This is a genomic window from Myxococcus sp. CA056 (genome assembly GCF_013336715.1).
Taxonomy (GTDB): domain Bacteria; phylum Myxococcota; class Myxococcia; order Myxococcales; family Myxococcaceae; genus Myxococcus; species Myxococcus llanfairpwllgwyngyllgogerychwyrndrobwllllantysiliogogogochensis.
In genome coordinates this window covers 171,530-286,872 of the sequence record NZ_JABUMT010000011.1, presented here as the reverse complement: position 1 = coordinate 286,872, position 115,343 = coordinate 171,530, and the positions used below count along the sequence as shown (strand labels likewise).

General features: G+C 68.7%; 93 protein-coding genes and 2 tRNA genes (2 of these 95 running past the window's edge). 59 read left to right on the top strand and 36 right to left on the bottom strand.

What is annotated here, in order from left to right:
• On the bottom strand, positions 1-239 hold the beginning of the coding sequence (locus tag HUA76_RS33415; RefSeq protein ID WP_174453537.1) for a BamA/TamA family outer membrane protein. It extends 934 nt beyond the left edge of the window; 239 of the gene's 1,173 nt are visible here — the first part of the coding sequence; its start codon is at positions 237-239; its stop codon lies off the left edge, out of view.
• A 182-nt stretch (positions 240-421) separates the two neighbouring features.
• On the opposite strand from HUA76_RS33415, the gene HUA76_RS33410 reads away from it, so the two are divergent.
• Entirely contained in the window at positions 422-1,975 is a 1,554-nt protein-coding gene (locus tag HUA76_RS33410) for an alkaline phosphatase family protein (RefSeq protein WP_174463117.1), read from the top strand.
• Positions 1,976-2,046: 71 nt separating this feature from the next.
• On the top strand, positions 2,047-3,090 hold the full coding sequence (locus HUA76_RS33405; RefSeq protein ID WP_174463137.1) for a lysylphosphatidylglycerol synthase transmembrane domain-containing protein: 1,044 nt from the start codon (positions 2,047-2,049) through the stop codon (positions 3,088-3,090).
• A 75-nt stretch (positions 3,091-3,165) separates the two neighbouring features.
• Here HUA76_RS33405 and HUA76_RS33400 read toward each other — a convergent pair.
• The 7 genes from HUA76_RS33400 to HUA76_RS33370 form a co-directional block, all read right to left on the bottom strand.
• A tRNA-Leu gene (locus tag HUA76_RS33400) sits at positions 3,166-3,249 on the bottom strand.
• 89 nt (positions 3,250-3,338) lie between these two features.
• A complete protein-coding gene (locus tag HUA76_RS33395) occupies positions 3,339-3,716 on the bottom strand; it encodes a 2Fe-2S iron-sulfur cluster-binding protein (RefSeq protein ID WP_174453538.1) in 378 nt (125 codons plus the stop codon).
• A 1-nt stretch (position 3,717) separates the two neighbouring features.
• Positions 3,718-5,562 carry a Fe-S protein assembly chaperone HscA gene (gene hscA, locus HUA76_RS33390; protein WP_141644224.1) on the bottom strand — a complete coding sequence of 615 codons (1,845 nt, stop codon included), beginning with the start codon at positions 5,560-5,562 and terminating at the stop codon, positions 3,718-3,720.
• Entirely contained in the window at positions 5,559-6,116 is a 558-nt protein-coding gene (hscB, locus tag HUA76_RS33385; protein ID WP_174463116.1) for a Fe-S protein assembly co-chaperone HscB, read from the bottom strand. Before hscB ends, hscA begins: the two co-directional genes overlap by 4 nt.
• A gap of 112 nt (positions 6,117-6,228) precedes the next feature.
• Entirely contained in the window at positions 6,229-6,630 is a 402-nt protein-coding gene (locus HUA76_RS33380; RefSeq protein ID WP_141644222.1) for an iron-sulfur cluster assembly accessory protein, read from the bottom strand.
• Positions 6,631-6,674: 44 nt separating this feature from the next.
• On the bottom strand, positions 6,675-7,076 hold the full coding sequence (gene iscU, locus HUA76_RS33375) for a Fe-S cluster assembly scaffold IscU (RefSeq protein ID WP_141644221.1): 402 nt from the start codon (positions 7,074-7,076) through the stop codon (positions 6,675-6,677).
• 98 nt (positions 7,077-7,174) lie between these two features.
• Positions 7,175-8,536, bottom strand: a complete 1,362-nt coding sequence (locus HUA76_RS33370; RefSeq protein WP_254614657.1) for an IscS subfamily cysteine desulfurase — start codon at positions 8,534-8,536, stop codon at positions 7,175-7,177.
• A gap of 372 nt (positions 8,537-8,908) precedes the next feature.
• Between HUA76_RS33370 and HUA76_RS33365 the strand changes: the two genes are divergently transcribed.
• A complete protein-coding gene (locus HUA76_RS33365; RefSeq protein ID WP_174463115.1) occupies positions 8,909-10,690 on the top strand; it encodes an SPFH domain-containing protein in 1,782 nt (593 codons plus the stop codon).
• A 62-nt stretch (positions 10,691-10,752) separates the two neighbouring features.
• Positions 10,753-12,195 carry a protein-disulfide reductase DsbD gene (locus HUA76_RS33360; protein ID WP_141644218.1) on the top strand — a complete coding sequence of 481 codons (1,443 nt, stop codon included), beginning with the start codon at positions 10,753-10,755 and terminating at the stop codon, positions 12,193-12,195.
• 7 nt (positions 12,196-12,202) lie between these two features.
• On the opposite strand, the gene HUA76_RS33355 is transcribed toward HUA76_RS33360, so the two are convergent.
• The 3 genes from HUA76_RS33355 to HUA76_RS33345 all read right to left on the bottom strand — a co-directional run bounded on the left by HUA76_RS33355 (position 12,203) and on the right by HUA76_RS33345 (position 14,339).
• Positions 12,203-12,820 carry a tRNA-uridine aminocarboxypropyltransferase gene (locus HUA76_RS33355; RefSeq protein WP_174453541.1) on the bottom strand — a complete coding sequence of 206 codons (618 nt, stop codon included), beginning with the start codon at positions 12,818-12,820 and terminating at the stop codon, positions 12,203-12,205.
• The gene (locus HUA76_RS33350; RefSeq protein WP_141644216.1) at positions 12,817-13,365 is read right to left on the bottom strand and encodes a hypothetical protein; all 549 of its coding nucleotides are present in this window, start codon (positions 13,363-13,365) and stop codon (positions 12,817-12,819) included. The genes HUA76_RS33355 and HUA76_RS33350 overlap by 4 nt, the downstream gene beginning before the upstream one ends.
• A 104-nt stretch (positions 13,366-13,469) precedes the next feature.
• On the bottom strand, positions 13,470-14,339 hold the full coding sequence (locus HUA76_RS33345) for a DMT family transporter (RefSeq protein WP_174453542.1): 870 nt from the start codon (positions 14,337-14,339) through the stop codon (positions 13,470-13,472).
• Between the two features lie 82 nt (positions 14,340-14,421).
• On the opposite strand from HUA76_RS33345, the gene HUA76_RS33340 reads away from it, so the two are divergent.
• From HUA76_RS33340 to HUA76_RS33305, 8 genes are all read left to right on the top strand, one after another.
• Positions 14,422-16,029: a sensor histidine kinase gene (locus HUA76_RS33340; RefSeq protein ID WP_174463114.1), complete on the top strand. Its 1,608-nt coding sequence runs from the start codon at positions 14,422-14,424 to the stop codon at positions 16,027-16,029.
• Positions 16,030-16,166: 137 nt separating this feature from the next.
• Positions 16,167-16,754, top strand: a complete 588-nt coding sequence (locus HUA76_RS33335) for an RNA polymerase sigma factor (protein ID WP_141644213.1) — start codon at positions 16,167-16,169, stop codon at positions 16,752-16,754.
• The gene (locus HUA76_RS33330) at positions 16,751-19,726 is read left to right on the top strand and encodes a CHAT domain-containing protein (protein WP_174463113.1); all 2,976 of its coding nucleotides are present in this window, start codon (positions 16,751-16,753) and stop codon (positions 19,724-19,726) included. The genes HUA76_RS33335 and HUA76_RS33330 overlap by 4 nt, the downstream gene beginning before the upstream one ends.
• Before the next feature lie 147 nt (positions 19,727-19,873).
• The gene (locus tag HUA76_RS33325) at positions 19,874-20,065 is read left to right on the top strand and encodes a hypothetical protein (RefSeq protein WP_174453545.1); all 192 of its coding nucleotides are present in this window, start codon (positions 19,874-19,876) and stop codon (positions 20,063-20,065) included.
• Positions 20,066-20,306: 241 nt separating this feature from the next.
• Positions 20,307-20,903 (top strand): RNA polymerase sigma factor, encoded by a 597-nt coding sequence (locus HUA76_RS33320; RefSeq protein ID WP_174453546.1) that lies wholly within the window; start codon positions 20,307-20,309, stop codon positions 20,901-20,903.
• A complete protein-coding gene (locus HUA76_RS33315; protein ID WP_174463112.1) occupies positions 20,900-23,914 on the top strand; it encodes a CHAT domain-containing protein in 3,015 nt (1,004 codons plus the stop codon). Before HUA76_RS33320 ends, HUA76_RS33315 begins: the two co-directional genes overlap by 4 nt.
• Positions 23,915-24,023: 109 nt before the next feature.
• Positions 24,024-24,212: a hypothetical protein gene (locus tag HUA76_RS33310; protein WP_174453548.1), complete on the top strand. Its 189-nt coding sequence runs from the start codon at positions 24,024-24,026 to the stop codon at positions 24,210-24,212.
• Between the two features lie 717 nt (positions 24,213-24,929).
• Entirely contained in the window at positions 24,930-26,267 is a 1,338-nt protein-coding gene (locus HUA76_RS33305) for a M24 family metallopeptidase (RefSeq protein ID WP_174463111.1), read from the top strand.
• Positions 26,268-26,274: 7 nt separating this feature from the next.
• Here HUA76_RS33305 and HUA76_RS33300 read toward each other — a convergent pair whose 3' ends face one another.
• Both HUA76_RS33300 and rtcR read right to left on the bottom strand, forming a co-directional pair.
• Positions 26,275-27,177, bottom strand: a complete 903-nt coding sequence (locus tag HUA76_RS33300; RefSeq protein ID WP_141643492.1) for a hypothetical protein — start codon at positions 27,175-27,177, stop codon at positions 26,275-26,277.
• Positions 27,178-27,304: 127 nt separating this feature from the next.
• On the bottom strand, positions 27,305-28,951 hold the full coding sequence (gene rtcR / locus HUA76_RS33295) for an RNA repair transcriptional activator RtcR (protein WP_141643493.1): 1,647 nt from the start codon (positions 28,949-28,951) through the stop codon (positions 27,305-27,307).
• Between the two features lie 144 nt (positions 28,952-29,095).
• On the opposite strand from rtcR, the gene HUA76_RS33290 reads away from it, so the two are divergent.
• The gene (locus HUA76_RS33290) at positions 29,096-30,331 is read left to right on the top strand and encodes an RtcB family protein (RefSeq protein WP_174463110.1); all 1,236 of its coding nucleotides are present in this window, start codon (positions 29,096-29,098) and stop codon (positions 30,329-30,331) included.
• A gap of 186 nt (positions 30,332-30,517) precedes the next feature.
• Positions 30,518-31,534 carry an RNA 3'-terminal phosphate cyclase gene (gene rtcA / locus HUA76_RS33285; protein ID WP_174463109.1) on the top strand — a complete coding sequence of 339 codons (1,017 nt, stop codon included), beginning with the start codon at positions 30,518-30,520 and terminating at the stop codon, positions 31,532-31,534.
• Positions 31,535-31,724: 190 nt separating this feature from the next.
• Here rtcA and HUA76_RS33280 read toward each other — a convergent pair whose 3' ends face one another.
• A complete protein-coding gene (locus HUA76_RS33280; protein WP_254614643.1) occupies positions 31,725-33,593 on the bottom strand; it encodes a S8 family serine peptidase in 1,869 nt (622 codons plus the stop codon).
• A gap of 327 nt (positions 33,594-33,920) precedes the next feature.
• On the opposite strand from HUA76_RS33280, the gene mutM reads away from it, so the two are divergent.
• The 3 genes from mutM to HUA76_RS33265 all read left to right on the top strand — a co-directional run bounded on the left by mutM (position 33,921) and on the right by HUA76_RS33265 (position 36,580).
• The gene (mutM, locus tag HUA76_RS33275) at positions 33,921-34,844 is read left to right on the top strand and encodes a bifunctional DNA-formamidopyrimidine glycosylase/DNA-(apurinic or apyrimidinic site) lyase (protein ID WP_254614642.1); all 924 of its coding nucleotides are present in this window, start codon (positions 33,921-33,923) and stop codon (positions 34,842-34,844) included.
• 111 nt (positions 34,845-34,955) lie between these two features.
• Positions 34,956-35,198, top strand: coding sequence for a hypothetical protein (locus HUA76_RS33270; protein WP_141643496.1), 243 nt, complete (start codon positions 34,956-34,958; stop codon positions 35,196-35,198).
• 8 nt (positions 35,199-35,206) lie between these two features.
• Positions 35,207-36,580, top strand: coding sequence for a sigma-54 dependent transcriptional regulator (locus HUA76_RS33265; protein WP_174463108.1), 1,374 nt, complete (start codon positions 35,207-35,209; stop codon positions 36,578-36,580).
• A 1-nt stretch (position 36,581) separates the two neighbouring features.
• On the opposite strand, the gene HUA76_RS33260 is transcribed toward HUA76_RS33265, so the two are convergent.
• Positions 36,582-37,295, bottom strand: coding sequence for a hypothetical protein (locus tag HUA76_RS33260; RefSeq protein WP_174463107.1), 714 nt, complete (start codon positions 37,293-37,295; stop codon positions 36,582-36,584).
• A 105-nt stretch (positions 37,296-37,400) separates the two neighbouring features.
• Here HUA76_RS33260 and HUA76_RS33255 point away from each other — a divergent pair, with 105 nt between their 5' ends.
• The 5 genes from HUA76_RS33255 to HUA76_RS33235 all read left to right on the top strand — a co-directional run bounded on the left by HUA76_RS33255 (position 37,401) and on the right by HUA76_RS33235 (position 42,310).
• The gene (locus HUA76_RS33255; protein WP_217440536.1) at positions 37,401-38,513 is read left to right on the top strand and encodes a PleD family two-component system response regulator; all 1,113 of its coding nucleotides are present in this window, start codon (positions 37,401-37,403) and stop codon (positions 38,511-38,513) included.
• A 57-nt stretch (positions 38,514-38,570) separates the two neighbouring features.
• Positions 38,571-39,320, top strand: coding sequence for a YebC/PmpR family DNA-binding transcriptional regulator (locus HUA76_RS33250; RefSeq protein ID WP_141643500.1), 750 nt, complete (start codon positions 38,571-38,573; stop codon positions 39,318-39,320).
• 23 nt (positions 39,321-39,343) lie between these two features.
• Positions 39,344-39,919, top strand: a complete 576-nt coding sequence (ruvC, locus tag HUA76_RS33245) for a crossover junction endodeoxyribonuclease RuvC (RefSeq protein ID WP_174453554.1) — start codon at positions 39,344-39,346, stop codon at positions 39,917-39,919.
• Complete coding sequence (gene ruvA / locus HUA76_RS33240; RefSeq protein WP_141643502.1) at positions 39,916-40,524, top strand: Holliday junction branch migration protein RuvA; 609 nt, start codon at positions 39,916-39,918, stop codon at positions 40,522-40,524. Before ruvC ends, ruvA begins: the two co-directional genes overlap by 4 nt.
• 277 nt (positions 40,525-40,801) lie before the next feature.
• Complete coding sequence (locus HUA76_RS33235; protein WP_174453555.1) at positions 40,802-42,310, top strand: ELWxxDGT repeat protein; 1,509 nt, start codon at positions 40,802-40,804, stop codon at positions 42,308-42,310.
• 2 nt (positions 42,311-42,312) lie between these two features.
• Here the strand turns inward: HUA76_RS33235 and HUA76_RS33230 are convergent, their stop codons facing one another.
• Entirely contained in the window at positions 42,313-43,392 is a 1,080-nt protein-coding gene (locus HUA76_RS33230; protein WP_141643504.1) for a hypothetical protein, read from the bottom strand.
• A gap of 261 nt (positions 43,393-43,653) precedes the next feature.
• Between HUA76_RS33230 and ruvB the strand changes: the two genes are divergently transcribed.
• From ruvB to HUA76_RS33200, 6 genes are all read left to right on the top strand, one after another.
• Entirely contained in the window at positions 43,654-44,685 is a 1,032-nt protein-coding gene (gene ruvB, locus HUA76_RS33225; protein ID WP_174463106.1) for a Holliday junction branch migration DNA helicase RuvB, read from the top strand.
• 12 nt (positions 44,686-44,697) lie between these two features.
• Positions 44,698-46,194: a hypothetical protein gene (locus tag HUA76_RS33220; protein ID WP_141643506.1), complete on the top strand. Its 1,497-nt coding sequence runs from the start codon at positions 44,698-44,700 to the stop codon at positions 46,192-46,194.
• Positions 46,195-46,678: 484 nt separating this feature from the next.
• The gene (lpxC, locus tag HUA76_RS33215; RefSeq protein WP_141643507.1) at positions 46,679-47,623 is read left to right on the top strand and encodes a UDP-3-O-acyl-N-acetylglucosamine deacetylase; all 945 of its coding nucleotides are present in this window, start codon (positions 46,679-46,681) and stop codon (positions 47,621-47,623) included.
• A gap of 61 nt (positions 47,624-47,684) precedes the next feature.
• Positions 47,685-48,773, top strand: coding sequence for a thioredoxin domain-containing protein (locus tag HUA76_RS33210; RefSeq protein WP_371745506.1), 1,089 nt, complete (start codon positions 47,685-47,687; stop codon positions 48,771-48,773).
• A 25-nt stretch (positions 48,774-48,798) separates the two neighbouring features.
• Positions 48,799-50,034 carry a DUF4388 domain-containing protein gene (locus tag HUA76_RS33205; RefSeq protein WP_174453556.1) on the top strand — a complete coding sequence of 412 codons (1,236 nt, stop codon included), beginning with the start codon at positions 48,799-48,801 and terminating at the stop codon, positions 50,032-50,034.
• A 57-nt stretch (positions 50,035-50,091) separates the two neighbouring features.
• Positions 50,092-50,721: a hypothetical protein gene (locus HUA76_RS33200; protein ID WP_141643510.1), complete on the top strand. Its 630-nt coding sequence runs from the start codon at positions 50,092-50,094 to the stop codon at positions 50,719-50,721.
• A 205-nt stretch (positions 50,722-50,926) separates the two neighbouring features.
• Here HUA76_RS33200 and HUA76_RS33195 read toward each other — a convergent pair whose 3' ends face one another.
• Positions 50,927-52,519, bottom strand: coding sequence for a leucyl aminopeptidase (locus HUA76_RS33195; protein WP_174463105.1), 1,593 nt, complete (start codon positions 52,517-52,519; stop codon positions 50,927-50,929).
• Between the two features lie 134 nt (positions 52,520-52,653).
• On the opposite strand from HUA76_RS33195, the gene HUA76_RS33190 reads away from it, so the two are divergent.
• From HUA76_RS33190 to HUA76_RS33180, 3 genes are all read left to right on the top strand, one after another.
• Complete coding sequence (locus HUA76_RS33190) at positions 52,654-53,547, top strand: hypothetical protein (RefSeq protein WP_141643512.1); 894 nt, start codon at positions 52,654-52,656, stop codon at positions 53,545-53,547.
• 125 nt (positions 53,548-53,672) lie between these two features.
• Complete coding sequence (locus HUA76_RS33185; protein WP_174453558.1) at positions 53,673-54,455, top strand: sulfite exporter TauE/SafE family protein; 783 nt, start codon at positions 53,673-53,675, stop codon at positions 54,453-54,455.
• Positions 54,434-54,943 carry a hypothetical protein gene (locus HUA76_RS33180; protein ID WP_306440885.1) on the top strand — a complete coding sequence of 170 codons (510 nt, stop codon included), beginning with the start codon at positions 54,434-54,436 and terminating at the stop codon, positions 54,941-54,943. The genes HUA76_RS33185 and HUA76_RS33180 overlap by 22 nt, the downstream gene beginning before the upstream one ends.
• A gap of 34 nt (positions 54,944-54,977) precedes the next feature.
• Here the strand turns inward: HUA76_RS33180 and HUA76_RS33175 are convergent, their stop codons facing one another.
• From HUA76_RS33175 to fabF, 3 genes are all read right to left on the bottom strand, one after another.
• Entirely contained in the window at positions 54,978-55,850 is an 873-nt protein-coding gene (locus HUA76_RS33175; protein WP_141643533.1) for a tetratricopeptide repeat protein, read from the bottom strand.
• A 2-nt stretch (positions 55,851-55,852) separates the two neighbouring features.
• A complete protein-coding gene (locus HUA76_RS33170) occupies positions 55,853-57,484 on the bottom strand; it encodes a short-chain fatty acyl-CoA regulator family protein (protein WP_141643514.1) in 1,632 nt (543 codons plus the stop codon).
• Between the two features lie 330 nt (positions 57,485-57,814).
• Positions 57,815-59,059 carry a beta-ketoacyl-ACP synthase II gene (gene fabF, locus HUA76_RS33165; RefSeq protein ID WP_141643515.1) on the bottom strand — a complete coding sequence of 415 codons (1,245 nt, stop codon included), beginning with the start codon at positions 59,057-59,059 and terminating at the stop codon, positions 57,815-57,817.
• Positions 59,060-59,254: 195 nt separating this feature from the next.
• Between fabF and HUA76_RS33160 the strand changes: the two genes are divergently transcribed.
• The 6 genes from HUA76_RS33160 (at position 59,255) to HUA76_RS33135 (ending at position 64,027) form a co-directional block, all read left to right on the top strand.
• Entirely contained in the window at positions 59,255-59,779 is a 525-nt protein-coding gene (locus tag HUA76_RS33160; protein ID WP_174453560.1) for a PaaI family thioesterase, read from the top strand.
• 11 nt (positions 59,780-59,790) lie between these two features.
• On the top strand, positions 59,791-60,390 hold the full coding sequence (locus HUA76_RS33155; RefSeq protein WP_174463104.1) for a TetR/AcrR family transcriptional regulator: 600 nt from the start codon (positions 59,791-59,793) through the stop codon (positions 60,388-60,390).
• A 66-nt stretch (positions 60,391-60,456) separates the two neighbouring features.
• Positions 60,457-61,878 (top strand): hypothetical protein, encoded by a 1,422-nt coding sequence (locus HUA76_RS33150; RefSeq protein ID WP_174463103.1) that lies wholly within the window; start codon positions 60,457-60,459, stop codon positions 61,876-61,878.
• A 194-nt stretch (positions 61,879-62,072) separates the two neighbouring features.
• Positions 62,073-62,342: a hypothetical protein gene (locus HUA76_RS33145; protein ID WP_141643519.1), complete on the top strand. Its 270-nt coding sequence runs from the start codon at positions 62,073-62,075 to the stop codon at positions 62,340-62,342.
• Positions 62,343-62,459: 117 nt separating this feature from the next.
• Positions 62,460-63,305, top strand: coding sequence for a DUF692 domain-containing protein (locus HUA76_RS33140; protein WP_371823550.1), 846 nt, complete (start codon positions 62,460-62,462; stop codon positions 63,303-63,305).
• Positions 63,302-64,027 (top strand): DUF2063 domain-containing protein, encoded by a 726-nt coding sequence (locus HUA76_RS33135; protein WP_174463101.1) that lies wholly within the window; start codon positions 63,302-63,304, stop codon positions 64,025-64,027. Before HUA76_RS33140 ends, HUA76_RS33135 begins: the two co-directional genes overlap by 4 nt.
• A gap of 25 nt (positions 64,028-64,052) precedes the next feature.
• Here the strand turns inward: HUA76_RS33135 and HUA76_RS33130 are convergent, their stop codons facing one another.
• From HUA76_RS33130 to HUA76_RS33115, 4 genes are read right to left on the bottom strand one after another with little or no spacing between them, the layout of a single operon-like run.
• Positions 64,053-65,150, bottom strand: a complete 1,098-nt coding sequence (locus HUA76_RS33130; RefSeq protein ID WP_174463100.1) for a carboxypeptidase-like regulatory domain-containing protein — start codon at positions 65,148-65,150, stop codon at positions 64,053-64,055.
• Positions 65,150-66,796, bottom strand: coding sequence for a caspase family protein (locus HUA76_RS33125; protein WP_141643523.1), 1,647 nt, complete (start codon positions 66,794-66,796; stop codon positions 65,150-65,152). The genes HUA76_RS33130 and HUA76_RS33125 overlap by 1 nt, the downstream gene beginning before the upstream one ends.
• 10 nt (positions 66,797-66,806) lie before the next feature.
• Positions 66,807-67,619 (bottom strand): hypothetical protein, encoded by an 813-nt coding sequence (locus HUA76_RS33120; protein WP_174463099.1) that lies wholly within the window; start codon positions 67,617-67,619, stop codon positions 66,807-66,809.
• 6 nt (positions 67,620-67,625) lie between these two features.
• The gene (locus tag HUA76_RS33115; RefSeq protein WP_174453567.1) at positions 67,626-68,201 is read right to left on the bottom strand and encodes a sigma-70 family RNA polymerase sigma factor; all 576 of its coding nucleotides are present in this window, start codon (positions 68,199-68,201) and stop codon (positions 67,626-67,628) included.
• A 165-nt stretch (positions 68,202-68,366) separates the two neighbouring features.
• Here HUA76_RS33115 and serC point away from each other — a divergent pair, with 165 nt between their 5' ends.
• The 3 genes from serC to HUA76_RS33100 all read left to right on the top strand — a co-directional run bounded on the left by serC (position 68,367) and on the right by HUA76_RS33100 (position 70,493).
• The gene (gene serC / locus HUA76_RS33110) at positions 68,367-69,455 is read left to right on the top strand and encodes a 3-phosphoserine/phosphohydroxythreonine transaminase (RefSeq protein ID WP_174453568.1); all 1,089 of its coding nucleotides are present in this window, start codon (positions 68,367-68,369) and stop codon (positions 69,453-69,455) included.
• A 40-nt stretch (positions 69,456-69,495) separates the two neighbouring features.
• Positions 69,496-70,056: a chalcone isomerase family protein gene (locus HUA76_RS33105; RefSeq protein WP_141643527.1), complete on the top strand. Its 561-nt coding sequence runs from the start codon at positions 69,496-69,498 to the stop codon at positions 70,054-70,056.
• Between the two features lie 185 nt (positions 70,057-70,241).
• Complete coding sequence (locus tag HUA76_RS33100; RefSeq protein WP_141643528.1) at positions 70,242-70,493, top strand: GlsB/YeaQ/YmgE family stress response membrane protein; 252 nt, start codon at positions 70,242-70,244, stop codon at positions 70,491-70,493.
• 21 nt (positions 70,494-70,514) lie between these two features.
• On the opposite strand, the gene HUA76_RS33095 is transcribed toward HUA76_RS33100, so the two are convergent.
• Positions 70,515-71,552 (bottom strand): PA0069 family radical SAM protein, encoded by a 1,038-nt coding sequence (locus HUA76_RS33095; RefSeq protein WP_141643529.1) that lies wholly within the window; start codon positions 71,550-71,552, stop codon positions 70,515-70,517.
• 138 nt (positions 71,553-71,690) lie between these two features.
• On the opposite strand from HUA76_RS33095, the gene HUA76_RS33090 reads away from it, so the two are divergent.
• The gene (locus tag HUA76_RS33090; RefSeq protein WP_254614641.1) at positions 71,691-73,715 is read left to right on the top strand and encodes a serine hydrolase; all 2,025 of its coding nucleotides are present in this window, start codon (positions 71,691-71,693) and stop codon (positions 73,713-73,715) included.
• A 145-nt stretch (positions 73,716-73,860) separates the two neighbouring features.
• On the opposite strand, the gene HUA76_RS33085 is transcribed toward HUA76_RS33090, so the two are convergent.
• On the bottom strand, positions 73,861-76,140 hold the full coding sequence (locus HUA76_RS33085; RefSeq protein WP_174463098.1) for a M4 family metallopeptidase: 2,280 nt from the start codon (positions 76,138-76,140) through the stop codon (positions 73,861-73,863).
• A gap of 359 nt (positions 76,141-76,499) precedes the next feature.
• On the opposite strand from HUA76_RS33085, the gene HUA76_RS33080 reads away from it, so the two are divergent.
• The 5 genes from HUA76_RS33080 to HUA76_RS33060 all read left to right on the top strand — a co-directional run bounded on the left by HUA76_RS33080 (position 76,500) and on the right by HUA76_RS33060 (position 82,526).
• Complete coding sequence (locus HUA76_RS33080) at positions 76,500-78,416, top strand: M4 family metallopeptidase (protein ID WP_254614640.1); 1,917 nt, start codon at positions 76,500-76,502, stop codon at positions 78,414-78,416.
• A gap of 377 nt (positions 78,417-78,793) precedes the next feature.
• Entirely contained in the window at positions 78,794-80,041 is a 1,248-nt protein-coding gene (locus HUA76_RS33075) for an erythromycin esterase family protein (protein WP_174463097.1), read from the top strand.
• 172 nt (positions 80,042-80,213) lie between these two features.
• Positions 80,214-81,230 carry a neprosin family prolyl endopeptidase gene (locus HUA76_RS33070; protein ID WP_174463096.1) on the top strand — a complete coding sequence of 339 codons (1,017 nt, stop codon included), beginning with the start codon at positions 80,214-80,216 and terminating at the stop codon, positions 81,228-81,230.
• 205 nt (positions 81,231-81,435) lie between these two features.
• A complete protein-coding gene (locus tag HUA76_RS33065; RefSeq protein ID WP_217440534.1) occupies positions 81,436-81,966 on the top strand; it encodes an RNA polymerase sigma factor in 531 nt (176 codons plus the stop codon).
• A gap of 44 nt (positions 81,967-82,010) precedes the next feature.
• Positions 82,011-82,526, top strand: a complete 516-nt coding sequence (locus HUA76_RS33060; protein ID WP_174463095.1) for a hypothetical protein — start codon at positions 82,011-82,013, stop codon at positions 82,524-82,526.
• A gap of 57 nt (positions 82,527-82,583) precedes the next feature.
• Here the strand turns inward: HUA76_RS33060 and HUA76_RS33055 are convergent, their stop codons facing one another.
• Both HUA76_RS33055 and HUA76_RS33050 read right to left on the bottom strand, forming a co-directional pair.
• Positions 82,584-83,276, bottom strand: a complete 693-nt coding sequence (locus HUA76_RS33055; protein WP_141645347.1) for a LytTR family DNA-binding domain-containing protein — start codon at positions 83,274-83,276, stop codon at positions 82,584-82,586.
• Positions 83,273-84,967 carry a histidine kinase gene (locus HUA76_RS33050; RefSeq protein ID WP_141645348.1) on the bottom strand — a complete coding sequence of 565 codons (1,695 nt, stop codon included), beginning with the start codon at positions 84,965-84,967 and terminating at the stop codon, positions 83,273-83,275. The genes HUA76_RS33055 and HUA76_RS33050 overlap by 4 nt, the downstream gene beginning before the upstream one ends.
• Positions 84,968-85,101: 134 nt before the next feature.
• Here HUA76_RS33050 and HUA76_RS33045 point away from each other — a divergent pair, with 134 nt between their 5' ends.
• A complete protein-coding gene (locus HUA76_RS33045) occupies positions 85,102-86,508 on the top strand; it encodes an alpha/beta fold hydrolase (protein WP_174463094.1) in 1,407 nt (468 codons plus the stop codon).
• Between the two features lie 157 nt (positions 86,509-86,665).
• Complete coding sequence (locus HUA76_RS33040; protein WP_174463093.1) at positions 86,666-87,649, top strand: aldo/keto reductase; 984 nt, start codon at positions 86,666-86,668, stop codon at positions 87,647-87,649.
• A gap of 135 nt (positions 87,650-87,784) precedes the next feature.
• Here HUA76_RS33040 and HUA76_RS46335 read toward each other — a convergent pair whose 3' ends face one another.
• Both HUA76_RS46335 and HUA76_RS33030 read right to left on the bottom strand, forming a co-directional pair.
• Complete coding sequence (locus HUA76_RS46335; protein WP_174463092.1) at positions 87,785-90,271, bottom strand: hypothetical protein; 2,487 nt, start codon at positions 90,269-90,271, stop codon at positions 87,785-87,787.
• A 217-nt stretch (positions 90,272-90,488) separates the two neighbouring features.
• Positions 90,489-91,388: a LysR family transcriptional regulator gene (locus tag HUA76_RS33030; RefSeq protein ID WP_174463091.1), complete on the bottom strand. Its 900-nt coding sequence runs from the start codon at positions 91,386-91,388 to the stop codon at positions 90,489-90,491.
• Positions 91,389-91,486: 98 nt separating this feature from the next.
• On the opposite strand from HUA76_RS33030, the gene HUA76_RS33025 reads away from it, so the two are divergent.
• From HUA76_RS33025 to HUA76_RS33015, 3 genes are all read left to right on the top strand, one after another.
• Positions 91,487-92,350 (top strand): MBL fold metallo-hydrolase, encoded by an 864-nt coding sequence (locus HUA76_RS33025; protein WP_174463090.1) that lies wholly within the window; start codon positions 91,487-91,489, stop codon positions 92,348-92,350.
• A 9-nt stretch (positions 92,351-92,359) separates the two neighbouring features.
• Complete coding sequence (locus tag HUA76_RS33020) at positions 92,360-93,109, top strand: RNA methyltransferase (protein WP_174453577.1); 750 nt, start codon at positions 92,360-92,362, stop codon at positions 93,107-93,109.
• A gap of 111 nt (positions 93,110-93,220) precedes the next feature.
• Positions 93,221-94,033 (top strand): S1 family peptidase, encoded by an 813-nt coding sequence (locus HUA76_RS33015; protein WP_217440532.1) that lies wholly within the window; start codon positions 93,221-93,223, stop codon positions 94,031-94,033.
• Between the two features lie 33 nt (positions 94,034-94,066).
• On the opposite strand, the gene HUA76_RS33010 is transcribed toward HUA76_RS33015, so the two are convergent.
• On the bottom strand, positions 94,067-94,531 hold the full coding sequence (locus tag HUA76_RS33010; protein ID WP_174463089.1) for a hypothetical protein: 465 nt from the start codon (positions 94,529-94,531) through the stop codon (positions 94,067-94,069).
• 136 nt (positions 94,532-94,667) lie between these two features.
• Between HUA76_RS33010 and HUA76_RS33005 the strand changes: the two genes are divergently transcribed.
• Positions 94,668-95,192, top strand: coding sequence for a hypothetical protein (locus HUA76_RS33005; protein ID WP_174463088.1), 525 nt, complete (start codon positions 94,668-94,670; stop codon positions 95,190-95,192).
• A 225-nt stretch (positions 95,193-95,417) separates the two neighbouring features.
• Here the strand turns inward: HUA76_RS33005 and HUA76_RS33000 are convergent, their stop codons facing one another.
• Entirely contained in the window at positions 95,418-96,104 is a 687-nt protein-coding gene (locus HUA76_RS33000) for an SDR family oxidoreductase (protein ID WP_174463087.1), read from the bottom strand.
• A gap of 255 nt (positions 96,105-96,359) precedes the next feature.
• On the opposite strand from HUA76_RS33000, the gene HUA76_RS32995 reads away from it, so the two are divergent.
• Both HUA76_RS32995 and HUA76_RS32990 read left to right on the top strand, forming a co-directional pair.
• On the top strand, positions 96,360-97,829 hold the full coding sequence (locus tag HUA76_RS32995) for a hypothetical protein (protein WP_371823548.1): 1,470 nt from the start codon (positions 96,360-96,362) through the stop codon (positions 97,827-97,829).
• Between the two features lie 149 nt (positions 97,830-97,978).
• The gene (locus HUA76_RS32990; RefSeq protein WP_174463085.1) at positions 97,979-101,566 is read left to right on the top strand and encodes a chitobiase/beta-hexosaminidase C-terminal domain-containing protein; all 3,588 of its coding nucleotides are present in this window, start codon (positions 97,979-97,981) and stop codon (positions 101,564-101,566) included.
• 101 nt (positions 101,567-101,667) lie between these two features.
• Here the strand turns inward: HUA76_RS32990 and HUA76_RS32985 are convergent, their stop codons facing one another.
• Positions 101,668-103,131 (bottom strand): cytochrome-c peroxidase, encoded by a 1,464-nt coding sequence (locus HUA76_RS32985; RefSeq protein ID WP_174463084.1) that lies wholly within the window; start codon positions 103,129-103,131, stop codon positions 101,668-101,670.
• 152 nt (positions 103,132-103,283) lie between these two features.
• Positions 103,284-105,365, bottom strand: a complete 2,082-nt coding sequence (locus tag HUA76_RS32980) for a M36 family metallopeptidase (protein WP_174463083.1) — start codon at positions 105,363-105,365, stop codon at positions 103,284-103,286.
• A 732-nt stretch (positions 105,366-106,097) separates the two neighbouring features.
• Here HUA76_RS32980 and HUA76_RS32975 point away from each other — a divergent pair.
• From HUA76_RS32975 to HUA76_RS32955, 5 genes are all read left to right on the top strand, one after another.
• Positions 106,098-106,170 (top strand) — tRNA-Gly (locus HUA76_RS32975).
• Positions 106,171-106,456: 286 nt separating this feature from the next.
• Positions 106,457-108,577 (top strand): P-loop NTPase fold protein, encoded by a 2,121-nt coding sequence (locus tag HUA76_RS32970; protein ID WP_174463082.1) that lies wholly within the window; start codon positions 106,457-106,459, stop codon positions 108,575-108,577.
• Between the two features lie 153 nt (positions 108,578-108,730).
• Positions 108,731-109,573, top strand: coding sequence for a hypothetical protein (locus tag HUA76_RS32965; protein WP_174463081.1), 843 nt, complete (start codon positions 108,731-108,733; stop codon positions 109,571-109,573).
• Between the two features lie 179 nt (positions 109,574-109,752).
• Positions 109,753-110,619 (top strand): DUF6345 domain-containing protein, encoded by an 867-nt coding sequence (locus tag HUA76_RS32960; protein ID WP_141646551.1) that lies wholly within the window; start codon positions 109,753-109,755, stop codon positions 110,617-110,619.
• 40 nt (positions 110,620-110,659) lie between these two features.
• A complete protein-coding gene (locus HUA76_RS32955) occupies positions 110,660-111,562 on the top strand; it encodes a hypothetical protein (protein WP_174463080.1) in 903 nt (300 codons plus the stop codon).
• A gap of 113 nt (positions 111,563-111,675) precedes the next feature.
• Here the strand turns inward: HUA76_RS32955 and HUA76_RS32950 are convergent, their stop codons facing one another.
• Both HUA76_RS32950 and HUA76_RS32945 read right to left on the bottom strand, forming a co-directional pair.
• Positions 111,676-112,563: an HNH endonuclease gene (locus HUA76_RS32950; RefSeq protein ID WP_174463079.1), complete on the bottom strand. Its 888-nt coding sequence runs from the start codon at positions 112,561-112,563 to the stop codon at positions 111,676-111,678.
• 432 nt (positions 112,564-112,995) lie between these two features.
• A protein-coding gene (locus HUA76_RS32945) for an ELWxxDGT repeat protein (RefSeq protein ID WP_174463078.1) crosses the window boundary here: on the bottom strand, positions 112,996-115,343 show its 3' portion. It continues 898 nt past the right edge of the window; only the last 2,348 of its 3,246 coding nucleotides appear in the window; its start codon lies beyond the right edge, outside the window; it ends in the stop codon at positions 112,996-112,998.

Below are 115,343 nucleotides of genomic sequence, written 5' to 3'. Positions count from 1 at the left end.
CTGAAGAGCACCTGCGCGCCGATGCCGTGCGCGTACGGCGTCTTGCCGGGGCCGTACAGGTAGATGCCGCCCACCGCGCCGTAGCTGATGCCGTGGTCCGAACTGAACGTCATCATCGGCAGCGCGATGATGTCCGAGCCGGAGTCCGTCTTCGCGGGAGCCAGCCCAGGCGCCGGCCGGGCAGGCGGCGTCACCGGAGCGGCACTCAGGAGGGCGAGGAGGACAGCGGGAATGATCATGGGGACCGTGGTGACGCCTCTCTGAGTCGGATCCATCCCGACTGAAGGACGGCGCTACCTGCCCGCCTGCTTTCCAGGAGGGCTGCCTTCGACTGAAGGCGGCCGTCCCCCCAAGTGCTCATTTTGCCTGCCGAAGGAGGGGAGGCGTCAACGTGAGTGGAGTCATTACCCCAGCTTCATGGATGTGGGCCCACGGACTTGCGCGGAGGGTGCGCTCGAAAGTTCCGCCCGCAGCGGCGCATCGGCGCCGGAACCTCTTGATTGTCCATTTAGACGGGGTGCCTAAGGCCCTGCTGGATGAGGCGATTGTCGCCGGGAAGATGCCGTTCTTCTCACGACTCATCCGCTCGGGGGCGTTTCATCTGGAGGACGCCTTCTGGGGCGCGCCCACCTCCACGCCCTACTTCCAGGCGGGCTTGCTGTACGGCATGCGCGAGTCGAACCTGCCTGCCTACTCCTGGTACGACCGGGAGCTGGGTCGCAAGGTGCAGATGAACGTGCCCTCGGACGCGCTGGAAATCGATCAACGGTTGCGAGGCGCGGGGCGCGACAGCCTGCTGGATGGCGGTGGCCACGGGTACTTCTCGCTGTTTCGCGCGGGCGCGGACAACGCGCTGAGCATGAGCACGCTGGGCAGCTTCAAGCTGATGTCGCGCTCGCTCTCCTACGAGCTGATGGGTTTGTCGGCCGGTCGCACGCGGGGCGCGTGGGACTTCCTGCGCTCGTTCGGAATGGACACGTGGCAGTCGGCGCGCGAGGTGGTCCGCTGGTCTCGCGCCCTCCACGACTGGCGCCACGAGCAGTCCTTCCTGCTCAGTCGCGTGCTCTTCCAGCGCCTGGGCTGGAGCTTCGCGCACACCAAGGCCCTGGTGGACATGGTGCGCGGCGTGCCCGCCATCTACCTCGTCTTCGGCAACTACGACGAGGTGGCCCACCGCCGAGGGCCGCGCTCGGAGATCGCGCTGGCGGAGCTGCACCGGGTGGATGCGTACCTCTCGGAGCTCTACGCCATGGCGCGCTCGGTGGAGCGTCCCTACGACGTCGTCATCCTCTCGGACCACGGACACGTGGACAGCCTGCCGCTGGAGCAGCGCCAGGGCGTGCGACTGGAGTCCATGTTGTTCGAGGGCGCTCACGTCCCCCTGTCCGACGACGTGGCGCGGGGCCTGTGTGAGGGACGTTCTCTGCCCGAGCCGGACACCGTCGCGCGCGCGCCTTTCAAGCCCGTCGTCGTCGAGTGCGGCAACTTCGCCCATGTCTATCTCTCCGGCGAGAGCGAGCCGCTGGAGGCGAGGACGCTGCTGGCGCGGCATCCGGAGGTGCTGGCGCGCGCCACGCGGAGCCCGGACATCGGCATCGTCGCGATGCGCCGGGGGAACTCCGCGGTGGCCGTGGTGCGCGGTGGCGTCTACGGCCCGGATGAAATGGAGCGCGCGCCCCTGGCACCCGAGTACAGCCGCCGCGCGGTGGCGGACTTCCTCAGGGGCCTGCCGGCGATGAAGACGGCGGGAGACCTGGTCCTCTTCGGTGAGGCGGTGCGGCGCGGAGGCACCGTGGGCTTCGCGTGGGAGTTCGGCTCGCACGGTGGGCTGACGCGCACGGAGGCCAACAGCCTGGTGTGCTGGCCCGCGAACGCGCCCGTGGACCTGTCCGGCCTGGGCCACTGCGCGGACCTGCACGAGCGGCTCGCGGAAGCCTACCTGGAGCCCGCGCTCCGACTGCGGTGGGTCCAGTGAAGCGGAAACCCTTTCGGTCCACGACAGGCAGGTGGCCCAGTCCCTCGGCTCGCGGCGTCAGCGCGCCCAAGGTGCTGCTCGCCGTGCTGGGGCTGGCGCTGTCCGTCGTCCTGCTCTCGACGGCGTTCTTCCGGTGGCACCTTCAAGGCCCGGGGCCCCTGCTCGAGCCGCGCTTCCCCCTGGACGAGTTCCTGAGGGACCTGCCCGGCCACCTCGTGTGGCTGTTGCCCTTCGTGCTGCTCCAGGCCTCCATCATCCCGCTGCGCGCGGTGCAATGGCAGAGCACCTTGCGCAAGCGAGTGCCCTTCCGCGAGCGCTACCACCTGGTCGCCATTGGCGCCTTCGTCCACAACGCGCTGCCGGGGAAGCTGGGCGACATCCTCCGCTCGTTCCTCCTGTCGCGCACCGAGCGCATTCCCTTCCTGCGCTGCCTGGGCACCGTCGGCGTCTGCAAGCTGATGGAGTTCGCCGCGTTGATGTTGCTGGTGACGCTCTCCCTCTTGGGGCCCTTCGGCGCCACGCTCTCCCGCTTCCAGGGGCAGCTCAAGGTGGCGGTGTCCCTGTGCGTGGGATTGGTCGCCCTCGTCGTGCTGCTGGCCCACTGGTCCGCTCCGCTGGCGAACTCGCTGCACCGCCGTCACCGCTTCCCGCGCCTGGAGGGCTTCCTCCACCACGTCAGCGATGGCCTGGGCTCGGCGCGCTCCTTCCGGGGCATGGGCAAGGTGCTCTTCTTCTCGGTGGGCCCGGTGATGGCGTCCGCGCTGGCCTACGGACTGGCGTTGCACGGCATTGGAATCCAGGGGGGCCTCTTCGCGGGGGCGGTGATGCTGGGGGCCATCTCCCTGGGACAGGCGCTCCCGGGTGTCCCGGCCGGCATGGGCATCTACTACTTCGTGACGAGCTGGGCGGCCCGCAGCCTGGGGGCCTCGCCGGAGGATGCGGCGGCCTTCGCCACGCTCACCCACCTGGGGACGGTGCTCAGTCAGGCCGGAGTGGGGGCCATCTCCGTCTACGTCCGGAAGATTCGAATCAGGGACTTGCGCAAGGGCGGCAGCCTGGCGCGCGAGGCGGCGCACCACGTGGCCCACGAGTCCGTCGAGCCGGCGCCACCGTGAGCGCGCGGGGGCAATCCGAGCCCTGAAAAGCGAAAAGGGGCCCTGGTTTGAAACCAGGACCCCTTCTCAACTTTGTGCCCAGGAGAGGACTCGAACCTCCATGCCCTTGCAGGCGCTAGACCCTGAATCTAGTGTGTCTACCAATTCCACCACCTGGGCAGGTGGTTCCTCGCGGCGCTGCGGCGTTGCTGCGATGGGGCGGACATATAGAAGTCCTGCCCCGCGCCGTCAAGAACTACGTAACAACCTCACTTCTTCAGCGGCCATTTCCCCTCGGCTTCGAGGGCGCGGCGGATGACGGGGTTCTCATCCATGAACGCGGTGAGGGACTCCTCGGTGATCTCCACCGTGACGTCCTCCTGGCTGACCTCCGTCTGGCAGCTCAACCGCGAGTACGGGCGCACGTCGAACCCCATGTCCAGCCGGTCCGCCTCCGCGTCCGATTGCTCGCTCAGCGAGTCGAGGCCCTTGCGCACCCAGATGTGACAGGTGGAGCAGCCGCAGACACCGCCACAGCTATGGCCCACCTGGGCACCGCCCTGCTCGGCCGCGTCCAGGAGGATGGTCCCCGGGGGCACGTCCACGCTGACCTCGGCCAGGGGGCTCTTGAAAGTCACCTTGGGCACGTCAGTAGTCCTCCACCGACTGGCCGGCCACCACCTGGGTGATGGCCTGGTTCATCACCCGCTCGATGAAGGGGCGGCACGTCTCGTCCAGCGCGTGCACGGCCTCCTTCAGCTTCAGGTAGTCGTTGCCCTGGGCCGTCTCGCGCACCTTCGCGAGGGCCGCGTCGATGGCGGCCCGCTCGTCGCCCTGGACCAGCGCGCCGTGCTCGCGCAGCTGCCGGTCCGCTTCGGCCAGAACGCGCTCGGCGTCCACGCGCTGTTCGCGCAGCTGCCGGGCCTGGATGTCGTCCTCGGCGTACTCGATGGAGTCGAGCAGCATCCGCTCGATTTCATCCTCCGTGAGGCCGTGGCTCGGCGTGACGGTGATGGACTGCGCGGCACCGGTGCTCTGCTCCTTCGCGGAGACGGAGAGGATGCCATCGGCGTCCACCTGGAAGCGCACTTCCACGCGCGCCATGCCCGCCGCCAGCGGAGGGATGCCGGAAAGGGTGAAGCGCGCGAGGCTGCGGTTGTCCTCCACCAGCTCGCGCTCGCCCTGCACCACGTGCACGTCCAGGCCGGTCTGCCCGTCCTTGAACGTGGTGAACACCTGCGCCGCCGCCGTGGGGATGGTGGAGTTGCGCTGAATCAACTTCTCGGTGATGCCGCCCATCGTCTCCAACCCGAGCGACAGAGGAATCACGTCCAGCAGCAGCACCTCGTCCTGACGGTCCTCGTTGGTGAGCAGGTCCGCCTGCACCGCCGCGCCCAGCGCCACCACCTGGTCCGGGTCGATGTCGCCCAGGGGCTCGCGGCCGAACATCTCCGCCACGAAGCGCCGCACCGCGGGCACGCGCGTGGAGCCGCCGACGAGGATGACGCCGTCCAGCTCCCCGGCCACCACGCCCGCGTCCTTCAGCGCCCGACGGCACACGAGCCCCGTCTTGTTCACCAGCGGCTGAATCCACGCGTCGAAGTCCGCGCGCTTCACCGTGTGCGACTGGCCACCCACGGTGACGGTCGCCTCGGGCGCGTCGGTGAGGGCCTCCTTCGCCTTGCGCGAGGCCGCCAGCGTCTGGGCCACGAGGGAAGGGGAGGGCTCGGTGATGCCGAGCGCCTGGAAGACTTGTGACGCAATGGCCCGGTCGAAGTCGTCGCCACCCAGCGCGGAGTCGCCACCGGTGGACTTCACCTCGAACACACCGTCCACCAGCTTGAGGATGGAGATGTCGAAGGTGCCGCCGCCCAAATCGTAGACGGCGAAGGTGCCCTGGCTGCCCTTGTCGAGTCCGTACGCCAGCGCCGCCGCCGTCGGCTCATTGAGGAGCCGCAGCACCTCCAGCCCGGCGAGCCGGCCCGCGTCCTTGGTGGCCTGGCGCTGGGCGTCGTCGAAGTACGCCGGCACGGTGATGACGGCCTGCTCCACCTTCATGGAGAAGTGGGCCTCCGCGCGGCGCTTCAGCGCGCGCAGGATTTCGCCCGAGACTTCAATGGGCGTCACCGGGTTGCCGCCGGCCACGTCGAAGCGCACGACGTTGGCGCCGGGCGCGAACTTGTAGTGCCCCAGCTTGCGCGTCTCCGCGTCGTCGGGGCCGCGCCCCATGAAGCGCTTCACGGAGGAGATGGTGTCGGTGGGGTGCTCGCCAGCCAGGGCGCGCGCGCGCGCGCCGGTGACCACACCGCCGTCCTTGCCGTAGTGCACGACGGAGGGCAGCAGCAGCGAGTCGCCCTCGTCCACCGGGACGCAGCGGGGCTTGCCCTGCGCCACCGCGGCGACGAGTGAGTGCGTGGTGCCCAGGTCGATGCCCACGGCCTGGCCCTTGGGCTTCAGCGGGTCGTGGATCTGCAGGTAGCCGTTCTTGCTCACGACAGACTTTCCTCCTCGAACGCGTCCACCTGCTCGAGGAAGCGCGTGAAGTAGCGCACCCGCCCCAGCGCGTGCGATGCCTTTCTCACCTGGGCCGGCGCTTCCTCCGCTGGCCCCCCACCTTCCAGGGCCCTGAGGACACCGGCCGCCTCGTCGAGCGCCGCCTTGCTCCGGCCCTGCACCTGGCTGCCCATGGCCTGCACGCGGGCCAGGTCCTTCTTCTCCATGGCCCCGTCGAGCGCCTCGCGCAGCTCCATGACCTCCTCGAGGAACTCCAGGGGCATGTCCTTCTGCGCGCCCGCGTCCTCGCGGTCCAGGTCCACCCCGTGCAACTTCAGGAGGTAGAAGGCGCGGCGCACCGGGTCCTTCAGCGTCTTGAAGGCCTCGTTGAGGGCAGTCGTCCCCTCCAGGGCCTTGAGGCGCTCGCGCGCGTCGGCCTGGGCCACGCGGTCCGGGTGCAGCTGGAGCGAAAGCTCGCGGTACTGCTTCTCCAGCGCGGGCACGTCCACGTCATAGGCGCGCGGCAGCCCGAAGACGTCGAAGTGGGTCCTCACTCGGTGTGCTCCATGGGGGTGTGGGCCAGACAAACGAAAGGGGCCCGGCGGCTGGCCGGACCCCGCGTGACGGTGTCCCTTCCGGAAGGGAAGGGACGGGGACTGTCCCCACTCAGACGGAGAAGCTCTCTCCGCAGCCGCAAGCGGCCTTGATGTTGGGGTTGTTCAGCTTGAAGCCGGAGGCCATGAGCGTCTGCTCGAACACCAGCTCCGTGCCAATGAGGTACAGGTAGCTCTTCGGGTCCACGAAGACGCGCACGCCGTCCCGCTCGAAAATCTTGTCGCGCTCGCGGGACTTCTCGGACCACTCCATGGAGTACTGGAGGCCCGAGCACCCGCCGCCCTTCACGGCCAACCGCAGGCCCGCCTCGGGCGTCTGCCGCTGCTCCAGCAGCTCCTTCAGCCGGGCCACGGCGCTGTCCGCCACGACGATGCCCTTGGGAGCGGGCTTGGCCACGGGCGCGGGGCCAGGCACCGGGCTCTGCGTCGTCTGCTGGGTCGCCTGTTCGCTCATGGTTTCGCCTCCTGGAGTCGTGAAGTTCGCCGTACCAACGGCCCTTAGGATGCCTGGGCCTTGCGCGCGGCGCGCTTCTTCTTGAAGTCCTCGATGGCCGCCTTGATGGCGTCCTCGGCGAGGACCGAGCAGTGGATCTTCACCGGCGGCAGCGACAGCTCCCGGGCCACGTCCTTGTTGGAGATGGTCATCGCCTGGTCCACCGTCTTGCCCTTCACCCACTCGGTGACGAGCGACGAGGAGGCGATGGCGGACCCGCAGCCGAACGTCTTGAAGCGCGCGTCCTCGATGAGCCCGTCGTCGGAAATCTTCAGCTGCAGGCGCATCACATCGCCGCACGCCGGAGCCCCCACGAGGCCCGTGCCCACGTTCGGGTCTTCCTTGTCCATCGTCCCGACGTTGCGGGGGTTCTCGTAGTGGTCGATGACCTTGTCGCTGTAAGCCATGCCAACTCCTTCAACGGATGCTTCTCACCAAAGGTTCCGGGGAGCAATGCCCACCGGTCGAGGGGCCATGCGCCCCGCTGATTGCCTGGAAAGACGCGCTAATGCGCCGTCCACTCGATGCTCTTGAGGTCGATGCCTTCCTTGGCCATCTCGTAGAGGGGGCTCATGTCGCGCAGCTTGCGGACCTTGTCCACGACCAGGTTGACGACGAAGTCGACCTCCTCCTCGGTGGTGAAGCGGCCCAGGCCGAAGCGGATGGAGCTGTGCGCCAGCTCCTCGTCCACGCCCAGCGCGCGCAGCACGTAGGAGGGCTCCAGCGAGGCGGACGTGCACGCGGAGCCTGACGACACCGCGACGTCCTTGATGCCCATCATCAGGGACTCGCCCTCGGCGTGGGCGAAGGAGATGTTGAGGTTGCCCGGCAGCCGGTGCTCCAGCGAGCCGTTGAGCACCGTCATGTCCAGCGCGTCGGTGAGCCCCTTCCGGAGCTTCTCGCGCAGGCGGAGGATGCGGGCGGCCTCGTCGGCCAGCTCCTCGCGGGCAAGCTGCGCCGCGTGGCCGAAGCCGACGATGGCCGCGACGTTCAGCGTGCCGGAGCGCATGCCGCGCTCATGGCCGCCACCGTCGATGAGGGGGGCGATGCGCACGCGCGGCTTGCGGCGCACGTACAGCGCGCCAATGCCCTTGGGGCCGTACATCTTGTGCGAGGTGATGGAGGCCAGGTCGACCTTCATCGACTCCACGTCGAAGGGCACCTTGCCGATGCCCTGCACCGCGTCGCAGTGGAAGAGGATGCCCTTCTTGCGGCACAGCGCGCCAATCTCCGCGACGGGCTGCACCACGCCAATCTCGTTGTTGGCGAACATGATGGAGACGAGCACCGTCTTCGGCGTCATCGCCTCCTCGAGCTTCTCCATGCTCACCCGGCCGTCCTGCTCCACGTCCAGGTACGTCACGCGCGCGCCACCGGTGGGCATCTCCGCCCACTTCTTGTAGGTCGCGTCGTTCTCCAGGTCGTGCTTCGCGGCCAGCTCCGCCACGTCCTCGGGCGACACGTCGCGCTCGGCCAGCTGCCCCAGGCGCAGGAGCTTCAGCTCGTCCAGCCGCTCCTGGCGCACGCGCTCCAGGCGCTTGCAGGTGTCCAGGATGGCCTTGTGCTCGGTCTTCAGGGTGATGATGTGGTCACCCTTCGACTTGTAGTACTCGATGACGCCCTTGATCGCGAGGTTGTCGGACTCGGTGGCGCCAGAGGTGAAGACAATCTCCTGGTCCGTCGCGCCGATGAGCTCGGCCACCTGCTGGCGGGCCTTCTTCACGGCGGCTTCGGCCTTCCAGCCGAACACGTGGTTGCGGCTGGACGCGTTGCCGAAGTCCTCGCGCAGGTACGGGAGCATCACTTCCAACACACGCGGGTCCAGCGGCGTGGTGGCGTGGTTGTCCATGTAGATCGGCAGCTTCAGCATCGCTTCCCACACCTTCCTGAAGGGGCTTACGACTGCCCCCGCACCCCGGCGCCACCCAAGGGGCGCGCTGCGGCGGGCATACACCGTCACACATGAATGTGGACCGGACTGGTCAATTATAAAATCGGGTGCCCTCGGGTCAAGCGAACATAAGGCGGACGAGAGACCTGCCGGGACTGGCCGGATGGAGGGGATGTCGGCGGTGGAACGGCTGGGCCAGGGTGGATCAGTCCCAGGTGCGCCGTCCTGGAGCGGGGTGCTCCGAAATGGCGCGGTACCCTGGCTACTGTCGCCTGTAAGCGTCTGATTTCCCGTGGGGTCCGCGCTGGCTGGGGGGCTGCAACCTGGGGGGTCCATCAGGAGGCAGGCATGAGCGCGAACGCGAAGCAGACGGCCCGGTCGAGGGAGCAGGCGGAGTCCACGGAAGCCGGTCGGACGCAGCTGGTCCGGGTGGAGGGAGGCTCCGGGGGGATGGAGCGCAACCGGTACTCGGACGGCTGGCGCGCGGGGAAGCCGGCGGAGGACCCGGAGAAGGTGAAGCGCTGGGGCCTCATCACCGCGCGGCCCAGCGAGTTCCTCGTCCACATGCGTCGAGGCCGCGTGCGCGACGTCAGCGGTCAGGGGGCGAGCTGCTTCAAGCTGCCGGGTGACTCGGTGGCGATTGTCCCCACCAGCATCCAGCGGCTCCAGTTCACCGCGGACCAGGTGACGAGCGAGAAGGTGGGCGTGCAGGTGACGGGCCTCGCGGTGTACCGAATCGCCGACCCGCTGGTGGCCTTCCGCATGCTCAACTTCTCCTTTCCGGAGCGGGCGCAGGAGAAGCTGGCGGAGCTCTTGCGGGAGATGTTCGTCGGCGCGGCGCGGCGCCTCGTCGCCAACCTCTCCATCGAGGAGTGCCTGTCGCGGCGCAAGGAGGGCATCGCCGCGGAGCTGATGCGCGAAATCGGGCCCGTGCTCGCGGGCCGGGGTCGGCTGGAAGACTCGGTGGACGCGGGCTGGGGCGTGCTGCTGGACACGATTGAAATCCAGGACGTGCGCGTCCTGTCGTCCACCGTCTTCGAGAACATGCAGGCGCGCTTCCGTCGCGAGCAGGAGCGGCAGGCGCGCGAAGCGGAGCTGGCCAAGGAGCGCTTCGTCCACCGCGAGGAGACGGAGGCCGAGCGGCAATTGAACCTCCAGCGACTGGAGGCCGAGGACGAGGTCCGCCAGCGCAAGCAGACGGCGGACGAACAATCCCAGTTGGAGACGCTGTCGGTGGCCGCGCGCGTGGCCGAGGCGAAGCTGGCCCAGGAGCGCACGCTGAAGCAGGAGCAGGTCACCGTGGAGCGCGAGGTGGCGCTCACCAAGCTGGCCGCCGAGCAGGAGGTCCGTCAGAAGAAGCAGGTCTCCGACGAGCAGGCCAAACTGGAGACGCTCAACGCCGAGGCGCGACTGGCGGAGGCGAAGATTGTCTCCGAGCGGGCGCTCGCGACGAGCCGCGCGCAGGTGGACATGGAGAAGCTGGCGCGCGAGCAGGAAACCGAGGTGGCGCGCGCGCGCATCGCCCTGGAAACGCTCAAGCGCGAGCAGGACGCGGACGTGGGCCGCGCGAAGCTGGAGCTGGAGAAGCAGAAGCTGGCGCAGGAGGCCGAGGCCGCGCAGGCGAAGTTCGAGCTGGTGCGCCTGCAGCGGGAGCAGGAAGCGGAGAACGCCCGCGCGCAGATGGAGCTGGAGCGGCTGCGCCGCGAACAGGAGCAGACGGCGGCGAGTCACGAGGGACAGCTGGCCGAGCAACTCCAGGAAGTGGAGAAGCTCAAGGCCCAGCTCCAGGTGGTGCAGTCCCGGCGCTCCATCGCCGAGGCGGAGGTCGCCATCGCCGAACTGGAGGTGCGACGGGAGAACGCGCGCCAGGGGCTGGAGCTGTCGCGAGCCCGCGCGCTGCGCGACATCGAGAACACCATCAGTCCGGAGGTCATCCAGATGACGCTCGCGCAGCAGCTCCCGCTGGTGGCGGCGGCCTTCCAGCAGAAAATGGGCGAGGTTCACGTCACGGCGGTGGATGGAGCGAATCCCTTTGGTTACATCGCCGCCGCGGTGGAGGGCGTCATGGGGCTGGCGCGCTCCGCGGGCTTGAAGGTGCCCGCTTCCTCGCTTGCCCCCACGGCGCAGTAGCCCGCTGACCGGGGCCTGCGTATACAAGGCAGGCCCTTTCGGGAAGACGGAGTGAAGCGCGCATGAATGCCAAGAAGCTGGGATTGATGGCCGTGCTGGCCGGCGTGGCGGTGGCCGTGGTGCCGTGGCTGCTGCCCACCGGGCCGAGCACGGAGCTCGACGCGGCGCGTTTCCTCGAATCCGGCAGCCTCTTCGTGGGCGCGGCCGTCGTCTTCGGCGGCGGTCTGCTCACCGCGCTGACGCCCTGCGTCTACCCGCTCATCCCGATTACGGTGTCCGTCTTCGGCGCCCGCAAGGCGGACAGCCGGGGCAAGGCGCTGCTGCTCACCACGTCCTACATCGTCGGCATGGGGGTGGTGTTCAGCGCGCTGGGCATCCTCGCGGCGAAGACGGGGCAGGCGTTCGGTTCGATGCTGGGGCACCCGGCGGTGGTGACGGGGCTGGCGGTGTTCCTGCTGCTGCTCGCCTCGTCCATGTTCGGCGCGTTCGAGCTGGCGCTGCCGTCGAGCCTCCAGACGCGGCTGAACTCGGTGGGCGGCGCGGGCGTGGCGGGCGCATTCCTGATGGGCAGCGTGTCCGGGTTCCTGGCGGCGCCGTGCACGGGTCCGGTGCTGACGGGCCTGTTGGCCTTCGTGGCGAAGACGGCGAACACGACGCTGGGCGCTTCGTTGCTGTTCATCTACGCGCTGGGCATCGGCGTGCCGTTCTTCGTCCTCGGCGTGTCCACGGTGCGGCTGCCCAAGAGCGGCGTGTGGATGGAGTGGGTGAAGAGCGTGCTGGGCATCGTCCTCGTCGCGCTGGCCTTCAGCTACCTGAAGGACGCGTCGCCCTGGGCGCGCGGCGTGGTGAAGATGCTGGGCGCGGAGCTGGGCCGGGTGCCGGGCGCGGCCGTGGCGGCCGGGCTGGCGGTGGTGGGCGTGCTGGTGGGCGCGGTGCACCGCTCCTTCAAGGAGGGCGCGCGGGAGTTCTCGTTCAAGGCGTTCGGCGTGGCGCTGGTGGTGGTGGCGCTGGTGATTCGCGGTGGCGCGCTGGATGCGGGCCCGGTGGGCGAGCTGTGGGTGCGCCTGGGTGTGGCCGAGCCGCCGCGCGCGCCGTCCTGGCAGTGGCACCACGTGATGCCCGCCAAGCACGCGACGTTCTCCGCGGATGCGTTCGAGAAGGTGCTGGCCCAGGCGAAGACGGACGGGCGCCCGGTGCTCATCGACTTCTTCGCGGACTGGTGCGCGGCCTGCAAGGAACTGGACCGCGAGACGTACCCGGCGGCCGAGGTCATCTCGCAGTCGTCCGAGGGGCAGTTCCTCACCATCAAGATTGACGCGACGAACAGCGAGGACGCGCTCGACGCGTTGATGGAGCGCTTCGGGGTGGAGGGTCTGCCGACGGTGGCCTTCGTGGCCCAGGACGGCAAGGTGCTTACGCGTCCGCGCATCACCGGCTTCCTGGAGCCCACGCCCTTCGCCGCGGAGATGCGCAAGGCGCGCTGCACCGACGGCGCGTCCTGCTGAGCCGCGTTCAGTCCCCGTCGTCCTCGTCACACGAGGCGCCGGGCCTGCGTCCCCGGCTCGCGAGCACGCGGTCGATCATCAGCTCATGCAGCGCGTAGAGGGGCCTCGCCACGTCCTCGCCTTCCAGGTACGCGAAGGCACCGGCGATGGCCTCCAGCGTGGACATGCCATCCGGATGGGGCGGTCTGCGCAGCCTGCGTGAGTCGGGTGGCGGCGGAGGCAGCATCAGGCTCGGCAGCCGGCGCAGCTCGGGCACCCGCTGCACCATGCGCTTCGCCTGACCCCAGCTCCCATCCAGGACGATGAGTCGCTTCGGAAGCGCGGCATCCGGCGCGGGCGCCTGCTGCGTCGTGGGGAACAAGAGCCACGTGGCGCCGTCGTCCTCGAGCGTCGACACATCGAAGCGCTCGCTCGGCGAGCCATACGAGACGATGCGACAGCGAGGCATCGCGAGCGCGGCCATGCGGGCCGTGTTCGTCGACTTCAGCGTCTCCTTGTGGTGACGGATGATGAGCAGCTCGGTGCGCGTGGAGATGACGGGCAGCTCGGCGCACAGGCACAACACGGTGGGCAGAAAACAGCGCGGACAGCGACCCGCGAGGTCCTCCGGAGTTCGAGACCTCATTTCCCCTGACGGTATCGCTCCATCAGCACGCGCGCCTCACGAAGCTTCTCCTCGACGTAGCGGTCATCCGCGTCCGGCTCGTAGTCGGCGTCCGGCACGTCGAGCTGGAAGATGGCGGACAGGAGGATGGGCGCCACCTCCAGCCACTCGGCCGTGCGGTTGAGCGCCGCCTGCCTCCGGCCCGCGAAGGTCTCCGGCCCGTCCTCCGGCCCGCAGCGGCAGATTCGCGCCGAGTCACCGGATACGTCCACGTAGAGCCCCAGCACCTCCGCGTCGACCTCGGCGGCGAGCGCGCACGTCGCCTCGCTCACGTACGCGGCCATGGCCTGGGCCGCGGAGCGCTCGGTGAGGGAGCGCACCAGGTACACCTGCCAACCGGCCTCGGAGAGCGCGCCCGACTCCTGGATGGGCGTCAGCTCCGCGGGGGGCGCCTGGATGCGTGACAGCAATCGCCGCACGGGTGCCTCCAGCCGCTCCAGTCGCGCGTTGGACGCGGGACAGAAGAAGAGGACGCGATACTCACGGCTGTCTGCTGCGGTTTCCATGGGCATACGGCGTCGCCAGGCGCTGCACTGCAAGCAAGAGCTTCGTTCACCCAAGAGGACCAAAGGATTCCCCGACCTTGCAAGTGGGGAGTTCGGCGGAGGGTTCAAGGCGCGGCGGACGGGAGGGGCACGCCTGACGCGGCGCCCCTTCGCTCGGAGGCGACCCAGACCCCCGCCGCCAACACCAGCAGTCCGCCCGCCACCCCCACCGGGCTGAGGGCCTCCGCGAAGACGGCCCAGCCCACCAGGGAGGCCGTGAGCGGCTCCAGATAGGTCAGGGCCCCGGCCGCCGCCGTGGGCACATGGCGCAGCCCGGCATTGAAGAGGCAGGTCCCCAGCAGGCCACACACCGCGCCCCCGGCGAGCACCTGGAGCGTGGCCCCATCCAGCGCCGGGGGCAAGGCGTCCGCCCCGGCGATGAGCAACAACACCCCCGCGGACACCGGCGCATGGAGTGACGCGACCGCCACGGGAGAATATGCCCGTGTCGCCGCTTTCGTCCCCAGGACGATGGCCGCGTAGAACAGGGCGCTCCCGGCGCCCAGCGCCGCCGTCATGCCCGCGCCGCCCGTCCCATCCGGCCGGCCGATGAGCAGCACCAGCCCCAGCAACGTCACGGGCGCGGCGACCAGGGCCCGGAAGGAGCGCCGCTCGCCCAGCACCCAGGGGGCCGCGAGCGCCAGCAGCAGGGGGGCCAGATAGTGCGTGAGCACGGCCACCGAGACGGGGCCACGCTTCATGGCGGCGAAGAAGAGGCTGATGTTGGCCGCGTCCGCCAGGCCGACGACGAGCAGGGCCGCGGTGGCTCGCTTGTCGCGCCAGGGGGCGCCGCCCAGCAGGAAGGGCACCGGCAGCGACATGGCGATGAGGGCCAAAAGCGCGTTCTGGGCCCAGGACAGGCCCGCGGGCCGGAGGAAGAGGGACCAACACCCCCAGAGGGTGGCCCCGGCCGCGACCATGGCGAAGTGCCGCACTGCTCATGACTCCTGGTGACGCCGAATCGCCCGGAGGCGCCGACGGGGCGCGCAGCCTAGGAACATCTGCCACACTCCGTCCATGGGGCCCTTGTTCGCCTACAGCCTCGTGCCCGTCCTGTCGGTGTCGCTCCTCTTGTGTTTCACCGCCGCGCTGCGCGGACGTGACGCCCGGGGCTTGACGCTGTACTGCCTGGCCACGGCCTTCTGGAGCGGCTCGTTGCTCTTGATGTGCGTGCCCCAGGGTGCGTGGCTGGGGTCGCGCTTCGCCGCCAGCGGTGCCTTCACCGCCGCCGCGTACCTCCACGTCGCGTACGACGTCACCCGGCAGCGCTCCTACCGGCAGGTGGTGCTGGCCTACTTCGTGGCGGCGGTCGTCACCATCGTGGGCGCGCTCTTTCCGGATGCGCTGTACGGGCCGCTCGCGATGAAGCGGGGGCCGTTGTTCTGGCCCGTCATCGGGCTGTCGGTTTCCGCGGCCGTGGTGCCGCTGCTGCATCTGGCCCGCTCGTATCCGCGCGAGACGCCGGAGCGACGGCCGCTGTTGCGCAGCCTCGGCATCGTCGGCGCGCTGGCGTACTCGGGCGGGCTGGGCACGGCGCTGCTCCTGTCGGGTGGCTACGCGCTGCCCTTCGGGCTGTACGGGGTGCTGGCCTCGCTGCTGGTGCTGGTGCACGTGGTCAACGCGCATCAGCCTCCCGGGGAGCGAAGGCTCCTGGAGCGCAGCCTCGTCTACTCGGCGATGGCGGCGGTGCTGTCGGCGGGCTTCCTCTTCGGCGTGTTGACGCTGATGGCGGGCAGCGGGCAACCCTTCCTGCGCGAGTACCGGGTGGGCGCCTTCTTCCTGCTGGCGCTGGCGGCGCTCGCCTTCGAGCCCCTGCGGCAGGGGCTCCAGGAATGGCTGGGGCGCCGGTTCCTGAAGGGTCGGGCCACCGGCACCGAGCTGGTGGCGGCCCTGGCCGAGCAGGAGACCCGCGCGGACCAGGCGGCGCGACTGGCGGAGCTGGGCCAGTTCACCTCCGCCGTGGCCCACGAGGTGCGAAACCCGCTGGGCGTGCTCGCCGCGCACCTGAAGCTCCTGGAGCGCCAGGGCGTGGATGCGGACTCGGTCGCCGCCATGCGTGAGCAGATCTCCCGCGCCGGGCACTTCGTGGACGAGCTGCTGCGATATGGCCGGCCCCGGCCGCTGGAGCTGCGCCGGGTGGACATCCAGGCCACCGTGGAGCTGGCGTATTCCACCGCGCGACAGGGATTGGGAACGCTGGCGCCGGACGTGGCCTTCGAACTCGCGGACAGCGGACCCCTGGCGCTGGAAGCCGACCAATCCCAGCTCTCGCAAGTGTTTGTGATTGTCCTGGAGAATGCCTTGCTCGCGCTGCACGAGACTCCCGCGCCACGCCTTCGCGTGCGCTGCGAGCGTTCCGAGGCGACCCTCCAGGTCATCGTCGAGGACAGTGGCCAAGGCATCCCTCCGGAGCTGCTCCCCCGGCTGTTCCAACCCTTCGTCACGGGACGTCGCCGTGAGGGACCTCGCCCGGGGACGGGCCTGGGGCTGGCCATCGCGCGGGGAATCCTGGAGCGTCACGGAGGCGCGGTGCGGGCTGGACGCTCCGAGTCCCTGGGTGGCGCGAGCTTCGTCGTGACGCTCCCTTTGACGCAGCCCGTGCCCCTGGCCGCTGCCGCCTCCTGAAGTCATACTGTCTTCACGTAGACACTTTCTCCACAGGGCTTTCGGATGTCGCTCGAATGCCGTGTCTGTGAGGAAAAGAGCGTGTCGGCAATAAAGCAGACCTGACGCGTTCTCTGTTGAAAGGGAAGGAGGGGGCCATGAGAGCACGGCCGAGATTGAGGGTGGTGGAGCCTCCGTCTGGAGAACCCAGGGCGGACTTCGAGGTCTTCGCTCGCCAATTCCAACCCGCGCTGTTTGCCATTCTTAGAAAGTATTGCGTGGGCATCGAACACGAGGTCGAAGACCTGGTGCACGATGTGTTGTTGCGTGCGCTGCTCCAGTGGGAACACCTACAGCATTGGGAGTCGTACAAGCAGCGCTTCTGGCTGGGGCGGGTGGCGGAGAACTGCTTCCTGGACCGGTGTCGGCGCCGCAAGAGCGAGGCGGACCGGCTGCGCAACCTGCTCGAACTCCATGAGGAAGCGGAGCACATCGACGAGGCCGCGCAGGACGAACTGTGGTGTCACGTCGGTGAAGAGGACGTGAAGTGGGCGCTGACCTTCCTCAGCCCCAAGCTGCGATTGACCTTCGAGCAGTACCTCCAAGGGATGTCCTATGCGCGCATCGCTCGAGAGACAGGCGTACCGCAGGGGACGGTGGGCGCGCGCCTGCATCACGCTCGACTGGAGCTTCGAGAACTGCTGCGTGAGACGGCCGAGCGTCGACGCCGGGAGCGGGGACGATGACGGTCGACTGCAAGGACCTGCCTCGGTTCCTCGACGGCCAGATGAACGCGGCGGAGCAGGGCGGGTTTCGTCAGCACCTGGGCATGTGCTCGCTTTGCGAGGCTCGCTTCCGGGAGAGCCTGCAACTGGAGTTGCTGGCGCATCGGGCCTTTCCCTCGCATGCGCCTTCATCCGCGAAGCGGCCTCCTTCCACCGGGCGTTGGTTCGGCGAGAGCGGGTCTGGCTTCAAGGCCCTCGTCGCGTGTCTCGCGGTGTTGTTGTTCTTCCCGAGCGCCGGCCACTGGGGCGGCGAAGACCTGTCCTGGCTCGTCAAGGACGGCCCGCGCACGCTGGAGGCGCGGGTGACGTATCGCGCGGTGGATGCGCGCTACCAGCCCTATGTCCCGGACCGGAGCGGGGCCTGGTCACGTCCCGCCGTGCCCTCGCTGCCGCTGCAGGAGCTGTCGAGGATGGAGGCGCGGGGAGACCTGCACGGCATCGCCACCGCGTACCTGCTTCACGGTGCGCCCCGACAGGCCCTGGCCTTCCTGAAGCGGCTGCCTCCCTCGGTGGACAGGGACTGTGACCTGGCGCTCCTGGCGCTGGAGCAGGCGCGACAGGGCGGGCCGCTCGACACGCGCCACGCGCATCTGGAAGAGGCGCTGGAGCTGCTGGCGGGCGTGCTGCGCGTCTCACCGAGACATCCCCAGGCCCTGTGGAACAGGGCGCTGACGCTGGCGGAGCTGGGGCTGACGCTCCAGGCGGCGGACTCATTCGGAGAGGTCGCGAAGCTGGGAGAGGTGGGCTGGAGCGAGGAGGCCTCGGCCCGCGAACGGGCCCTGCGCGAGTCCACGCTCTGGCGCGGTCGAGCCTGGAAGGACGCCTTCGCCGCGACGCGGGACTTGCTGACGGATGCGTCCGCGCCGCTGCCCCTGGTGGCGGTGAGGGACCATCCGGGCATCCTCCGACTGGCCTTCTACGACGCGGTGCGAGCGGCACCCCGGCGACAGGATGTGCTGCGGTTGCTTCCACTGGCCCGGGCACTGGACGAGCGCTATGGCGGAGCCGTCCTCCAGACGTGGCTGTCTCGCGTGGCGGAGCGGGACTTCACACGAAGGGGGCCTCTGGCGCGGAGGTACGCCCAACTCGTGCTGGGCGCGCTGTCGCCTTCCGGGGCGGTGATGGAGGAGCTGCGCCGCTCGGGAGAGGATGACCTCTATCTGGGCGCGCTCGTGCTCGCGGGCTCGGCGCGACAGCCGGTGGACTCGGAAGCGCTGGTGCGACTGGCGCAGGCGTCCGAGGACCCGTGGATGCGGGTGCTCGGCGAACTGGAGCTGGCTCGCGCGGACCAGCGGGACGGTCGCTGGTGGAACGCCGAGCAACGGCTGCTGGAGGCGCTGGACACCTGCCAGAAGCAGGGCCTGGTGTATCGCTGCCTGGGTCTGGAGCATGCGCTCACGGAGCTGTACCTGGACCTGCACCGCCCCGCGGACGCCTTCCAGCATGCGTGGAACGGCTGGGGCCGCGCCCAGGAGTCTCGCGAGTGGAGGTACGAGCAGTTGTTCCTCCAGGAGCTGGCGGACGTGGCGCGCTATCAACATTCCTTCACCAGCGCCCGCGCCTATCTGGAGGAGTCGCTGGTCCGCATGCCGGAGGACTGCGCCCAGCGCACGCACGTGCACAGCAACGTGGCCCTGCTGGAGTGGCAGCGCTTCCGCCCGGACGCGGCGCGCGAGTCGCTGGAGCGGGCGCTGGAATGTGAGCGACCGCTGGGGATGACAGGCGCGCGGGTGTTGTCGGAGATGGCCCGCTCCAATCCCAGGCCCCATGACGAACATTGGTTGCGCCGGGCCCTGGCGGACCTGCGGCGGGAGGGAGGCTCGCCCGGGCGCGAGGCGTTGCTGCTCGTCTTCGAGGGTCAGTTCGCGCTGGAGCAGTCGCGAGACGCGGGCCAGGCGTTGCTCTGGAGGGGCGTGTCGATGGCGGAGCACACGCCGGACAGCGTCGATGCGCGCAAGGCGCTCGCCTTCGGCTACTCGGCCCTTCTCTCCGAGGCGGGGCGCGCCGGTGCCTGGAGTGAGGCCCTCGCGTTGATGGGCCGCGAGCTGCGCGTCGAGTCCGTCCCCGCGAGCTGCCTGCTGGTGGTGTCGCTTCAGCACGAGCGCACCCTGGTCCTCGCGCGCGGGCCTCAGGGCGAGCTGAAGGGCGCGTATTCCTCCGACCGTCGGGAGCCGCTGCGCGACGATGCCTCCGGACTGGTTCCCGCCGGGCTCGTGAAGGAGCTGACGGGCTGCGAGCACGTGGAGGTGCTCACCCGGCCGCCCGTGCACGGTCTCACCGGCCTGTTGCCGGACTCGCTGGCGTGGAGCTATCGCGTGGGGCGAGGCGCGCGAAGCCTGCCCGCGCAAGGAGGACAGTCCAGTCACCTGGTCGTCACCGAGGTGGCGAGCCCGCCCGCCCTGCGTCTGCCGAAGTTGGGGGCGCTGACGCCGCCGCGCGTACCGGACCCGTGGCGCGTGGAGCTTCGAGGCGCGGAAGCCACGCCGTCACGGGTGCTGCGGGAGATGGAGGACGCGTCCGAGGTCGAAATCCACACCCATGGGCTGTTCAGCGCCTCCCTGTCCGACGCGTCGATGGTGGTGCTCGCGCCGGACCCGGATGGACGCTACGCGCTGACCGCCGACAAGGTCCGTCAGACAAAGCTGAAGCATGCTCCGCTGGTGCTGCTGGCCACGTGTGGCGCGGCGAAGACGGCGCCGTTTCCGCATGAGTCCTTCAGCCTGCCCGTGGCCTTCATCTCGGCGGGAGCGAGCGCCGTGCTGGCGGCCTCCGTGGAGATTCCGGACACCGCGGGCGGCTTCTTCGAGAAGGTGCGCGAGCGCATCCGCGCGGGGGCTCGTCCGTCCGTGGCGCTGCGGGACTTGCGCGCGCTGTGGTTGCGCGAACACCCCGATGACGCGCGGTGGCTGTCCCATGTCCTCCTCTTCGAGTGAGCGCTTCGCGAGAGCGCTCCTGGTCGAGGGATGTGACGTGAGGGGTTTCCGGCAACAAGCAGGACGTCGTGCGTTCTATGGCTTGAGGGCCGCCAGCGCCCCGCATCCAGCGGGGGAGCGGAAGGCGGACCCCAGGAGCCGTGCGACATGACGAACTGCTTGAGCGACGCGAAGCCGACGGAGGAAGCGCCCGCGCTGCAAGGGCCCGCGGTGAGCGGGACCGCTCCGGAGCAGGAGCCGAAGGTGGAGGGGGATGTCCACGGAGACGAGTCCGACACTCCTCCGGCGGCCGCCCGTCCCGACGTGAGGGACCCTCCTCCCACCGGTCCTCCGGGCTGAGCGGGACGAGCGCGGCGGCCAGAACGCTTCGCGGATGTCTCCCGTTCGTGGGGCGTCCAAGCAAGTGGTGGAGCGGAGCAGACGCGGTGTCCTTCCGGTGGCGGGTCGACTCCGCCCTGGGGGCTGCACTGGTGTCCGGGAGCTGGCGGAAACCGGCGTGGTTGCGTCGGTTTCCAGACGGCGACCCAAGGATTCGGGGTGGCTGCGTTTCGAGTGGGCGTGGAAGGAGGGCGAGGGGTCGATGAAGGACCATCGCAATGCCTCGGTGAAGCGATTCACCGTGGCCTACAGTGCCGCCGTGGCACACGAAGGTTTCGAGGAGTTCGCTCAGCGCGTCAGGCCCATGCTCGTGGCCCTGGCGAGGCGTCTGTGCGGCCAGGGTGGCATCGACCCGGAGGATCTGGCGCAGGAAGCGCTTGTCCGGGCGCTTGTCCACCATGCCACCTTGTCCTCACAGCCAGAGCCCGTGTACCGGGCGTGGCTGTGCAGGGCGCTCACCAATCACTTCCTGGACCAGTGCCGCAGGAGGCGGACGGAGCTGCTGGAGCAGGAGCGCCGGGATATCCGTCTGGTGCGGGAGGACGTGGAGTCTCCCGACGCGAGAACGGGCGAGATGTGGGAGCGCATCACCGACGCGGACCTGGTCCAGGCCATTTCCCGGCTGCCCAATCCGCGCGTGCGTGAGGCGTTCGAGCTGCACGCCACGGGACTGCGCTACCGCGCCATCGCCCATCGCATGGGCGTGCCCGAGGGCACCGTGGGCAGCTGGCTGTTCCAGGCGCGCAAGGAGCTGCGCGAGCTGCTGATGCCGCTGACGGATGGTGGGGGGATGGCATGAGCCCTCCGTGTCATCGGTTGTATTTGTTCCTGGATGGCGAATTGCCCCCGGTGGACGAGGAGAACTTCCGCCACCACCTGGCTCGCTGCGGAATGTGCGCGTCCGGGCTGCACGAGGCGATGCAGCTGGAGCTGCTTGGCTTCCAGGCACTCCACCCGGAGGGGCTGCCCCTCGAGGAGGAGGTGGAAGAAGCGCCGCGCTTCGAGACGTCCCCGGCGTGGCCCGCGCCGCCCTGGCCGAAGCCCGCGTGGCACCAGCGGCTGCGCTCGGTGTTGCCCGCGCGGAGGGGCCCGGTGGGCTGGTGGGCCGCGGGAGCGGTGGCGCTGGCCGCGGGGCTCCTGGTGTTGGTGCTGGCCGTGCCTCGCGCGAGGGACACGTCGCCCGAGGTGTGGGTGGCCCATGCGACGCAGCGCGCGCTGGAGGCGCGGGTCTCCTATTCACGGGCGGACGGGTATCGCCCCTACGTGCCGATGCGCGCCGGGCCCGAGGCTCCCGTGGTGACGGCGCCCCTGCCGCTGCGCGAGCTGGCGGAGCTGGAGGACCGGGGCGACCTGCATGGCATCGCCGCCGCTTACCTCGTGCGCAGGGACGTGCGGCAGGCGGCGGACTTCCTGCGACGGACGCCCGCGTCGTTGGACCGCGACAGCGACCTGGCGGTCATCGCGCTGGAGCAGGGGCGACGCGAGGACGCGCTGGAGCAGTTGGAGACCGTGCTGCGAAAGTCGCCGGACCATCCACAGGCGCTGTGGAACCGGGCGTTGGTGCTGCGGGAGCTGGGGCTGACGCTCCAGGCCGCGGAGGCCTTCGACGCGGTGGTGAAGCTGGGGGAGGCCGGGTGGAGCGAGGAAGCCCGGGTGCGCTCCCAGGCGCTGCGCAGCGAGACGTTGCTGCGCTCGCGGGACTTCCAAGACGCAAGGGCGGCGGCGCAGAACCTGACCACGATGCAAGGCGCGCGTCTGCCGCTGGCCGAGGCCCGTCGCTTCCCGGGCGTGGTGAGGCTGTCCTTCTACGACGCGTTGAGGACGGCGACCACGCGCGAGGCGGCGCTGCGGCTCCTGCCGCTCGCGGAGGTGCTGGACGAGGTGCAGGGCGGCTCCACGCTGCGCGACACCGTGCAGGCCGTCGCGCGCGCGGACTTCCAGCGCCGAGGTCCGCTGGCGCGAGACTATGCGCGACTGCTGAGGGGTGAGCATCCCTCGCCGGGCGCGTTCCTGGAGATGCTGCGGCGCTCCGGAGAGGACGACCTGTACCTGGGCGCGCTCGTGGCGCTGGACGTGGTGGCGCGCCACCTGGACGACTTCGAGCGCATCGCCCGGGCCGGAGGCGACCCCTGGTTGGTGCTGCTGGCCGAGCGTGAGCTGTCCGTCCGGGAGGAGCACGCGGGCGAACCGTGGAAGGCGGAGCAGCGGCTGCGCGCGGCGCTGTCGTCGTGCTCGGGACGGGGGTTGGCGTACCGGTGCGCGATGCTGCGACGACGGCTGGCGGACCTCTTCGTGCGACTGCACCGGCAGGCGGACGCGCTGGAGGAAGCGCGTGACGGCTGGCGCCTGACGCGGGAGCTGGGGGAGTGGAACCTGGAGCAGCAGTTCCTCCAGGAGATGGCGCAGATCGCCCGCCTTCGCCACAACGCGGCCAGCGCGCGGGCCTTCCTGCGCGAGTCCCTGTCACGCATCCCGGATGACTGCGAACAGCGCACGTATGTGCACCGCAACCTCGCCATCGTGGCCTGGTCCGACTTCCGCCCGGACGAGGCCCGCGAGGAGCTGGAGCAGGCCACCCGCTGTGGACGCCCCCTGGGCATGTCGGGCGCATGGGTGCTCTCGTATCTGGCCCGCCATGGCGCGGAGGTCCGCGACGAGGACCTGCTGCGGCGCACGCTCGACGAACTGCGCCGCGGCTCGCGCACGCCAGGGGAGCTGGCGCTGCTGACGTTCCTGGACGGTCAGTTCATGCTGGAGCGGGAGCGGGCGTCGGGGCGGGAACTCTTGCATGGCGCCATCGACGCGGCGGAGGCGCTTCCTCGGGACGTGGACGCTCGCAAGGCCCGGGTCTTCTCGTACGGCGTGTTGGTGAGCGACGCGGCCCGCTCCGGTGTCCAGGAGCAGGTGCTGGCGCTGATGGGGCAGGCCCTCCGGGTGCCCGTCCCGGAGCGCTGTGTGCTCGCGGTGTCCGTGGACCACGAGCGCACGGTGACGACCGTACGCGACGCGGCGGGCGCGCTGTCGGGCGTCTATGACGACCGGCGTTCCTCGTCCCTGCACGGGACGGCCGACGGGCTCGTTCCATCGAGGCTGGTGGCGGCGCTCCGCGGATGCGAGCACGTGGACGTGCTGGCCTTGCCGCCCGTGCACGGCCTGCCGGGACTGCTGCCCGCGGACCTGGCCTGGAGCTACCGCGTGGGGCGCCCCGGGCCCGTTCCCGAGGCGCGGGTCCAGGGCGGCCGCCACCTGGTCGTCACGGGCGTGGACGCGCCGCCAGCGCTCGGGCTGGAGAAGCTTTCGCCCCTGGAGGCGCCTCGTGTGCCGGACCCGCTGCGAGTGGAGCTGCGCGGCGCGGCGGCCACCCCGTCGCGCGTGCTTCGTGAGATGGCGGAGGCGCGCGAGATTGAACTCCACACGCACGGCCTCTTCAGCTCGGAGCTGTCGGACTCCTCGCTGCTGGTGCTCGCGCCGGAAGAGGATGGACGGTACGCGCTCGCGGCGAACCAGGTGCGGGAGCAGCCGCTCGCCGGCGCCCCCCTGGTGTTGCTCGCGGCGTGTGGGGCTGCTCGCGCCGCGCCCTTCCTTCACGAAACGGTGAGCCTGCCGGTGGCCTTCATCGAGGCAGGGGCGCGCACCGTGCTCGCCTCCACCGGTGACATTCCCGATACGGCGGGGCGCTTCTTCGAGTCCGTACGCGAGCGCATCCGCGCGGGGGCCCCGGCCTCCCGGGCCCTGCGCGACGAGCGCCTGGCGTGGCTGGCCCGCGAGCCGGCGGCAACCTGGCCCGCACAGGTCCTCCTGTTCGAGTGACGTGTCGACACGTCATCAAGGATTCCGACCCCCCGCGTTCTGGAGGTGACGCTCCGTCGACCTGACGGCGCGTCGCGTCTTGAAACATCGAACAGGGGGGGATTCTCACATGCTGAATTCAAATTCGGGGAAGACCAGCGCGGGCCTCGTTGCCCAGGAGATTCCGGATCCACCGCCGGAGAAGGATCGGGGCCTTCGCGCGCCGACCGGGGAGGAGGCGACGCCTGTTTTCTCCGCCAGGCTCTCGTTGCCCCCGCCTCCTCCGGCGGACGAGCCGGCCGCCAACGACGAGCGCTGAAACACGTAACAGCCGTTTCATGACTCTCCTGAATTACTGGAGAGTTGCTTGTTTTTCGGGGCGTTTCCGGGGGGAGGCGCCCCGATTTTTTTGAACAAGGACGCTCAAGGAAAAAGGCTCGGAACGTATTTCAGAAGGAAGAGGGCGGCGACGGGGGAGTACGGCTGCTTCGACTGCATCGCGACAGGGGGGAGTGATGTTCCGAGGTGACGCGCGGGGCCATGGTGACACCCATGGGATGTGGGCACCGGAGGATGGGCGTGGAGCGGGTGGGGGGACCTGGGGGGCGTTGGCGGACGGGGGCGAGTGGGAGGCGGGTCGGGCGGGGGGGGGCGTTTTTGGGGGGGATGAGCAGGACCAGGAGGAGGCGCGGACCGAGCTCCTCCTGGGTGACGACCTGGATTTCCAGATCGCCAGTTATTGAGATTCACGGCGCGAGGGTTCGGGGAAACGCATCATGCTGGCGGATGGCGTCGGGGGACGACCATCCACCTCAATCGGATGGCGTCGTAGTGGTGGGGGAGACGACGCGCAGGACCAAGTGGGTCGTGGGGGGCGTCATCCGAAGAGGGCCAGATGCGGCGGACGAGGGAGCAGGTGGCAGGACGCGCCCCAGGTCCTCCGCCTCCGGAGTCTCCAAGGGCTCCGGGGGTGGGGGACTTCGGCGTTGGGGGGACGGGAGCTAGGGTGTGACTCCAGCTCGACTCGGAGTCCCCCATGACCCTGCTGAAGTGGGCGGCCTTGCCGCTCTTGTTCTTGGCCGCCTGTACCGGCTCTCGGTGCGCGGCACAGAAAGCTGAAACGCCCCAGCTGTTGTCCCTGTCCCAGCAGATCGCGCTGCGGGAGGACTGGCTGGACAAGCGCCATGGCCTGCTGCTGGAGATGATGCGGCGGCACGGCGTGGGCATGTGGATCATCGTCAACGAGGAGTTCAACGATGATCCGCTGACGCAATTCGTGGCACCGCCGCGTCCGTACGCGGGCAACCGGGACATCTTCGTCTTCGTGGACGCGGGAGCGGAGGGCCTGAAGCGCGTGGCGCTGACGGGCTACGCGGAGGAGTCCATCCTCAAGTTCTTCGAGGCACCCGAGGAGGGACAGTCCGCCCCCGAGGCCTTGAAGTCGCTGGACTCGCGCTACCAACCCAAGGCGATTGCGCTGGGCATCGGCGGCAAGCGGGGCGTGACGCGCAGTCTGACGAAGGATGGCTATGCCTACCTCCTGGACGCGTTCGGCGCGGAGGCGGAGGCGCGCTTCGTGAGCGCGGCGCCGCTCATCGAGGAGTACCTGGACACGCGGCTGCCCGAGGAGTGGGAGCCCTACAAGGGGATGGTGGAGTTGACGGACGCCATCGTGAAGGAGGCCTTCTCCTCGAAGGTCATCGTGCCGGGGAAGACGACGGTGGGGGACGTGCGCCGCTGGCTCTACGACAGGCTGGGCGCGCTGGGCGTGGGCACGTGGTTCCAGCCGGACATGCGCGTGCAGCGCAAGGGTGGCATCCCCGCGAAGTCCCGAGGCTTCCTCGCGGTGGCGAAGGAGGAACTGGTCATCGAGCGCGGCGACCTCATCCACGTGGACTTCGGCATCAGCTACCTGGGGCTGCACACCGACTGGCAGAAGATGGCCTATGTGCTGCGCGACGGTGAGACGGACGCGCCCGAGGGCCTGAAGAACGCGCTGGCGAACACGAACGCGCTCCAGGACGTGTTGATGGTGCGGGCCTCCCGGCCGGGCCGCTCGTCCGCGGAAGTGTATGACGAGACGATGGCGGAGATGACGGCGCGTGGCATCGAGGCGCAGGTGTACAGCCATCCCCTGGGCAACCACGGCCACGCGCTCGGCGCCTCCATCGACTTCCGCTCGTCGACGCGCAAGGACACACCGAAGCCGTTGCGAGAAGGCTCATACATCGCCATCGAGCTGAACACGGCCACGCCCGTACCGGAGTGGGACGGACAGAAGGTGGCGGTGATGGAGGAGGACCCGGCCTACCTCACGCACGAGGGCTGGAAGTTCTTCGTGCCGCGTCAGGAAGCCTTCTACCTCATCAAGTAGAGGGGCTTCAGAACGCCACGCCCAACCCCATCCCCAGTGCCCACATGCGTGAGGCGCTGGGCGCGGGGCTCGACTCGGGAGCGCCCAAATCGATGCGCACGCCAGCCCGAGCGAACGCGGGGCCGAGCCGCACGCGGACGAAGGGCTCCAGGGAGAGCTGGGAGTCCTCTCCGTCCCACGTCGCCTCGGTGAGGTGGGGCGAGACGACCTGGGCGCGCACGCCGGGCTCGAGCATTCCAAGGCCGAGCGAGGCCTCGACGCTGGCCTGCGCGACGAAGTGGGTGTCGCGCGCGGAGCGGGACACGGGCATGAGCATGCCAAGCGCCACGTCGGCGCGGGCCTGGAAGCCGGGCAGGTCCACGCCCACGGCCATGGGCAGCACCACGGACGTGGTGTCGAGCGCCCACAGCCACGGGTCCGCCAGCCCCCGCACGGCGGCGGCGGTGGCGTAGTTGACGCCCTCCGTCTCGACCCTCCGGGAGCCGATGATGTCGGCGTCCTCATGGCGGGCCAGGGGCAGGGCGACGCCCGCGCCAATGCGGACGAACAGGCTGTCATCCGCGAACGTGCGGACATGGTGCAGGCCCACGAGCAGGTTGGACGAGCCAACGTGGCTCGTGGTGCCCTCCACTCCACCCTCGGGTTTCAGCGCGGTGTAGGGCAGCCCCCAGTCGAGCCGGAGCTGACCGTGTTCGGAGACACGGAAGCCGGCGGCGAGGGTGGGCGAGACGTGGCGCGTGGAGACGTGCCGCAGTCGGGGCGCGGAGGAGAAGGTGACGGAGGTGGCGAGGAAGTTGTCGGGCTCGCGCACCTGCGCCCCGGCGCGCATCCCGGTCAGGAGCAGGGCGGTGGCGACGAGCCACGCGGCGCTCCAGCGGTGAAGCACGAGGGTGCGGTGAGGCGTAGGCATGGCGGTGGTCCCGTCGAAGGCCCGTCCGGCTCACGGCCCCCCTTCTTCGTGGAACACCGATGAAGACGCCGAGCGTCACCACCCTTGACGCATGGGCGTGCTTTTTTCCGCGCCGCCCTCGGCTTCATCAGTCCGGGCCCGCCGCCCCGCTGACGTCGGCCCAGGTGAGGCCGAAGCGCGCGAGGTACTTCTTGAGGCGGTCCGCGTCATTGACGCTCGCCTTCCTCGCGCGGGATTGGGAGAACAGCACGCGCCCGGCTTCGGACAGCGAGCGCACGCCCTGGCAGACCCCCAGCACGTCCGCGAGCTGCACGCGGTCGAACCTGTCCAGCTCCTGGGCCAGCGCTTCACCCAGCACCTCGGCGACACGGTCTGCGGAGCCCACGGGCTGCAAAGGCCCGGGGCGCGAGCCTCCCGTGCGCCACTGCGCGCGCAGTCGCTCCAGCTCCTCGTCGACCACGTCGCGGGTGATGCGGCCTCCGGGAGCGAGCGTGGCCATGCGCAGCACGGCGGCGTTGAGGTCGCGGAAGTTGCCGGACCACCGGGCATCGGGCGAGGTGGCGAAGCGCAGGAAGCGCTCCTGGGCTTCCTTGTTGAAAGTGATGCGCGCGCCCATCGCCTCCGACGCCTTGTCCAGCTCGTAGAGGAGGTTGGGCGGGATGTCCTCCGGACGCTCGCGCAGGGCGGGCAGCCGGAAGGTCCACAGGTTGATGCGCGCGAGCAGGTCCTCCCGGAAGCGCCCCTGCTCGACGTCCCCCTGTAGGTCCCGGTTGGTCCCGGCGATGAGCTGGAAGTCGCTCTCCACTTCCCGGTCCGAGCCCACGGGCAGGAACCGCTTGTCCTCCAGCGCGCGCAGCAGCATGGCCTGCTCGTCCGCGCCCAGCTCGCCAATCTCGTCGAGGAAGAGCACGCCGCCGTGGGCCTGTCTCAGCAAACCGGGCCGGTCCTGGAGCGCTCCGGTGAAGGAGCCCTTCACGTGGCCGAAGAGCGCGGACATGGCGCCGTCACCGCGCAGGGTGGCGCAGTTGAGGTCCACGAACGGCCCGCTGACGGTGCCGCGAGTCTTCTTGAGCGTGTAGACGCGCCGGGCCAGCTGGGATTTGCCCGCGCCCGTGGGGCCGGTGATGAGCAGTGGCGCTCGCGACTGGGTGGCCACCTGCTCGATTCGCTCGATGATGCGGTTGAAGGCGGCGTTGCGCGTGTCGATGCCGGCCTTGAGGAAGGACAGGCCCTCGCGTTGCTCTTGCTGGAAGCGCGTGGCCAGCGTGTCGTAGCGCGACAGGTCCAGGTCGATGAGCGTGTGCGTGCCCGCGCCCGTGCCCGTCCTGTCCCGCCCGGCCGGTGACAGCTGCACCAGTCGGCCGGGGATGAGCCGGCTCTCCACCAGGAGGAACATGCAGATCTGCGCGATGTGCGTGCCCGTGGTGATGTGGACGAGATAGTCCTCCTCCTCCGGGTTGAAGGGGTAGGCGCGCACGTAGTCGAGCAGCGCGCCGTAGGTCTCCTCCAAGTCCCACGGGTTCTTGATGTCCAGCGGCGTGGCGCGCACGGACGTCTCCGGAGACACCTGGCGGATGTCGCCCACCAGCGTGCCCGCGAGCGCCGCCGCTCCAGGCGGGTGCAGCAACTCCAGCCGGTGAACGACGAGGTCGTCCTGCTGGCACAGCGCCACCGTGGGCCGCCACTTCGTCCACCGCCCGGGGCCCTGCCCCGTGTCCAGCGTCGTCCCGAGCATCCCCAGGACCACCGTCTGCTTCGCCCGTGTCTTCGCCATTCGAATAGGACTTTATCCCAAGGGATAGGAATGACCAGCCGCCTCGGGGCGCTTCCCTCGGAGAAAGGGTTGGCACGCCGGCTGCTCTACGTCCCTCCGTGCCCGGGAAACAGAGCCCGGGCGAACGACCGAAAGGTGAAGGCCATGGAGCGCAACAAGGTGAGCTACGAGGTGCTGTCGGACGAGGCGGGTCGCCCCATCAAGTCGTGGACGATGGGAGTGCCGTTCGAGGACGAGGCCAAGAAGCAGCTCCGGAACCTGCGCGGCCTGCCCTTCATCCACAAGTGGGTGGCGGTGATGCCGGACGTGCACCGCGGCTACGGCGCGACGGTCGGTAGCGTCGTCCCCACGGTGGGCGCGGTGGTTCCGGCGGCGGTGGGTGTGGACATCGGCTGCGGGATGATCGCCGTGTGCACCACGCTGCGCGCGGACCAGCTCCCGGACTCGCTGCGTGGGGTTCGCTCGGCCATCGAGCGCGCGGTGCCGCATGGCCGCTCGGATAACGGTGGCCGTAACGACGTCGGCGCGTGGCGCGTGGCTCCGGCTTCGCATCAGCAGGTGTGGTCGCGGTTGATGGAGGGGTATGACCGCGTCGTCGCCAAGCACCCTCGCATCGGCCGTGGGCCGGACCTGGCGCACCTCGGTACGCTCGGGACGGGTAACCACTTCATCGAGCTGTGCCTGGACGAGTCGGATGGCGTGTGGCTGATGTTGCACTCCGGTTCGCGTGGCGTGGGTAACCGCATCGGCAGCTACTTCATCGAGCTGGCGAAGGAGGACATGCGCCGCTGGCATATCAACCTCCCCGACGCGGACCTGGCGTACCTGCCGGAGGGGACGGAGCACTTCGATGACTACGTCTTCGCGGTGAGCTGGGCGCAGGACTACGCGGCGATGAACCGCGAGCTGATGCTGCGAGGCGCGGTGGATGCCCTGCAGTTGAGCGGTGAGCTGCCTCCGTTCTCGCTGTCCGAGTCGGCGGTGAACTGCCACCACAACTACGTGGCGCGTGAGCACCACTACGGGAAGAACTGCTTCGTGACGCGCAAGGGCGCGGTGCGGGCGCGCGAGGGTGACCTCGGCATCATCCCCGGCAGCATGGGGGCGCGTTCGTACATCGTCCGAGGGAAGGGAAACGCGGACAGCTTCCATTCCTGCAGCCACGGCGCGGGCCGGGTGATGTCGCGTGAGGCGGCGAAGAAGCGCTTCACGCTGGAGGACCACGCGAAGGCGACGGCGGGCGTGGAGTGCCGCAAGGACGTGGACGTGATTGACGAGACGCCGGCGGCGTACAAGCCCATCGATGCGGTGATGGCGGCGCAGTCGGACCTGGTTGAAGTGGTCCACACGCTCAAGCAGGTCGTCTGTGTGAAGGGGTAGCCGAAGGACCACGACAACCCCCAACACGCGAGGTGGCCATGCCGGGATGACGACACCGAGGCGCCCGTTCCCCCCAAGAGGCCGAAAGGCCGCCAGTGGTGGGGGAGCGGGCGCCGCTATTTTGGGAAGGGTGTCAGAATGCCCGGGTGGGGCCGTGAGGCGTGGGAAAAGCAGGAGACGAGACACATGCTGCGCATCGATGGTTCAAGGGGAGAGGGCGGCGGCCAGGTGCTGCGCACGTCGCTGTCGTTGTCGCTGGTGACGGGGACGCCTTTCACGATGACGAACATCCGCGCGGGCCGCGCGAAGCCGGGCCTGTTGCGCCAGCACCTGACGGGTGTGAAGGCCGCGGAGGCGGTGGGCGCGGCGGAGGTGTCCGGCGCGGAGCTGGGCTCGAAGGAGCTGACGTTCCGTCCGCGCGCGCTGGCCGCGGGCAACTACCACTTCGCGGTGGGCACGGCGGGCAGCGCGACGCTGGTGCTGCAGACAGTGCTGCCCGCGCTGCTGGCCGCGACGGAGCCGTCCACGTTGAGGCTGGAGGGCGGGACGCACAACCCGGCGGCGCCGCCGTTCGACTTCCTCGCCCGGGCGTACCTGCCGATTCTGCGCAAGCTGGGGCCGACCGTCACGGCGACGCTGGAGCGTCCCGGCTTCTTCCCGGCGGGTGGCGGGAAGTTCCACGTGGACGTGCGGCCGGCGCCCATGAAGCCCCTCTCGCTGCTGGAGCGGGGGCGGGTGCTGCGCCGCGACGCGAAGGCGGTGGTGGCGATGATTCCCTTCGACGTGGCGAAGCGGGAGATGGAGACGGCGGGGGCACTGCTCAAGTGGCGTCCGGACGAGCTGCGGGTGGAGGAACTCAAGCGCACCACGGGCCCGGGCAACGCGCTGGTGGTGGAGGTGGAGAGCGAGCACGTCACCGAGGTCTTCACGGCCTTCGGGGAGCGAGGCAAGCGCGCGGAGGTCGTGGCGGAAGAGGCGGCTGGCGAGGTGAAGCGCTACCTGGCGGCGGAAGTCCCGGTGGGCGAGCACCTGTGCGACCAGCTGCTCCTGCTGTTCGCGCTGGCGCGGGGCGGGGAGTTCCGCACGCTGCCGCTGGACGGGCACTCGGTGACGCAGTTGGAGACGATGGCGCACTTCCTCGACGTGAAGGTGGACGTGCGCGAGGTGTCTCGCGAGGTGCGCGAGGTGGTGGTGCGCGGCTGAGCCCTCCGTCGAGGGCGTCCTCCAGGTTCTGGCCGCACCTGGCGGACGCGCGTGTCACGTGAGCGATGCCGACGCCGTGGTAGCGCTCCCGGCTCTGGAAGAGGACCTCCACGCCGGTGAAGGCCGCCCACGCGGACTCGTGGGGAAGGGCACCCCGGGTGCCGGTGACTCACCCGGGGTACCCGGCGCGTCAGGGGCGTCGGCGGACGATTTCGTCCTGACCCGAGATGCCCCAGACGGTGCCGTCCGAGGCCGCCGAGATTTGTTTCAAGGTGCCGGTCCTGGGCGTCCAGGCGGAGCCGCTCCACTGGAAGACATTGCCCGCGGGGTTCAGGGCCCAGATGACGGACGCGCTGCCGACGGAGACGTAGGTCATCCCGGTCGGGATGTTGAACGTCCACTCGGTGCCATCCCAGCGCAGCACGCGCAGACCATCCGGAGGATTGGTGGCCCACAGCTCGCCATCGGTGCCGACGGAGATGCGCTCCACGCAGCAGCGCTTCGGGGACCAGGCGGAGCCGGTGTATTGGTACAGGGTGTTGTCATTGCCCAGGCCCCACACCGTGTTCGCATTGGCGATGGTGACCTGCTTCATCCCAGCCGGGATGTTGAAGGTCCACCGCGTGCCGTCCCATCGCAACACCCGCATTCCGTCCGGAGGGTTGGTGGCCCACAGTTCACCATCGGCCGCGGCGGCCAGCTCGGTGACGCAGCAGCCCTGGTTGACCCACGTCGAGCCATCCCATTTCCAGTGTCGCCCCGTGGTGTCCAGCAGCCAGACGATGTTCGACGCGCCCACGGCGACCTGCTTGGGCGTCGTCTGCGGCGGCGCCGGGATGACCACGTACTCCGAGTCGGGCGGGACGATGAGCGAGTACAGCATCTTGTTGGGCGAGCCCTTCACGTCCTGGATGACGTTCGCCGTGCCTCCATTCAGCACGGCCTGCGACACCTGCGCGGGAGTCGCGGTGGGGTTCTTCTCCAGATAGAGCGCGGCCACGCCCGCGACATGGGGCGACGCCATGGAGGTGCCGCTGAGGTCTCGCGTTCCGGTGTCGGACGTGTTGCTCGTGGAGCGGATGCCCACGCCGGGTGCGAAGAGGTCCACGCAGGCACCCCAGTTGGAGAATGTGGCGCGCCGGTCCTGGATGTCGGAGGCCGCCACCGTGAGGGCCTCTGGCGTGCGGGCCGGACTCGACTGACAGGCATCCGCATCGCTGTTGCCGGCCGCGAGGACATACGTGATGCCCGCGTTGATGGAGGCCCGCACGGCGTCGTCCAGCAGGGAGTAGGCGCCACCGCCGAGGCTCATGTTCGCCACCGCCGGCTTCTGGTGGTTCTTGGTCACCCAGTTGATGCCGTTGATGATGCCGCTGTAGCTGCCTCGGCCGTCACAGGCCAGCACCCGCACTGGGTGCAGCCGGCTATTCTTGGCGACGCCCCACGTCGCGCCGCCAATGGTGCCCGCCACATGGGTGCCGTGGCCCTGGCAGTCATTGGTGCCGTTCCCATCCGAGATGGCCGTCATGCCTCCACTGACACGGCCTCCGAAGTCCGCGTGTGACGCTCGGATGCCGGTGTCGAGGACGTACACGTGCACGCCCTGGCCGGTGGTGGTCTGCTCGTAGCGCTGGTCCAACGCCAGGGGATGGGAGTCGAGCCGGTCCAGGCCCCAGGGCGCATTGGTCTGCACGGCCTCCACGTCGACATAGCCATCCTGGCCGAGCGCGATGACGCGCAGGTCGCTGGCGATGACGGTGGCGGAGGCGTCGGTCAATCCGTTGGCCGAGAAGCCGAGTGAGCCCGCATCGAAGTAGGCGAGGATGGTGCCACCGAAGCGTTGCGTCAGGTATTGCGCCACGGTTTGGACCTGGTCGGGTGTCACCAGGGTTGGGTCGAAGAAGAAGAGGTATTGGCCCGCGATGGCGTTGGCGGGACGGACGATGGGGGGCGGTGGATGAGTGGGCGGCGATGGGTCACAGTCGTGGAACTGGGTGCCGGTGACCAGCATGGCCCCCAGCATGAGACGCGAGGATGCCTGTCGAAACGAGAGCAGCATGGCGAGTCAATCCAATGGGGTGCGGGTTGACGCGAGCCGAGCCGCGCTCGCGCGGTGACTCCGCATTCCAAGTCCCGGGCCATGCGGCGCGCGGTTTCGTGAGCAAGGGATTGTGAGCGCTTGGCGCGGGCTCACGCCTGGCGCGACGTGCGTCATCTCGAATGGACGCGTCATTCCTGGGGCTCGTGGTGAACACTGACGCGTCAGTCGTGAAATGAGACACATCCTCGGTGTCGCGTGGCTCGCATTTCCCAGCCTCCTGGGGTGGTGAGTGAGCGCTTGCGCCCGGGGGACGCGCTCGCCTGAAGCCCTGCCGGGCATGCGGGAATGAAGCGGTCCTGGCTGGCTCGGAGCCTGGGACGCGCGACAGTGGATGCGCGGAGGCATCAACCCGAGATGGCCGAGGTTCCCGAAGTCGAAATCATCGCCCGGGACTTGCGACAGGCAGTCGTGGGGCGCCGAATCACGGACGTCGAAGTGCTCGTCCCGGAGGCGGTTCGTTTCCCGTCGCCGCCGGAGTTCCTCGCCGCGCTGCGGGGTCGGTGCATCACCGGTGCGCGTCGTCGGGCGAAGTTCATCCTGCTGTCGCTGGACGACGGACAGACGCTCGCGTTGCACTTCATGCTCTGGGGCACGTTGTCGCTGCGGCCCGTGGGAAGTGAGTCGCCACCCGAGAGTCTGGTTGTCATGACACTTGATGGGGAGGAGGCGCTCTGGCTCACGGACACGCTGGGGTATGCGCGTGTGGCGGTGGCCCGCACCGCCGAGCTGACCTCGCGCCTGAAGCTCGAGGAGCTGGGGCCGGAGGTGCTCGACGACGACTTCACCTCGGACCACCTGGCGCGTCGGCTGTCACGTCGCAAGAGCCCGCTCAAGACGGTGCTGCTCAATCAGCGTGTCGTCGCGGGGCTGGGGAATCGGGACGCGGACGAGAGCCTGTGGAAGGCGGGGCTGGATCCACGTCGCCTGGCGGCCTCCCTCGCTCGTGACGAAGTGACGCGGCTGCATCGTGCCATGCGCGCGGTGCTCGAAGAGGGGCTGTCGCTCCGGGGCACGCAGCGGGATTTGTTCGGCGTGAAGGGACAGGCGAAGCACCGGCGCAATGTCTTCGAGCGCACCGGCGCGCCGTGTCCCAGTTGCGGCACGCCGATTACCCATGTTCGGGTCGGCGGCCGGAACACGCACTGGTGCGTCCGGTGTCAACCCGAGTCAGGGGCACCCTCGGGACCGACCCAAGGGGTGTTGCTGTGAGCGCCTGCCTGGTGGCGGCCATCGCCTCTGCTTTTCTTTCGGAGCAGGAGGGGTGGGCCGTCCAGCCGCCCCCCGCTGCGCTGACCGTCGCTCCGCTGTTATGAAGCAGGTGTGTCCGACGTCACCGAGTCCACACCGTCGCCGCTCGACTCCGCGCTGGCTCGCGCCAGTGAGGAGCTGGGCCTGCCCAGCTACTACCAGTCCTGTGTGCGCCCTCTGCTGCGCAACCCCGAGGGCCGCTGGCCCCGGTGCTGTGGCGGCGGCTGTGAGCCGTGCGCCCAGACGCTCATCCAGGTGGCGCTGCGCACCCTGGAGATTCTGGGCACACCGCGACAGGCCCCTCTTCCGGACTGAGTCCACACATGGCTTCCGCCCCTCCGCTGTTGCTCGTCGACGACGACGCCGCCTTTCGCAAGGTCTACGGCAGCCTGCTGCGCGACGCGGGCTATGAGGTGGTGGAGGCGGCGGACCGTCCCTCCGCCCGCGCCGCCTTCGACGCGAGGCCCTTTCCCCTAGTCCTGCTCGACTTGATGCTGCCTCCGGATGGCAGCGTCTCCTCGGGCCTGACGGGACTGGCGGCGTTGCTCGACGCTCGGCCGGGCACCAAGGTCATCGTCGTGTCCGGGGTGGGCGATACGCGCCACTCGCTGGAGGCGATTCGCCTGGGCGCGTACGACTTCCTCACCAAGCCCGTGGACCCGGACGTGCTGCTCGTCGTCGTGCAGCGCGCGCTGGCCCGTGTGGCGCTGGAGCGCCAGGTGGAGGCGCTGCGCACGTCCCTGGAGCGGGCCGCGGGCGACGCGGCCATGGTGGGGCAGAGCGCTTCGTTCCTCGCCGCCCTCTCCCTGGCCGAGCGCGTGGCCGCCAGTGACTTGCCCGTGCTCGTCACCGGCGAGAATGGCACCGGCAAGGAGCTGCTCGCGCGCATGGTGCACCAGAAGAGTCGGCGCCATGCGGGCCCCTTCATCCCCGTCAACTGCGGCGCGCTGCCGGAGACCTTGCTGGAGAGCGCGCTCTTCGGCCACGTGAAGGGCAGCTTCACCGGTGCGACCCGAGACCATCGGGGTCTCTTCGCGGAGGCGGACGGAGGCACCCTGTTCCTGGACGAGCTGGGGGACATGACGCCGTCGCTCCAGGTGAAGGTGCTGCGCGCGCTGGAGACGGGGGACATCCTGCCGGTGGGCGCGGACCTGCCCGTGCACGTGGACGTGCGCCTCATCTCGGCGACCCATCGTGACCTGGGACGCATGCTCCAGGAGGGCGCCTTTCGCGAGGACCTCTACTGGCGCGTCAAGGGCGTGGAGCTCCGCCTGCCGCCGCTGCGCGAGCGCGCCTCGGACCTGCCGCTCCTGGCCAAGCACTTCCTCAACCAGTGCGCGCACCTGTGTCCGGATGGCCGGGCGAGGTTGCTGTCGGATGCCGCCGCGGAGTCGCTCGCCGCGCACGGCTGGCCGGGCAACCTGCGCGAGCTGCGTCACGAGATGCAGCGAGCGACGGTGCTGGCCGGAGAGCGCCGCGAGCTTCAGCCCGAGGACCTGTCCTTCACCGGCAGCGAGCGGCCTCGCGCGAGCACCCCGGGCGCCACCACGCTGGCCGCCAAGGTGGAGGCGCTGGAGCGCCGCGAAATCGAGGACGCGCTGAAACGCTTCGGTGGCAACCGCACGCACTCCGCGGAGGCCCTGGGATTGTCGCGACAGGGACTGCTCAAGAAGCTGGAGCGCTTCGGGCTGACGTGAGTCAGAAGAGGCGTGCGCCCAGGCCCGCCTTCAGTGCCCAGCCCAGCCTCGTGTCGGAGAGGCCCGCGCGCTCCTGGAAGGTCTCCGTGCCCAGCTGCCCCGCGAGCAGCACGGACACGTTGTTGCCCAGGTACACCTCGACGCCGCCACCGCCGAGCGCCTGGAAGCGCAGCGACTTCGACTTCGAGATGCCGATGTCCAGGGGCAAGTCCACCAGCCCCAGGATGGTCACTGTCTCGGCCACCCGCCAGCCGGCGATGAGCCCCGGAGACAGTCGCAGCATCACGCCCGAGAAGTTCTGGTCGTCCATGTACGTGGAGCCGGAGTTGAACACCACGCCCAGCCCCAGCGTCGGCGCCAGCGACACCGAGCCCCGCTCCAGCACCTTCAGCCGCCCCACCAGCTCCAGCGCGGCGGATAGCTGGAACCAGTTGAGCCGCGCTCGCGCCTCCAGCTCGAAGCTGGAGATGCCCTGGCGAAACCCCACGCCAATCTCCGGCGCCCCCGCGTAGCCGTACAGCGCCGTCGTCCCGGCCGGCAGCGTCACCGGCGCAATCACCGCCCCGAGCGGATCCTCCTCGGACGAGACGGGCGTCTGCTCGACGGTGACGCGCCCCTCCTCTCCGGGTTGCGCGGCCGTCGCCTGCTGGGCGGCGGAGGCGGAGGTCAGCAACAGCGCGGACACCAGGAGCCAGGAAGAGACCGAGCGCGTCATGCCGCGCACCCTACCGCGACCTGTTTGTTACCGAAACTCAACGATTCCGAGGACTTGTGTCCAGGTTGCCAATCTATCAAGCTTCGCTGGAATAATTCGGTATCCATGACTCCCGCGCTTACACAGCTCTCCGCGCGCAATGAACCGACGGCGTCGGTGCCGTCGGAGGTTGGCGCGCGTCGTCGAGGGGGGCGGAGTCGGGCGCGGGTGCTGCTGGTGGACTCGGACGCGGGCGCGCAGTCGGCGCTGGCGGCGGCGCTGGTGGAGGCGGGCTTCGAGGCGCTGCTGGTGGGTGGGGCGCAGGCGGCGCTGGATGCGCTGGCTCCAGACGGCCCCTTGCCGAGACTGGTCATCGCGGACGTGGAGCTGCCGGATGGCGACGGCTTCAGTCTGTGCGGACAGATTCGCGCGGACGTGCGCACCGCGCACCTGCCGGTGTTGTTGCTGGCGCGGCGCGAGGAGGACTTCCACCGCGACCTGGCCGGTGGCGTGGGCGCGGACGACTACCTGACGCGCCCGTTGGACGTGGAGGACGTGGTGTCGCTCGCGCGCCTCAAGTCGGGGTATGCGACGGGCGCGGCGACGTTCGAGTCACATACCGCGAGGCTGGCCCTGCCGAGGGTGACACGGGCGCTGCTGGCGGGCGTGCGCTCCGGGCGGCTCGTCCTCGCGGAGGGTGAGGGCTGGTTCTCCTTCCGCCATGGCCTGGTGGTGGACGCCATGTTTCATGGCGAGCGCGGCAGCCTCGCGTTCCGCCGGCTGCTGGGTTTCGCCAGCGGCGCGTACGCGGTGGCCCTGGGGCCCGAATTACACAAGGGCTCGTTCACCATGGACCGCGCGCACCTGTGCGAGACGGTGTTGCCGGCGCTGGAGCGCTTCGAGGCGCTGAGGGCGCGCGGCCTGCCGCTGGCCTCACGGCTGACGGTGGACTTCGCGCGGCTGGCGGAGGAGCTGCCCGCGCTGCCCGAGGACGTGGGCGAGGTGGTGCGTCTGTTCGATGGGCGACGCACGGTGCGCGCCGTGCTGCTGGAGTGCCTCTACCCGGAGGCGGTGGCGTACGAGGCATCCACGCGCCTGTTCGCGCTGGGCGTGCTGGTGCCCGCGTGTTTCATCGAGGAGCGGGAGCGCGCGCGCGGAGGCTCGGGAGTGCTCGGCTTCTTCGAGCCCGTGCCCTCGGTGGACCCGGTGCCCGGGGTGTCGCGAGGAGATGCGGACTGAAGGTTTGACTCCGCGCCCCGGGCTGGGAGACAAGGCCGCCCAGAGGCGACACCTTCCATGTCCGGTCACAATCGGTGGTCGAAGATCAAGCGCCAGAAGGCCGCGATGGGCGCGACCAAGGGCAAGCTCTACTCGAAGGTCGTGAAGGAGATCACCGTCTCCGCGCGACTCGGGGGAGGAGACCCCGCTGGCAATCCGCGTCTGCGTGTGGCGCTGGGCCTGGCCCGTGAAGCCAACATCCCCAAGGACACCGTCGAGCGTGCCATCAAGAAGGGCACCGGCGAGCTGGAAGGGGAGCGCTACGAAGAGGTGATGTACGAGGGCTACGGCCCCGGCGGCGTGGCCGTCCTCGTCGAGTGCGTCACCGACAACCGCAACCGCACCTCGGCCGACGTGCGCTCGACGTTCGGTCACCACGGCGGCAACCTGGGCGCCGAGGGCGCGGTGGCCTGGATGTTCCAGAAGAAGGGAATCGTCACCGTCAAGCCCGGCCCCGAGGAGGACGCGGTGCTGGAGAAGGCGCTGGAAGCGGGCGCCGAGGACGTCGTGCCCCAGGGCGCGGACGGCTTCGAGGTGCGCACCGCGCCGGTGGACCTGCATACGGTGGCCACGGGCCTGGAGTCCGGGGGCCTGCCGGTGGGCGAGCAGAAGTGGGCGTACCTGCCGCAGAATACCGTCCAGCTCGACGGCGATAATGCGAAGAAGATGCTCAAGCTGATGGACGCGCTCGAGGACAACGATGACGTGCAGAACGTCCACGCGAACTTCGAGATCGACGAGTCCCTGATGGAGTCCCTGTCGCAGTAGCGGCGGGGCGAACGGAGCGAACGGTGCGCGTTCTCGGAGTAGACCCTGGCAGCCGCTTCATGGGCTACGGGGTGGTGGAAGAGAAGCGAGGCCGACTGGTGCATGTGGGCCACGGCGTCATCAAGGTGGATGAATCAGCGCCCCTGGCCTTTCGCCTGAAGGAGCTGCATGCCGCGCTGAGCGCGCAGCTCGCGATCTTCCGTCCGGAGGCGGTGGCGGTGGAGGGCCTGTTCACCTTCCGCAATGCCCGGAGCGCGTTGGTGCTGGGGCACGCGCGCGGCGTGGCGCTGCTGGCGGCGGCCCAGGTGTCGCTGCCCGTCTTCGAGTACGCGCCCGCGAAGGTGAAGAAGTCGGTGGGCGCCGGCGGCGCGGACGGCAAGGACGCGGTGGCGCGGATGGTGCGGACGTTCCTGCAACTGGAAGCCAAGGACCTGGGGCGCGCGGACGCGAGCGACGCCCTGGCCGTGGCGCTGTGTCACCTCAACCATGGTCGCGCCGCCGTTCCCACGGCGAGCACGGCTGGCAAGAAGCGCAAGGGCGCCGCGGCGCTGCTCGCGGACAGACTGGCGCCGTCCTATCGGCGCCCGGAGGCGGGATGATCGCTCGGCTGCGTGGCGTGGTGCTGGAGAAGGATGCCGAGGGCGCCGTCATCGACGTGCAGGGCGTGGGCTACCTGGTGAACTTCTCCACGTTGGCTCTGGGGAAGCTTCCGCCGGAGGGCCAGACGGTGGACGTGCGCGTGCGCACCGTGGTGCGCGAGGACGCCTTCGACCTGTTCGGCTTCCTGACCCGGGCGGAGGAAGAGCTCTTCCTGCTGCTCAACGGCGTCTCCCGCGTGGGGCCGCGCATGGCGCTGGGCGTGCTGTCCGGCATGGAGGTGCCGGAGCTGGTGGCGGCCCTGTCTCGCGGCGAGGTGGCGCGCCTGGCGAAGATCCACGGCGTGGGAAAGAAGACCGCCGAGCGACTGGTGCTGGAGCTGAAGGACAAGATGAAGAACGTCCACCTGGAGGCAGTCTCCCGGGGGACTGCGCCCATTCCGGTGAGCGGGCCTCAATCCGACCTTGTCTCCGCCCTGCTCAACCTTGGCTACAAGCCCCCGCAGGCGGAAAAGGCCGCGGAGCTGGCCACCAGCAGGCTGGGTGCCGACGCGTCCTTCCAGGTCCTCTTCCGCGAGGCCCTCAAGTCCCTCAGGGCAGGCGCCTGACGTCTTCTGGACGTCCGCCGTCGCGGGTGTAGTCGGGTGGCCAAATCCGGACCTCCCTGACCAGCCCGCACAAGCTTCTTTCCTCTGAGAAATCGAAACGGTCCAGGGTCCGACGGGCCCTGTGTCGGCTCGGCGGCAAGGGTCGACGCCTGTCGCAGGATGCCGGACAGCCTGGGCTGCCTCCTACCCGCAGTGGGTAGCCAGTTTCATCGACGGTGACACTTTCCAGCCACAGCGGTGGAGGCGAGTGCCCCACCCAGGACAAGGAGTTGCTCACATGAAGGCATGGCGTGGCGTCCCGGTGCTCGTGTCCGTTCTCGTCGGAAGTCTGGGCGGGGTGGGGTGTGGTCCGGCCTTCGAGTCGAGTGACGAACCGGGAAGCGAGCGCGTGGCGTCGGCCCGGGCCTCGGTGGATGCGGCGCCGGAGGAGGCGGACGCGGAGGTGACGGCGCGTCGGGCCTGTGGGACGGACCCGGTGGGGTCGCCGGGTTCCAAGCCGGAGTGGCTGGCGCGGGGCGACGGGCGGCTGTTGTTCAGCGCGGAGGCGGTGGGGCAGGGTCGCGAGCTGTGGAGCAGCCCGGGGCGCTCGGGCTGCGCGGGCGTGGTGAAGGACATCCGTCCGGGGACCATGGGCTCGGTGCCGCGCTTCCTGACGCCGCTGGAGCCGTGGGTGCTCTTCGTCGCGGATGACGGCCAGCACGGACCCGAGCTGTGGCGCACCGACGGCACGGAAGCGGGCACGGTGATGGTGAAGGACCTGCTGCCCGGCGAGCGCGGCTCGGCCCCCCGGGCGCTCACGAGGGTGGGCGACTGGCTCTACTTCACCGCGGAGGACTTCGAGCACGGCCTGGAGCTGTGGCGCACGGACGGCACGGAGTCAGGCACGCGGCTGGTGCACGAGTTCGTCCCGGGCCCCGGTTCGCTCCAACTGGTGTCGCTGACGGCGTGGGGGAAGCGCCTCGCCCTGGTGTCGTACTCGCCCGAGGCCGCGGTGCTGTGGGTGGTGGAGGCGAATGGCCAGGCGCGCGTGCTCTACCAGTCGGCGGTGGGGGTGCTGCTGTCGCTGACGGCGTCGGAGCGGCGCCTGTTCTTCCTGCGGGACACGGGGATGGATATCGCGGAGCTGTGGGTGACGTCGGAGCGGCCGGGCTCCGCGACGCGGGTGCGGGACTTCACCGGAGAGTTCCCCTCGTACCTCACGGCGATGAATGGCTCGGTGTTCTTCCTGGCCGGCGCGGATGGCTACTTCGGGGAGCAGGGCGACACGCTCCACGGGGGCGAGCTGTGGCGCAGCGACGGCACGGTGTCGGGCACGCGGCTGGTGCGCGACATCTGGCCGGGGCCCAAGGGCGCGCTGCCGTCGCATCTGGTGGTGATGGATGGCGTGCTCTACTTCGCGGCGGATGACGGCTGGCGCGGGCGCGAGCTGTGGCGCAGCGACGGCACGCTCCTGGGGACGTGGATGGTGTGGGACCTCCAGTGGGGCCCGGAGGGCAGCGAGCCGGAGCAGTTGGTGGCGGAGAACGGCTGGCTGTTCTTCTCCGCGAAGACGGCCCTCCACGGGCGCGAGGCGTGGTCCAGCGATGGGTGGTTGTGGCGCACGCGCCGGCTGACGGACATCGCGCCGGGGACGTCATCGTCGGACCCTCGCTCGTTCGTGCGCTCGGGCTCGGAGGTCTTCTTCCTGGCCGGAGAGGCGCCGGCGGACGAGGCGCTGTGGGCGGTGCCCCTGCGTCCCGCCTGGCCCTGCGCCACCGGGGCGGCTTCGGACGCGCGAGGCTGCTGACGTCAGGCCGCGCGCCGGCTGGCGGGCGTGGGCCGCACGTCGCCGAAGTTGGGCGCGGGCAGGACGATGGTGGGGGCAAGCCCCGGCGAGAGCAGGTGCGAGGTCAGGAGCGAGGAGGGGTGGAAGTTGATGAACGCCCCCTCCACCGCGGAGTGCCCGGCGAAGAGCTTCTCCACCACCATGGACGAGTACTGCGAAAGCGAGTCCTCGCGCGTGTTGCCGTTGAGCACCACTTCCCAGCCCATGTGCTCGGCGAAGCGGCGCACGCCGGGGATGGCGGACAGGAGCGGCGTGTAGCTCTCCGTGGCCACGCCGTTCTCGCTGACGACGAACACCTCGCGCGAGGTGGCCACCGCCAGCGACATGTTGCCGCGCGTGTGGCCTGGCGTGCTGAGGATGGCCGCGCCCACGCCCAGCCACGTGTCCCCGTCGAGCAGCACCACGCGCTCGGCGGGGATGTCGGCGCCACCGGGGACGAACCACACCGTCTGCATGGGGTGCAGGTCCTTCACCATCTCCCACTCCGCGCGCTGCACCAGCAGCTTCGCCCGGGGGAAGTACGCCGACACGCCGTCGCCCCCCAGCCACCCGCGCAGGTCCTGGATGTGCAGATGGTCGAAGGCCAGGTAGTCCACGTCCGCGGGCGTCAGCCCCAGCGAGGCCAGGTGGCTCTGCACCGTGCCGTGCCGGGTGGACATGAGCTTGTCGGAGACGAAGCCGCCGTAGCGCTCGCGCAGCGCGTGGTAGAACGGCGCGGCCACGCCCCGCTCGTAGTCGGACGGGTTGAAGAGCAGCGTGCGTCGCTCGCCCTTCGCGTCGACGAACTGCACCACCTGCATGCGGTTGGTCATCATCACGTACGGCGCGGGTGACAGCGCCGCCCCGCTGAAGGCGAACTGCGCGGGATAGGGAAACGTGACGAGCTCGCAGGTGGCCACCGCCGCCACGGGACCTTCCTGGACGAAGCGCTCGCGGGCCTCGAGCGCCGCGCGGCGCAGCCTCTGCAGACGCAGGCCTGGCAGGGGCTCGGAGTGGGCCTCGGCGAGGAAGGGCAGGGGGCGGAACGCGGGGCTCTGGCTCATGGATTCACCGTGACAGCGAGAGGTCGAAGACCGGCGCGACGAACGGAGCGCACGGGCCATGTTCTCCGGCCCGGCGGCGGGGATGCCAGGCAACGTCGGCGTGTTTCACTCGAGCGTCCGCCAGTCCACACGCCTGCCCAGGCACCAGGGAACGTGGCGTCGAAGCCGGTCATGACGGTGGGTGCTCCCTGGCCTGCTGGGCGTCCCCGAGTCCAGCCCGAGGATGTGGGCGACACGCGCGGCCTTCCTGTATAGGGTCCCATGGTCATGGCGAGGAAGTCCGACACTCTCTCCGAAGAGGTCCTCCCGGAGGACGTCCGGCTCGAGGCCTCCCTGCGTCCGCGCTCGTTCCACGAGTACGTGGGACAGGGGCTCGTCGTCGAGAAGCTCAAGGTGTACGTGCAGGCGGCTCGCAGTCGGGGCGAGGCCCTGGACCACTGCCTGTTCTCCGGCCCTCCGGGCCTGGGCAAGACGTCGCTGGCGCACATCATCGCCAACGAACTGGGCGTGGGCATCCACGTGACGAGCGGTCCCGCGCTGGAGCGCAAGGGCGACCTGGCGGGCCTGCTCACCAACCTGAACGAACGCGACGTCCTCTTCATCGACGAAATCCACCGGCTCAACGCGGCGGTGGAGGAGTACCTCTACCCGGCGATGGAGGACTTCCGGCTGGACATCACCATCGACACGGGGCCGGCCGCCCGGGCGATGAAGATTGATTTGCCGCCCTTCACGCTCATTGGCGCGACGACGCGCACGGGCCTGCTCACCTCGCCCTTGCGTGACAGGTTCCAGATTCAGGAGCGGCTGGAGTACTACGACGCCGCGTCCCTGGAGCTCATCCTCCACCGCTCCGCGCGCATCCTCGGCATCCCCCTGGAGAAGGAGGCCGCCCACGAGGTGGCCACCCGCTCGCGCGGCACGCCCCGCATCGTCAACCGGCTCTTGCGCCGGCTGCGCGACTTCGCGGAGGTGGAGGGCAACGGGAAAATCACGCTGGAGCTGGCGAAGAAGTCCCTGGACCGGCTGGGCGTGGACGCCAACGGCCTGGACTCCATGGACCGCAAAATCCTGCTCACCATCCTGGACAAGTTCGGCGGCGGTCCTGTGGGCGTGGAGACCATCGCCGCCAGCGTGGGCGAACAACGCGATACCATCGAGGACGTGTACGAGCCCTTCCTGATGCAGGAAGGCTTTCTGCAGCGCACGCCCCGGGGCCGGATGGCCACCCACCGCACCTACCAGTATTTCAAGAAGCAGCCACCGCCCACGCCCCAGGGCAGCCTCTTCTGAAACCCGCGAGCCATGAGCCAGGCCACCTCCCCCGCGTCTCCCGCTTCCGGACCCACCACCCTCCGCGTCGCGCGTGACTTCTACGCGGACCTGATGCGGGCCTCCCAGACGTCGCGCGCGGGCTTCCTCGCCGAGCGTGAGCGCTGGCTTCGCGGCGTCCCCGTGGACGGCCGGGAGGAGCTGCTCTTCGAATTCGAGATGCTCCTTCGCGCGGTGGAGCGCTACCTCAACCTCACCGCCGTGGTGGACGCCAAGGACCGGCCGCTCGTCACCCGCGACTTCCACGAGGAGCTGGTGGACGTGCGCGACGCCATGGACCGCGCCATCCGTGTCGCACGTCACCTCCAGGACCCGGACAGCGACCAGAAGATGGTCTTCCGCAAGTACGTGGAGACCCAGCTCGCGGATGACCGGGTGCGTCGCGCACTCATCGAGGAGGAGCTGGACCAGGAGACGCCGTCGGAGAGCCTCTTCGTGCTGCGCGAGGACCTGGACGCGCTGCGCAACCTGCTGGACCACCTGCTCCAGCTGCCCACCGCGCGGCTCAACCTCTTCCAGGACCTGGGCAAGCTCGCCCTGAAGGAAATCGTCCTCAACCGCTACTTCCGGCCCTTCCGGCCGCTGGAGTTCCGCGTCGAGTACGACCGGCTGCGCTCGGTGCGCCTGTTGGATTTGCTCGTGGGGATGCCGGAAGAGCAGCGCGCCGGCTTCTCCACCGCGTTCCTGGGGCTGTTCCGGCTGCTGCACTACCTGGCCTACGTGGACGCGGAAGGCACGCCGCCCGTGCCCCGGCGGGTGCGCGTGCTGCTGGCGCTGGTGCGCAGTGAGACGCACGCCTTGGCCACGTGGCTGCACGCGGAACTGTCGCCCAAGGCGGGCTCCAAGGCGCTCCAGGCCGCGGCCCTGCGGACGGCGCGGGATTTGGCCAAGGAGTCGGAGCGCATCGGCCGAGAGGTGCTGGCCCACGTGGACAAGGAGCCGGACGCGCCCGCCCGCGCCACCGCCGCCTTCAGGTCGCTGTTGCGCACCCAGGTCGTCGCGCTGGTGGAGGCCCTGGCCCCCAATGGCGGCCTGTCCGACGACGTCTTCGACGCGCTGGTGAGCCCCCAGGACGCCGCGCTGCGGCTGCGCAAGGACCTGTGGGTGTACGCCCAGCTGTGCCGCTCCGCGGAGGGGTTCCTGCGCGCGGAGGACGTGCCCGCCGCGGAGCGCTCCCTGGACGCGCTGAAGACCTTCCTCGCGTACTTCCACGACGGCGGCTACCAGCTGCTGCGCTACTCGGATTACGACGCCTTCGACCGCTTCACCGCGCTCCTGGTGGAGCTGCCCTGGCCGCCCGAGGGCCCCGGCATCCGCAGCCGGCTCGCCGAGGACCTGCGCCGCTTCAGCCAGACGCTGGAGTCCACCTTCCACTCCGTCAGCCGCCGCACCCTCCTCCAGGGCAGGGGGTTCGACCGCCAGGAAGCCGAGGCGCTCCGCGATCGCTTTGTCGCGGTCCCGACTCGCTGACCCTCACGTGGGGGGAGAAAATCGACCCACGCCCACTCGCCCCGTATGACGCAACCCCCCACGGGGTGTGCTCGTACGGGGCGTGTTTGCTTCCAGCCAGTTCCTTGCGCTATGGACGCCCCCGTGTTGCATGGAAGACACGCTTCGTTGCGAAGCGCGTCACGGGGCAGGGCGGCGGGTGAGGCGGTGAAGAATTCCCGGACACCAATGTCACGGTTTCGGGTGAATTCACCAACCCTCGGACGGGGGGAGGGTGGCTGGCCACGATGGGCACCCACCGCGATGTCAGAAAAAATCCAACCGTTCCAAGGGGTTCGAGTCATTCGAGCCCCCCACCACGGAAGGCGGGATGTCACGCTGTCGTGGCATGCCACTTGCTGAATCTGCGCGTCGCGTCAGACCACTGTTGAACGATTCCGGCGCCATCTGGCCAGATGACCGTTCGGAAGTCCCGCAGCACGAGCAGCCACGAGGCGACACCGACATGCCCCCGTCTTCCTACAACCAGCGCACCCTCTCGAAGACCGCCAGCCTCCAGGGCATCGGGCTCCACTCGGGCGCGAAGGTGACGCTCACGCTGCGTCCGGCGCCCGCGGGGCACGGCATCGTCTTCGTGCGCACGGACCTGCCTCGCCCGGTGAGCATCCCCGCGTTGGCGGAGTACGTGGTGGACACGGCGCTGGCGACGACGCTGGGCCGCGACGGCGTGAAGGTGGCGACGGTGGAGCACTTCATGTCCGCCATGGCGGGCCTGGGCATCGACAACGCCCGGGTGGAGCTGGACGGCCCCGAAGTGCCCATCATGGACGGCAGCGCCGCTCCCTTCGCGGCCCTCATCCAGGATGCGGGCATCCGCGAGCTGGACGCGCCCAAGGAGCTGCTCGTCATCCGCAAGCCCGTGTCCGTGGTGGATGGCGACAAGCAGGCCTCGCTCACCCCCTCGCGCCACTTCCGCATCAGCTGCACCATCGACTTCGAGCACCCCGTCATCCAGGGTCAGGCGTTTGATTTGGATTTCAGCGACCGGGACTTCTCCCGGGAGATTTCCCGCGCGCGCACGTTTGGCTTCCTGCGTGACGTGGAGAAGCTGAAGAAGCTGGGCCTGGCTCGCGGCGGCTCGCTGGACAACGCCATCGTCGTGGACGAGGTGTCCATCCTCAACCCGGAAGGGCTGCGCTTTACCGACGAGTTCGTGCGTCACAAGATCCTCGACGCCATCGGTGACGTGTCTCTGTTCGGCCGTCCCGTCATTGGCCACCTCACGGCCTACAAGACGGGCCACGCGCTCAATCACAAGCTGGTTCGCAAGGTCCTTTCAGACCCGAGCTGCTATGAGATTGTCCCCGCGCGTCGTCGCGACGTGGAAGGCTTGGAGCTGGGCCTGCCAGGATTGGCCGGCGCGCTGGAGCTGGAGCCGCTCGTCGCCTGATGTTGGTTTGGCATTTCCTTGCAGGTCGGGGCTGGCTCGACTAAGTCGCGGGCTCATGCCCATGCGTCCAACCAACGTCATCCTCGCCGCGCTGCTGGCGGCTTCGTTCACCGCCGGTTGCAACAAGGAGAAGGCGCCGGTCACCGCGCAGGCTCCCGCCGCCGCCCAGGCCCCCGCGGGTGAGCCCACCCCGGACACCGTGGTCGCCACCTTCGGTGACGGCCAGAAGATCACCTACAAGGAGCTCAACGACCGCGTCCAGGAGCCGATCGCCAACCTGGAGAAGCAGAAGTTCCAGCTTCGCAAGCGCGGCCTCGAGGGCATGGTGACGGAGAAGCTGGTCGATGCGGAGGCCAAGAAGCGCGGCATCACGCAGGACCAGTTCCTCAAGGCGGAGATCGACGACAAGGTTCCCGCGCCGACCGAGGAGAAGATCAAGGAAGTCTTCGACGGCGCCAAGGGCCAGCTGCCGCCCGGCTCGACGTTCGAGCAGATGAAGCCGCAGATCCTCGACTTCCTCACGCAGCAGCCCAAGCAGGAGCGCGCCCAGGCCCTCTTCGCGGAGCTGCGCAAGAACGCCAACGTGCAGATCACCCTGCCGGAGCCGCCGCGTGCTCCCGCCGAGCGCAAGACGGTCTCCGCCGTCGGCCCGTCGAAGGGCCCGGACAACGCGCCCATCACCATCGTCGAGTTCAGCGACTTCCAGTGTCCGTTCTGCAGCCGCGCCATTGGCGCGGTGGACCAGGTGATGAAGGAGTACGACGGGAAGATCAAGCTGGTGTTCCGTCAGTTCCCCCTGGACTTCCACAAGGAGGCGCAGAAGGCCGCCGAGGCGTCGCTGTGCGCCAATGACCAGGGCAAGTTCTGGGAGATGCACGACAAGCTGTTCGCCAGCCAGTCCGCGCTCCAGCTGGAGAACCTCAAGAAGTACGCGGGCGAGCTGAAGCTGGACCAGGCCAAGTTCGACAAGTGCCTGGACTCCGGTGAGAAGGCCGCCACCGTGAAGAGCGACATGGCGGACGCGCAGAAGGTCGGCGTCAGCGGCACGCCGGCGTTCTTCATCAACGGCATCATGCTGTCGGGTGCGCAGCCCGTCGAAGAGTTCAAGAGCATCATCGACGCCGAGCTGAAGCCGACGGCGCAGAAGTAATCACGCGGTTCGGAGGGCACGGGCGGTGGCCCAGAAACCCAAGGCCACGCCCCGTGTCGGTGGTGAGGCGACTTCGCTGGATTTGGAGAAGTCGCTCGCCGCTGGCCTGTCCTCCTCCCGTCCCCTCTCGGCCTGGTTCCATGGGCCGGAGGGGATGGTGCTCCTCCAGGAGCCCATGGGCTTCGCTGGCTTCCTGGCCGGCACGCTCGGGACGCTCTCGGTGGAGGAAGTCTTCGCCCACGTCCTGACGGGGATTCGCAGCGGGTTGCTCGCCGTGCAGCACGGCGCCGTCCGCCGCACGGTGTCCTTCCGGGACGGGCAGGTCGTCTTCGCCACGTCCACGGAGCGCTGGGAGCGGCTGGGCGCGGTGCTGGTGCGGCTGGGGCTGGTGACGCAGGCACAGCTCACGCAGGCGCTCTCACGCGTGATGCCGTCGCGGCGCATCGGCCAGGTGCTCACCTCCGAGGGACTCGTGTCCGAGGCCCATCTCTACAGCGCCATGACGTACGTGGTGCGGGAGGTGGTGCTGAGCCTCTTCGAGTTGACGGAGGGCAGCTTCCTCTTCGTCGAGGGCCCCGCGCCCATGGCGGACGTGGTGAAGCTGCCGGAGCGCACGCGTGATTTGGTGCTCACCGGAATCAAGCGCTCGGAGGAGCTGTCGCGGTGGCGGCGGCGCTATCCGGAGGACATGCGCGCGGAGACCGGGCCGAAGGGGCCTCGCCCGGGTGAGGAGCGCCTCTTCCGGCTGCTGGGCGCGGGCACGACGCTGGGCGAGCTGCGCACGGTGCGCGAGAGCGGACACCACGCGTTCTTCGCGTGGCTGGAGGAGTGCGTGCAGGGCGGCCACCTGACGGTGCGACCCGCCACGCCTCCCGCGCCGCCCGTGCCCGCCGTGGAGGGCATGGCGTGGGAGCTCTTGTCCGCGGAGGAGCGCTACAACCTGCTCTTGTCCCTCATCCACCGCGCGCTGCGCGACGCGGGGGAGGACGTGGACCTGCTGCGTGGCTTCCTCGATGCGCCGCCGTCGGGGCTCGAGGACGCGTATGCCGGCGTGGTGTTGAGCGCGGAGGGCCGGGTGGATGTGGCGCGGCTGCGCGCCAACCTGTCCGGTGGTGGCGAGGCGGTGGCGCGGGCGCTGACGCTGGAGGCGCTGGACGCCATCGTGTCGTACGCGTTGTTCTCCGCGCGAAACGTCCTGCCGTCCGAGGTGGCCGAGCGCTTGTCCAACACCTACCGCACCCTGCAGGGAGGGCTGGCCTAGCAGGCGGCACATGCCCACGTTCGCGGCCACGGCGTTCGTGGTCGGGGGACGATGGTCATGGGTGTGTTGCGGAAGCTGGCGTGGGGGTTCCTGGTCGTGAGCGCGGGGTGTAGCGGCTCGCGTCAGGCCGTGAAGGCGGACGCGGCGCAGCCTGGAACGGGCGGCTCGGGACAGGGACAGGTGGAGGCGATGAAGGCCTCCGTGTCTGGACCGTACGTGGACGAGGAGCTGGGGTTCGAAATCATCCGGCCCAGTGACGACTGGCAGTTGGACGCGACGAACGAGCGCACGCCGGAGGGGCTCGCGATTCCGGTGGTGCTGCGTCACCCTCCGTCAGGTGCGCAGGTGGTGCTCCAGGTGGCGCCCGCGGTGGCCACGCCCACCCAGTTCGCCGAGCGGCTCACGGAGGGACTGCGACAGCAGCCGGGCTTCATCACCACGGACCCCGTGCCCCTGGCACTGTCCGATACGGCGGTGGGCTTCAACTTCCAGGTGGGTGACAACGTGCATGGCCGAGTGGCCGTGCGCGAGGGCCAGGAAGGCCGGGTGCTGATGATGCTGGCCACGTGGCCGGCTCAGGCCGTGGCGGGCGACATCCAGAACGTGGATGCGCTCATCGCTGGCATCCGCCCGCTGCCGAATCGCAAGGCCGTCCCGAGCAAGGTGCCGCAGGCCGTTAGGCCCTGAGCCGGAGGGCCGGTGCTCGGCCACTGGCTCCGAGCGGAACCCTCGGCCCGATACGCGCGGCCAGGGTCCTCTCCTAGAGAAAGGGACGCGGGCCTCGTCCGCGCCCTTGCTCGGCCAGGGTCCTCTCCCAGGGAAGGGGGACGCGGGCCTTGTCCGCGCCCTCTCGCGGCCCGTCGTCGGTGGACGGGCCGCGGAGGCGTGCTGCTCAGCTCCGCGCGGACTTCCGGGCGCCGCGAGCCGCGCGAGCAGGCTTCGCGGGGGCCTCGGCGGCCTCGGTGGCCTGCGTCTCCGTGCGCAGCCGCACCCACTCCACCAGGGTGCGGACGCCCACGCCGGTGGCGCCCTTGGCGTTGTAGCCGCGCTCCTTGGGGCTGTTGGACGGACCGGCGATATCCAGGTGCACCCACGGCGTCTCGCCGACGAACTCCTTGAGGAACAGGGCGGCGTTGATGGAGCCACCCCAGCGCTCGCCGGAGTTCTTCATGTCGGCGACCTCGGAGCGCAGCGCGTCCTTCTGCAGCTCGCTCACCGGCAGGCGCCACATCTCCTCGCCGGCGGTGCGCGCGGCCTGGAGGACCTCGTTCACCGTGCCGTCGTTGTCACCGAAGGCGCCGACGATGTAGTTGCCCAGCGCGACGATGCACGCGCCCGTGAGCGTCGCCAGGTCGATGACCGCGGACGGCTGGTGCTCGCAGGCCCAGGTGAGCATGTCGCCCAGGACGAGGCGGCCCTCGGCGTCCGTGTTGGTGATTTCCACCGTCTTGCCCAGCCGCGACGTGAGGATGTCGCCCGGCTTGTACGCATTGCCCGCCGGCATGTTCTCGCACGCGCCGATGAAGGCGTGCACGGGGAAGGGCGGCTTGATGGAGGCGATGACCTGCATGGCGCCCAGGACGGCCGCCGAGCCCGCCATGTCCGTCTTCATGTCCACCATGCCCTCGGTGGGCTTGAGCGACAGGCCTCCCGAGTCGAAGGTGATGGCCTTGCCCACCAGCGCCAGCGGCGGGCGCTTCGCGTCGCGCGCGTTCTTCGGCGTGTAGACGACGTGGATGAGCCGGGGCTCCTCGGTGCTCCCGGCCGTGACGCCCAGGAACATGCCCATGTCGAGCTTCTCGATTTCGCGCTTGCCGCCAATCGTGATCTTCAGGCCGTGCTCCCGCGCGGACTTCCGGGCGGCCTCGGCCAGCACCGTGGGCGTCACCGCGTTGGGCGGCTCGTTCACCAGGTCGCGGGCCCAGTTGGAGGCCTCGGCCACGCGCTTGCCCAGGGCCAGGGCATCCTCCACGTCGCGCGACTTCTCCGTGCCCTCGGGCAGCGCCAGCGCGACCTTGGTGGGCTTGGGCGCGCCCTTCTCCTCGCGCGCGGAGGACTTGTACTTGTCGAAGCGGTAGGCGCCCAGCTCCAGGCCCTCCACCACCGCGCGCACCGCGTCCGCGGGCGCCTTCGTGGCGGGCAGCGCCACGACGAGCGACGTCACCTTGAGCCGCTGGGCCGTCTTCGCCGCGCGACCCGCCGCCAGCCGCAGGACTTCCGGGTGGAAGCGCGCGCGGTTGCCCAGGCCCAGGAGCAACACGCGGCCCGCCGTCGTCCGGCCGAGCGTGTGCATCACCAGGGACTGGTCGGCCTTCGCCTTGAAGCCCTCCTGGGTGGCGGCCCCGCGCAGACGGCCTTCCAGGGACTTGTCCGCCGAAGCCAGACTGGCCGGGGCGCCCTCACCCAGCTCGCCCTCGAAGAGCGGAATGACGAGCAGGTCGCCATTCGCGAGGGTGGCGTCGCCGGAGACGAAGGTGAAATTCATGGGCCGATGAACTCCTGAACGGGAGAGGGGAAATACGGAAGGGCGCGGACTGTAACGCCCACCCTGTTGCACGCAAAGCGTTGGATTTCATTCGAGCGTTGCATTGCAGCAGGGGCCTGGGTAGCAGTCAGGCAATGCCCACCTTGCTGATGCATCTGACCGCCATCGAACGGTTGGCCGCCAACCCCGGAGAGCTGCCGGCGGACTGGGTGCGCGCTCTCTCCGAAGACCTGGCCTACGCGCGCTTCGGAGTGGCGCTGCCGGACCTGCCGCTGTGCGAGGGCGTCCGAGGGGGCCTCTCCGCGTTCCTGCCCGAGCGGGAGATGCCCCTGTTCGCGAGGCTGTATCACGAGCGCGCGCCGGTGGGCTTCGGGCTGAAGATGGCGGAACTGGTGGCCACGGGCGCGCTGGTGGGCACCGAGCCAGGGCTGGCCCTGCTCGCCGGCTACTTCACGCACCTGTGCCTGGACCGACGGCTGCACCCGGTGGTGGACAACCTGGTGGTGCGGCATCGGCGTCGCGGCGAGCGGGCCCTGGCGGCGCACCGTGACATCGAGTGGGCCCAGACGCTCTTCTACCTGCGCGAACTGCACGGCGTGGACCTGCTGGGCACGCCCCGGCTGCGCGAGAAGTGTCAGGTGGTGAAGAGTCCTGGCTTCCCGTGGCGAGGCATCGGCCGGGGCATCTACGAACTGGTGCGGCTGTCCTCGCAGGAGCGCGTGGGGCAGGCGCCGTCCAAGGCGGAGGTGGATGGCTGGGTGCGCGGCCTCTATGTCTCCGGCCTGTTCCTCTCCAGCCCCATGGGGCGCACGCGCGCGCTGCCCGCCTTCGCCCACTTGTCCTTCCAGGAGCTGTACCGCAACGACACGTTCGACTTCTCCCAGGAGGTCGAAGGTGCGCTGGAGTCGGCGCGTGGAGTCCTTCGGAGGTTGCACGGCTACATGGCGAGGGGCACCTTCACACCTCGTACGCGTGCCCGCTTCCTGGAGGCTTTCCCAGAGGGAAACCTGGGCGTACGCGCCGCATAGCGCGCCGCGCATCGCCCTGAAGTGCTGGGCTCTTTCGCGCGCAGAGCAACCGTCCTGCCGAGCCTGTCTCCTAGAGGGGAATGGCGCTGGGCGCGGCGATGGCCCGCTCCTATTCTCGTGAAGGAATGACGGTTCTTCTCCTCATGGTGGTGGGCGGGCTCGCGGGAGCACTGGGCGCGATGCTGGGCATCGGAGGTGGCATCGTCCTGGTGCCCGCGCTGGTGCTGGGCTTCGGGTTGCCGCTGGAGGAGGCGGTTCCAGCCAGCTTGATGTGCGTGGTCGCCAACTCGTGCGCCGCCGCGGCTGGCTACGTCGACAACCACCTGAGTGACATCCGGCTGGGCCTGACGCTGGAGCTGGCCACGGTGCTCGGCGCCATCGCCGGAGGACTGGTGGCGGCGCTCATCGCACCGGCGATGGTGGCGGTGGTGTTCGGCCTGTTCACGCTCTATGTCGCGCTGCAGATGATGCTGCTGCGCTCGCCTCGAGGTGAGCCCGCGACGCTGGACGACTACCAGCCGACGAACTACCCGCTGGGCATCTCCGGCTCGTTCGTGGCGGGTGGCCTCTCCGCGCTCCTGGGCGTGGGCGGTGGGCCGCTGAAGGTGCCGTTGATGAGCTACGGCATGCGGGTGCCCTTCAAGGTGGCCAGCGCCACCAGCAACCTGATGATTGGCGTGACGGGCGCGGCCAGCGTGGCCGCCTACGCGCTGCGCGGACACCTGAAGCTGGCCCTGGTGTCTCCGCTGGTGGTGGGTGTGCTGGCCGGCGCGTATTTCGGGAGCCGGCTGATGCCGAAGGTGCCCACGGCCGTGCTCAAGAAACTCTTCGCATTGGTGCTGCTGTCGGTGGCGGGGCAGATGTTGTGGAAGGGAGGGGCGGGACTGTGGCCGAGCGTGTGGGAGTGAGTGAAGGGGACCCGGACGGCGCCGAACCGCCGCGGGTCTCGGCGGCGATGATGGCGGACCCGGCGGCACTGGGTTCCAACACGATGGTGGCGACCCCGGCGCAACAAGCCGAGGCGCCCGAGCTGGAGGCGGAGCCCGTCACCGCGGGCCTCGCCGAGGCACCGTCCCAAGGCGTCACGCGCGTCCGGGACAGGACGCTCGCGGGAGACCGGTGGATTGCCCGGGTGTTGCGCGTGGGCGCGGTGCTGAGCGGCGGCATGTTCGTGCTGTCGCTGGGCCTGGAGGCGCTGCCAGGCACGGAGAGCACGCACGTGGCCATTGACCAACTGCGCAAGGCCGCGGCGTCGCTGCTGCTGGTGACGCCGGTGGCGCGGCTGGGCGTGGCGGGCACGCTGCTGGGACTGCGCGGTGAATGGCGCTACGCCGTCATCGCCGCGGGAGTGCTGGGGCTTCTGGCCCTGGCGGTGGGCGCCGGCATCCAAGCGTGATGCGGCGCCCGGGGCAGGGCGGTGGGTGGGCGCCTCAGGCGCCTCGCGCGGCGAAGTGGGCGAGGATGTTGCGCACCTTGGCGACCTCGTCCGCGCGGCCCTGCTCCTCGTAGAGTGGCAGCACCGCTTCGAGCTGGGAGCGCGCCGCGGGCAGGTCCTGCGAGTAGTAGCAGGACAGGCCCAAGTCCCACCGGGCGCGGGCCTCGTACACGTGGTCGTGCAGCTCCTGGTACAGCTCCACCGCGCGCAAGAGGTGCGTGCGCGCGCCCTCGTGGTCACCGAGCAGTCCCTCGGACTCGCCCAAGAGCAGGTGGCCCAGCGCGAGCGCCTCCGCGTCGTCGCCCTTCTCCAACAGGGGAAGCGCTTCCAGGAAGCGCTTGCGAGCCGGCTCGTACTCGGCCTTCTCCATGCGGATGTCGCCGATGTCCAGCAGCAGCCGCGCGGTGCGCTCCGTGTTGCGCGTCTGGCGGTAGAGGATGAGGGCCTCCTGGTACTTCTCCTCGGCGGCCTCCGGCTGTCCCAGCGCGCGCAGGGACTCACCGATGCAGGCGCGGGACAGGGCCTCTCCGTCGCGGTCCTTCGTCTCGTTGAAGAGCCGGGCGGCCTGGGCGATGAGCTCCACCGCGCCCCGGTGGTCCTCGAAGTTCGCCTTCACCACGCCCAGTCCGAAGCAGGCCTGGGCCTGGCCCGGCTTGTAGCCGGCCTCCTGGAACATCGCGAGGGCCTCCTCGTAGCACTGGCGACTGGCGGCATGGTCTTCCAACATGCCGTGCAGCTCCGCCAGGCTCACCAGCCCCTGACCCACCTGGGTGGGCGAGCCAGTGATGCGCAGGGTGGCCAGCTCGTTCTTCTGCTTCTGGAGCGCCTGGAGGAAGTGGGCGCGTTCGGTGTCGTCGGGCGGGTGCATGCTCACGCGTCGCCACCCTTGCGGCGCCGGGCCGCCTTGTCCAACGAATCGTGCTTCTCGCTCCGGTCAGTGCCATTGACGTCCGGGGGGACGGCGGCGCCCGCGGGGGGCGGGGCGTGGTGCCGGTCCTTCTCCACCTTGTCGGCCTGCTCGTAGCCGAGCAGCGGGGAGAAGAAGCAGTCCTTCTTGGTGTACTCGTCAAAGGAGAAGGCGAAGCGGTAGCTGGCCGCCGCGCGCTGGTTGCAGTCGGTGCGCTCGCAGAAGCGGCAGGAGATGCCGGAGGGGATGGCATCCTTGCGCAGGTCATTGGTGGGCAGGCCATAGGCCAGGTATTTGGCGTTCTCCGCGTGGGTGCCCAGGCCGATGGAGTACGCGGTGCCCTTGACGATGGAGCCCTCGGTGGGCTGGAGCTGCACCTTGGCGAAGCAGAAGTACGTCGTGCCGTCCGGCATGATGGAGTACTGCCGGGTGAGCTGCGACGGGTTGAGGAAGGCCAGGTGCACGGCCCACTTGCCACAGCTCCCGCCGCCGCTGGCGAAGCGGATGCCGGTGCCGCTGTAGCGCTTGGAGATGTTGCCGGCGATGTCCGAGCGCAGGAAGTGGAAGGGGATGCCCGGGCGCTTGGGGTCCGACAGGTTGCACAGCCGGTGGGCCACCGTCTCGTAGGTGGAGCCGAAGATGCTCGACAAGAGCTCCACGTCGTAGCGCGTGCGCTGCACTTCCTTGAAGAAGTCCCCGTACGGCAGCATCAGCGCACCGGCGAAGTAGTTGGCCAGGTTCACCTTGATGAGCCGCGTCGTCTCCCCGTGCCGGGTGCGCCCCGCGCCGAGGATGCGCTCCACCAGCTTTTCCTTGTCCAACATCAACAGGCCAATGGACGCGGCGATCTGGAACTTCAGCGGCTGCTCGGTGAGGTCCGGGGACAGGGTGAGCGTCTGCTCCTCCGGGTCCAACCGGCGCACCACGGACGAACCGCTGGGCGAGGCGTCGATGAGCACGCGGTAGCCGAAGCGCTTCTCCAACAGCTGCATCAACTGGCCGCTGGTGAGCTGGCGCTCGATGCTGATGTCCCGCCGCAGCTCCTCGGCCTGCTCCTCCAGCTCCGGGAAGTAGTTGCGGTGCGTCTCCAGGAAATCGCTCACCTCGTCGAAGGGTGAGTAGTCGAAGCGCACACCCGGCACGGTGCCGTTGCCCGCGCTGCCGCCCTGCGTCCGCGTGCGCTCCTCCACGTTGAGCTGCGCGAGCACGTTCTCCAACTGCGTGCGCGTGTTCTTGTAGAGGTTGAAGAGCGCGGCCACGGTGCCCGCGAGCTTCGGCTCCGCGGACAGCGACTGGAGCGACTCCGGGTCGATGTCCAGGCTCTTGAGCAGCGGCTCGTCCAGGAGCTTCGCGAGCGCTTCGTCCACGCGCCCCTCGCCCAGCGTGGACATGAACTGCTCGGGGTCCTGATCGAAATACCGCAGCGCCTTCCAGAGCAGCGGGAAGGGCATCACCCGCTTGCCCTTTTCGATGAGGTTCAAATACGCGGGGGAGACCCCCAGGTCCTTCGCCGCGTCCGCCTGCTTGATGTTGCGGGCGAGTCGCAGGCCCCGGAGCTTCAGGCCCACGTTGGCGTTCAGTGCGTTGTCGTTCATGGCTGAGTCGGGTCCCGTCGGAGTGCGCCTGGCCTCTTGCGCCCTCGCCCCTCTGAACCACTCTGCAAATCGATTTACCGATTTGCAATCAACGTTTTTCTTGAGGCCGCTCCCTGTGTGGCGGGCGACGGAACGGTCGTCGTCCACAGGGCGATTGGCCCCTGAGTATGTGCAACCACATGTAATCGCTGCGCTTTATCCGCGCGCGGATGTGCGTTCCGGGCAGTGTTCGACGCACGTTGTCAAAAGTTTACCGCCGCGGCGCGCCAAGCCCGCTTCACGTGCTGGTAAACCCGCATTCACGGTTTACAGAGCAGAGCCGGCGCCGGTTCAGGCGATCAACCGGTGGAAGATGAGGGAGACGTTGGTGCCGCCGAAGCCGAACGAGTTGCTCATCACCGCGTCGACGTGGGCCTCGCGCGCGGTGTTGGGGACGCAGTCCAGGGTGATGAGCGGGTCCTGGTGCTGGAGGTTGATGGTGGGCGGCAGCACGCCTCGGGTGAGGGCGAGCACGCTGATGACGGCCTCGGCGGCGCCCGCCGCTCCGTTCATGTGGCCCGTCATGGACTTGGTGGAGGAGACGGCCACGGTGCTGGCGGCGTCGCCGAAGATTCGGGCGATTCCTTGAGTCTCCATCAGGTCGCCGACGTCGGTGGAGGTGCCGTGCGCATTCACGTAGCCGATGTCCGACGGGGAAAGCCCCGCGTCCTTGAGGGCGGCACGCATGCTGCGTTGGGCGCCCTCGTGCTCGGGGGCGGGCGTGGTGATGTGGTACGCGTCGGAGCTGGCGCCGTAGCCGGTCAGCTCCGCGAGGATGCGCGCGCCGCGGGCCTTCGCGTGCTCCAACTCCTCGAGGATGAGCATGCCCGCGCCCTCGGCGAGCACGAAGCCGTCGCGGTCCTTGTCGAAGGGGCGGCTTGCGGCCTGGGGCGCGTCGTTGCGCAGGGACAAAGCGCGCATGGCCGCGAAGCCGCCGACGCCGAGCAGGGAGATGGGCGCCTCTGCGCCTCCGGCCACCGCCACGTCGAACTCTCCGCGCTGGATGCCGCGCATCGCCTCGCCAATGGCGTGCGCGCTGGTGGAGCACGCGGAGTTGGGGGCCCAGGACGGGCCCTTGAGGCCATGGCGCAGGCTCACGTAGCCGGGCGCCATGTTGATGATCATCTGGAGGATGAAGAACGGGCTGATGCGGTCCGGGCCCTTCTCCAACGTGCGGCGGTGGGTCTCCTCCAGGCTTGCGATGCCGCCGATGCCGGAGCCGATGATGGTGGCGATGCGCTCGGCGTTCTCCGGCGTCACCTTCAGGCCGGAGTCCTCCAGCGCCATGTCCGCCGCCACCACGGCGAAGTGGGCGAAGCGGTCCATGCGCCGCGACTCACGCCGTTCGATGTAGTCGTCGACCTTGAAGTCCTTCACCTCGCCGGCGATTTGACAGTCGAGCGCGCTGGCGTCGAACAGGGTGATGGGCCCCACGCCGCTCTGGCCTCGCACGAGCGCCTCCCAGCTCTTCTCCACGCCCGTTCCCACGGGGCTGATGAGCCCCATTCCCGTCACCACGACGCGCCGCTTCTGCATCCGCCGCTCCCTTGGATGGCACGCCAGGAAGACGAACGGCCCGGCCGCTCGTGCGCCTTCCTTTTCGTGGCGTGCGCTGCATGGCCCTTTGTATTATGGGCATCATCCCATCTGGCAAGCCTGATTGTCAGCAATACGGAATATCTGGAATCCGGATGATGGTGTCCACCACTGCATGAGGGAGGAGCGAGGCCCATGAGCGACGGGAAGGCCGAGACGCGCACGAGGACGGTGACGTGGAGAGATCCTCGGGAGGGCGTGGCGGCGGCGAAGTCGCTGTCGGGGCTGGAGTACCTGCGCGCCATCGTCCGGGGCGAGGTGCCTGGGGCGCCCATCGCGGCGTTGATGGGCTTCGCGCCGGTGGAGGTGTCGGAGGGGAGGGCGGTGTTCGTGGTGGAGCCAGGGGAACACCACTACAACCCGATTGGCACCGTGCACGGGGGCCTGGCGGCCACGCTGCTGGACTCGGCGCTCGGGTGCGCGGTGCACTCCACGCTGCCGGTGGGTGCGGGCTACACCACGCTGGAGCTGCACGTGAACATGGTGCGCGCCATCTCCCATGACACCGGTCTGCTGACGTGTACGGGTGAGGTCATCCACGTGGGAGGCCGCGTGGCGACGGCGCAGGCCCGGCTGACGGACGCGGACGGCAAGCTGTACGCGCACGGCACCACGACGTGCATGGTGTTCCGGCCCCCGGTTCCGGGCGGCCGGGAGTAGAGGGCGCGACGATGCGGTACGCACCCGAGCACAAGCAGGCCACTCGCGAGCGAATCCTCACGGCGGCGCAGACGCTCTTCCGGAAGGAGGGCTTCGCAGGCGCGAGCGTGGAGCGCGTCATGCGGGCCGCGGGCCTGACGGTGGGAGGCTTCTATGCCCACTTCGCCTCGAAGGAGACCCTGCTCGAGGAGTCCGTGCGCGTGTTCTTCCGGAACCAGCAGGTGCGCTGGTTCGGCGGACTGGAGAAACTGGGCGGCGCGGAGTTCCTCGACCTCTTCGTGCGGCGCTACCTCAACCCCCACATCCGCGACAACATGGAGACGGGCTGCATCATGCCGTCGGTGCTGTCGGACCTGACGCGCGGCACACCGGAGGCCCGCGAGGCGCTCGCGCAGGGCCTGGAGACCCTGGCGGAGGAGCTGGGGGACCATGTCCCGGGTGGAGAGGGCGTCACCGACCGACAACGGGCGCTCGCCACGGTGGCGCTGCTGTTCGGCGCGATGACGCTCGCGCGGGTGACGAAGCACCTGCCGCTCTCGGATGAAATCCTGGAGGCCGCGCGAGCCTTCCTGCTGGCGGGGGGCGCGCCGCCTCCGAAAAAGCGACACTGAGGGCGCGGGGGCGCGCGTGGTGCTCGCCTCCCATCACCTTGCCTTCGGGCCGGGGTGGAGGTGGCGATGTCCTTCGCGCGCGGCCGTCCGATGCTGTGGGGGCTCGCCCTCGTGGCGCTGTCCTGCCTGGGTGTTCCGCGCCCGCGCCCCGCGAAGGACCCGGCGGCGCTGCGCTACAACATCACCTACGTGCGCGAGCCCACGCACGCGCTCGATGTCGAGGTGGTGCTGGTGCGAGGCACGCCGCGCGCGTTCCGCTTCACCCAGCCGGGCGGCGTGCACACCGTGAGCGCGTTCCGCGAGGACGGCGAGCGGCTCGAGTTGAGCGTGAGGGATGGACAGGTCCTCCTGCCCTCGAACATCCGCTTCCTGCGCTATCGCTATGAGCTGGATGCGCGCATCGGCGCGCGTGGACCCGACCTGTTCTCGGGAGGGGGAGAGGGCGACGCGCGGCACATCGCCGGACGTGCGTACCTCATCCGCCCCAACCACGCGCCGCCCGACCTTCACGTGGAGCTGGTCGTCGAGGGCACGGAGGCGCTGCTCCCGTGGCAGCCCGATGACACCGGCCTGTATCGGCTGCGCGCCGAGGACCTGGTGGACTCCGGGTTCCATGGCTTCGGGGGGCGCCGCTGTCAGGTGGTGTCGCCGGATGCGGTGCTGGACGTGGCGGTGCTCGGCCACTTCACCTCGGTGGACGACACCCAGGTCTGTGCCTGGTTGAAGCAGGCCGCGGAGGAGGTGCGCACCGTGCGCCGCGCGTTTCCGTATCCGCGCGTCACCGTGCGGGTCATCCCCGTGCCCGGACGCGAAGGTCCGAGCCTCTTCGGCATGGTGCTCTGGAGCTCCCCGCCCAGCATCTCCCTGCTCGTGGGCCAGGACGCGAGCGCGGCCTCCTTCGAACGGGACTGGGTGGTGCTCCACGAGATGCTCCACCTGACGCATCCCGCGTTCCTGCCGCGCGTGCCCTGGCTGTCCGAGGGCCTGGCCACCTACTTCACGGAGCTGGCCCGCGCGCGTTCGGGACGGCAGAGCGCCGAGCGCGCATGGGAGGAACTGGTGGACGGCTTCGCGCGAGCTCGTCGCGTGGCGGGAGCCCGCACGATGGAAGAGGTCGTCACCGACGGTGACTTCGCGCTCGGCACCTATTGGACGGGCGCGCTCTTCGCGCTGCATCTCGATGTGGAAATCCGCCGTGTCACTGGAAACCGGCGCCACCTGGAGGATGTGTTGGAGTTGCTCGCGGAGCGGGGGCCCACTTCCACGTTCGGTGCTTTTGGCGTGGCGGTGGACGCCGTCGCGGGGCAGCCGCTGTTCGACGCGTTGCTCGCGCGGCACCTGCGGCGCGTGGCTTTTGCGGAGCAGGAAGGTCTGCTAGAAGCGCTGGGTGTGACGGCGGGAGCCGAGGGCATCGAGCTGGTGTCTGCCCGGGACAGCTCGTTGCGTGAGGCGATGGAGGGTCGGCGTATCCGCGATGTGTCGCGGTGAGTGGCGCGGCTCGCGGGATGTAACCGGTGGGCAGGATGTTGCGTACCGGATGCATCCGCGAACCCCTGACATCCGTAAATGAGGTCCGCCACATCCAGAGCCCCGTGGGTGCCTGTCGCGCTCCTGGGGTCTGGGGCTTCATGTAGTTCAACCTGTAGTTCCCCCTCAACGCAGCACCGAAAGGAAGCAACACCATGAACGCGAAGGCTCTTGCGGCGATCGTCGGCACCCTGTCCCTGGCCTCCCTCGCCACCGGCTGTGCGTCCACCAAGTCCGCGGAGGCCACGCCGGCCGCCGCCGAGAAGGGCGCCGAGGGCTCCTGTGGCGCGGCGAAGGCCGACGGCAAGGGCGCCGAGGCGGGCTGCGGCGCGCAGAAGCAGGAGGGCACTGCCCCCGCCGCGACCCCTGAGAAGGGCGCCGAGCACGGCTGCGGCGCTGGCGGTTGCAACGGCCAGAAGAAGTAGTCCTCGGCGCACCGGGGGCAGGTGACGACACCTGCCTCCTCGCGCCGACTTCCGGGCGGTGGGAAGAGCACCTCCCGCCGCCCGGTTCATTTGTCTCCCAGGAGGTGGCTGGCCGTGGTGGCGACGTACGCGCGAAGACACGGGCTTCAGCCCCTGGGCGTGGGCATTGGCCTGCGCAGGAGCTTCTACGAGGAGCTGCCGCGCACCGAGCGGGCGCTCGACTGGGTGGAGATCATCCCGGAGAACTTCCTGTCGCTCGGAGGCCGCCCGCAGCGCGCGTTGGACGCGTGCAGGGAGCGCTGGCCGGTGTTGCCGCATGGCGTGGGGCTCGATATCGGCGGGCCGGATGCGCTGGACGTGGACTACGTCACGGGGCTCGCGGCGCTGGTGAAGCGCGTGGACGCGCCGTTCTTCTCGGACCACCTGTGCTACTCGCGGCTGGGCGGCGTGTACCTGCATGACCTGCTGCCGCTGCCCTTCACCGAAGCCGTCGTCGAGCACGTGGTGCCCCGCGTGCGTGAAGTCGTGGCGCGCGTGGGCCGGCCGTTCCTGCTGGAGAACCCGAGCTACTACGCGAACATGCCCGGCGGCACGCTGTCCGAGGCCGACTTCCTGCGGCACGTGGTGGAGGAGGCCGACTGCGGGCTGCTGCTGGACGTGAACAACGTCTACGTCAACGCGCGCAACCACGGCTACGACGCACGCGCCTTCATGGACGCGCTGCCGCTGGAGCGCGTGGTGCAGATCCACCTCGCGGGCCACACCATCTACCCGGACGTCATCATCGACACGCACGGCGACCGCGTCTGCGACGACGTGTGGTCGCTCTATCGCTACGTGCTGGAGCGCACCGGTCCGGTGTCGACACTCATCGAGTGGGACCAGGACATCCCGTCGATGGAGGCGGTGCTGGACGAGGCGGACCTGGCGCGCGCGGCGCTGCGGGAAGGGGCAGGGCGATGAAGCCTTCGCTGAAGCACTTCTTCGACAGCATGGGCACCTACCTCGCGCGCCCGGGCGGAGAGTCGCTAGAAGAGCTGTACACGGCGCATCCGGAGTGGCGCGCGCCCTCCTCGCGCGTGTCCCTCTACGGCGACTTCGTGCGAGGCCATGTGCGAAGCGCGCTGGAGAAGCTCTTCCCGATGCTGCGAGGCGCGGTGGGCGGGGAGGCGTGGAACGCGTTGGTGGAGGACTACACGCTGACCCGGCCCGCGCGGCACCACGAGGTGAATCACATGGGCGAGGGCTTCCCTGCCTTCGTCGCGGACGGGGTGTCGTCGCGCGGACTTCCTCCCCATGCCCCCGCGCTGGCGCGGTTCGAGTGGTCGGACTTCGCGGTGTTCTCGTCCCAGGCGGAGTCACCCGAGCGGGTGGAGCGCCTCACGCCGAATCCCACGCTGATGGTGCTGGAGCAGCCGTACCGCATCTGCGCCTACGTGCGCGCGAAGGGCGAAGTCGCGGTGCCCCAGCCCGGTGACGAGCTGGCGCTGTTGTGGCGTCATCCGGCGCAACTGGTGACGTACTACCAGGAGGCCACGCCGCACGCGCTGCTGGTGCTGAAGATGGCGGTGGAGGGGCTGTCCGCGTCGGACGTCGCGGTGGCCACGGGGATGCCGGAGGCCGACATCCTGGGCGCGGTGGTGCGTCTGTCGCGAGACGGCCTGGTGCTGTCGCCCGACGCGTGACTCCGTCGCGGGGCCTCGGTGCGACTCAGTTGCGGACCGAGCACACCTGGCCGACGGCGGAGTCCTCGCAGCGCGACACCCCCGGGCACTCCTGGTCCTGGGTGCACGCCACGGTGCACTGACCCTCCAGACACAGCCCGCCCGACAGGCCGAGCTTCTGGCAGCGCACGTCGTCCGCGCACTCCGCGCCCAACTGGAGCAGCGCACCACAGCCCACGAAGCGCGCGGGGTCCGGCAGGCAACTGCCTTGCTGGCAGGTGAAGCCCGCCTCGCACCGGTTCGCCGCGATGTCCTCCTCGTTCACCGACTCACTGCACTGCTTCACGCAGGCGACGCCGCCCTCGGCCAGGGGCTGGCACGCGGCGCCCACCTGGCAGCTCCCGTCGTCCTGGCACGCGCCACAGCGCGGCCCAGCCGCCGCACAGCGGAAGCCCTTGCACATCATCCCCGCGCCACACTGGCCATCCAGCACGCACTCGACGCAGCTGCCGCCCGGGCCACACACCAGGCCGTCAGCGCAGCCCGTCAGGCCGCAGCGGTTGAGCAGCTCCTCGTTGGCCTCCAACTGGACCTTGAGCTCCTTCTTCTCGCCAGCGCCCACGCACGCCTCGGCCTGGACCTCCGGAAAGCCCACCCCGGCGATGCTCAGCGCGTAGCACCCATCCGGCAGGGGGCCCACGCGCAGTCGGCCCGCGCCATCCAGGACGAGCCGCTCGAAGGGCGTGTCCCGCACCGAGACCTGCACGCCGGCCACCCGCTCGCCGTGCGAGGACTTCACCCGCATCTCGAAGAAGCCCGCGTCCCGAGGGGCCACGCGCTGGAGCTTCACGGACTGGCCGCCGGCGACCTTCACCGACACCCGCGTCGCCTTCTCCGCCGTGGCGACCACGAACAGCTCCGCAGGCCCGGTGGGCACGCCTTCCAGCTTGAACCTTCCTTCCGCATCCACCGCCGAGCGCACCTCATGGGCCCCGACGAGGGACACCACGGCCACCTCCGGGTCGAACTCCGTGAGCTGGCCTTCGATGGTCCCCACTCGCAACGGAGCGTTCTCCAGATTGCCGCACGCTCCCAGGCCCAGGACCAGGAAGACACCCAACGCGATGTGTTGTCTCGAGCCCATCAGAAGCGATACCCCACACCGGCCCAGCCGCCGGTGAATCCCACGGCCTGTCCCTCTCCATCCACCACCACGTAGGTCAGCATGAGCTGCGCCTGGGTCATCAGTTCCAGACGTTCACCCACCCTCACCACCATGCCTCCCACCACGCCAGGGCTGACCGTGAAGAAGCGCTGGCCGCCGGGGAAGGTCTCCACATCGAAAGACCGCCCCAGGTACAGGGCGGCCACGCGGGGACCGGCGAACAGCGTCAATCGTTCCCATCTCCACAGGTAGGGCAGGGCCACCCCCGCGGAGAAGGTGGTGTAGCGAAATGGCACCTCGTCCCCGGGTTGGAGCTGGAGCGCGCGCCGGCCCGTGCTGAAGCCCACATCGAACAGCAGTCCGAAATCGCGCAGCGGCCGGTCCTCCAACCGCAGCGACACGGCGACCTCCGGCGCCAGGGGCAGCAGCTCCGCGCGGCTGCGCGCGTCCGCGAAGGTGAACATTCCCCCGAGCAGCGACAGCGAGCGCCGGGGGAACGCCTCCGACAAGAGCTGCTCCAAAGGCAGCCGCTCCCCCGCGCTCACCTCCACGTCGCGGCGCATCAGCACCGCGTCGCCCTTGGTCAGCTCCACCGTGCGCTTGCCGGGCACCACCGCCGCGCCGCCGGGCAGCTCCGTGCGCGCCTCCCCGTCGACCTTCAGCGTGAAGCCGTCCAGCCGGGGGTTGTAGGAGAACAGCTCCGGCCGGCCCGTCCGGGCGATGGTGCCCGACAGCACCACCGGGTCCGCGCCCACTTCCAGGATTTCCGCCGAGGGGCGCTGACGGCCCTCGGTGAAGGCAAAGGTGCGCCGGCGCGCGTAGTCATGGGCCTCCGTCGCGGTGACGGCGCCGTCCGTGTTGCGGTCCGCGCCGCCGCCCAGGCCCTCGACGAGGAAGTGCGTGTAGATGTCGTTGCGCAGCCCCTCGTCCTCGCGCGCCGTCTCGCCCCAGTCGCAGGCGGCGAACACCATGGATGCTCGCGAGGACTCCTCCAGCGGGCGCGCGTAGAAGCCGGACTTGACCCCGGACAGCTCCTTCTCCAGCTCCTTGGGCAACAGCGACTTGCCGTTGCCGCTGTGACAGGAGGCGAGCACCAGCAACCGGCGCCGACTGGAGAGCGCGTCGAACTCCGCTTTCAGCATATCCATGGACAACGCCGTCTGGGCGATGGCGCGATAAGAAGCGTCCCTCGTCACCAGGAAGCGGCGCAATTCGCCCGTGGCATCCCGGGCCAGGGTGCCGTGCGCGGAGAAATAGACCACGACGACGTCGTCCGGCCGGTGGGCCTGCTTTCGCAGCTCCCGCAGCGCCGCGAGGATGGCCGCGCGCGTCGTCTCCTCGGGCCGCGTGAGTACACGCACCTGGTCGAACCGCCCGCGCGCCGGGTCCAACATCGCCGCCGCCAGGTCCGTCGCGTCCTTGGCGGGGTAGCGCAGGCCGCGCCAATGGGGGTCGTCGAACTCGGAGATTCCCACCAGCAGCGCCATGCGCCGGGGCGTGTACGCGCTCGACAGCGCCTCCTCGTCGAGCCGCAGCGGCACCAGTCCGCCCTTCTCCGTCCCCAGGGACGAAGGACCCGCGCACGCCGTCAGCGCGGCCAGCAGGATGGGAAGAAGGCGCCTCACATTCACCTGATCAGCGGGGATTCTGGCTGCTTCGGACGCGGACGTCGAACCTCGTCACCGCCAGCGTGCCTTGTTCCCATCGCTCACCTTCTCCCACCAGCACGCGCTTCACCTCGTCGACCGAGGGTTGCAGGCCCGTGGGGGAGGCGGCCAGCCACAGCGTCAGCGGGCCGGACTCGCCCTCCAGGCTGACGCCGGAGAGGCCCTGGGGGTCCTGCAGGTCATGCGTTCCCGCCTCCAGGTCGAACGGTCCGAGCAACTGGGGCTCCTCGCCCGCGCGCTGCTGGAAGAGCAGGGCGGTGCCCGCCTCGGTGGCGTGGTAGCGCAGGAGGAGCACGTCGCGCGAGTCCACCTGGGTGTCCGGGTCCAATCGGCGCAGGCTGCCATCCGCGCCCCGAACCACCACCGCCAGCTCCAGCGCGATGCGCCCCACCTGGCCCTTCACCCCGGGCTCCTGGGACGCGGTCCCCACCTCCACCCCGGTGCCTCCCTGACGCAGCCGGGGCACCACGACCACCGCGAGCAGGCCCGCGGCTACGGCCCCGGCGATGAGGCCCCACTTTCGGGTGTCCAGCCGGGGCGCGCGCAGCCGCCGTCGCACCCGCGCGAAGCCCACCTCGTCCAGCGGCGCGTCGCTCTGGGGCGGGGCCAGGGCGAGGAGCACCGCGTCCACCTGTCCATCCAGGACGTCGGGGCCGGAGTGGGTGGCGAGGAAGCTTTCACACGCCTCACACGCGGTGGCCAGGTGCTCGCGGAAGTACTTCACCGCGTCCGGCTCACGACGGGCAAGAGCGTGTAGCGCCTCGTCATCCAGGTGTCTCATGACCTCTCACTCCCAACGTCCGGCGAGCACTCGCCGCAGCAACTCTCTTTTGATACGGCCCCGGAAGCGCTCGAGTCTCATCGTCACCGCGCTTTTTCCCACACCCAGTTGCTCGGCAATCTCGCGCGCGGACAGCTCTCCTTCGATATAGAAGAGCCGGACTGTCCGCTTCTCTTCGCCCTCGGGCAGCTCGGAAATGAGCTGTCGGACCACCTCGATGTCGCGCTCGAGCTGGAGGGCCTCCGGAAGGGCCGGGACTGTCTCCGGTTCCGGGTCCGCGATGTCGTCTTCCAGGCGCCGCACGCTCGCCTTGCGCTCCAGCCGGGTCCGGGCCCGGTTGCGTGCGATGGACAGGAGCCACGCCTCGAAGGCCCCGGCTTCCTTGAGTCGGGGGAGGGCCCGGAACGCCCGGACGAAGGTCTCCTGGATGACGTCTTCCACCTCGTCGGGGTCCAGCGGGGCGAACCCCGCCATCAGCCTCGCCACGAGGGGGCGAGTGCGCCGGTACAGCTCACTGAAGGCGGAAGCCTCCCCATTCGCCGCGCGCCGCACCCATTCCGCCAGTCCCTCCGTGGAACCCACCTGTCCTCCAAGACCCCCGGCGGTGTCCGGTGGCCACGCGACTGACTCGACCGTCCCCTGACCCCGCGAGGAAGCGGGCGGAGCGGACTGCTTCCTACTGGCTCCCAGGGGGGGCTTGGGGAGAAGAATGCACCCCGCCGTTTCATTTTCGCGAAGGACCCCGCCATGCGCGTCATCAACTTCAACCCTGGCCCCGCCGGCCTGCCCCTGCCCGCCCTGGAGCGCGCCCGGGACGAGCTGCTCGACTTCCAGGGCTCCGGCATGTCCGTGATGGAGCACAGCCACCGGGGCAAGGAATACGAGGCCGTCCACGACGAGGCCATCGCCCTGCTGACCGAGCTGACGGGACTGCCGTCCACCCACCAGGTGCTCTTCCTCACCGGCGGCGCGTCGCAGCAGTTCGCCCAGGTGCCGATGAACTTCCTCACCCCCGACACGAGCGCGGACTACCTCATGACGGGCGTGTGGAGCGAGAAGGCGCTCGACGAGGCGAGGTACTACGGCAAGGCCCGCGTCGCGGTGACGACGGTGCGGTCCGACAAGCACTACACGCGGGTCCCCCGCCAGGACGAGCTGAAGCTGGACCCCCAGGCCTCGTACGTCCACCTGACGAGCAACAACACCATCTACGGCACCCAGTGGCACACGACGCCGGACGTGGGCACCGTCCCGCTGGTGGCCGACATGAGCTCCGACTTCCTATGGAAGAAGATGGACCTGTCGCGCTTCGGGCTCGTCTACGCCGGCGCGCAGAAGAACCTGGGACCTTCCGGCGTGACGCTGGTGGTGGCGGACAAGGGCTTCATCGCGCGAGGGCGCAAGGACATCCCGAAAATCTTCCGCTACTCCGTCCACGCGGAGAACAACTCGCTCTACAACACGCCCCCCACCCTGGCCATCTACCTGGTGCGCAACGTGCTCGCGTGGATGAAGAGCGTGGGCGGCCTGGAGCAGGTTGAAGCGTGGAACCGCCAGAAGGCGGAGCTCTTGTACGGCGCGCTCGACAGGCTCTCCGGCTTCTACCGGGCGCCGGTGGAGCGCGAGTCCCGCTCGGTGATGAACGTCGTGTTCCACCTGCCCACGCCGGAACTCGACGCGGCCTTCGTCGCTGACGCGAAGCAGCAAGGAATGGTGGGGCTGAAGGGGCACCGGACGGCGGGCGGAATCCGGGTTTCCACGTACAACGCCGTGACTGTGGAGAATGTGCGCACCCTTGTCACCTTCATGGAACATTTCGTGAAGACCCGCGGGTAGTCTCCGTCGAACTCGCGGAACAACTCATCTGGAGGGTTTCATGAAAGCCACGCTGCCCGCCGTCGCGCTCTGCCTGCTTTTCGCCGTGCCCGCATTCGCCAAGGAAGTGGCCGGGGTGAACTATCCGGACACCGCGAAGGTGGGCGACAAGGAGCTGAAGCTCAACGGTGTGGGCCTTCGCAAGAAGGTCGTCTTCAAGGTCTACACGGTGGGGCTGTATCTGGAGACGCCGTCGAAGGACGCGGCGCAGATCATCGCCGCGGACGAAACCAAGCGCGTCCGCATGTACATGCTTCGTGACTTGGACAAGAAGACCATCACCGAGGCCATCTCGGACGGCTTCAAGAAGAACGCGGGCGCCAAGCTCCCCGCGCTCCAGCCCAAGCTGGACTCGTTCAACGCGTCCATCCCGGACCTGAAGAAGGGTGACGAGCTCATCCTGACCTACGTGCCGGGCAAGGGCACCGAGGTGAAGAGCACCAAGGGTGGCGAGGACATCTCCGTGGAGGGCAAGGACTTCGCGGACGCGCTCTTCTCGGTGTGGCTGGGCAAGGACCCGGTGGATGGCGGCCTGAAGGACGGGATGCTCGGCAAGGACTGAGCGAGTCGTCACACCTCGCGTCACCTCGGGCGCCCCGTGTCTCGGTGAGAGGCACGGGGCGTCTTCGCGTTTTCGGGCGCCCTGGGTGACGCTTGAAATACGTGGATGCGTGGCGCGTAGTAGGAACGTGCCCGGCTGCACGGCGACGCCGGGTCTGATAGCAACCGGCCGGTCAGGAGGACGACATGGGTGGTATTTGCGCGTGGCTGGTGCTGGGTGGAATCGCCGGCTGGTTGGCGAGCATCATCAAGGGCACGAATGCGAAGATGGGAATCTTCGCCAACATCGCGACCGGTGTGGTCGGTTCGATGATTGGCGGCTGGCTGTTCAGCCTGCTGGGCGGCCGGGGTGTGACGGGGCTCAACCTCTATTCGCTGGCGGTAGCCACGGTGGGGGCGGTCATCCTCATCAGCATCGTCCAGGCGATACGCAAATAGCGGCCGGGGCCCCACACGCCTTCAGAAGAGGCTGAGCTGGGGTGACGGCGGGGGCTTGCGCGGCGGACGCCGGAAGGTGTCCGGCGCGTCCTCGGTGATGTAGGAGGTGCGCAGGCCGACCTTGCGCGCCGTCGTGTCGAAGAGGCGGTGGATGGTCTCCGCGTAGAGGCCTTCGCCGCGCATGCGGTGCTTGAAGCGGGAGTCGTTGAGCTCCCCCCCGCGAATCTCCCGGATGCGGTGCAGGACGCGCTCGGCGCGCAGGGGCAGCTTGGCGCGCAGGCGCTCCTCGAAGACGTCCTTCACGGGCCCGGGCAGGCGCACCAGGGTGAAGTGCGCGCGGCTGGCGCCGGCTTCACGCACGGCGGTGAGCACGCGGTGGATGTCCTCGTCATTGAGCCCCGGGATGATGGGGGCCACGGAGACGGCCACGTTGAGGCCGGCCTCGGCCAGGCGGCGAATCGCGAGCAGCCGCCGCTGGGGGGATGCCGCGTACGGCTCCATGGCGCGTGCGACTTCCGCGTTGTGGAAGGGCAGGCTGATGCTGACCCAGAGCCGGGCGTCGCGCGAGATTTGCTGGAGCACGTCGAGGTCCCGCTCGATGAGCACGCCCTTGGTGATGATGCCCACGGGGTTGCGGTACTCGGCGCAGACCTCCAGGCAGGCGCGAGTGAGGCGCATGGAGGCCTCGAGCGGCTGGTAGCAGTCGGTGACGCCGCTGAAGACGACGGTTTCGCCCTTCCAGGACGGGCGCTCGAAGTGCTCGCGCAGCAATTCCGCCGCGCGGGGCTTCACGACGAGCTTCGTCTCGAAGTCGGTGCCCGCGCCGAAGTCGAGGTACTGGTGCGTGGGCCGCGCGTAGCAGTACGCGCAGGCATGGAGGCAGCCCCGGTAGGGATTGACGCTCCAGCTGAAGCCCACGTCCGGGCTGTCGTTGTGCGAGACGACCTGCTTGCTGTGGTCTTCAAAGACTTCCAGCCGCGAGGGTGGGATTTCGTCCAGGTACTCCACCGCGGTGCTCGCCCACGGGTTGGGCGGATTGTCGATGGGGCGTGCCTTCACGCGCACAGGGTGGGGCTGAAAGCGCGTTCAGTCAAGGGTTAGAGTAGCGAACGATTTTTTCTGGCCGCGGTTGAGGTGGAATTCGCTCCGGGTTCGTTTCCTGTCGGTAGCATCAACGTCAAGCAGGAGCTCTCGAGCATGAAGTCTCTTGGAATGAAGCCGCTTCTGACAGTCCTGTCAGTGCTGGTGGTCTCCCTGGTGGGATGCGGGGTTGCGGAGGAATCGTCCCACGTCCCTCCTGGTTCCACGTCCCAGGCCCTGGCCGGACCCTATGATGCGTGGGTTGCCCGCCACGCGCTCACCGCCGCCCAATACCAGACGGAGTTCAATACCTGGACCGGGCAAGGCTATCGCCTCTCCTATGTCAGCGGCTACGAAGACGGAGGCAGTGTCCGTTACGCGGCCATCTGGGAGCAGACGAGCGGCCCGGCCTGGCGGGCCTTCCACGGGCTGACCTCCGCGCAGTATCAGACCACCGCCGTCAATCAAAACGCGCAGGGATACCGCCCGGTGGTGGTCAACGGCTACAGCGTCGGAGGCGTCGCCTACTTCGCGGTCATCTTCCATTCGGACGGGGTCGCCGCGTGGGTGGCCCGCCACGACCTGACCGCGGCCCAGTACCAGACGGAGTTCAACACCTGGACCGGGCAGGGCTACCGGCTCGTGCACGTCAGTGGCTACACGTCCGGTGGCGCTGAGCGCTATGCGGCCGTCTGGGAGCAGACCAGCGGGCCGGCGGCGCGGGCCTATCACGGGCTGACCGCGGCCCAGTACCAGTCCACGTTCAATACCAACGCGTCCCAGGGCTACCAGGTCGCGAAGGTCAGCAGCTACAACGTGGGCGGCACGGACCGGTATGCGGCCATCTTCCATGCGTCAGCGGGGATTCCGATTGCCGCGCGCCATGGCCTCACCTCCGCTGGCTACCAACAGGCCGCGACGGACCTCAAGAACCAGGGATACCGCCCCGTCGTGGTGGCGGCGCACAACAATGGGAGCCAGCCCGAGTTCGCGCTGGTCTGGCAGAACCTGACGTTCAGCGCGGCGGACCTGCAGCACATCGACACCACCGTCCAGCAGGCGATGTCCAACACGAACACCGTCGGCCTGTCGCTGGCCATCACGCGCCGCGGGCGTCTCGTGTTCGCCAAGGGGTATGGCCTGGCCGACCAGGCCAACAGCACCCCGGTCAACTCCTCCCACTGCTTCCGCGTCGCCAGTGTGTCCAAGCCGATGACTTCCATCGGCATCATGAAGCTGATTGAGAACGGCCAGATTCAACTGACGGACCGCGTCTTCGGCCGGGGCGGATTGCTCGGTGAGACGTACGGCGCGCAGGGCACCTACCGGGACAGCCGCGTCCTGAACATCACGGTCCAGCAACTGCTGGAGCACACCGCGGGCGGCTGGGACAACGACGGCGCGGATGGGACGGGTGACCCCATGTTCATGAACACGAGCATGACGCACGCGCAGCTCATCCAGTGGGTGTTGCAGAACGTGTCGCTCGAGTTCGCGCCGGGGACGACGTACCAGTATTCGAACTTCGGCTACAGCGTCCTGGGTCGCATCATCGAACGCGTCACGGGGATGACCTATGACGCCTATATGCAAAGCCAGGTGTTCACGCCCAGCGGCGCCACCAGCTTCGCCGTCGGAGGCGATACACTGGCCGCGCGTCTGTCGAACGAGGTCGTCTACTACCAGCTTGGCGCGGGGGCCTTCAATCCATACGGCATGCCGGTGCGTCGCATGGATGCGCACGGCGGCTGGGTCGTCACGCCCATCGACCTGCTGCGCGTCTCCGTTCGAGCGGACGGGTACTCGACCGTCCCGGACCTGCTGAGCACAAGCTCGCTCACCACGATGACCACGCGCACGACGGCGCCCGATACCTTGGGCAACCCCGTCAACTATGCGAAGGGCTGGTCCGTGAACAGCCTCCCCAACTGGTGGCACGGCGGCTATGTCCCGGGCACCCTGGCCCTGCTGGTGCGGACCGATGACCGCTATGGGCCGAGCCGCGCCGAGGAGTTCACCTGGTCCGCCATGACCAACTCCAACAACAGGGCCGGCTCGGGCACGTCGGACATCAACCTCGACAGCCTCATGTGGAGCGTCGTGAATGGCGTCAGTGCCTGGCCCGCGCACGACCTGTTCTAATCACGGCGCGTGGGACCGGCGGGGCTCGCAAGCGCCTCCGCCGGTCCGTTGGTGCGCTGTCCCGCGGGAAGGACCTTCCTCCCGTCGGGGCGTCCGATAGTCCGCGGCCAAGGTCAAGACCGGGGAGCAAGAGCCGGCGGCCCGCTCACTCCGAGTGGCCGAGCCCGGTCCATGTCGTCAGCGTGACGCCCGAGTACGCCGAGTACACGCGGAGGCCGACGAAGTACGTGCCCGCCGTCGGCGCCGTCAACGTGCAGGTCTCGGTGTTGCCGCCGAGATAGGGCCGACATTGGTAGGCCGTCGTCGTCGGGGCCGTGCCGAAGTTGACATAGAGGTCCGCGTCACCCGTGCCGCCGCTGAGCGCGAACGTCACGGCCGATTGGCCCGAAGGGACATCGACCGTCCAGTAGTTGAAGTGGCCGACGATGCTGTCCGCGATATTGATGATCGGGTCCCAGGGCGGTGGGGGCGGAGGAGGAGGGACCACGGGGATGGGCCAGGGCCAGGGCCAGCGCCAGGGCGGGCAGAGGGGTGGATCGTCGAACGTGCCGGTCAGGTTGACTCCCGAGAACACTGACCTCCCGTAAAGGCTGACATGGTACCTGCCTGCCTGCGGCAGCGTGAACGTGCAGGTTTCGTTGTTGCCGCTGAGGTTCGGACGACAGTGGTAGGTCGTCGTTGTCGGCGGCGCGCCGAATCTGGCGTAGAGGTCCACGTCACCCGTGCCGCCGCTGACCTTGAAGGTCACTTTCGACTTGCCGGCGGGGACATCGAGACTCCAGTGCTGGAAGGAGCCCGCGCTACCCGAAAGGCCGGTCATCGACAGCCAGGGGTCGGGCAGGGGGGCCTCCACTTCAACGCCGACACATACCGCCTTCCAGGCGTTGCTCACCGAGGTGATGGTAGCGGCGTCGTAGCCCAGCTGTGCGGCGGCCTGCTCGGTCGCGGTCTTGGCCGCCTCGAAGTTGGAGCTGGCGATGAGGATGTCCCTGTTGGCCTTGTAGAAGATATTCGCGGCCTTCTCGATGCCGATGCCCGCGACCACCGTCGTCGTCTTCGCGCGTGGGTGCGTGCCGCCCTGAGACAGCAGGTAGAACGCCAGATTGGAGATACCCGAGCTGTAGTGCACATCCACGCCGGAGGAGTAGTCGCTGTAGCAGTCGAGTGAGTCGCCATCCTGTGTGGGATTGGCCATGTATCGCAGGGCGTCGTTCGGGATGTGCGGCGTCCAGATGCCGTCGCCGATCTCCCACGTGTGAGGGCTGACGACCTTGCCGTCGCCGTACCACTCGCAGACCGCACCGAAGATGTCCGACAGGGACTCGTTCAGACCGCCGGACTCACCCGAGTAGATGAGCTCGGACTCGTGGTCGGTCACGGCGTGGGTCAGTTCGTGCGCGGTCAAGTCCAGCGAGTTCGCCAGGTTGCTGGCGGTCACGCCGTCACCGTCGCCATACACCAGCTGCGTGCCGTCCCAGAAGGCGTTCACATAGGCGACACGGTGGTGCACGGTGCTGAGGAGCGCCGCGCCCGCGTTGTCGATGGAGTCACGGCCAAACAGCTCGCTGTAGCAGTCATACACCGTGCCCAGATGGTCGTAGTTGGTGTTGACGACCGGGTCGAGGTGCTCAGCCTGGCCCTCGCCGCGGACCAGCGTACCGGGCAGCGTGGAGGCGTTGTTTCCGTTGTAGATGCGCCGGTTGAGCGCGGAGTGGATGCGCGGATGCACGGCGAGCAATTCGCCATCATGCGCGTCCACATAGACCAGGTCTTTGGAGGGGATGCCCGCGCGCTGGCCTTCGACTTGGACCTGCCATGCCAGATGCATCTCCTCGTCACCTTCGGGACGGAGGAATACCTGCTTCGGGGAGCCCACGGCCATGGCGGGCTCCGCACGCGAACCACGTACCGCCACCTGGGCGGCGTTCTCGGGCGGTATCACGCCCTCTCTCGAAACGCGGCCACCACCCCGTGCGTTGCCGTTGACCGCGTAGACGGCTCCCTGGGAATCCACGTGGAGCACCAGGGCGCTACCGATGACGGGCAAGCCCCCGTGGAACTGCTGGAAGCGCAAGTGCCGGTGGCCCTGCTCGTCCACGTTCTGCTTGCGGAACACCAGGTCCTCGCCCCGGATGCGGAACTCCGACGCCACGTCATTCAACACTCCACGGACATCCTCCCCCGTGGCCCGTGATTTCTCGGTGAAGACACGCGGGACGCGGCCGAGGTCGCGGCGGACGAAGTAGTGGCCAGCTGTCCTGGAGTCGACGTGTGGCCTGGGCGCGGATGCCGGCGCGGTCGCCTCCACGTGCGTGGCCGCCGAGGGGGCCATGGCAGGTGGCACCTCTCCGGACGGGGCATCGCACGCCGTGATGCTGGCGCAGAGGCAGGTGGTCCATATGACGTACGCAGCGGGAAACTTCATGGCTTCTCCTTGGCTCTCGCCTCGATGGAGGAACTCCGGGTCGGGTCCGGAGCACCTCCCCATGGCAATCCGACTCCGCCGGACGGCCGCCTTGTCACACGCGCTCTTATCCAACCGATGGCATCCGCCAAGCGTGCTCGAGGCCAGGGGTTTTGGGGATTCCCTAAAACGAGGGAGAGGAGTGTCCAGCGTGTCGTGAATCTGAAATTCATTGCTCCAATCGCGCGCAGGAAAGACCTCGCAGGACATTGCTGCCCCTCCGCTTCGGTGGTGGATTCCCCCTATTCCTCCGGGTTTGTTGTTTTTGTATCTAATGAACGCGCGTCATCCACATCACCGCACTGCAGAAGGGATAGACCATGATGCGTGGCATCCGCTGGCTCGCCGCATGTTTGTCGTTCTCCCTCTCTGGCTGTTCCGCCGGAGATCTCGAGCCCTCCGAGGCCTCACAGCCAGAGCAGAGCGTCCTCACGAGCGATGCCCGCCTCCAGGACATCGCGACGGCGCTGAGCGCGCTCCCCGACGTCCAGGTTCTGGGCTCACACGGTGACGGCGTGCCGTACATGATTCATGGAGAGCTGGGATGGGTGGGCCAGAGCCTCGCGGACGTCACGGTCTGGCAGGCCCACGAGTTGGTGACCACGGCACTGGAGCGCATCGCCCCGTCTTTCCGCCTCGACGCGCGCGACCTGGTGCCTCGGCGAATCGCTCGTGACACGCAGGGACGCACCCATCTCCGGTACTCGCAGACCAAGGACGGCCTGCCGGTGGTCGGTGGTGAGTTGGTGGTGCACCTGGATGCGTCTGGACGGGTGTACGCGGTGAACGGCTCGGCGCGGGACGGGGAGCAGGTTCCCTCCAGCCCCGGCATCGCGCTGGAGACCGCCCAGCAGGTGGCCTTGCGGAAAACGCCGGGCGCCAGCGCCTTGGAGGGCATGCCTCGCCTTGTTTATGTCCGTGCGACCGCGAAGGACCCGCTGCGGTTGACCTGGGAGGTGCGGGTGACGGGCACCGCCGCCGCTACGCCCCTGCGGGACCGTGTCTACGTGGACGCCTCGGATGCCTCCATCGTCCTGCGCGCGCCGGAGATCCACGACGCGCTCAACCGCAGGGTGTACAGTGCCAACAACGCCACCAGCCTCCCCGGTACGCTCAGGCGCGGCGAGGGGCAGGGGCCCACGGGCGATGCCCACGTGGACGGCAACTTCGACGTGCTGGGAACCACGTACGACTGCTTCAACACACTGTTCGGGCGTGACTCGATTGACAATGCGGGCCACACGCTCACCAGCACCGTGCATTACTCCACCCACTACGTGAATGCCTTCTGGGACGGCACGCAACTGGTGTGCGGCGATGGAGACGGGGTCAACGCCGGGCCGCTGTGCACGGACCTGGATGTGGTGGCCCACGAGCTGACCCACGCGGTGACGGATTTCGAGTCCGGCCTCATCTATACCGGCGAGTCCGGCGCGCTGAACGAGTCCCTGTCGGACATCTTCGCCTCCGTGTGCGAGAGCTGGTCGAACTCGTGGTCCATGGGCCCGGACATCTGGAGGATTGGCGAGGACATCTGGACGCCCGCCACGCCCGATGACGCCCTCCGATACATGAACGACCCGGTCCTGGACGGCGCCTCGCTGGACTACTACGGGGACTACTCGTCCGACACCGACGTGCATTACGCGTCGGGCATCTCGAACCTGGCGTTCAAGCTGCTGGCCACCGGCGGTGTGCATCCTCGCGGGCGCACCCCGACGGAAGTCCCAGGCATTGGCGTAGAGGCCGCTGCTCGCATCTTCTACAAGGCCAGCACCGACTACTTCACCGCCAGCACCACCTTCGAGCAGGCCAAGACCTATACCCAGTTCGCGGCGCAGGACCTCGGCTTCAGCGCGGCCGTGCTGGAGTCCGTGAGCCTGTCCTGGCAGGCCGTGGGCTTCCCTCTCTACTTCCCGACGTTCTGCACGACCCTTCCTCGCTTCAGCGGTACCGTGACGAACCTCAACGGCGCGGTGGGTTCGAACCGGTACTACTGCGCGGACGTCGGTGCATTCACCTCCCCGTACTTTACCCTCGGCGGAGGCACGGGTGACGCGGACCTTTACGTGCGATACGGCGCTGCTCCAACGAAGAGCGTCTACGACTGCCGCTCCTACTCGACGACCAACACCGAGGTGTGTACCGGCACGTCACGGCCCGTACCGGGCAGGTTCTGGGTCATGATCAACGGGTACCGGGCCTACTCCGGCGTGACGTTCAGCTATTCCTTCTGAGCGGTGCGCGGGCAGGGATGGCGGGCGGCTGCCCGCTCCGGGGACAGGGCCATCCCAGACTGAAGACGAGCATGTCCCTCCTCCACGGGGCCGTGTCTGGCGTATCGATTCAAGCGGTTGACGCGCCGCTCGAAGGTGGGCGGCGCGAATCCGATGAAAATCGTCAGGGTCGCGAATCCATAGGGCGGGATTTCGTCCAGGTGCTCCACCGCGGTGCTCGCCCACGGGTTGGGCGGATTGTCGATGGGGCGTGCCTTCACGCGCACAGGGTGGGGCTGAAAGCGCGTTCAGCCAGGTGCCGGATGCGTGCGAGGTTGAGGGGAAGGCGCGCCCAGGAGCGTTACACCGCGACATTCCTCCGCATGGAAGGGCCACGAATGAGATTCCTCCTGCTCCTGCTCTCGTTGCTTCTTTCGAGCTGTGCCTCCCCGGCCCGAGGCGTGGCCGCGCAAGGGGACGCGGTGACCTCTGATGCCGACCGGATTGTCCGTGACCTCTGCGACAAGCAACTCGCGCTGCTCGGCGAGGAGTCCCACCACGGCAATGGCAGGACCATCGCTTTCAAAGCGGAGCTGACCCGCAGGCTCGTGGAGGAATGCCAATACGATGCCTTCTTCATTGAGACAGGCAGCTATGACTTCCTTCACCTCCAGGCGCTGAGAGAGGCGGGCCAACCCGTCAGCGAGGACCTGGTTGCCACTGCGATTGGTGGGATGTGGGCCAATCAGGAGATGGCGCCCCTGATTCCGTTCCTGTCCGAGCGGCTCAATGCGGGGACCCTCATCGCGGGTGGGATTGATGATCAGATCAACCGAGGCACCTACGCCCAGCGCGAGATGACGCGCGAACTCATTCCCTTTCTGGAGGGCCCGAGGCAGGCCGCGTGCGGAGAGGAAATCGAGAGGAACATGTCCTGGAAGTACGACGACGCCCACCCATATACGGCGGAGCACATGAAGTTCATCCTGGGCTGCTGGACGGAGCTGGGGGCGGTGCTCTCCAGGCCCGGAGTGGCTGTGACGCCGAGGGCTCGAGGCCAGTTGCAGATGGTCCGCAGCCTTGAGCGGAACTACACCCGTCAGGTCGCCGCGATGTCCCGGGCTCCGGACGCGTCTGGAGGGACCTGGAGCTGGAGCGATTTCGATGACCGCTCCCGCTCCATGTTCATGAATCTGGAATGGCACCTGGCCCAGTCAGCCAGGCCCCGAAAGACCATTGTCTGGCTTGCCACCGTTCATGCGGCGAAAGACCTCAAGGGCCTGGATGCGGACACCCGGCACGGGACGTCCTTCGGGTCCTACGTCCAGGAGAAGTTCGGGGCGCGGGCCTTCGTGTTGGGCTTCTCCGCGAGATCCGGGAGCTATTCCATCGGCAGCACCCCTCGCACGAATTCCCTCGCGCCCGCGCGGGACGACTCACTGGAGGGCTGGGCGTTTTCGGGCCACACTGGGGACACGCGGTATCTGGATGGGAGCCAGCTCCGTGACTTCGGGCCCCGAGTGGCGCGTCCCTTGAACTACGCGTGGATGACGGCTCCCTGGGCCACGGTCATGGATGGGCTGCTCATCTTCCGGGAAGAAGCCCCACCGCGCCCGGTGACCCGGGCGAGCCCAGCGCCGCATTGACCCCACCAGCGAGTCCCGGAGGGGTCAGGGGCGCTCCATCTTCAGTACCACTGTGAGAGTCATTGTCACCCCAGTCATCCAAGGACTGGCGCTCAATCAAAACCGAGACAAGCATGGTGGCGCCGTGCCCCGCTCCTCGACTGGCCCCAGGTCCTGGGGCCCCGGAGTCACCATGCAGCCTCATTCGCTGTTCTCCCGCGTCACCTGTCTATTTTCACTCGTCACCCTGGGTTGTGGCGCTCCTGATGCAAAGGAGCCCACGGCCCAGGCGGACCAGCCCTCCGCGGTAGGTCACTACCGCTGCATCCCGCTCTCCGCGGAAGCGCTGCGCGTGACGGCACCGTCCACGGCCCTCGTCGTGGGAGACTCACGGCAGGAAGCCCAGGTCACCACGGCCCGGCTCTGCCCCAGCGGCCAGGTGCCCCAGGCGGTGTACAACCCGGCGCCGCCGCGCCCGCTCGCATCCTGGCTGCCCGCGATGCCCGGCGCGTCCGAAGGCAATCGTCCCGTCCATGCGAGCGCCGACTCCATCTATTACGTGGGGGTGTACAAGCCGACGTCAGAGACGGGTTACTCGCTGGGGGTGGGCGCGCGTCTCCAGATCAACAACCCCGAGGTCGCCCACACCTTGGACCAGGCCAGCACGGTGGTGTCGATGGTCCGGGGCGCCAGCACGTCGATTGTCGCGACGGGCTACCGCAAGTTCCAGACGTCGTATCCCACCCTGCTCGTCGGCCACACGGTGGGAGGCGTCTTCCAGCACGTCACGGGCTGGGTGCAGGTCCACCCGAGCTACTACCCGGGGATGGACCTGAGCGGCTACATCGGCGCGAAGCCGCGTTTCTTCGTCCTCTATTCGGGAACCGACTGGTGGGTGTATTTCAATGATGCCTGGGTGGGCTACTTCCCCGGCTCACGGTGGGGCGGTGCCTTCACGTCGGGCGACATGGCCCACTGGTACGGTGAGGTGTTCGACGCGGGTGCGCGCCTGCCGCCGGTGACGGACATGGGCAACGGCTTGTTCCCACCGAACGCGGCCTCCGGCGCCATCGACGAGATGTGCACCCACTCGGGCACCAACTGCTACAGCATTGGCGCCGGGCAGACGTATGTCTCCAACGCCGCGTATTACGGCCTGTACTACCCGGGTCTGTCGAACCTCCGTTACGGCGGAAACGGCGGCGGGTAGCCTCCGCTCGAAAGCTTGGGAGACGGGCGTGTCCTCGCTCTGGGGCATCGCCCGGTGTGTAGATTCAAGGGGTTGACGCGCCGCTCGGGCATCGGGCGGCGCGGTCCGGAGAAAATCGTCGAGGTCGCGAATCCGTTCGTCGGGTGCCCGCCTCTTAGTGGGCAAGGCAGGGCATTTTCCCCGCCGCCGTCTTCCAGGGACTCGCATGGCCGCCGCCCACCCGTTGCCCGCTGCTCCCGACGCGATGCTGCTCGCGGCCCACGCGGGGGATCGCGACGCGATGCTCCGCCTCCTCCAGGCGCTCCAGCCCAACCTCAGGCGGTACGCGCAGCAGCGCTGCTTCATCAGCGACATCGACGACGCGGTCCAGGAGTCGCTGCTCTTGCTGGCCCGCCACCTGGGCTCGGTCCGGAAGCTGGCGTCCCTGTCGGGCTGGTTGTTCCGCATCGTTCAACGCGAGTGCCGCCGCCTGGGGCGCGTGGCCCTCAAGCAGGACCCCTACGAGGAGGCGCGGGCCGACCAGTGGATGGTCTCGCACACGCCGGACTCCGCTCGACTCGATGTGGCCTCAGCGCTGGAGTCATTGCCTCCGCACTACCTCGAGGTTGTCCTGTTGCGCGACTTCGAGGAGCTGTCCATCCGCGAAATCTCGGAGCGCCTGGGCGAGGACGTGCCCGCCGTGAAGAGCCGGCTGCACCGGGCCCGCGCCATGGTGCGCGAGTACCTGCTGGCCTGACCTTTCATCCCCGCCTCATCGACATCCGAAGAAGGAGACCCGTCATGGCCAATCCCATGTCCACCCTCGGCATCATCCACACCGTGCTCAGCCTGCCGCCCATCGTCTTCGGTGTCTGGGGCTTCCTTCGCGACGGACGCATCGACCCCGGCACTCGCGTGGGCCGGCTGTACCTGCTCGGCATGGTGGCGTCGATTCTCACGTCGTTCGGTCTCTCCAGCACGGGCGGCTTCAACCCCGGCCATGGACTGGGCCTGCTCGCGCTCGTGCTCATGGCGGTGGGCGTCGTCGCCTCTCGCGTGGAGGGATTCGGCCGCGCCACGCCCTACGTGGAGACGCTGACGCTGTCCGCCAGCTTCATGGTGCTGCTGGTGCCCGGCATCAACGAGACGCTGACGCGCCTTCCCGCGGGCCAGCCCATCGCCAGCAGTCCGGAGTCGCCGCCCGTGCAGACCGCCCTGCTCGTGCTGGTGGCCTTCTTCTTCCTCGGTGCCACGTACCAGGTGCTGAAGCTGCGGGCGCTCGCGCGAAGGAGCCCGGTGGTCGGCTCGGTGGCGTGACGCACGCTTCGCCTGAGTCATTCCCCCTGACGCCGCTGCGGGAATCAGCGACGGCGCCTACGCCTCCAGTCGCTTGCGCAGCACTCCAACACGGCTGCGGCCCACAGGCAGTCGGGTGCCGTCTCGCAGCTCCACCGAGGTGCGCGAGCCCTCCGTGGAGATGAGCTCGCGGATGTCCGTCACTCGGATGAGATAGGAGCGGTGGATGCGGAAGAAGTCGGCGGGGAGCAGTTGCTCGAGCCGCTCCAGGCTCTTCTCGCTCAGCTCGGTGCCGCCTCCTCGCAGGACCAGCTCGGTGTAGTCGCCAGCGCCCTGGATGTACGCGACGGAGTCCAGGGGCACGAGGACCACGCCTCCGCCCTTCCTCACCGCGAGAGCCCGCAGGGGAGTGGCCGCGCGGCTCCCCACTCGGGCGAGCGCGAGGGCGAGCCGCTCCGGCGTGTATGGCTTGGGCACGAAGTCCAGCACCCCCAGCTCGAAGGCGCGCAGCGCCTGGTCTGTGTTCGCGGACACCACCACTGTCTGGAACGCGCCCGCGGCCACCTCCTCGAGCAGCGCGAAGCCGTCTTCCCCCGAGAGGTTCAGGTCCAGCAGCAGTACGTCCACGGTGCGCTCGGCCAGCAGCTCGCGTGCCTCGTCCAGACTCGCGCACACGCGCGGGGGCGGAGCGTCCGGCCCCAGTTGCTGCTCGCACAGCCGGGCGAGACGGCGCGCCGCCAGCGGTTCGTCCTCCACGATGAGCAGTCTCACGCCGGCACCTCCACCCGCGTCCTCCATCCCGCATCCGTGGGCCCATCCTCGAGCCTCCACGCGCCAGGGAAGGCCTCCTCCAGGCGCGCGCGCAGGTAGCGCGAGCCGGTGCCCTCACCACCTCCTGGGCGCGTCCCCGTGCCCGGAGGCGCGAGGAAGACGTAACGCCGACGGGGCCCCGTGCCTTCGGCGACGAGGCTGCTTTCGAGTCGGAAGGTGTGGGGCGAGACGTAGCGGTTGTGACTGAAGGCGTTCTCCAAGAGCGTGTGCAGCAGGGCAGGGGGGACGGGGGCCGACAGGTCCACGCCCTCGGTCTCCAACTGGAAGGCCGTGCCCTGTCGGCAGCCCATGACCTCCAGATGGGCGCGACACAACTCCAACTCGCGAGCGAGCGGGATGGTGCGCTCACCGGAGACGGCGAGCAGGTGCCGGTACACCGCGCCCAGGGCCTCGATGAAGCGTACGGCCTGCGCGGGCTCCGTCTCCACCCACTCGCTCAGCGCGCCCAGCGTGTTCATCAGGAAGTGCGGCTGCAGGCTGCGCTTGAGCAACTCCAGTTGCAGGCGCTCCGCGGCGCGCGTCGCACTCTCGAACCGCTCCTGCTGATGGCGCTGCCGCCGGGCATGTATCGCAGTGAGGCAGACCAGGAGCCCTCCGAAGGCGACGAAGAAGCCGCGCTCGGAGAAGCCCCAGGGTTCCAACAGGTAGAGCGTCCCGGCGAAACAGAGCCCCGCCAGCGCGCCCAGGGCTCCCCCCGGTTCCCCTCTCCGCCACGCGCGCACGGCGAGCGCCGTGGAGACGACGAGCGAGGCCCCGAGCGCCACGCTGTTCTTGGCATCGAAGCCCGGAACGAAGACGAGCGCGAGCAGCCCCAGTCCCAGTCCCACCCACCGCAGCCAGCGGAGTGGCTCGCCGAAGGCCGCGTGGACGGTCGCTGGCAGCAGCGCCGCCACCGCCAGCACGGCCGCCGCCTGCAGTCGCAGCCGCAGCGCATGCTGTGGGTAGGGATAGTTGGCGAGCCCGCGCCACGACTCCATCAGGACGAGCGCCGCGGCGGCGAGGCACAGCACGCCGAGCAGGAGCGTGGCGAGCCCACCGTGAGCGAGCCGCACGCGCACGAGGTGGTAGAGCCCCATCAGCACCAGCGCGCCCAGCATGCAAAGGGCTGGCACCAGTCCGAGCATCCGCATCTGAGCGAGTGACGCGGCCTCGCCCACCTGCATGTAGTGGACGGTGCCCACGGGCTGGAAGCCGAGTCGATGCGCGGAGATGCGCATCGTCAGCACGTGAGGGCCCGGCGCGCTGAGTCCGGTCGGAAGCGGGAGCAGGGCATCGACCCGTCCTGGTACCTCCTCCGAGGGCGTCCGCCCCACCTGTCCGTTGCGGCCCAGCAGCCCGCCGTCCCACCACGCCTCCCATGACCCGAGCACCGACAGGGCGAGGGCAGGTGTCGGGGCTCCGGCTTCACGCGGGGGCACGTCCACCTGCGTGCGCAGCCAATAGGGGCCCGTCCCCTCGTTCACCTGGTCGGCCGCCACCGTGCGCCAGCCCCGTGCGTCTCCGGAGAGCGCGACCTCCGGGGAGAGATCCTCCGTGTTCACCTGCACCAGTCCCTGCCGCGCGGAGGGCAGCGCGGCCGAAGCGGTGAGCGAGAGCGCGAAGCATCCCGCGAAGAGGGCGGAGGACATCATGGGCCTCAACATACGCGGCCCGGCGCCGCCCCACGCGCATTCCGGCGACACCGCGAGACGTTGGGCGACCGGCACCCCACGTGCCGTGCAGGCCACCGCATTCTCCTCCCTGAAGCCCTTCTCGGAGGAACGCCATGCGTGCCGTGCTCCTGCTTGCCCTCATCCTTCCGTTGTCCCTCGCCCAGGCCCAGGGCCTCCAGTTGCAGCCCCACACCTTCCAGGCCCGCGACGGTCGCACCGTTCAGGCGGAGCTGGGCACCCTCACCGTGCCCCTGCGCCATGCCCACCCCGAGGGCCCGGGCTTGCCCCTGCGCTTCGTGCGCTTCAAGAGCACGAGCGCCTCGCCCGGGGCGCCCATCGTCTACCTCGCGGGAGGCCCGGGAGGCTCCGGCATCGATGCCGCACGGTATGGCCGCTTCGATTTGTTCCTCGCCTTGCGCGAGGTGGCGGACGTCATCGCGCTGGACCAGCGCGGCACCGGCGAGTCGAACCCCCATCCCGAGTTGAAGCAGTCGTGGTCCATCCCGCTCGACCAGCGCATGGACGAGGCGCTGCTCACCTCCACGGTGAAGAAGGCCGCCGCGGAGGCGAGCCGGACCTGGACCGCGGCCGGCGTGGACCTGGGGGCCTTCACCACGGTGGAGAACGCCGACGACCTGGAGATGCTGCGCAAGGCGCTGGGCGCGCCGAAGCTCAACCTCTGGGGCATCAGCTACGGCACCCACCTGGGCCTCGCCTACGTGCGGCGCCACGCGGAGCGGGTGGACCACATCATCCTCGCGGGCATCGAGGGGCCTGATGACACCTGGAAGCGGCCTGCCCACGCGGAGGCGCTGCTCGGGCGCTGGGAGGCCGTGTTGCGCGCCGAGGGTGAGCGCGGGCCCGGCCTGAAGGCACGGCTGGCGAAGCTGGTGAAGTCGTTGCGGAGCAAGCCGCTCACGGTGGTGTTCACGGACGAGGAGAAGGGTGACCGCCGCACCTGGAAGGTCAGCCCCTTCGACCTTCAGTGCCTCGCCTTCGAATCCCTGCGGGACCCGGCCACCTTCCGGCGCTTCCTCCCCCTGCTCACGGCGTTGGAGTCCGGGAACCATGAGGCGATGGCGCCCTTCGCGGGCAGGCTTCGCGAAGGCTTGCTGCGTCCCATGTCGCTCGCGATGGACGCGGCCTCCGGTGTGAGCCCGGCGCGACGCGCCCTCATCGAGCGGGAGGCGGCGAAGGCGGTGCTCGGTGGCAGCGTCAACCCGGGCGCCCTGCTGGCGGAGGATGTGGCCGGCGTGAGCGACCTGGGGGAGTCCTTCCGTGGCCCTCTCAAGGCCGACGTGCCGGTGCTCCTCATCAGCGGCACCCTGGATGGGCGCACGAGCCCTGACAACGCGGAGGCCCTGCGCCCCGGACTCTCCCGGGCCGTGCACCTGGTGCTGGAGGGCGCGGGACACGACGGCCTCTTCCAGTCGGACCCGCGCATCCTGGAGCGGATGAAGTCCTTCCTGAAGGGTGAAGCGCTCCGCGACGAGCGCATGGAGATCAAGGGGAAGCCCTGAGGTCTCCCGCTCGCCCCGCGCTCGTGTGGGGGACGGGCCGCCGCCTCGCGGTCGTCGAGGAGGCGGCCTGACCTCCGCCTGCCGCCGGGCCGGTGCACCGCTCTTGCTCCGGCCGCACCTTCAGCGCGCAACGGCACTCGAACGCGGAGGCAGGACGATGAAGCAGCGCAAGCTGGGTCGGCAAGGGCTGGTGGTTTCGGAGCTGGGGCTCGGGTGCATGGGGATGAGCGAGTTCTACGGCGCCGGGGATGAGGCGGAGTCCCTGCGCACCATCCACCGCGCCCTCGAATTGGGCATCACCTTCCTCGACACCGCGGACATGTACGGGCCCTTCACCAACGAGGAGCTCGTGGGCCGCGCCATTCGAGGCCACCGCGAGCAGGTGGTGCTGGCCACGAAGTTCGCCAACGTGCGAGGCGCCAAGGGCGAGTTCCTGGGCATCCGGGGCGACCCGGCCTATGTGAAACAGGCGTGCGAGGCCTCGCTCAAGCGCCTGGGCGTCGACCACATCGACCTCTACTATCAGCACCGCGTGGACCCGAAGGTGCCCATCGAGGACACGGTCGGCGCGATGGCGGAGCTCGTGCGCGCGGGCAAGGTTCGCTACCTCGGCCTGTCCGAGGCCGCGCCCGAGACGATTCGCAAGGCGCACGCCGTCCACCCCATCTCGGCGCTGCAGACCGAGTACTCCCTGTGGACGCGCGACGTGGAGGAGGACGGCGTACTCGCCACGGTGCGCGAGCTGGGCATCGGCTTCGTCTCCTACAGTCCACTGGGCCGAGGCTTCCTCACCGGCCAGTACAAGCGCTTCGAGGACCTGCCCGCGGACGACTTCCGACGACAGAACCCGCGCTTCCAGGGAGACAACTTCCAGAAGAACCTGGACCTCGTGCAGCGCGTGGAGCAGCTCGCGAAGCAGAAGGGCGTGACGTCCGCGCAGCTCGCGCTCGCGTGGGTGATGTCCCGAGGCCCGGACGTGGTGCCCATCCCCGGCACCAAGCGCGTGAAGTACCTCGAGCAGAACGCGGGGGCCGCGCGCGTGGAACTCTCGGGCGCGGACCTCGCCCAGCTCGACTCGGTGTTCCCGGTGGGCGCGGCGACGGGGCTTCGCTACCTGGACATGAGCAGCGTGCACCGCTGATGCGTTCGCAAGAAGGCACTCACCGGCGCTGGGGCGCCCTGGAAGTCACGGGCGATGGGATGGCCGCATGACGCCGTGAACGGCTCCGGGGTGGCGCGGCTTGCGCGAAGAATGGCAAGCCGCGCCCGTCCGGCATCAGGGCACGGTGGTGCGCCGGCGCAGATGCGCCACGCCCACGGAGGGGATGCGGCACGCGTCGCGTCCGGCCTCGGCGATGAAACCTCCCAACCAGATACCGTCGGGCGTCAGCGCCACGGCATCGACGCTGATGGCGTTGACGCCCCCTCCAATGGGCAGCAACCGCTCGCCATTGAAGACATACGCATGGGTGGGGCCCCCGCCTTCGGGAATGATGGTGCCCACGGCGACGAGGTCGCTCCCGCTGGGGACGAGCTTCCGGAAGCTATGGACACCGCCCCGGCTCTCGTTCATGGGCGGCGGCAGCCCGTTTTCAGCCGTCGCCAACTCCACCCAGGCGGTGCCGTCCCAGTGTCCGAGTGTGATGCGGTCTGGCACGGGCAGGCCCTCCGGCCCCAATTCCATGTTGGTGCTCGCGAAGATGCCGCGCTCCCCGTAGGCGACGGTGATGACGGAGGTGCTCAGGCCTTCGCCCAGGGGCTCGAAGGCGGTGCCGTTCCAGTGGACGATGCGCCGCGCCGCCAATGTGCCCACGTGCGTGAACTCCCCCGCGGCGACGAAGGCGGGGTGGTCGGGGTCCTCGTTCTCGGGACGAAGGGCCAGCGCGGACACGGGGCTGTCGAAGCCGTCCGCCACCAGCACGAAACGCTCGCCATCCCAGCGGACCACGCGCCCGGTGGTGTCCAGCAGGGTCGACAGCCAGGGTCGTCCGAGCGAGTCCAGGGTCATGTCGAAGATGAAGCCGTGTGCGCTCAGGTCTCCGAGTGACCGCCACGCTTCCCCGGTCCACGTGAGCACGTGCGACTGGAGGGCGTTCCAGTCAGTACACGAGACATAGATGTCGCCCCGGGCATTCACAGCCAGGTCCGAGCACTCCATCTCCGGCAGTGCCGCCAGCGGCTTCCAGCCCGCGTCACTGAATTGCAGCACGGTGCGCGGAACCGCCTCGCCACCCGCATGGGAGATTTCGCCCAGGATGTGGACGGTGCACTGGGGGCCTCCCGTCGCCATCACATCGGGTCGCCCGCTCAGTCCGTCGCCGGACTCGCCGCCCTCGGTCCGCCACTGGCCGTCTTCGTAGGAGACGAGGCTCTGGGAGGCCGCGCCGTTGACGCTGGGGAAGGTGCCCGCGACATAGAGGCGCTCACCGTCGAGCAGGAATCGCTGGATGGGGACTTCCCACAGGGGGAAGGCGGAAGGGCCCTCATCGCCACAGTAGAGCGGCGCGAACCAGACGGTCCGGTTGGGCAGCGTGGCATTGGGCCACGGCTCCCATCCGGTGGTGGGCGACCACTGCGCCAGGGCATTCGCGGGGATGGCCTTGGGGTCGTTCCAGGCATGGCCGTTGACGTGGGAGAAGCATCCACCCACGTGAAGCTTGCCGTCGTTGAACACCAGGTCCGTCACGACGCCGGGGAACTGCCCGGTGCTGACGCCTTTGTTGAGCATCTCCCACGCGGTGCCATTCCAGCGGGCGATGGAGCCCACGCCATCCATGCTGAAGTCGTAGGCGAACGTGCCACCCGCATAGGGCGTCCCGTCGTCTCCGAGCGCGAGCGCGAAGACGCCGTTGCCGATCAGAGGGAGGTCGTACGCCTCCCACGTGCTCCCATTCCACCGGGCGACCATGTTGCTGGAGATGCCACCCACCTGGGAGAAGCCGCCGCCCACCCAGACGTCATCACCGTCGACGAGCAGCTCGTAGACGGGGCCATTGGCGGGGCCTCCGGTGGGGAACCGCCAGGTGCTCCCATCCCAGATGGCCAGGCCGATGGCCCCGTTCTCCGCGAGCTGGAACTGCCCCGCGACCCAGAGCTCTCCCTTGATGAAGGCCATGGTGCGAACCAGGCCGTCGAACCTGCCGATGACGCGAACACCTTCGGGCGTCGCGAGCCACACCTCACCCGAGCGCGCGCCGAACGTGTCGTTCGTCGCCAGGGCGAGCGTGGTGTCGTCCTTCGCCGCGACGGAAGAGAAGCCCGCGCCGGGAAGCCCTTGCTCCCATGTTCTCTGGAGGGGTTGCCACTTTCCGTCGTGGCGCTGGATGAGTGGAGGCGTGGCCTGCGTGCCGAGCCAGCGGAAGTACCCGGCGGCGACGAGGTCGCCCGAGGGCGTCTTCGCGAAGTCATACACATGGGGCACATGGCCATCCATGCCGGAGACGCCCGCGATGGAGAAGCGGGGGTCCCATTCTCCGTTCTGGAGGACGTCCGTCACCGTCGGCGCGCAGGAGGTCCCCGCATCGGGTTCACCTCCGCCCGCATCGGGCTGGCCTGCGTCAGGAGTGCCGGAGTCAGGCTCGCCAGCATCCGCGGGGCCGGCATCCGGACGAGGGCCTCCGCCAGAGTCGGGGATGCCAGCGTCATCAGGACCCGCATCGGGCGTGGGCTTCGGCGGGTCATCACTACAAGCGGTGAAGAGGAGTGCCACGACGAGGAACAGGGAAACACGATGCGTCCAGGAGTTGATCAGGGGTGTGCGCATAGGGGGTCACACACGACTGCAATTGCCGGACCTTTTCTCGCCTTATGATGTTTCAAGTATTTCAGCTGACTTCGAGCGACGCCGTCGCACCGAGAGCCTCGAACCCCTGAGGTTCTCTCAAGAATCTGAGGCGAAGCGGTGTGCCTGAGTCCGCCATCGGAGGCACACGGACAGCGCGTCCCCGAGCGGGCCCTTCATCAGGAACGGTGTCGAGGCCTCAGCGTCCCGGGGGGCCCGCCTTCGCGAGCAGCTCCACGAAAGAGGTGAGGTGGGGTGTGGGGCGCACGGCGCGGGGCCACACGGCGTGCCAGTGCCTGCGCAGTCCCTTGCGTGTCACACGCACGGCGACCAGCGTCCCGCGTGAGAGCTCCGGGGCCACCGCCCAGCGGGCCAGCACGGAGATGCCGAGCCCGGCCTTGGTCAACTCGACGAGCGCCTCGGTCAGCTCCACGTGGGACACGCGCGCGGGGGAGACGCCGGCGGGAGTGAGCACCTGTTGGAACAAGGTGCTCTCGGTGAGAGGGATGCTGTAGAGCAACACGTGCTCGCGCGCGAAGTCGGCGGCTTGCAGGACGCCGCGGCTGGCCAGGGGATGCTCTGGTGCCATGACGGCGACGAGCTCGTCCTCGAAGAGGGGCGCATGTGCGAGGCGCCGGTGCCGCGTCGGCGCGCTGACGATGCCCAGGTCCAGCGTCCCCGCCAGCAGCGCCTCCACCGGGCGGCGCGTGGCCTCCACGGCGATGCGCACCTCCACCTGGGGATGGCGGGTGGAGAACCGCCGGAGGACCGCCGGCAGCCAGTGGTAGGCCGTGTAGCACTCCGTGGCGAGCCGGAGGATGCCCTGCGACGTGTGCGCGAGCCGTGCAACGTCCGCTTCGGCGGCTTCCACCTCGGCCATCACCTTGCGTGCGGCTTCGAGGACGCGTTGGCCAGCGCCGGTGAGCACCATGCGTCGGCCCTCGCGCTGGAACAGCTCGGTGCCCAGCCGCTCTTCCACGTCGCGGAGTTGATGGCTCAGCGCGGGCTGTGACAGGTGCAGCACCCGCGCCGCCGCCGTCACCGAGCCGGTGTCCACCACGGCCGCCACCAGTCGAAGGTGTCTCACGTCCAGGGTCATCCATTCGATTCTCGCATGGATGGATGCGGAGGATGCGTTGGACGCATGGAGGAAACTTCGGGAGAACCCACGCCTGCTCGCTGACGAGAGGTGCCGGGATGGGCTTGAAGACGCTGCGATTGGCCCCTGAGGTCTGGGTCGTCACGGGGGAGGCGTATGACTCGAATGCCACGCTGTTCCTCCGGGAGGGTGAGGTGCTGATGGTGGACGCGCTCGCGAGCCGGGCGGACGCGGAGGCGCTCCGGGAGTGGGTGGCTGGCTCCCTGCGGGCCCGGGTGCTGCAGGTGGTCTGCACGCATGGCTTCAGCGACCACCTGGCGGGGCTCCAGGCGTTCCCCGAGGCGTCGGTGTGGGCTCACGCGCGGTTCGAGGAGACCTTTCGCCTGGAGCGCTTCCGCTCGGACGAGGAGACGGGCTTCTACCGTGCGCCGGACCGGTGCGTGGACGCGCCGTTGTCGCTGGAGTGGGGACGGTACACGCTGGACGTGTTCCCGAATCCCGGGCACACGGCGAGCACGCTGAACCTCGACGTCCCCGCGTTGGACGTGTTGCTCAGCGCGGACATCGCGGTGGGGAACATGGCCTACGTCGCGTATGGCGAGCCGGCCGACATCGATGCCGCGCTGGCCAGGGCCGAGGCGCGAGGGCGCACGAGGGTCATCCAGGGGCACGGCGGGGTGTCCTCCGCGCGCACGCTGGGGGCCGCGCGACACTACCTGCGGGCGCTGGAGGCGGCCGTGCGCGAGACGCGGGGCGTGCCGGAGCGTGTCCGCGAGATTCCACTCGGAGCCTGTCTGCCGGAGGACGTGGAGGGAGGCGACTTCGAGGCGTTCTTCCACCGGAGGAACCTGGACGAGGTGCTCTCTCGGGGGCTGTGGTCCGCGCGAGCCTCCGCGTCGCCCCCCGGGGGAGAGGACAGGACGGAGCGGATGAGCGCGACGGGGGCTGTGCGCGGCCAGTAAGGTGGCTGCATGGCTCTCACCTCCCACCTGCGCGTCGTGCTGCACCAGACGCAGGGCCCGGACAATCTCGGCGCCGTGGCGCGCCTGGCTGCGAACTTTGGCGTGGCGGAGCTCGTGCTCTCCGATCCTCAACTGCAGGAGATGGACGGCGCCCGGCGCATGGCGGTGCACGCTGGCCATGTCCTGGAGGCCGCGCGAATCGTTCCCACCCTGCCTGAGGCGCTGGAGGACGTGGTGCTCGCGGTGGGGACCACCTCGCGGCAGAACCTGCGCGGCATGCCCACCCTTTCTCCCGAGGATGCGGTGGCGCTGCTGGCGCTGCACTCACAGCGGGGGAAGGTGGCCCTGGTGCTCGGGGGCGAGAAGCGCGGCATGTCCGATGAGGACCTCAGCCACTGCCAGCAGGCGCTCGTCATTCCCACGCGGCCCGAACAGCCCTCCATGAACCTGGCGCAGGCGGCGGCGGTCCTCCTGTACCTCTGTGCGCGCGAGCAGGTGGAGGTGGCGTCACCGGGCGCGGTGGAGGGCGCGCCGCTGCGGCTGGTGCAGGCGCTTCAGTCCTGGATGCGATTGGTCCTCCTGGAGGTGGGGTTCCTCAATCGGCAGGGACCGGATGCACTGCTCGCGGAGATGACCCACTCGCTCACCCGCTCGGCCCTGACGAGGCGGGAGGTGGAGCTGTGGCTGACTGCCTTCAAGCAAATCTCGCGTCTCGTGGTGGGCCCGACGGCGCGTCCGGAATCCGACAAGAAGGGCTGAGGCGTGCGTAGGACTCCAGGTCCACGAGCACTGCCCGGGGGCCGTCGTCACCCAGGACGGGTGGGTGGTGTACGGTGCCCGCGGGATTCAGCCCTGGAGCGAAGGAGCGATATGCGCATCACTCGGATGGCCGTCGTGTTGTTGTCCACCCTCGCTGTCCTCTCCTTGGTGGGAGGGGCGGGTGAAGCCGTTGCCCAGACGAGCCCCAAGCTCGTCGCCAATGGCATGAAGATCATCTTCAACCCGGCCTATCCGGAGGCCTTCTGCACAATGGGCCCGGTCGGAGCCGACAGCTATGGCAACCGGGTCGGCATCACCGCGGGACACTGCCTCGACGGTGGCGACACCTACGAAGGTGTCCTGATTCCCTATGGTCTGGCGCCCATCTACGACGCCAACGACGTGGCGTTTGGTCCCATCGGATACATGCGATTCATCAAGCCGAAGGCACTCCAGCCGTTTCTGGACTACGCCATCCTCCAGTTCGTCGAGGACGTGCAGCTCTCGGCCCAGGGCCCGCATCTCAAAATCACCGGGGTGCTCGTCGTCGAAGGCAGCCGGGAGAACCTGCTGGGTGCCGCCTGGTTCAACAACAACGAGCTGGTGACGTCGGCGCCGTCCGGCACCTACTACGGCCGTATCACCAACAACAGCAATGGGCTGTACCAGTGCTGGGCCCAGCACGCGGCCGGCGACTCGGGAGGCCCTGTCATCTGGCATGTTCCGGGGAGCGCGTACCCGTCGTCGTCGAACAACTTCCAGTCCGAGGGTCCGTGGGCCGGCATCACCACCCGTCGGTCGATTGCCATTCCGCCGTACGTCTACACCTCATCGGCCAACATCCTGAAGGACCTCCGCCTTCGGGACGTGGCCAGCGGGTTCGACGGCACGGTGATGGGGGCGGGATTCCAGACGACGCCCTGAGCGGAGAGCGTCGCGGCTTCATTCCTGGGGCCGTCACTCGCGCAGCCAGGCGAGGATGACGTCCTTGTCGCCCGTCGCCAGCACGTATGGCGTGCCTGGGGTGATGACGCCCTTGCGGGCCGCGACACCCTCCACCGCGTCCTGCGCGTGGGTGAGCTGCACGCCTGCTCCGCCTCCGCCGAGAACGAGGGGCGCACCCATCTTGAGGTCGAGCACCACCACCTGGCGCCGCGCGGGTCGCGGCTCCGCCATGTCCACGATGACGAAGTCACCCGCGAAGCGACGCTGGTCGCAGCGGAAGATCCACAGGTTCGGCTTTCGGCCGAGCAGCTCTCTCGCGAAGGGCTTCTCGTCACTCTTCATGGCGTAGCGCTCGGAGAGCAGGCTGGCGGTGGAGAGCGGATAGCCCTCCTCTTTCGCGAGGAGCAGCGCCCACGGATTCGCGAGCCGGAGCTGCGACAGCAAGACGGGCAGGACGATGGGGGGCTCGCGAGGCATGGGTGGGCGTGCTCGACGGGCGGGGTTGCTCGTGTCGGACAGTCATTCAGACACGTCGCGGCGCCGTTGGGTTCCAGCGCGCCCCCTGGCTCTGGTAAGGGGACGCGGTTGTCAAACCACACCCTGGAGTCTTCGCATGTCCCGAATTTCCCGCCACGCGCTCGTGCTCGCCCTGATGCTCACTTCTACCTCTGCTCTCGCGGGTTCGCAGTGGGTGCAGGCGCGCACGGTGCTCAACACGTGCGGCTACTTCAGCACCTCCCAGGCGGAGATCACCCTCACGTACCGCAACGATGACCTGCCCTGGGGGACGAGCGTGTTCCTCATCTACGGCTGGGGCGGGAGCACCGGCCCCACCAGCACGTTCGACTGGGCTCCGGCGCCGCAGACCGTCGAGGCGCCGGCGGTGGCTCCGTACCACTGGGGTACCACGGTGACGGGTGTCATCCGGGCGCGGTCGTCCACGCAGTACACGAGCATCAACTACGTCTGGAAGGTGGTCCTCCCGGATGGTCAGGAGTTCTACGAGAAGGGCAATGGCTCCACCTACGGCTACTACGCCGCGGACTTCTCGCAGGTGCCCATGCCGTGCACCAACACCGCTGGCAGCTTCATCGGAACTCCGACTCCGCTGATCATCACCACCGTCGTCAAGAACTGACGGTCCTTCCGAGCACGGGCGTCCCGTGCATGGCGAGGATGGCCCCTCACCCGTCGGTCATCGATGGGGTGGGGGCCATTGGCGCAACGCTGGAGGAAACGGCGGCCACGGTCACCCGATACAGCCCTCTGCGATACTCAAGGCTTGTTTCAGCCCGCGAGGTCCTCGGGTGTTTGTTTGCGAATGATTGTCAGGGGCCTGGACTGAGGAGTGAAGCCACTTCGCTCACCAGTCGATGCGCGCGCCCCGGAAGTCGAAGAAGCCTCCGCTGTCCTGCGTCGTCACGCGGTCCAGCACCGCGAGCAGCCCCGCGGCGGACTCGGACACCTGCGTCGGCGCGCTCGCGCCGCCCATGTCCGTCTGTACCCAGCCGGGACTGATGGTCACCACGATGAGTCCCTCGCCGCGCAAGTCCGCCGCGAGCGAGCGCGTCGCCATGTTCAGCGCCGCTTTCGACATCCGGTAGCCGTAGCCTCCGCCCGACGTGTTGTCCGTGATGGAACCGAGCCCCGAGCTGAGGCTGGCGATCTTCGCCCCGGGCGTCCCGCGCAGTCGCGGCAGCACCGCGCGAGTCACTCGCAGGGCACCGAGCGCGTTCACCTGCAGCATCTGGAGCGCGTCCTCGAGCGAGACATCCTCGAGGTCGTCTCGCCGGGTGCGCCGGCCCGCGTTGTTGATGAGCAGGTCCACTGGCTCCGTCAGCGCGGCGGCGAACGCGCGCACGCTCTCGTCGCTGGTCACGTCGAGGGCATACACCCGCAGCCGGCCGCCGGAGGCATCCGCGAGGGTGGTGAGTTCGCGGGCCTGCGCCGGCTCTCGGGCTCCCGCGTGCACGGTGTCGCCGCGCGCGAGGTACTGCCGGGTGAGCTCCAGGCCGATGCCACGGTTGGCGCCTGTGATGACGAGATTCATGGCGCCGGACCATAGACCTGGACCTCGTCTGATGGGGGGACTGTGGGGCACGTGGGCCACACGATGGGGGGTTGTCCCCCCTGTCTCCGCGCCAGTGCTCCCGTGTCGCCGAGCGCATCCGTGGAGGAGTTCGTGTGAGCGCCCCATGGCATGTCACTTGCCTGGGCCCCCGCACGGGCGTTCAGCCATCTTGTCTCGGAGCAGTGCATGACCACGGGCCGTCTGAGCCGATGTTTGTCTCCTTGGATTCTCTTCGTGTCGCTCTCACTCGTCGTCGCGGGATGCGACTCGTCGGACCCCTCTCCTGGGGAGCAGCCCTCACCCGACGGCGGGACGACGTCACCGGATGGAGGAGGGCCGCAGCCCGACGGCGGGACGGCGTCACCGGATGGAGGAGGGCCGCGGCCCGACGGCGGGACGACGTCACCGGATGGCGGGCAGCAGCCTCCTCCCGAGTTCACCTGGGGCCATGGCACGGAGACCGGCACGTTGGTGGGCAACGTGTGGACGCCGGGGCGTGACGCGACGGGGCTCGTGAACGAGGTGTCGTGGGCGCTCGTCCCGAAGGACCGGTGGATTGAAGTCACGGGGACTCCGCTCACCACGCTCGATGCGGACGTCAAGGCGGCGCTTCCTGGCTTCCGGGACCTCGGCTCGCAGGGAATCGCCGGGGTCATCAACGCATACTCGGGGGTCGCGTTGGATGCGCCGCGCGCGCGTTGGTGGGCCTTCGGTGGGGGCCACGCGGACAGCTCCAACAACGGCATCTACCGCTTCGACATGGCGAAGATGCGCTGGAGCATCGAGCAGCTCCCGGACCACTCGACGAACTGGGCGGAGGTTCCCTGGGGGAACACATACAGCAGCTATCCACCGGCTTCGGAGTACGCCAGGTCGCATCCGGACAGCGACGTCACCGGGGACGAGTTCTTCGACCCGGCCCGGCCCGCTGCCTCGACAGGTAACCCCACGGCCCGTCATACCTACAACGGGCTCGTCTACAACCCGGACCTCGATGAGGTTGCCTTTGGCGTCCGGCGCATGTGGCGCTACAGCCTGACGACGCGCAAGTGGACGCGCCACAACCCGTTCAACACCCCGGGCGCCTCCTACAATGGAGAGACGGGTTACGGTGGCGCGGCCGGGTGGACGTTCTGGGACGAGGTGGCGGGCCGTTATGTGTTTGGCCCCACGGAGAACGGCAACTATTCGCGGTGGTGGTCGTTCGGAACCGCGGACAAGTCCTGGAAGTGGGAGGTCATCACGCCTCCCACCTGGTTCTTCGCGCAGATGGCCAGGGTGGGGCGCACGCTGGTGAGCTTCCCGGCTCCAGGGCACGAGGAGTCGCACGTGCACTTTCCCCGACTGATCACCTACGACCTGGACACGACGAAGTGGGGCGAGCTGAAGCTCACGAGCGACCTGGTGCGTGCGCGCTGCTACCCCGAATACTTCGAGGGACAGGTGTTCGCCTACGTGCCTTCGCTCAATCGCTACATCGCCGCGTTCCGGTATGACCGCGATGGCGATGGGAGCTTCGAGTACCGGACCTACGAAGTGGACCCGGTGGCCCTCACGCTGCGCGAGGCCCCCGAGTACGAGGCTGGCGCCTTCGGCGGGTGGCATGAGCTGGTCAAGAACCGCTTCTTCTACCTGGCGACGCACCACGCCCTCGTCTACGTGCGCAGGGGCGAAGAGAACCTGCGGGTCTTCAGGCTCCCCTGAGCCAGGGCAGACTCCTGGCGCATGTGAACATGTGCTGGGGGTGCCGCCATCGCCCAACGCGGCACAGCGCCCTGTCATGGGGACTTCCTCCCCAACTTGCGTCAATAGCTGGAAAGCACGTAAATCGACAGAAAGCCGGGAGGGCCCGCATGCGTCGATCAATCCAGCGCCTCATCGCTGTCACACTCTTCCTGCTCGCCATGGATGTGCTGGCGAGCAATGACGTGAGAGGCAATCTCGAGGGCGTGTATTGGAGGGGCACGACCTACTTCGTGGAGGGGTGGGCGTGTGCGTACGGGTTCTCCGAGTCGGTCGACGTCGACGTGTACGCCGGAGCGCCGTGGCCCACGGGCACGATGCTGGGCGGCACCCGGGCGGATGTGCTGTCGGAGCCGGGGGTGTCCACGGCCTGTGGCAGCACCCTCAACCGGCACCGCTTCCGGTTCCAGCTCCCCCAGTATCTGCTCAAGCAGCACGCGGGGAAGCCGCTCTATGCGCATGCCCATCTGGCCGCCCACGGCATCAACAACCTCGTCCCGGGCTCGGGAAACATCTCCATCCCCGCGGCCCCCTACAATGGACAGGTCAAGGGCTCCGTCGAGGGAGTGTACTTGCGGAGTGATGGCTATTACCTGGAAGGATGGACCTGCGCGTATGGCATCAACCAGTCCGTTGAGCTGAACGTCTACGCGGGCGGGCCCTGGACCACGGGAACCATCTTCTACGGGGGGCTGGCGGACATCGCTTCCGAGCCCGCGGTGAGCTCCCTTTGCAACACCACGCTGGCCCGACACCGCTTCAAGATTCGCCTGTCAGATTCGGTCCTCGCCCAGTTCCAGGGTCAGCCCCTGTATGTGTATGCCATGTTGTCCGGCACGGATGTCTCGGACCAGGTCGCCGGAACGCCGACCGTGCCCACCGTCGCGACGGTGCAGGCTCCCGTCCTGTCCCCGTCGGGAGGCACCCATGCCAGCCCCATCAACGTGGCGCTGACCTCCGGCACCAGCTCGGCGAGCATCTACTACACGCTCAATGGCTCGGCTCCGACGTGTGGCGGTGGGAACCTCTACGGCACGCCCTTCGCGCTCTCCTCGGCGACCACCGTCCAGGCCATCGCCTGCAAGAGCGGCATGACGCAGAGTTCCGTTATTTCGGCCCAGTACAGCTTCGTCGCCGCGCCGCCCCAGTTCTCGCCACCGGGAGGGATCTACAGCAGCGCGCGGAGCGTGACGCTGACGACCACGACCCCTGGCGCGACGCTCTACTACACCCAGGATGGAAGCTCGCCCGTCTGTGGCGCCCCCTCGCTCACGTATACGGCGCCCTTCACCGTGGACACGACGAGGACGGTCCGCGCCATCGCCTGCCGCGCGGGCTTCACCAGCAGCACGCCGGTCAGCGCCACCTATACGCTCTCGACGTCGAATTGGACGGGCCCCGCCGCCACCATCGTCACCGTCAACGGAGGCAAGCGCATCTCCGTCAACGGCCAGGTGCTCAGCCCGCTGCACCACGCGTTCAACCTCCAGTCGTGTCGTCTGGACGACTGCCTGGCGGAGGATGCCATCATCGACACCCAGCTCGCCGAGCTGGCGAGGACGCAGGCCTTTGGCACTCGCTTCATCGTCGAGGTGGCCGCCATCGCCTACCGGGGCACGCCCGCGGTCCAACGACTGGGCGCCCGGCTCAAGAAGGTCCGGGAGGCCTACCCGGGGTTCGACCCGTACCTCATCATCCGGTTCGACCTCTATGATTATGAGGAGAGCGCCTTTACCTGCGTGGACGGAGAGGACTTCCTCTCCCCGACGTACATGGCGCTCTACAACAACCAGGGGGCCCGCTTCAACGCCAATGCCCTCTGCGACGCTTCCGTCGACGGCAAGTTCAGGAAGCCCTACAAGCGCATCAACGAATCGTGGATTCTGTCCCGGGAGGTGGAGATCGGCACGGTCGCCAACCTGCTGGAGGCCGAGCCGGAGACCCGGGGGCGGGTGATTGGAATGACCTTCACCTACCTCTCTGGGGGAGAGTTCTTCTTCTCGCCCCTCTACGTCACGGGCAAGGACCCGACAGCGAAATTCCCTTGGGAGCCGCTCCACACGTCGAGTTTCTTCTTTCAAGACGACTCCGGCAGTCCCGCCGCCACCCTCACGAATCGGATGTCGGAGAACTTCGGCATCTTCCTGGCGGGGAGCACGAAGGCCGCGGCCGTCCAGGCGTCCCGCGCCGAGGTGGACAACCTGGTCGCCGCCATCTCCCGGTTGGCGGCCCGGGTGAAGCAGGTGACGGGCGGCAAGGCGTTGAACAAGATCTTCTACGGCTATTCCTATGGCCTCACTGCGCGCCGGGCGTTCTCTTTCCACCACGGGCTCGCCACCTTGTTGCTCGACCCGAACATCGACATCCTCGCCTCTCCCTTCTCCTACGAACTCTCACGCCGGCTCGGCTTCGGCTTCTCGCCGCAGGTCTCCATCGAGGCGATTACCAAGAGCGGGAAGCACTTCGAGTTCGAGGACGACAGCCGGACGCACTTCGCGGAGGTCGACGACTGGCGGCATGCCACCAACATCGTGGAGACCAATCGGCTGGTGGTGCGCGATGGCCTCACGGCGGCCATCCATGGCATGGGGCTCTACTACTTCGACCTGCCCGCCAGGGGTTGGTTCGGGAATCCGGACCAGACCGCGGAGACGACCTCGCTCTGGAACACCCTCAAGAACACCAGTACGGTGGCCTCGTCCGTGGTGAGCACGGGGAGCGCGTATTCGCCGCAGATCGCTGTCTTCGTGGATGAGCAGTCCGTGGCGCATTATCCGCTCGACGGGCTGGGGGGCGCCAAGGCCTTCCCATTCACGACGGCCAGCATGACGGGGCAGATTGAAGCGCTCTCCCGCGTCGGAGCACCAGCCCGGCACTACCTCCTCTCCGACCTCGCGACGCTCGATACGTCCAACCTCCGGCTGGCCATCTTCCTGGACGCCTACAAGCTGTCGGAGTCCGACAAGCAAATCATCCAGCAGAAGCTCGCGGGCAGCGGGCGCACGCTCCTCTACCTCTACGCGCCCGGGGTGATTGACGGCAGCGGCAACGCCGCGGACAGCAACGTCTCGAGCGCCCTGGGGATGCCGGTGTCGCGGCGAGCCACCACGTCGGCCTTCGCCGCCGCCTCGTACATCGATGGGCGTGAGTACCCCGACAATGGACTGGGAGCCCCTCTGTCGATGGGGAGCTTCGAGCTCCAATACCGCATCGACGTGGGCGCCACCGGGGGCGTGCTCTGTCCCAATGCCTCGGCAGTGAACTGCATCGACTCCCGCATGCTCTCCCGCTATGTGAACAGCGGAGAGGTGGCCTTCGCCGTCAAGCGGGTCTCGGACGGCTCCGGGAGCTACAAGGTCGGCTTCGCCGCGGTCCCCGGCCTGCCGACGTCGGTGCTGCGAGACGTGGCACGGGACGCGGGGGTCCACGTCTTCTCCTGCACCAGCGGTGGGAGCTGCGTGGACGCCGTCGTCGAGGCCTCCGACAACACCCTGATGTTGCACACCGTGGGGCCCCTCCCTACGCTGAACATGCCGCTGGCCCGGAGCGGCTGTGGCTTCAATGTCTCGGAGTGGGTCGGCATGACGACGTCCACAAGCCCCTCCCTGGCCCCTGTCTCCTGTCCGGGCAATCAGTGCCAGGTCAACGTGGGCGAGAGCCTGGACGTGCGCGTCTATCAACTGACGCCGTCGTGCTGAGGGTGCATTCGAGGGCCTGACCTCACGTCGACGCCGGGGGACGCGGCACACGCGCATCGTGCCGCGCCCCTCGCCCGGGTTCACCGCGTCGCGGCCGGACTTCAGAGTCGCTGGAGGAAGCGGAGCAGGTCCTGTTTCTGCGCGGGGCTGAGGGACTCGGGGAGCCCGCCTGGAGTCTCCGGCGGATGAACGGGCGGCAGGTTCAGGGGCGCCGTGAAGGCCAGGACGAACTGGCTGTAGATGTCGACGACGTCCTCGAGATTCTCGAGGCTGTTGTCGTGATAGTAGGGCGCCGTTCGCGCGACGCCGCGCAGCGCGGGGATGTCGAAGGCCTCGAAGTCCAGGGGGTTGCCGGTGACGAGCGCCCGGCCAGGGTCCGTGGAGAACCACTGAGGGAAGAGGTTGGGCCCGACGATGGGCGCTCCGTTCTCGTCCACCGCCGGAATAGGGTCATACGGCTCTCCGCTGGCCGTCACGGGGTTGGGCGGAAGGTCCGTCACCTGCTGCTGGCGCGTGCCGTCCGTATAGAAGCGGAACCGATAGCGCGGCAGCTCGATGCTCGCGTTGTACAGCGTGGGGAACTGGCCAATCTGTCCCAGGTAGGAGAAGCCCGAGAACCCGATGTTCAGGATGTCTGGCGTCGAGCGCTGGCCCTGTACGGGCACGGGCCCCACGCCGGGGACATGGGTGAACAACACGTTGCCATCGGCCTTCGTCACCGGGAACTGGGAGGCGACCTCTCGCATCGCCGGGGTTGAAATCCGGCTCAGCGTCGCACCGCCGTGGCAGGGCTCGCAGCCGACCTTGAAGACCTCGCGCCCCCGGCGCTCCTCGGGCGTGAGCCACATGAAGTCCTCGGGGAGGGGAATCCGAGCGAGCGGAACCCCCGCGTTGCTCAAGTCGGCGACGAACCGCGCGCGGGCCGACGTGAACTCTCCGCGTTGGAAGTCCGCCACCTGGCGCAGCTGGGAGCGCGGCACGGCGGCTCCCTCGCTGTGGCTGGTGATGGCGGCCTGGGCCTGGTCCTCCAGGTTCGACTCGCGGCCGTCCAGTTGGAAGAAGGGGCCGGAGATGGCGATGTCCTGGATGCTCGGCACGCCTCGCCAGACGGCAATCTTCCGGTCGGTGGGGGTGACGATGTGTCCCTGGGTGTCGATGACGTCCATGTTGGCGGGCAGGGGAAGGACGACGCGGACGAGCCCTCTCTTCAGATGTTCGTACGTGGGGACCGCCGCGTTCGGGTCATCCGCATCGATGCGGTTGAACAGCGGGTCCGTTGGATTCGAGGCGAGCCGGGCCTGGACGTTCTCGGGCCGCAGGGCCGTGCTGTCCTCGAAGACATGGCAGGTGGCGCAAGAGCGCCCGTTGGTGTTCGGGAAGGCCTCGCTGAACAGCTTCCTTCCGCGGGGGTCGTGGTGCAGGGCGGCCTGGGCCTCGGCCGTCTGGGAGATGGGATTCACATCGCCGTCGACTTCGTCCTGCTCCGGGGCCGCCGGGGTGCAATGCGTCAGTCCGCCGAGTGCGAAGGCACCGGCGAGACACGCGACAAAACGCGTGGGAACCATGGGAATGTCTCCGGGGTGTGGGGCTTCCCACGAAACACCGGTGACGTTCGCAAGTGTCACCCGGTTGTTGTCGTCCGTCGCCGCGCACAAAAACAAACCGGGGGCCCCTCGTGAGAGGAAACCCCCGGTCCGGTGCGTCGGTGTGTCAGGAATTAAAGGCGCGTCTCACCGTCGAGGGCCGCGGGGCAGGTGGAGGGCAGCGTGAAGCCGTTGGTCGGCGTGGTGCTGGTCGGGCCGCCGGAGACCGCGTTGTAGCCCAGGCCGTAGGCGGCGAACGCCTTCCACAGCCGGCACACGTCCTCGCCACCGTGCAGGGTGGCGGCCGCGTTGATGATGCCGTCACGCACCTGGGTGAAGGTGGGGCTGCAGGCCGTGCGCTTCAGGCCCTCCGTGAAGTACAGCATCATGCGCTGGTTACCGGCGTTGCCAGTGGCGTTGTACAGGTTGGCGTCGAAGCCCCACTGCGTCACCAGGGCCCAGTAGGCCTCCCACATCGCCTGGGCGAAGACGGAGCCCACGCCGTGCGGAACGGCCATGCCGTTGATGCTCGCGTACGTCCAGGTGTTGCGCGTGGCGTCCAGCGTGTATGGCTGCGTGCGGATGCCGTTGCCGTCGGGGGCCTGGTTCAGCGCGTAGGTGCCCACGCCGCGAATCTTGTTCGCCGTGTCGCCGACGCGCGCCGTGTAGAACAGCGAGAGGAAGTCGCTGATGCCCTCGCCCGGCTGCTGCCGGTTGCTGAGGCACGACACGTTGCTGGGGCCACCGACGAGGCGGTTGGAGATGCCATGGCCGAACTCGTGGACGATGATGCCGCTGTCCAGGTCGCCGTCCTTGTCCGGGTTCGGCGCCGTCCAGACGTACATCTGCATGCGCGGGCGGCTGCCGTCCGCGGGCGTGGAGAAGTTGGCGTTGTTGGTGCCGCCGCCGTCCTGCGCCTCGGCCTGGACGTAGTCGTTACCCGCGCCGCCGCGGCCGTAGTTGTTCTGCTGGAAGTTGCCGGCCACTTCGTTGAAGCCGTACTGGTACTGCACGTCGTGGATGATGTTGTTCCAGTAGAACAGGTTGGTGACGGCCGCCGAGATGTACGTGGACGGGGCGCCAGCGAGGTTGATGGTGAAGACGCAGTTGAGCGCCGCGCCGCAAGCGGGCTGGGTCGCGGGCGGGGCGTTGTTGGCGTCGCGGTCCTCGTACGCGTGGACGTTGTTGCCGCGCGTCGTCGTGTACTCCGCGCCAGCGACCCCGTTGGTGTCGTGCCAGCCGTAGGGTGAAGCGGTGGTGTTGGCGGGGTTGGTCACCGTCACACGGCCATCCGCGAAGGGCAGCGGCGTGGTGTGATTGGGGCTCTCCACGGGCACCGGATAGACCTTGTAGGAATCCGCGGCCACCCAGTCAAAGCGCGTCAACACCTCGCCCGTGCCGGCGTCCACCGTCACGTCGTAGTCGTGCTGCGAGTCCAGGGTGTAGACCTGGAAGTGCCACACCAGCCGCGCCTCGCCACGGCGCATGGGCAGCACGGCCAGCTCCGCGACGATGGGCTCGCGCGACAGGCCGTCCACTTCCACGCCCGTGCGGCGCTTCACACCGGACTCGGGCTTCAGCGAACGGGGGGCGGTCGGCAGGCGCACACCCAGGTGCCGGGCCAGGCCCGCGACGGCCTCGCCAGCGCTCAGGCGCGGCTCCACGCCAGCGATGGCGTTCTCGATGGAGGGCAGGAAGTCGCTGTGGACGCCCAGGACGCTGCCGTCCTTGCCGATGTTGATCTGCAGCTGCGCGTTGTAGACGGGCAGGCCCTTGAACGTCTGGCGCAGGTGCAGGTGCGTGGCGCCGCTGACCTCCGAGAAGACGCGGTCGGTGACTTCGAGGTTCGCCAGGTCATGGAGCCCCAGGCCGAGCGCCTCGTGGTGCTTCTGGACGAAGTCCAGCGCGATGGCCATCGGGTCACCGCTGCTGGGGCCGGAGAGCGCGCCCACGGGGTTGGTGAGCGAGCGGACCAGGCCGTTCGTCTCGTCCACTTCCACCAGCAGATCCGGGATGCTCTGGCGCAGCGCCGCGACGTGCGCCTTCTGGGCCGTCGAGAAGCCGAACCGCGCCTGCGCATTGTAGGCGGCGCGGGCATCGAAGTTCCGCTCGCCTTCGTGAGACTCCGGCGCCACTGCCAGCGCCGTGGACCCCGTGAGGGTCGCCGTGAAAACCACCGCCTGGAACAGCCGCCTTCGGTATGCACCTACGGACATGTCGTGCTCCTGCGCTGCGGGTCAGCCGCCCATTGCGGGGCGGTACTGGGCGTGCGAGGAAACACGTATTCTCCGTATAATGCAAATGATCCGAAATATACGAAAAATATGATTTAAATGTAGTTGTGATAGGGCGGCGCGGACCCCTGTGCGCGGGTGCGGGATGACCTCCAGAGGAGGGCTTCTGGAGGCTCGGAGTGGGGGGCGCCGCGAGCGAGACTTTCTCTGGGATGAGAGGCGTTTCATTCCGGTGGGTCTGGGGTGATTCCTACCAGTCGGGTGCCAGAAGTGAGTTCATGGCGGGCTGTGTCAGTTTCACGGGTGCATGAGGACCCTGGCTGGCATGAACAGCCGGAGCCGAACTTCTCGGCTCGCTGGTACGGCGTTCCGGGATGAGACTTGGGGGCTCCGTTGGAGTCGCGCTGTCTTGGTTGTTTGGATTCATGTGTATCTGAATGGCGTTATTGGGTTCGCTCGGAATGCGGCGACGTTGCCCGCGTCTGGGGGCGGGACGTGGGCTCCCTCGCCTTCCGAGCCGGCGGGTGGCTTGGGCCCGGTCATGCCGCGGGTGCGGGTGGGGGGCAGGTCAGGGGAGGGGCTCGTCACGTCCTCCTGGGAGCCCCGAGCCCCTGGCCGGGCCCGCTGGCGACGCCTCGTGGACGTCGTGGGGGAGGGCGCTGGCAACGTCCTTGACGCTCGCTGGGGCCTGCGGTACATCCGGCCCGTTGGTTCGCGGTGGTAGCTCAGTTGGTAGAGCACGAGCTTCCCAAGCTCGGGGTCGAGGGTTCGAATCCCTTCCGCCGCTCACTCATAAAGGCCGGTAGTTCTTGAGGAAACTCGGGACTACCGGCCTTCGTGTTTCCGGGCATCGGGCCGCCTTGTTGCGGGGGCGCGAACCGCGGCTTTGCCCACGAAGTGGTGAGGACTCAACGGACCCGAGATGAGGCCGGCGGCATGGCGCGGCGCTGGTGGGCGGCCTGCCTGGCTCGGCCTCACTGGGAGCGCAGCGAGGGGGCCGGAAGGCCTGCCTTGGCCCGGACCCACTCGGCTTGTCGTTGAATGGGGCGCGGTCGCGGCGGACGATGCGCCTCATGTCCGAGCGCCCCTCTCCACCGCGACACTTCTCCGACGACCCCATCGAGAGTGAAAGTGAAGACTTGTTGGCGCGAACGCAGTTCGCACGACAGGTGGTCCAGGTCCTCTCGCGGGTCCAGTCGGAACAGTCCAGCTCCGTGCTGGCCCTGATGGGGCCCTGGGGCAGTGGCAAGTCCTCCGTGCTGAGCGTCGTCACGAAGCAACTCCAGGCACCCAAGAGCCCGTGGACCATCGTTCACTTCAATCCCTGGGAGTTCTCCGGCGTCCAGACGCTCGCCTTCGCCTTCTTCGATGAGATTGCGAAGGTGTTGTACGACTTCGAGAACCAGACGGCCTTTGAGACGTTTCAGTCGTACGCCAGCAAGTTGCTCTCGTTAGGCGGCGCGGTGACCGACTCGCCGCTGATGGAGTGGATTGGCATCAATCCCGGCAAGCTCGCAGAGAGCGCGGCGAAGCTGATGGCTCCCCAGCGCTCCGTCACGGAGCTGCGTGCTCGGCTTGAGACGGCGCTCCGTGAGCGGGCGCGTCCGACGCTGGTGGTGCTCGACGATGTCGACCGCCTCATGCCGAGTGAGCTTCTGATGGTGTTCAAGCTCATCCGACTGCTCGGGCGGCTTCCGAACATCTGCTACCTGCTCGCCTATGACGAGGCCACCCTTCTCTCGGTGCTCCAGGAGACCGAGCTGGCGCGCGGCAATGCGGAGCGCGCGCTGGCCTACCTGGAGAAGATCGTCCAGGTCCGGCTCGACCTTCCCATCGTCCACCAACGGCAGGCCCGGACGATGATTGACGAGTCCCTTCGCGCCCTGGCTCCGCCCCGGATGAGCGCCGAGGCCACGGATCGCGTGAAGCGCCTGTTCGACAGTCAGGTCCTTCGCAGGCTGACGGAGCCTCGCAGCATCAAGCGATTCTTCGCGCAGCTTCGCTCCTACCTGCCGCTGGTCACCGGGGAAGTCGACTTCGCCGACTTCATCGGCGCGACCTATCTACGGACCTACCATCCCTTGGTCGTTCGCGGGCTCTATCACCTCAAGGAGGAGCTGTTCGAGCACACGTACTCCGCCACCGCGACACCCGACGCGGCGACCTTTCTTGTCGGACACCGGCTGTGCGAGCCGAGAGAATCGGTCGAGGTCGGTCGAGTCCTTGCTCACCTCTTCCCGCAGGTCATCGGCCTCGATACGAGCATCGTCGAGCGCCACGCCGCCGCGACCCGGCGCATCGCGAGCAGGGAGTGTTTCGACCGCTACTTCTACTTCGGCATCCCCCCGGAGGCATTCTCGGACGAGAAGCTCCGAACGCATGCCAGCAACCTGGGTGCACCTCGGAACGCGGACGCGATGGCGGCGATCAAGGAGCACCTTGACGCGGACTTCGACCTGACGATTTCCCGTCTCCTTCAGCACGTGGATGGGCTCTCATCGGGGAACTGCGAACGCTTGTTGGCGCTCGTCAGTGCCAGGATTCAATCCATGCCACCGCATCGGATGAAGAAGGGGGCGCAACGGTATCTGCTGGGAGCCTCTCTTCTGGCGAAGTTGGACCGCGAGTCCGCGCGAACATTGCTCGCGGACCTCGCCCCAGCCGATGACAGGGACTACCTCCTGTACTCCGCCTGGCACCATCACGCACAAAGGGCAACGCCCGGCGCGCTTGCGTCCGAGCAAGGCCAGTCCACGGGGCTGGAGGAGGTCATCAATCCCGCGCTGTGCGCCTATGCTCCCCAACGGCTCGCACGGTTGCTGGCGGTCCCGCTCGAGGTGGCCGACTGGTCCATGGGCGTGCTGTTCTGCTGGAGTGAACTGGGATGCCGTGAGGACGTCCAGCGCTGGCTGGAAGAGAATATCGCCACCCCTCCAAGCGCCTGGACCCTGCCAGACCTCCTCGCCATCTGTGTTCCCGCGGATACGTCGAAACAGAATCGAGACAATGAAACCAGCCGTTTGCTCCTCTCGAGTCTGCGGGAGATTCTCCCGGAGTCACTCCGAAGCGCCCTGGATGACATCGTCACTGAGCTGACCTCCACGAGAGCGCCCGGATTCCTGTCGGAGAATGAGCTCTTCGAGGTAGTCCCTGAACGAATCGTCTGGGCCGCTTTCAGCTTGAAGCAACTCTGAATGCCATCGAGGGCCCAGGGTGGCGGAGATTCCGCCGTGCTCGCTGGGGACACGGCGTTTGGCACCTGGATGTGCGCCCAGCGACGTGCCACGGTCCATGTCGACGTCTACGGTTCTTTGAGTGTCAGGGATTTCGATAAAGGGAGAGGTGTCATGGACATCAATGGGGCTTTGCAAGATGGGATGCTCATCGCGATCCGCGAGATCAAGGCGCAACTGGATGCCCCTCATCCTCCCGAAAGGGTGGGTGACGCCAGATTCTCCCCCGACAGCCTCAGAGGCATGGCGCTCAAGGCGAAGAATCGCATCGGACTCAACGACGGGGTTCCGTACTCGGAAGCGCAGCAGAAGAAGCTACTGGAGACCTTTGGTGGCCTCCTGAATACCGTCACGAATACGCATGCGTTCAAGGTCTCGAGTGGGCTGTCGAAGCAGAATGTGAGCCTGGTGCGAGACCTGGTCGCGATCTGCACGTTCATCCAGAACGGCATCCCTATCTACCCCTGTATGATCAATCTGCTTCAGACCCGGGAGCTCGCGTCCCCTGCGCGAATCGTGGCGGAGGAGGTGGATGTCACCGAGATGATACAGACAGAGGAGCGTCGGTTCTGGGTCTGGGACGGTCAGGACAAAAGGGTGAAAGCGGACGGCGATTATCCGTTCGTCGTCCCGCTGTCGTATCTCTGGAAGAGAGCCGTGAAGAGCAGTCCAGAGGCCGTCATGGGCGGCACGGTGGCGAATCCGAACCACGCGGAGGGGCACTCGGCCATCTCCACGAAGGACAAGCCGAGCAACAGGCCGACGAAGTCCGAGAAACCGGTGCTCTTCGCCGGCACGGCCAGGTTCGCCGACGGCTTCCTGGTCTACTGGGACAATGACTCGGGGCACTACACGCCAGGCAGTCTGGCAGGGGTCGGAATTGGCGCGGTCACGCGTGAGTTGCTGACGGAGCTGCGGTTCCCGTTTCCCATCGAGCGCTATCGAGACCACCAGTAGGCGCCGTGGTCGCAGCGGAGGGCGCCCGCAGCGGAATCTTCACGTATTCGTCGGGGCGCCCGGGAAGATTTCAAAATGCCTTCGTTCTGGGTCCGAGGCTGAAAACAGGGAGCTCGGCACGCTCCCTCCCGGCCATGGCGTGCCATTCCGGCACACCGACTTCTAGGGGGACCTGGACCATGAAACTCCGGACGCAAACCAAGCAGTGGCTGAGCAGCGCGCTCGCGGGAGCCCTGCTCCTGCCGGCGGCGGCGCTGGCGAATGAGACTCACGTCTACGGCATCGCCAACTTCGGCGGGGCCTCGCAGTGCTCGGGCTCGTCGCACTCCGTCCACACCCAGACGGCGGCGACGTTCGCGAACTACTTCAACTGGCTCAGGAGCCTCGGCCTCTGGTCGGACGTGCGCACGCACAACAACTCCAACGCGGCGCGGGACCTCTGGACGGACCCGGCCAAGGGCGCGGTGGGGGAGTCCAACGACGCCGCCATCAACGCCGGCGTGGACGACGCGGACGTCCTCTTCGTCCACACGCACGGCAGCCACAGTGTGTCGACGCCGCGCAGCTCACTCGTCATGGGCAGCAATGACCCTTCGTGCTCGGCGAGAACGAATGAGCACATGCGGTTGGGGAACGGGAAGCTGGACATCGCCGTCATCAAGGCGTGCCAGTCCGGCAACATCGAGGTCTGGGAGAAGGGGGGCTACCGCCAGCAGCTCGTGACGGCCACCAGCGGCTTCAGTGTCTGGAATGCCTTTCACGGAGACTCCTCGTGCGGCAACTTCGTGAAGGGCTACCTGGAGGACTACACGGCGAACTCGATGATGGATGGCGTGGGCGAGAACTGGATTGATGAGGCCTACGACTGGGGGCTCATCTATGACGACTGCCCCGTGTCCATCGTCTTCGGCGACACCAAGGCGAAGCGCAAGAGCATGTACGAGGCGGGCGGGTGGAGAGACCGCAAGAACACCGGCAGCAAGACGGGCTCCACCTACTTCTACGTGAGCGGCTGCAACCCGGACAACGGTCGCAAGCTGCCCTGAACGCATCGTTCTTCCACACCTTCCCTTGGACATCGAAACCATGAAGACCCAAATCATCCGATACCTGGCCGTCCTTCCGCTCACCGCGATGCTGGGCTGCGACAGCGTGACACCTCTGGCGGAGGAGCGCCCCGATACTCAGTCCGCGCAGGTCGCAAGGGCAGCTACCACCGTCAGCTTTGAATTCGACACCACCGGCATCGCGACGCCTCCGTCCGGTGGGCTGCCCACCCAGTTGCTGCCGGCCAACGCCTTCAACGACGCGATTCTCCAGCGGGGGCTGATTGGCACGACGGAGCCCTTCACCGTGTCGGGCGAGTTGGGCACTCGTCTTGAACTGGAGTCCGCGAACTGGAAGCTCGAGCGGGATGGTGCCTCGGGCCGTGCCCTGGTGCTGAACAAGGTGGAGAGCGGGCCCGCGACGAGGCTGGAGCCCGCTGTCTTGCAGCGCAACGCCCTGGCCCGGTTGCAGCGCTGGGGCATTCCCACCACGGAAGTGGGAGACGTCCGCCAGGTGGCGTCCTTCCTCCAGAGCGAGGACGTGGGCACCTACGAGCCCGCGGAGCTCCACCGGCACAAGACGTTCGTGCTGCGCGCCATCAATGGCATCCGTGTGCAGGGCCACCGCGCGGTGGTGACGCACGGCGTGGATGGTAGCTTCCAGCGAGCGCTCATCTCCTGGCCCGCGCTGGCCCGTGAAGGCCACCTCTTGCGGACCCGGCTGAGCACGGCCGAAATCGAGCGGAAGGCCACCGAGGCTCTCGTGGCCGAGGAGCTGACGACGGGCCGTGTGCGGCTTTTCTGGAAGTACGTGCCGAACCGGCTCACGGATGGGAGCTGGGCGTTGACGCTCCAGGTGGGCGCCGCGCTGGCCTCCGTCGCCACGGAGACGCACACCGAGGAACCGCGTGTGATTGACGTGGATGTGAACGCGGTCCCGTAGTCGCGCGCTTCCCGACACCGCCGCCTCCGGTCAGGGATGCCGAGAGACATCCAGAAGGAGTCGTCGCCCGCCTGCAGGTGCGAGCCCGCGGGCAGGCACGGTCGGGCCTCTGGCTACCCCTTGAAGACGTGCTCGCGGTGCCACTTCAGGTAGCTGGGGTGGGGCCGCCACTCCTCGCGCCGGGGGAGCCGCAGCTGCCGGTTCGAGTGGATGAGCCGGCCCACGTCCTCGGGTACGCCGCTGCGCGCGAGGAGGATGCGGTGGTCCTCGCCGACGGAGAGCAGCCCCCGGTCGAAGAGCCAGTGGGCCGTACCCGTCAGCGCGAGGCCGTTGCGCACGGAGTCCGGCCCCTGGTCTGCCACGGGCTGGATGTGGGCGGCCTGGACCTCGGGGCGACCGCCGCCGTTGATGAGGCGCAGCCCCGAGACGGCGCATGTCTCCGAGTAGGCTTGGCGGACGCGGCGCCGGAAGGAGGCCTCGCGGAAGGGGCGGTGAATGACCTGCTCGATGATGGGGCGCTCGGCGTAGACGGGCGGTGGCTCCTCGACACCGGTGGGCGTGCGCTCCCATGTGGCCAGCTCGCGCATGAAGCCCGCGTGGAGGATGGCCTCGAACTCGTCGTCGCTCAGGGGGCGGACGGAGCGGCCGAAGGCACCCTTGTTGGTGCTGCCATCTGCCTTCTTCAGCCTGGCTTCGTAGTAGTGCGCCCCCTCGCTGAACGGCACTGCGTGTTCGAACTCGAGGAAGGAGTCGATATGGGCGTAGTAGTGGCCCGCCTTTGCCGGGTCCTCTTCGATTCGAAGCACTCGGGCGACGGCGAAGTATGACTGGCGACCGGTCCGGCTGCTGGCGCCCTCGGTGCGGCGCGGCTCGTAATAGACGATGAAGTCACCGACGGCGGCCTTCACCTCGTTCAGGTACGTCTTCGGGAAGTGGTAGCGCACCTCCGGCTGGTCGTCGTACGCCGAGCTCTCCGAGGTGGTGAAGGCGGCCTTCGTCATGACTCCATGCCCGTGCTGGTCCGGCACCAGGTTAGAGCCATGTCCGGGGGAATGCACGCCGGCCACCTATCGACGACAGTTCGTATTCGTCCGGCGAACGCCGTACGGCGGGGCCTTGAGAGGATTGAGCGGGGCAGGTCATCTCTCGACGTGACACAGACCTCACGTTGAAGGTGAGGGCGCCAGGCTGCGAGGGCGCATGAGAGGGAAGGCCGCAAGTGCCCCAGTGTTGCCCCTACAGCGGGACAAGACGGGACAAGACGGGGCGAGACGGGATGGGGCGGCACAAGAACCGACGTGAGCTCACGGCGATTGCGGGTAACAGCGCGTCCTGCTGGATGCTTCCTATCGCCCTGCCCACGGGTTCAAGTCCCGTGGTCCTTGAGACGGGCGCCCGTGCGAGGCGCCCGTCGGAGTGGTGGGTCGATGAGGCTAGTGCGGGGCGTCGTGGCCGCGCGCGCCCCGTTGACGTCGCAGGGGGCCTCCCATCAGGAACAGCAAGCCCCAGAGCAGCGAGAGGCCCGTCGGGCTCGTGGAGCATCCGCCGCCCTTCGGCTCGTCGCGCGTGATGTCCGGTTCGTGTCCCGCATCAGCCCCACCTGGGCCCGCATCGGGGGACACGGCCCCTGCATCCGGGACTCCGTCACCCGCGTCGGAGGACACAGCCCCCGCATCCGGAAATCCGTCACCCGCGTCCGGGGAAACTGTACCGGCGTCGGAAGGCTCCTCTCCTGCGTCCGTTGCCTCCGGACCGGAGTCGGGCGTGTGCACTCCCGCGTCGGGAAGCGTGGTGCCTCCATCCTCGGACGAGGGAGGGCCCAGCACCGTCACCCGCATCTCACACGTCGCGGTATTGCCCGCGCCGTCCCGGGCGGTGAACACCACGGGCGTCGTGCCCACGGTGAACCGGGTGACGGAGCGGGGCAACGAGGTCACCTCGACCTCGGAGACGTCATCCCAGGCCTCCGCCATGCCGAATTCGACATAGCGCCTGGCTCGGCCTCCCGCGTCCACCACCACGTCCGCCGGGCAGGTGATGGAAGGGGGGACCGTGTCGAAGTGCTCGGGGCCCACGGCCCACAGCTCACGTCCTCGCTCATCCAGGTCGGCGGTGAAGTAGAGGTGGTCGCCGGCGGGCATGAAGGACCGTGGCGTCGAACCTGGGTCCCCGGGCTGCACATCCGCGAGTCTGTGAGTCCCGGCCAGCGTCCCATCCGTCGTCCAGGGCTCGAAGCCCGACACGCCATCCCAGGCGGAGAACACGAGCCGGTTCCCCAAGGCGCGCAGTTGCTCGGGATTGGAGCCCGTGGGGCCTGGCTGGACATCCATCACCAGGGTCGTTCCCGCCACGGTGCCGTCCGTCTTCCACAGCTCCCAGCCGGTGGTGGCATCCTTCGCGGTGAAGTAGGCGAGGGTGCCAGCCACCACGGGGCGTTCTCCCGACAGGGTGAGGCCGGAAGGGCTGATGGCGACCGTGCCCGCCGCCGTGCCATCGCTCGCCCAGATGCGCCCCTCGACGTGGGCCACGAGGCGTCCGCCGATGAGCGACAGGGCAGGGCGGCTGATATCAGACGACGTGTTCAAGGAGGTGACGGGCGCTGTCCCTTCCGCTGTTCCATCGCTTTTCCAGAGGCCGCGGACGTTGGCCGTCGTCGACGAGGCCAGGAAATAGAGCGACCCGTTCGATTCGACGAAAGAGAACGCGGGCATGTCGCCCAGCGGATGGAGGACCTCGAGCGGCCCCGTCCCCACGGGCGTCCCGTCACTCTTCCACAGCGTGGACTGAAGGCCCGCGCCCACGCCGAAGAAAAGCGAGCCGCCGAAGGTCCCCAGCGGACCGAAGCGCTTGCCGCTGGCGGTTCCCAACTCGGCGACACGCTCGGCGCCTGTTCCCGCCGCACCGACCCGCCAGAGCGCCACGGCGCCATCGGCGCTCGCGAGGAAGTACAGCCACTCGCCCAGGGCCACGGGCGAGCCGACGAGCTCGCCCCCTGTCACCCGCGTCTGGCTTCCCGGCGTGAGGCCCGAGGACCAGATGGTCCAGGCCGCGCCGTCCCGGGCCGTGAAGTACACGCGACCGCGGAACGCCGTCAGCGCGAAACGCTGCTCGGAGGTGACCTTTCCGCCCGGATCCAGGTCGGAGATTCGCACCGTCCCACTGCGTGCGCCCTGGCTCTTCCAGAGCCGGAACGTGTCGAGCGTGCCTTCCTGTGCCCAGAACACGAGGGTGCCATCCACATCGGTCAGGTGCTGCGGATGCGATGGAGTGGAGGCCGCGGTGACATGCTTCACGGGGACCGCGCCACCCGGCGTCCCGTCCGTCACCCAAAGCCAGGTGCCCGAGTAGGTGCGGTTGTTCCCATCCACGTCGGCGTAGAAATAGATGCGCCCGTCATCCCAACCCGCGATCTCGGCCATCGAGTCGAGCGGGCCGGGTGCGACGTCCTTCACCATGAAGGTCCCTTCCTCGGTTCCGTCGCTCGTCCACAGCTCGACACCATGCTCGGGCGTCTGTCCCTGGAAGTAGAGGCGGAGATCCACGACCCAGAGGCCGCTGACCACGCCGCGTCTCGGGCCTGGGTTGATATCCTTCACCCGGTACGTTCCCGCCGTCGTGCCGTCGCTGCGCCACAGCTCCGTGTCCCAGAGCGTGGTGGTGGGGTCGTCTTCGGTGGGGCCTGGAATCGTCGTATAGCCCGAGGTCGCCACGAAGTAGAGAATGCCATTCATGTTCCGGAACGAGTGGAGATAGGACCCCGTGGTGCCCGGGCAGATATCCT

Bases quoted from the DNA above. Each gene is read 5' to 3' on its own strand.
- HUA76_RS33265 (WP_174463108.1), top strand. From the start codon at position 35,207: ATGGCTTCCGCCCCTCCGCTGTTGCTCGTCGACGACGACGCCGCCTTT.
- HUA76_RS33340 (WP_174463114.1), top strand. From the start codon at position 14,422: ATGGGGCCCTTGTTCGCCTACAGCCTCGTGCCCGTCCTGTCGGTGTCG.
- rtcA (WP_174463109.1), top strand. From the start codon at position 30,518: ATGCTGCGCATCGATGGTTCAAGGGGAGAGGGCGGCGGCCAGGTGCTG.
- rtcR (WP_141643493.1), bottom strand. From the start codon at position 28,951: ATGGCGAAGACACGGGCGAAGCAGACGGTGGTCCTGGGGATGCTCGGG.
- HUA76_RS32980 (WP_174463083.1), bottom strand. From the start codon at position 105,365: ATGTCCGTAGGTGCATACCGAAGGCGGCTGTTCCAGGCGGTGGTTTTC.
- HUA76_RS33290 (WP_174463110.1), top strand. From the start codon at position 29,096: ATGGAGCGCAACAAGGTGAGCTACGAGGTGCTGTCGGACGAGGCGGGT.
- HUA76_RS33075 (WP_174463097.1), top strand. From the start codon at position 78,794: ATGAGATTCCTCCTGCTCCTGCTCTCGTTGCTTCTTTCGAGCTGTGCC.
- HUA76_RS33280 (WP_254614643.1), bottom strand. From the start codon at position 33,593: ATGCTGCTCTCGTTTCGACAGGCATCCTCGCGTCTCATGCTGGGGGCC.
- HUA76_RS33210 (WP_371745506.1), top strand. From the start codon at position 47,685: ATGCGTCCAACCAACGTCATCCTCGCCGCGCTGCTGGCGGCTTCGTTC.
- HUA76_RS33060 (WP_174463095.1), top strand. From the start codon at position 82,011: ATGGCCAATCCCATGTCCACCCTCGGCATCATCCACACCGTGCTCAGC.
- HUA76_RS33170 (WP_141643514.1), bottom strand. From the start codon at position 57,484: ATGAACGACAACGCACTGAACGCCAACGTGGGCCTGAAGCTCCGGGGC.
- HUA76_RS33100 (WP_141643528.1), top strand. From the start codon at position 70,242: ATGGGTGGTATTTGCGCGTGGCTGGTGCTGGGTGGAATCGCCGGCTGG.
- ruvB (WP_174463106.1), top strand. From the start codon at position 43,654: ATGGTCATGGCGAGGAAGTCCGACACTCTCTCCGAAGAGGTCCTCCCG.
- HUA76_RS33175 (WP_141643533.1), bottom strand. From the start codon at position 55,850: ATGCACCCGCCCGACGACACCGAACGCGCCCACTTCCTCCAGGCGCTC.
- HUA76_RS33220 (WP_141643506.1), top strand. From the start codon at position 44,698: ATGAGCCAGGCCACCTCCCCCGCGTCTCCCGCTTCCGGACCCACCACC.
- ruvA (WP_141643502.1), top strand. From the start codon at position 39,916: ATGATCGCTCGGCTGCGTGGCGTGGTGCTGGAGAAGGATGCCGAGGGC.
- HUA76_RS33410 (WP_174463117.1), top strand. From the start codon at position 422: ATGTGGGCCCACGGACTTGCGCGGAGGGTGCGCTCGAAAGTTCCGCCC.
- HUA76_RS32970 (WP_174463082.1), top strand. From the start codon at position 106,457: ATGTCCGAGCGCCCCTCTCCACCGCGACACTTCTCCGACGACCCCATC.
- HUA76_RS33045 (WP_174463094.1), top strand. From the start codon at position 85,102: ATGCGTGCCGTGCTCCTGCTTGCCCTCATCCTTCCGTTGTCCCTCGCC.
- HUA76_RS33105 (WP_141643527.1), top strand. From the start codon at position 69,496: ATGAAAGCCACGCTGCCCGCCGTCGCGCTCTGCCTGCTTTTCGCCGTG.
- HUA76_RS32985 (WP_174463084.1), bottom strand. From the start codon at position 103,131: ATGGTTCCCACGCGTTTTGTCGCGTGTCTCGCCGGTGCCTTCGCACTC.
- HUA76_RS33315 (WP_174463112.1), top strand. From the start codon at position 20,900: ATGAGCCCTCCGTGTCATCGGTTGTATTTGTTCCTGGATGGCGAATTG.
- HUA76_RS33015 (WP_217440532.1), top strand. From the start codon at position 93,221: ATGCGCATCACTCGGATGGCCGTCGTGTTGTTGTCCACCCTCGCTGTC.
- HUA76_RS33380 (WP_141644222.1), bottom strand. From the start codon at position 6,630: ATGAGCGAACAGGCGACCCAGCAGACGACGCAGAGCCCGGTGCCTGGC.
- lpxC (WP_141643507.1), top strand. From the start codon at position 46,679: ATGCCCCCGTCTTCCTACAACCAGCGCACCCTCTCGAAGACCGCCAGC.
- HUA76_RS33070 (WP_174463096.1), top strand. From the start codon at position 80,214: ATGCAGCCTCATTCGCTGTTCTCCCGCGTCACCTGTCTATTTTCACTC.
- HUA76_RS33335 (WP_141644213.1), top strand. From the start codon at position 16,167: ATGAGAGCACGGCCGAGATTGAGGGTGGTGGAGCCTCCGTCTGGAGAA.
- HUA76_RS33150 (WP_174463103.1), top strand. From the start codon at position 60,457: ATGTCCTTCGCGCGCGGCCGTCCGATGCTGTGGGGGCTCGCCCTCGTG.
- HUA76_RS33020 (WP_174453577.1), top strand. From the start codon at position 92,360: ATGGCTCTCACCTCCCACCTGCGCGTCGTGCTGCACCAGACGCAGGGC.
- HUA76_RS33360 (WP_141644218.1), top strand. From the start codon at position 10,753: ATGAATGCCAAGAAGCTGGGATTGATGGCCGTGCTGGCCGGCGTGGCG.
- HUA76_RS33065 (WP_217440534.1), top strand. From the start codon at position 81,436: ATGGCCGCCGCCCACCCGTTGCCCGCTGCTCCCGACGCGATGCTGCTC.
- HUA76_RS33145 (WP_141643519.1), top strand. From the start codon at position 62,073: ATGAACGCGAAGGCTCTTGCGGCGATCGTCGGCACCCTGTCCCTGGCC.
- HUA76_RS33260 (WP_174463107.1), bottom strand. From the start codon at position 37,295: ATGACGCGCTCGGTCTCTTCCTGGCTCCTGGTGTCCGCGCTGTTGCTG.
- HUA76_RS33185 (WP_174453558.1), top strand. From the start codon at position 53,673: ATGACGGTTCTTCTCCTCATGGTGGTGGGCGGGCTCGCGGGAGCACTG.
- HUA76_RS33085 (WP_174463098.1), bottom strand. From the start codon at position 76,140: ATGAAGTTTCCCGCTGCGTACGTCATATGGACCACCTGCCTCTGCGCC.
- HUA76_RS33135 (WP_174463101.1), top strand. From the start codon at position 63,302: ATGAAGCCTTCGCTGAAGCACTTCTTCGACAGCATGGGCACCTACCTC.
- HUA76_RS33200 (WP_141643510.1), top strand. From the start codon at position 50,092: ATGGGTGTGTTGCGGAAGCTGGCGTGGGGGTTCCTGGTCGTGAGCGCG.
- HUA76_RS33130 (WP_174463100.1), bottom strand. From the start codon at position 65,150: ATGGGCTCGAGACAACACATCGCGTTGGGTGTCTTCCTGGTCCTGGGC.
- HUA76_RS33365 (WP_174463115.1), top strand. From the start codon at position 8,909: ATGAGCGCGAACGCGAAGCAGACGGCCCGGTCGAGGGAGCAGGCGGAG.
- HUA76_RS33330 (WP_174463113.1), top strand. From the start codon at position 16,751: ATGACGGTCGACTGCAAGGACCTGCCTCGGTTCCTCGACGGCCAGATG.
- iscU (WP_141644221.1), bottom strand. From the start codon at position 7,076: ATGGCTTACAGCGACAAGGTCATCGACCACTACGAGAACCCCCGCAAC.
- HUA76_RS33040 (WP_174463093.1), top strand. From the start codon at position 86,666: ATGAAGCAGCGCAAGCTGGGTCGGCAAGGGCTGGTGGTTTCGGAGCTG.
- HUA76_RS33230 (WP_141643504.1), bottom strand. From the start codon at position 43,392: ATGAGCCAGAGCCCCGCGTTCCGCCCCCTGCCCTTCCTCGCCGAGGCC.
- HUA76_RS32990 (WP_174463085.1), top strand. From the start codon at position 97,979: ATGCGTCGATCAATCCAGCGCCTCATCGCTGTCACACTCTTCCTGCTC.
- serC (WP_174453568.1), top strand. From the start codon at position 68,367: ATGCGCGTCATCAACTTCAACCCTGGCCCCGCCGGCCTGCCCCTGCCC.
- HUA76_RS33325 (WP_174453545.1), top strand. From the start codon at position 19,874: ATGACGAACTGCTTGAGCGACGCGAAGCCGACGGAGGAAGCGCCCGCG.
- HUA76_RS33320 (WP_174453546.1), top strand. From the start codon at position 20,307: ATGAAGGACCATCGCAATGCCTCGGTGAAGCGATTCACCGTGGCCTAC.
- HUA76_RS33305 (WP_174463111.1), top strand. From the start codon at position 24,930: ATGACCCTGCTGAAGTGGGCGGCCTTGCCGCTCTTGTTCTTGGCCGCC.
- HUA76_RS33300 (WP_141643492.1), bottom strand. From the start codon at position 27,177: ATGCCTACGCCTCACCGCACCCTCGTGCTTCACCGCTGGAGCGCCGCG.
- HUA76_RS33250 (WP_141643500.1), top strand. From the start codon at position 38,571: ATGTCCGGTCACAATCGGTGGTCGAAGATCAAGCGCCAGAAGGCCGCG.
- HUA76_RS33030 (WP_174463091.1), bottom strand. From the start codon at position 91,388: ATGACCCTGGACGTGAGACACCTTCGACTGGTGGCGGCCGTGGTGGAC.
- HUA76_RS33190 (WP_141643512.1), top strand. From the start codon at position 52,654: ATGCCCACCTTGCTGATGCATCTGACCGCCATCGAACGGTTGGCCGCC.
- HUA76_RS33355 (WP_174453541.1), bottom strand. From the start codon at position 12,820: ATGAGGTCTCGAACTCCGGAGGACCTCGCGGGTCGCTGTCCGCGCTGT.
- HUA76_RS46335 (WP_174463092.1), bottom strand. From the start codon at position 90,271: ATGCGCACACCCCTGATCAACTCCTGGACGCATCGTGTTTCCCTGTTC.
- HUA76_RS33005 (WP_174463088.1), top strand. From the start codon at position 94,668: ATGTCCCGAATTTCCCGCCACGCGCTCGTGCTCGCCCTGATGCTCACT.
- HUA76_RS33350 (WP_141644216.1), bottom strand. From the start codon at position 13,365: ATGGAAACCGCAGCAGACAGCCGTGAGTATCGCGTCCTCTTCTTCTGT.
- HUA76_RS32955 (WP_174463080.1), top strand. From the start codon at position 110,660: ATGAAGACCCAAATCATCCGATACCTGGCCGTCCTTCCGCTCACCGCG.
- HUA76_RS33090 (WP_254614641.1), top strand. From the start codon at position 71,691: ATGAAGTCTCTTGGAATGAAGCCGCTTCTGACAGTCCTGTCAGTGCTG.
- HUA76_RS33235 (WP_174453555.1), top strand. From the start codon at position 40,802: ATGAAGGCATGGCGTGGCGTCCCGGTGCTCGTGTCCGTTCTCGTCGGA.
- fabF (WP_141643515.1), bottom strand. From the start codon at position 59,059: ATGCAGAAGCGGCGCGTCGTGGTGACGGGAATGGGGCTCATCAGCCCC.
- HUA76_RS33080 (WP_254614640.1), top strand. From the start codon at position 76,500: ATGATGCGTGGCATCCGCTGGCTCGCCGCATGTTTGTCGTTCTCCCTC.
- HUA76_RS33195 (WP_174463105.1), bottom strand. From the start codon at position 52,519: ATGAATTTCACCTTCGTCTCCGGCGACGCCACCCTCGCGAATGGCGAC.
- HUA76_RS32960 (WP_141646551.1), top strand. From the start codon at position 109,753: ATGAAACTCCGGACGCAAACCAAGCAGTGGCTGAGCAGCGCGCTCGCG.
- HUA76_RS33000 (WP_174463087.1), bottom strand. From the start codon at position 96,104: ATGAATCTCGTCATCACAGGCGCCAACCGTGGCATCGGCCTGGAGCTC.
- HUA76_RS32965 (WP_174463081.1), top strand. From the start codon at position 108,731: ATGGACATCAATGGGGCTTTGCAAGATGGGATGCTCATCGCGATCCGC.
- HUA76_RS33025 (WP_174463090.1), top strand. From the start codon at position 91,487: ATGGGCTTGAAGACGCTGCGATTGGCCCCTGAGGTCTGGGTCGTCACG.
- HUA76_RS32950 (WP_174463079.1), bottom strand. From the start codon at position 112,563: ATGACGAAGGCCGCCTTCACCACCTCGGAGAGCTCGGCGTACGACGAC.
- HUA76_RS33010 (WP_174463089.1), bottom strand. From the start codon at position 94,531: ATGCCTCGCGAGCCCCCCATCGTCCTGCCCGTCTTGCTGTCGCAGCTC.
- HUA76_RS33255 (WP_217440536.1), top strand. From the start codon at position 37,401: ATGACTCCCGCGCTTACACAGCTCTCCGCGCGCAATGAACCGACGGCG.
- HUA76_RS33050 (WP_141645348.1), bottom strand. From the start codon at position 84,967: ATGATGTCCTCCGCCCTCTTCGCGGGATGCTTCGCGCTCTCGCTCACC.
- HUA76_RS33155 (WP_174463104.1), top strand. From the start codon at position 59,791: ATGCGGTACGCACCCGAGCACAAGCAGGCCACTCGCGAGCGAATCCTC.
- HUA76_RS33160 (WP_174453560.1), top strand. From the start codon at position 59,255: ATGAGCGACGGGAAGGCCGAGACGCGCACGAGGACGGTGACGTGGAGA.
- HUA76_RS33120 (WP_174463099.1), bottom strand. From the start codon at position 67,619: ATGAGACACCTGGATGACGAGGCGCTACACGCTCTTGCCCGTCGTGAG.
- mutM (WP_254614642.1), top strand. From the start codon at position 33,921: ATGAAGCGGTCCTGGCTGGCTCGGAGCCTGGGACGCGCGACAGTGGAT.
- HUA76_RS33310 (WP_174453548.1), top strand. From the start codon at position 24,024: ATGCTGAATTCAAATTCGGGGAAGACCAGCGCGGGCCTCGTTGCCCAG.